The sequence below is a fragment of the Streptomyces sp. NPDC047515 genome (assembly GCF_040643055.1).
GTDB lineage: Bacteria > Actinomycetota > Actinomycetes > Streptomycetales > Streptomycetaceae > Streptomyces.
The window spans coordinates 1-114,288 of record NZ_JBEYTM010000004.1; the positions used below are offsets into that span (position 1 = coordinate 1).

Below are 114,288 nucleotides of genomic sequence, written 5' to 3' on the forward strand. Positions count from 1 at the left end.
CTCCATCCCCGAGCTCTCAGCTTCGTTCGAGCAGGGGAGACCCCGTCCGAGGACATCCCGGCGCCTTGGAATCGCACGCACCAGACCGCGTCCGCGATCCGATCGAAGGCCGCCCGACAGGCTCTGAGCCGTCGTCAGTGCCGTTGTACGCAGGCCCGGTTCGTTCCTCGGAGCGAACCGGGCCTGCGGCGTGCTGGGCACGGCCCGCTGCGACCGCCGTGAGGGGCGCGGCGGGATTCAGGAGGGGCCGAGCCCGGTCCGGCACCGCACGCGCCGAGAGCGTCGGACGGGCACTGTTCGTCGACGCGGCGCACGGCCGGGCACCGCGCGGTCACCCGGCGGGCGGAGTCCGCTCCAGGAAGGGTTCCAGCAGGCCCGGAACGGCCTGGGAGGCGAAGTCGAGTCCCTCGCTCGCATCGGCGTCGTACGCCGTGTACGCACCCGATCCGGCGGCCGTCGTCGCGGTGAGGCTCAGCACCCCGGCCCGTCGCTGGAAGTACGTCTGCCTGACCGTCCAGCCGATGACACCGGCCCGCTCCAGGGCGGCGGTCGAGCGCCGCACCGTGCCGGACCGGACCACCAGGTAGTCGCCGCTGACGGCGTGTCCCAGGCCGCGGTACGCGTCCCGGGCGAGGAGCAGCCCGGCGGGCAGCCCGACGACCGCGCAGGCGAGCGCGATCCAGAGCAGGACGGGTGTCAGCAGCACCCCCAGGACGACGAGGACGGCGACGGGTGCGACGACGGCCCAGCACGCCCGGCGCGACCGCCGGCCCCGGGCCGCGCGGGGGTGCCGGGTCAGCGGGGTGCCCGTCGGGGACGTGACCTCGCGCAGGACATCGGCGGCCACCGCGTCGGCGACGCGGCGCGGCGCGGCGGGCAGCAGGGTGTTGTGGTCGCCGTGCTGCTCCTCGTCGTCCTTGGCGAGCCCGGTGGTGATCGCGTCGACCCTGGCGGCGCCGAACGGCCGGATGCCGAGCGGTTCGACGAGGTCGACACCGCGCAGCCGCCGCTCCTCGATGGAGACGGAGCGGGAGGTCAGCAGTCCGCGCCGGACGCGCAGGGTACCGCCGGGTTCGCGCTCCAGCCGGTAGCCCCACCACATCTCGACCCACAGGCCGAGCGCGCCGACGACCCCGGCGGCGATCGCGGCGGCGACGAGGGTCATGATCACGGCGATCAGCGAGGTGTCCCGGAACCGGTCACCGATCCAGTCGATCACCCGCCCCTGCGCCCCGAACCAGTCGCTGACCTGCATCACCCCACCGGCCGCCGCACCGCCGAGCGCGGGGGCGACGAACGAGACCGGTGCGTAGCGGATCCAGCGCGGGTCGAGGGCGACGAGCTCGCCCTCGCGATGGGTGCCCGGGGCTGCGGTGGCCGTACGCTCCAGCAGCTCGCGGCGGAGCAGTTCGCCCTCGGCCTTGGGGACCGGGTCCAGTTCCAGGGTGGATTCGTTGCCGGAGTGCTCGCCGGTGCCGATGCGGACGGCGACCAGACCGAGGACCCGTTGCAGCGGGTGGGCGGTGAGGTCGACGCTGCGGATGCGTTCACGGGCCAGTGAGCGCTTCTTGACCAGGAGCAGCCCGGTGTGGAGCTCGACCCGTTCGGCGCCGACGCGGTAGCGGGTGCGGCGCCACCGTACGTGATCGCCGGCCGCGGCGCTCGCGATCAGCACGACGGCACCGGCCAGCACCCAGGCGACCGCGGGCCCGAACCCGAACCGCCCGGAGAGCCCCAGCGTGGTGGGCACGGCCGCGCCGGCCGCCACCCCGGCCGTGACGAGTGCGCTGACGAGGACCGTGCGCCGGTCCAGCCGCCGCCAGCCGGCAGCGGCACCGGGGCCGTCGGCGCTGTCGTCGTCAGCCTCCGGGAAGACGGTCGTCCCGGCGCTCATGTGGCGTCCCCTGGGGTGTCCTGGGTTATCCGGGTCAGCCGCTCGGCCAGCTCGGCCGCCAGCTCGTGGCCCAGTCCCTCGATCCGCACCGCGCCCTTGGACGACGCGGTGGTGACGGTGACCGTGGCGAGCCGGTAGAGCTGTTCGAGCGGGCCGCGCACGGTGTCCACGGTCTGGATCCGGGACATCGGGGCGATCCGCCACTCCTGACGCAGCACGCCGGTTCTGACGTACACCGCTTCGTCGGTGACCTCCCAGCGGTGGGTGCGGAACCACCAGAGGGGGAAGAGGACGGCGCAGCCGACGCCAAGGACCGCGACGACCGCGGCGGGCAGCAGCAGCCAGAACCGGGCGGGCTCGATGAGCGCGCCCAGCACGGCCAGGACGACCACCGGCGCCGCGGTCAGCAGCAGCCACTGGGCCCGCCACCAGCCGACGGCCCTCGGGTCCAGGGTGTTGTTCGGCGGCCTCAGCCGCACCGTCCGCTCCCCCGTGGTCATCGGCTCAGCGCGCCCTGCGGGCGCGGTACGCCTCGACGAGTGCGGCGGTCGAGCTGTCCAGCCCCTCGCCTCCCCGGCCTTCGGTCAGCACCGGCTCGATCCTCTTGGCGAGCACCTTGCCGAGTTCGACGCCCCACTGGTCGAAGGAGTCGATGTTCCAGACGGCGCCCTGGACGAAGACCTTGTGCTCGTACAGCGCGATCAGCTGGCCGAGGACCGACGGGGTCAGGCGGTCGGCCAGGATCGTCGTCGTCGGGTGGTTGCCCTTGAAGGTCTTGTGCGGCACCAGTTCCTCGGCGACGCCTTCGGCACGGACCTCGTCCGGCGTCTTGCCGAAGGCCAGCGCCTGCGTCTGCGCGAAGAAGTTGGCCATCAGCAGATCGTGCTGGGCGACGAGACCGGGCAGCAGGTCCGCGACCGGCTCGGCGAAACCGATGAAGTCGGCCGGGATGACCTTGGTGCCCTGGTGGATCAGCTGGTAGTAGGCGTGCTGCCCGTTGGTGCCGGGAGTGCCCCAGACGACCGGTCCGGTCTGCCAGTCGACCGGCTCGCCGTTCCGGTCCACGGACTTGCCGTTGGACTCCATGTCCAGCTGCTGCAAGTACGCGGTGAACTTGGACAGATAGTGGCTGTACGGCAGCACGGCGTGCGACTGGGCGTCGAAGAACGCTCCGTACCAGACGCCCAACAGGCCCAGCAGCAGCGGGACGTTCTCCTCGGCGGGGGCGGTGCGGAAGTGCTCGTCGACCAGGTGGAAGCCGTCGAGCATCTCGCGGAACCGGTCCGGGCCGATGGCGATCATCAGCGAGAGACCGATGGCGGAGTCGTACGAGTAACGGCCGCCGACCCAGTCCCAGAACTCGAACATGTTGGCGGTGTCGATGCCGAAGTCCGCGACCTTGGCGGCGTTCGTCGACAGCGCCACGAAGTGCTTGGCGACCGCTTCCTGACCGGCCCTCAGTCCGGTCAGCAGCCAGTCGCGGGCGGAGGTGGCGTTGGTGATGGTCTCGATCGTGGTGAAGGTCTTCGACGCGATGACGAAGAGCGTCTCGGCCGGGTCGAGATCGCGCACGGCCTCGTGGAGGTCGGCGCCATCGACGTTCGACACGAAGCGGACGGTGAGCGAGCGGTCCGTGAAGGAGCGCAGCACCTCGTACGCCATGGCGGGTCCGAGGTCGGAGCCGCCGATGCCGATGTTGACGACGTTCCTGATGCGCTTGCCGGTGTGACCCGTCCACTCCCCCGACCTGATGCGGTCGGAGAAGGACGCCATCTTGTCGAGCACGGCGTGCACACCGGGCACCACGTTCTCGCCGTCGACCTCGATCACCGCGTCGCGCGGGGCACGCAGCGCGGTGTGCAGGACGGCGCGGTCCTCGGTGGTGTTGATCTTCTCGCCGCGGAACATCGCGTCCCGCAGCTGTGCCACTCCGGTGGTCGCGGCCAGTTCGCGCAGCAGCCGGAGCGTCTCGTCGGTGACCAGGTGCTTGGAGTAGTCGACATACAGATCACCGACCCGGAGGGTGTATCCGGTACCGCGCCGCGGATTGTCCGCGAAGAGCTGCCGCAGATGCGTCGTCCCGAGCTGCTCACGATGCTTGCCCAGAGCGTTCCATTCGGGCGTCTGGTTGAGCCTGGTTCGGCTAGGTGTATTCATCCCGGATATCAGCCCACTTCTTCTCGTGCCTGCAGATGCCCCGCTGCCTCTCCAACTTAATTGATCAGAGGGGTTGACGAGACAATGGGAAGCTGCGGCACGGCAAAAGCAGTCCGGCCGGGCACCCCGTGGGTGCCCGGCCGGTGAACTTCGGGTGCGAGGCGTTAGATTTCGCCCCGGAGTTTCGCCAGGGCCTCGGCGAGGATGGCCTCGCCGTCCGCGTCGCTGCGCCGCTCGCGTACGTACGCGAGGTGCGTCTTGTACGGCTCGGTGCGCGGCGGGTCGGGCGGGCTGTCCCGGTCCTGGCCGGCCGGGAAACCACAGCGCGGACAGTCCCAAGTCTCCGGTACCTGCGCGTCACTGGCGAAGCTCGGCTGCGTCTCGTGCCCGTTCGAGCACCAGAAGGAGATGCGGAGACGCGGCGCGGACTCGCCACGCTCGGCCTCCCCCATCGGCCCCGCTCCGACCCGGCTTCCCCGGATCGCGTTGCCACTTGCCACGGTCGTAACTCCCTGCGTGATGGTGCTCGAAGATGCCCCAGTCTACGTAAGGCCCAACGCGCGTCCAGTGAAAGGAGTTACACCCTCACCGGGAATCGCGTACGACGGGTCAGTTGTCCAGCTTGATCAGCAGACCAAGCACAACAATGCACGCGAACCAGGCCAGACCGATGAACACGGTGATCCGGTCGAGGTTCCGCTCGGCGACCGAGGAGCCGCCCACGGACGACTGCATGCCGCCGCCGAACATGTCGGAGAGACCGCCGCCCTTTCCCTTGTGCATCAGCACCAGCAGCATCAGCAGCAGGCTGAAGACGATCAGGGCGATCTCGAACGCCAAAATCACGGCTGGTCCCTACTTTCCGGAATTCCTCTGGACTGCATGTGCGAACAACGGGGGCCGGGAGGCCACGCCCTCCCCGGCCCCCGCAAGGGTACGACGGATCCGCGCTACCGCATACTCACTGGTCGCGGAAGCGGACGATCTTGACGAACTCGTCGGCGTCCAGCGCCGCGCCGCCGACCAGGGCGCCGTCCACATCCGGCTTCGACATGATCTCGGCGACGTTCCCGGACTTCACGGAGCCGCCGTACTGGATGCGGACCTTGTCGGCCAGCTCCTGGGAGTACAGCTCGGCGAGGCGGCCGCGGATCGCCGCGCAGACCTCCTGGGCGTCGTCGGCGCCGCAGACCTTGCCGGTCCCGATCGCCCAGACCGGCTCGTACGCGATCACGATCGACTCGGCCTGCTCGGCCGGGATGTCCTGCAGCGCGCCGTCGACCTGCGCGAGCGTGTGCGCGACGTGGTTGCCCGCGTCACGGACCTCCAGTTCCTCGCCGACGCAGAGGATCGGGGTCAGGCCGTGCTTGTAGGCGGCCTTCACCTTGCTGTTGCAGATCTCGTCGGTCTCGCCGTGGTACTGGCGGCGCTCGCTGTGGCCGACGGCGACGTAGGTGCACTTCAGCTTGGCGAGCATCGGGCCGGAGATCTCACCGGTGTACGCGCCGGAGTCGTGCGCCGAGATGTCCTGGGCGCCGTACTTGATCTTCAGCTTGTCGCCGTCGATCAGCGTCTGCACGGAGCGCAGGTCGGTGAAGGGCGGCAGGACTGCGACCTCGACGGCCTCGTAGTCCTTGTCGGCCAGGGCGAAGGCGAGCTTCTGGACGTGTGCGATGGCCTCAAGGTGGTTGAGGTTCATCTTCCAGTTGCCCGCCATCAGCGGGGTGCGAGTGGTCATGAAAGGTCAGTCCTCCAGTGCGGCGAGGCCGGGAAGCGTCTTGCCCTCAAGGTATTCGAGGCTGGCGCCGCCGCCGGTCGAGATGTGTCCGAATGCGTTTTCGTCGAAGCCCAGGATGCGGACGGCGGCGGCGGAGTCACCACCGCCGACGACACTGAAGCCCGAGGAGTCGACGAGGGCCTGGGCCACGGCCCGGGTGCCCTCGGCATAGTCGGGGTGCTCGAAGACGCCCATCGGGCCGTTCCAGAAGACGGTGACGGCGTCGGCGAGCTTCGAGGCGTACAGCTTGTTGGTCTCGGGACCGTTGTCCAGCCCCATGAAACCGGCCGGGATCGCGTCCGCGGGCACGGTGCGGTGCTGTGTCGGGGCCTTGGCCTTGAGGTCCGGGAACTGCTCGCAGACCACGACGTCGACGGGGAGCACGAACTCCACGCCCTTCTCCTCGGCGCGCTTGAGGTACTCCAGCACCGCCGGGATCTGGTCCTCCTGGAGGAGGGAGCTGCCGACCTCGTGCCCCTGGGCCTTGAGGAAGGTGTACGCCATGCCGCCGCCGATGAGAATGCGGTCGGCGCGCTCCAGCAGGTGGTCGATGACGCCGAGCTTGTCCGAGACCTTGGAGCCGCCGAGCACGACGGCGTAGGGGCGCTCGACATTCTCGGTGAGCTTCTTCAGGACGCCGACCTCGGTGGCGATCAGGTCGCCGGCGGCGTGCGGCAGCCGGGCCGGGAGGTCGAAGACCGAGGCGTGCTTGCGGTGCACAGCCCCGAAGCCGTCGCCCACGTACACGTCGGCGAGCTCGGCGAGCCGGTCGGCGAACGCACCGCGCTCGGCGTCGTCCTTGGACGTCTCACCGGGGTTGAAGCGCAGGTTCTCGATGACGGCGACCCGGCCGTCGGTGAGCGCGGCGACCGTGGCGCGGGCGGACTCGCCGACCGTGTCGGTCGCGAAGGCCACGTCGGCGCCGAGGAGCTCACCGAGGCGGGCGGCGGCGGGCGCCAGGGAGAAGGCCGGGTCCGGGGCCCCCTTGGGGCGGCCCAGGTGCGAGGCGACGACGACCCGCGCCCCGGCCGCGGCGAGCTTCTCCACGGTCGGCTGGACGGCGCGGATGCGGCCGTCGTCGGTGATGGTGGTGCCGCTCAGCGGCACGTTGAGGTCGGCGCGGACGAATACGCGCTTGCCGGTGACCCCTTCGGCGAGAAGTTCGTCGATCGTCTTCATCTTGCTGGACTCCTTGGAAGGACGAGGGAGCATGCAACGGGGCTCGAACGGCGCGGCGTTGCGCTGTTCGAGCCCCGTGCTCACATCGAGGTGCCTGCCGACCCGGAGGTCAGAGCTGGTTGCCGACGAAGACGGTCAGGTCGACAAGACGGTTGGAGTAACCCCACTCGTTGTCGTACCAGCCCAGGATCTTCACCGACTTGCCCTCCTGAACCATCGTCAGCGAGGAGTCGAAGGTGCAGGACGCCGGGTCGCCGACGATGTCCGAGGACACGATCGGGTCTTCGGTGTAGTACAGGATGCCCTTGAGGTCGCCGTCGTCGGCGGCCTTCTTGAACGCGGCGTTGACCTCGTCCTTGGTGATTTCGCGCTGCAGCTCCACGACCAGGTCGGTGGCCGAGCCGGTCGGGACCGGGACGCGCATGGCGATGCCGTCCAGCTTGCCCTTCAGCTGCGGGAGCACCAGGGCGGTGGCCTTGGCCGCGCCGGTGGTGGTCGGGATGATGTTCTCGGCGGCGGCGCGGGCGCGACGCAGGTCCGAGTGCGGGAAGTCCAGGATGCGCTGGTCGTTCGTGTACGCGTGGACCGTCGTCATGAGGCCCTTGACGATGCCGAAGTTCTCATCCAGAACCTTGGCCATCGGTGCGACACAGTTGGTCGTGCAGGACGCGTTGGAGATGACGTGGTGGTTGGCCGCGTCGTACTTGTCCTGGTTGACGCCCATCACGATGGTGATGTCCTCACCCTTGGCCGGAGCCGAGATGAGGACCTTCTTGGCGCCGCCGGCGATGTGCTTCTCGGCGTCGGCCTTCTTCGTGAAGATGCCGGTCGACTCGATGACGATGTCGACGCCCAGCTCACCCCAGGGGATGTCGGCCGGGTTGCGCTCGGAGAGCACCTTGATCGTGTGACCATCGACGGTGATGGTGTCGGCGGTGTGGCTGACCTCTGCCTTCAGACGCCCCAGAATGGTGTCGTACTTCAGCAGGTGGGCCGTGGTCGCGGTGTCACCCAGGTCGTTGACAGCCACGATCTCGATGTCCGCACCCTGCTCCAGCAGCGCGCGGAAGTAGTTACGACCGATGCGGCCAAAGCCGTTGATGCCTACGCGGATCGTCACGAACCGATCTCCTCGTTAGGTACGCGGGGTTTTCACCCCGGCGAGTTGTATGAGATGTCCCCGACCGCCTCCGACCCTACCTCTCCGAGGGCCCCGGGGTGACATCGAGCGGGGCCGTAAGAAGCGCCGAGGCCCGTATTCCTCGGTAGGAGTACGGGCCTGCGGATACCCCGCCGGACACGCAGTCACGACTACGGAGCGTCAACGCCCCGGGGATTTCCCAGCGTTCTGAATTCGGCCGATTTCACAGCCTTCGCGGGTCACCCCACCAGCCCGTCGGCGAGCTCCTCGCTGAGAGTCGATTCCGTCCCCGGGATCCCCAGGTCCTGGGCCCGCTTGTCGGCCATCGCCAGGAGTCGGCGGATCCGGCCGGCGACCGCGTCCTTCGTCAGCGGCGGGTCGGCGAGCGCGCCCAGCTCCTCCAGGGATGCCTGCTTGTGCTCCATGCGCAGCCGTCCGGCCGCCGCGAGATGCTCGGGCACCTCCTCGCCGAGGATCTCCAGCGCGCGTCCCACCCGGGCGCCGGCGGCGACCGCGGCCCGCGCGGAACGGCGCAGGTTGGCGTCGTCGAAGTTGGCGAGCCGGTTGGCCGTGGCCCGGACCTCACGGCGCATCCGCCGCTCCTCCCAGGCCAGCACCGACTCATGGGCGCCGAGCCGGGTGAGCAGCGCACCGATCGCGTCACCGTCGCGGACGACGACCCGGTCCACCCCCCGCACCTCGCGGGCCTTCGCCGCGATGGAGAGCCTGCGGGCCGCGCCGACCAGTGCGAGTGCCGCCTCCGGCCCCGGGCAGGTCACCTCCAGCGAGGAGGAGCGGCCCGGCTCGGTGAGCGAGCCATGGGCCAGGAAGGCCCCGCGCCAGGCGGCCTCGGCGTCGCAGGTGGCCCCCGAGACCACCTGCGGCGGCAGACCGCGGATGGGCCGGCCGCGACCGTCCACCAGGCCGGTCTGGCGGGCCAGCTGATCGCCCCCCGCCACCACCCGGACGACATAGCGGGAGCCGCGCCGCAGCCCGCCGGGAGCCATCACGATCAGCTCCGAGCTGTGCCCGAAGATTTCGAGGATGTCCCGCTTCAGCCGGCGCGCCGCCATCGCGGTGTCCAGCTCCGCCTCGATCACGATCCGGCCGCTCACCAGGTGCAGCCCGCCCGCGAACCGAAGGATCGCCGAGACTTCTGCCTTCCTGCAGCAGGTCCGGGTCACGGGAAGCCGAGAGATTTCGTCCTTCACCGCCGGCGTCATCGCCATGGGCCGATCCTTCCATGCATCCGAAAAATACGGTCGTACGCGGCGGCCAACAGCTCCGGATCATGGATCGGAACGCCGTCGGGTGAGGCCACCGGCGCCAGCTCGACCGCGGCGCCGAGCCGCTTGGCGGCGTCGGCGAGGGACTCACGATCGGGCACGGCGGCTTCGTCGGCCAGCACCACGTCCATGGCGAGTTTAGGGGCGTGTCGTCCCAAAACCTCCAAATGACGCTGCGGAGAGAAGCCATCAGTTTCGCCGGGTTGCGGTGCGAGGTTGAGCGAGAGGACTTTGCGGGCCTTGGTCTCGACGAGCGCGTCGAGCAGTTCCGGAACGAGCAGATGGGGGATCACGGAGGAGAACCAGGACCCCGGACCGAGCACCACCCAGTCGGCGTCCAGGACCGCGGCGACTGCCTCGGGGACGGCCGGCGGGTCGTGCGGGACGAGATGGACGGACTGCACCTCGCCCGGGGTGAGCGCCACGGTGGCCTGGCCGCGCACCGTGTCCACGTCGTCCGGTCGGTCCGGGTCGTGGCCCCGTACGAGCGCCTGGAGCTCCAGCGGCACGGCGGACATGGGCAGCACCCGGCCGTGCGCCCCGAGGAGCTTGCCGACCAGGTCCAGGGCCTGCACGTGGTCACCGAGCTGCTCCCACAGGGCGACGATCAGCAGATTGCCCACCGCGTGCTCGTGCAGATCGCCCTTGGACTGGAAGCGGTGCTGGATGACCCGGGCCCAGGTCTGGCCCCAGTCGTCGTCACCGCACAGGGCGGCGAGCGCCTTGCGCAGGTCGCCGGGCGGCAGGACGCCGAGCTCCTCGCGGAGCCGGCCGCTGGAGCCGCCGTCGTCGGCGACCGTGACCACGGCTGTGAGATCGCCGGTGATCCGGCGCAGCGCGGCGAGTGACGCGGACAGACCCATGCCGCCGCCGAGCGCGACGACCTTGGGCTGCGCGCCGCGCTTGCGGCCGGGCAGCGCAGAGGCGGCTCTGCGCAGCCGCCGCAGGCGCAGATTACGGCTGGTCACTCGCGCCCCATGTCCCGGTGGACGAGGACGGTCTCGATGCCTTCGGTCGCGAGCCTGGCCGCGAGCTTCTCCGACATGGCCACGGAGCGGTGCTTGCCGCCCGTGCAGCCGACGGCGATCGTCACGTAGCGCTTGCCCTCGCGGCGGTAGCCGGCGGCGATGAGCTGGAGCAGTTCCGTGTACTGGTTGAGGAATTCCTTGGCGCCGGGCTGGTCGAAGACGTAGGCGGAGACCTCTTCGTTGAGCCCGGTGAACGGCCGCAGCTCGGGGACCCAGTGCGGGTTGGGCAGGAAGCGGCAGTCGACCACCAGGTCGGCGTCGACCGGCAGGCCGTACTTGAAGCCGAAGGACATCACCGTGGCGCGCAGCTCCGGCTCCTCGTCGCCGGCGAACTGGGCATCCATCTTGGCCCGCAGTTCGTGCACATTGAGGCTGGAGGTGTCGATCACCAGGTCGGCGTCGCCGCGCAGCTCGCGCAGCAGGTCCCGCTCGGCGGCGATGCCGTCGACGATCCGGCCGTCGCCCTGGAGCGGGTGCGGGCGGCGGACCGATTCGAAGCGGCGGACCAGGGCGTCGTCGGAGGACTCCAGGAAGACGATCCGCCGGGTGACGTGCTTGGCCTCCAGGTCGGCGAGGGAGTCACGGAGGTTGTCGAAGAAGCGGCGGCCGCGTACGTCGACGACGACGGCGATACGGGCCACGTTGCCCTGCGAGCGGGCGCCGAGCTCGACCATGGTGGGGATCAGGGCGGGTGGCAGGTTGTCGACGACGAACCAGCCGAGGTCCTCCAGACACTTGGCCGCGGTGCTGCGCCCGGCGCCCGACATCCCGGAGATGATCACCAGCTCGGGGATGGCCGCGTTCCCGTCACCCGTGTCGGTGGTGGTGCCCGTACTCACGTGTCCTGCTCCGTCTGTTCGGTCGGTGCTGTCCTGCTCGACTTCGTGTTCGTGCTCGACTTCGTGTTCGTGCTCGTGCTCGTGCTCAGTCATGTCGTGCTGCCCCCGTCGTCCTCTTCAATGATCTCTCCTGTCGCCGTGTTCACGGCGGGCGTGGCCGGGGCGGCCGAGGCCAGGGCGACAGCCACTGATTCCGCCGTTCTGCGGCCTATCCCCGGAACCTCGCAAATCTCGTCGATTGTCGCCTGCCTCAGCTTCTTCACGGAGCCGAAATGCTTGATCAACGCCTGTTTCCGGGTCTCGCCGAGGCCTGCGACCGCGTCCAGGGGGCTGGAACGGATGCGCTTGGCCCGCTTGGCGCGCTGATACGTGATCGCGAAACGGTGGGCCTCGTCACGGACGCGCTGGAGGAGGTAGAGGCCCTCGCTGGAGCGGGGCAGGACAACGGGGTCGTCGTCCTCGGGCAGCCAGACCTCTTCGAGGCGCTTGGCGAGGCCGCAGACGGCGATGTCGTCGATCCCCAGCTCGTCGAGGGCCCGCTTGGCCGCGGCGACCTGCGGCTGGCCGCCGTCGACCACGACGAGCTGCGGCGGATACGCGAACCGCTTGGGCCGGCCGTCGTCCTCACGGGGCTCGGTGTCCGGGTCCGAAGCACTTTCCGGGACAGGGCCCGTACCCGGTCCGGGGACGGTCTGCCCGGTGGGTGCGGTCCCCTGGTCGGGAGAGATGCCGTCGCCGGGGGCGACGACAGGGAGGAGAGCCGTGTCCGTGCCCCGTGCGGCGCCCGTGAGGGCGACGGTGTCGCTGCCGGCCGGGGCGGTCTGCGATGCAGGGACGGGACCGGTGGGAGCGGGGGTCTCCTCCCACTCCCCCGTCCGCTCCTTCTCCTGGAGGTACCGCTTGAAACGGCGGCCGATCACCTCGTGCATCGACCGGACGTCGTCCTGGCCCTCGAAGCCCTTGATCTGGAAGCGGCGGTACTCGCTCTTGCGGGCCAGCCCGTCCTCGAAGACGACCATGGACGCGACCACGTCGTCGCCCTGGAGGTGGGAGATGTCGAAGCACTCGATGCGCAGCGGGGCCGTGTCGAGGCCGAGCGCCTCGGCGATCTCCTCCAGGGCGCGGGAGCGGGTCGTCAGGTCCGAGGCGCGCTTGGTCTTGTGCAGCCCCAGGGCCTGCTGGGCATTGCGCTGGACCGTCGCCATCAGGTCCTTCTTGTCACCGCGCTGCGGGATGCGCAGGCTGACCTGGGAGCCCCGGCGGTGGGCGAGCCACTGGGAGATCGAGTCGGGGTCCTCGGGGAGGGCCGGGACGAGCACCTCTTTGGGGACGGAGTCACCCGTCTCCTCGCCGTACAGCTGTTGCAGGGCGTGCTCGACCAGGCCCGAGGTGTCGACGTTCTCGACCTTGTCGGTGACCCAGCCGCGCTGGCCGCGCACCCGGCCACCGCGGACATGGAAGATCTGGACGGCGGCTTCGAGCTCGTCCTCGGCGACCGCGATCAGGTCGGCGTCGGTGGCGTCGGCGAGGACAACGGCGCTCTTCTCCATGGCCCGCTTGAGGGCCTCCACGTCGTCGCGGAGCCGGGCCGCCCGCTCGTACTCCATCTCCTCGGCCGCCGCCAACATGTCCTTCTCCAGGCGGCGGATGTACGTACCGGTGCGACCGGCCATGAAGTCGCAGAAGTCGTCCGCCAGTTCGCGGTGCTCCTCGGGGGTGACCCGGCCCACGCAAGGGGCCGAGCACTTGCCGATGTAGCCGAGAAGGCACGGGCGGCCGGTCCTGGCGGCGTTCTTGAAGACCCCTGCGGAACACGTACGCACCGGGAAGACCCGGAGCATCAGGTCGACCGTCTCGCGGATCGCCCAGGCGTGCCCGTAGGGGCCGAAGTAGCGCACGCCCTTCTTCTTGGCTCCGCGCATGACCTGGACCCGCGGGAATTCCTCGTTGAGCGTCACCGCCAGATACGGATAGCTCTTGTCGTCGCGGTACTTGACGTTGAACCGGGGGTCGAACTCCTTGATCCAGGAGTACTCCAGCTGGAGCGCCTCGACCTCCGTGGAGACGACGGTCCACTCCACCGAGGCGGCCGTGGTGACCATCGTGCGCGTACGCGGGTGGAGCGCGGCCAGGTCCTGGAAGTAGTTGGCCAGGCGCTGGCGCAGGTTCTTGGCCTTGCCGACGTAGATCACCCGGCGGTGTTCGTCGCGGAATTTGTAGACCCCCGGGGAGTCGGGGATCTGTCCCGGCTTGGGGCGGTAGCTGGAGGGGTCTGCCATGTGTCCCACCCTACTTGCGGGCAGTGACAGCGCGGTCTGTCGGCGGTGGACCCGTGCTCCGGGGCGCGGACCGGGGAGCGCGCCGCGGAGCACGGGTCAGGGGGTGCGGTCGCCGGTCACGGGGCCGTCCGGCGGCGGTTGCGCAGGGCCGTGATGCCGCCGAGGGCGAGCACGGCGAGGACGCCCGTTCCGGCGGCGGCCGACGTGGCGGTCAGGGCCGTGTCGGAGGCCGCGCCCGCGGCAGCCACCCGGCGGTCCCCTCCGGCGCCCTGCCGGGGGCCTGAGGCAGTGGCGGACGGTCCGTAGCCGCCCGCCTTGCCGGAGCGGGCGTAACCGGAGCCGGGGAGCTTGTCACCGTAGGCCCGCTGCACCCGGGCGCGGTAGACGGCCAGGGTGGTGCCGCGGGCACCGACCGCGCGGACCGCGTCCTCGTCCAGGGGGAGCACCCTGGACCCCTTCTGGACGTACCAGGCGTCCGTCTGCGGCTCGTGGAACACCGTCCCGCCGGGGAGCTTGCGGGCGCCCGCTGCGGCGTACCTCGTCTCGTCGTCGCCGCTGGCGATGTTCACCACCTGCCAGGCGCCGTCCTTCCCTTCCGTCGGAAGGGTCCACAGGGACGCCTTCTGGCCGTCCGAGGAGACGGCCGTGGTGGCGAGGTAGTCCAGCCGGGCGACGGGCGCTCCCGGTTTCCCGGCGACGAAGTCCGGAGCGAGGCTGCGCACCGGGACGGCGGGCCCCTCGATGCGCGGTGCGGCCGCCGACCGGGTGATCGCGCCCTCGAGGGCGAAGAACCGGGACAGAGTGTCCAGGGTCGCGGGGGCGGTGGCCGCTCGGCGGGCGGCGCTCAGGGCGGCCGGATCGGCAGCGAGGCCGGTGTCGGCGGCCGCCTGCGGAGCCGTGACGGTGAGCAGGGCGGCGCCGGTCAGAACGCCGGTGGCGGCTATGGCGGCGGCCACGGACCGGGCGGTGCGTGTGGTCCTGGAGATCACTTCGTCACGCTCCGATCCGGTAGAGCGAATGGGTCCAGGAGAACTCGTCGTTGCTCACGTACCAGGCGTGCGAGGCCCAGTTGTAACGGTTGCTGGAGGGCCAGGGATCGCCCCAGTAGACCCAGCTGTTCGCGTCGTCGTACCCGTACAGGACATGCATGTGACCGCCGCCCGAAGACCACTGGATGCGGGTCTCGACGGGGCGTCCCGCGGCGATCTCGGCCTGGACGGTGGGGTAGCGCAGCCAGCCGGTGACGTACGAACCGGGGTTGATCCCGGCCCAGTCGAGTCCGTTCTGGACATTGCCCAGCGAGGCCTGCGAGTTGGGGCAGTCGTAGCCCTGGGCACGTCCGAACGCGGCGTTGCAGAACTGGTTCTGCGAGTAGTTGCGGCCGAACCAGGTGGCGATGGTGTTGCCGGACGCCGCCCAGCACCAGTTGGTCTTCTGCTGCGCCTGCATCGTGATGTTCAGACGCTGGGTGGCGGCGATGCCGCTGCCGACGGCGGTGGTGCGCCGTGCCGCCGAGGGGGTCGTGGTGGGGGTCTGCTCCGCCGAGGCGGTCGCCGTCGGTACGGCGAGCAGGACGGCTGCGAGGACGGCCGTGATCGGGAGTCGTCCCGGTCGGATTCTTCGGTTGCGCATGGCGTTCCTCCCAATGCGGGGGGTGTGTGATCGCAGGAGCGCGTCCGGACGCTGTTCGAGGAGCATCAACCGTTGTCGGGGACGGGTCAACACGCTTCAATGCGGGGGAACATCGCGGTGTGAACGGCGTGGCGGATACGTGAACGGATCTCCCCCGGCCACCTGCGGCACCACCCCGCACCGAACCGGTCTCCCCACCCCGCGTCGTGAACGTTCACCTGGAGGACCTCATGCAGCACACCGAGGCCGAACTGGCGCAGGTGCTGCACACCGGCCCGTTCCATCTGGCGCTGCGCACCGCGCTCGCGGTGCGCGGGCTGCCGCTCCAGCGGGTGCAGCACCATCTCGCACACCGTGGGATCAAGGTCGGCGTGACCAGCCTGAGTTACTGGCAGCAGGGGGCCAGGCGCCCGCAGCGTGCCGAGTCGCTGCGGGCCGTGAAGGCGCTGGAGGAGGTGCTGGAACTGCCGGGGAACTCGCTGCTGCGACTGCTGGGGAGCGGGCGCGTGGACGCCGACCGGCCGGCGGCGCGGTCGTACCGTTCCCTGATGCAGGCGTCCGGCGCAGTGGAGCGGCTGCTCGCCACGATGGGATCACCGGTGGACGGCGGGCTGCACACGGTGGGGCATCACGAGCGGGTGTGGATCGGGCCCGGCCGGGAGCTGCGGCGGCGGGAGTCGCAGCATGTGGTGCGCGCGCACCGGGACGGCATCGACCGCTATCTCGCCGTCCACCGGGGCGATCCGGGCTGCGATCCGGCGCGGGTGGAGGTGTCGGCCCGGGAGAACTGCCGGACGGGGCGGGTGCGCTGGGACCGGGAGACGGGGGTGCTCGTCGCGGAGCTGCTCTTCGACACCCGGCTGAGGGCGGGTGACACGTACCTCTTCGGCTACGGCTTCGACGACGCCACGGGAGGGTCGTGCGGCGAGTACGTTCGCGGCTTCAGCTTCGGCGGCGGACAGTACGTGCTGCAGGTGGCATTCGACGAGGCCGCGCTGCCGGTGCGGTGCCGGAGCTTCGCCCAGGTGTCGGCCGGCGCGCCGCGCGGTGCCCGTACGGATCTCACTCTCACCGGCCGGCACCGGACCGTTCACCTGGTGGAGCAGGGGGTACGGCCCGGCCTGGTCGGCATCGACTGGGACTGGGAGTGAATCCGTTCGCGACAGGGGTCAGGCCTCGGGGCCCGCGATGAGCTTTCCGCCCTCCAGCCGGACCGGGACCGCGGGCAGCGGGGCGGTCGCCGGGCCGTGCAGCGCCTGACCGGTCGTCGTGTCGAAGTGGCTGCCGTGGCAGGGGCACTCCCCCACGTTGTCCTCGATCTTGTTCAGCAGGCAGCCCGCGTGGGTGCACTGGGCGCTGAACGCCTTGTACTGGCCCTTGGCCGAGCAGCTGACGATGACCCGCTGGTCCCGGTAGAGCTTGGATCCGCCGACCGGGACCTCTTCCGGGGTGCCGAGTTCGACGGGCGCGGTCGGTGTCGGCGTCTCCGCGTGGCCGAGCTTCGACTGGGTCGAGCAGGCGGCCGCTCCCAGCCCGGCGGCGCCGGCGAGCGCGGCGCCCTTCAGCACGGTACGGCGGGCGGCGGGCTGGCCGGGCATGCGGTCTCCACTGGTCAGAGGGTGCAGGGTGCAGAGAGTTACCGCGGGCGACTGAGGCACCGCGAATACCGGAGGTACCGCGAGTATCAGAGCCATCGGTGACAGAACCGACGATACCGGCGGAGACCAGGGCCCCGTCGGCCGGGCCACCCCGGACCGGTCGTTGCTGGTCAGGAGGGTGTGGGGCACTCGGCCGCGACAACGGGCCCCGCCGAGGCACCCCCCGTGTCGACGAAAGCGGCGGCCCCTGGATCCGGGGCCGCCGCCGTACGCGGACCTCAGGCCTTGCGCGTGCGCGTCGTCTTCTTCGCCACGGGCTTCTTCGCCGCTGCCGTCTTGGCGGTCCTGGCCGTGGCGGACTTGGCGGCCTGACCCGCGCTCGTCCTGGCCGTGGCCGTCTTCCTGGTCGGGGCCGACTTCGCGGCGACGGCCTTCTTCGCCACCACGTTCCGCACCGGCTTGCGGGCCGCGGGCACCGCGGCCTCGCTCACCCGGTCCGGGTCCAGGATGTCCGTGAGGAACTTGCCGGTGTGGCTGGCCGGAACCCCGGCGACCTGCTCCGGCGTTCCCTCGGCGACGACCAGGCCGCCGCCGTTGCCCCCTTCGGGGCCCATGTCGATGACCCAGTCCGCGGTCTTGATCACATCGAGGTTGTGCTCGATGACGATCACCGAGTTGCCCTTGTCGACCAGCCCGGAGAGCACCTTGATGAGCTTGCTGATGTCCTCGAAGTGCAGACCCGTCGTCGGCTCGTCCAGTACGTAGACCGTGCGGCCGGTGGAGCGCTTCTGCAGCTCGCTCGCGAGCTTGACCCGCTGCGCCTCCCCGCCGGAGAGCGTCGGCGCGGACTGGCCGAGCCTGACGTATCCGAGGCCGACCTCGTGCAATGTACGGAGGTGACGGGCGATCGTCGGGACGGCCTCGAAGAACTCCAGGCCCTCCTCGATCGGCATGTCCAGCACCTCGGCGATGGACTTGCCCTTGTAATGGACCTCCAGCGTCTCGCGGTTGTAACGCGCTCCGTGGCAGACCTCACACGGGACGTACACGTCCGGCAGGAAGTTCATCTCGATCTTGATCGTGCCGTCGCCGGAGCAGTTCTCGCAGCGACCGCCCTTGACGTTGAAGGAGAAGCGGCCCGGCAGATAGCCGCGCACCTTCGCCTCCATCGTCTCCGCGAACAGCTTGCGGACGTGGTCGAAGACACCGGTGTACGTGGCCGGGTTGGACCGGGGCGTACGGCCGATGGGCGACTGGTCGACGTGGACCACCTTGTCGACCTGGTCGTCCCCGTCGACCCGGGTGTGCCGCCCGGGGACCGACTTCGCGCCGTTCAGCTCGCGGGCCAAGTGGGTGTAGAGGATGTCGTTGACCAGCGTCGACTTACCCGAACCGGAGACGCCCGTGACGGCCGTGAGCACGCCGAGCGGGAAGGAGACGTCGATGTCCTGGAGGTTGTTCTCGCGGGCGCCGTGCACCGTGAGCCTGCGCGCCGGGTCGACGGGGCGCCGGATGTCGGGCATCGTGATCGACTTCTTGCCGTTCAGGTACTGACCGGTGATCGAATCGTCGTTGCCCAGCAGCTCCTTGAGCGATCCGGAGTGGACCACCTTCCCGCCGTGCTCACCGGCGCCGGGGCCGATGTCGACGACCCAGTCGGCGACCTTGATGGTGTCCTCGTCGTGCTCGACCACGATGAGCGTGTTGCCCATGTCACGGAGCCGGACCAGGGTCTCGATCAGCCGGTGGTTGTCCCGCTGGTGCAGGCCGATGGACGGTTCGTCCAGCACGTACAGCACGCCGACCAGGCCGGAGCCGATCTGGGTGGCCAGCCGGATGCGCTGGGCCTCACCGCCGGACAGGGTGCCTGCCGCACGGTTCAGCGAGAGGTAGTCGAGGCCGACGTCGACCAGGAACCTCAGCCGCTCGTTGACCTCCTTCAGCACCCGCTCGGCGATCTTCTTGTCGCGGGCGTTCAGCTTCATCCGGCCGAGGAATTCGGCGCACTCGCTGATCGACATCGCGGAGACCTCGGCGATGGACTTCTCCATCACCGTCACCGCGAGGACGATGGGCTTGAGCCTGGTGCCCTCACAGGTCGGGCAGGGCACCTCACGCATGTAGCCCTCGAAGCGCTCCCGGCTGGAGTCGCTCTCGGCCTCGGAGTGCCGCCGCTTGACGAACTGGACCGCGCCCTCGAAGGCGGGTGTGGTGTAGGCGCGCTCGCGCCCGTAACGGTTGCGGTAGCGGACCTCGGTCTGGATCTTGTGGCCGAAGAGCAGGGCCTTCTTGGCACGCTGCGGCAGTCCGGCCCACGGGATGTCCGTACGGAATCCGAGCGCCTCGGCGAGCGCGCCGATCAGCCGGCCGAAGTACTCCTTGGTGTGGCCGTGCGACCAGGGGTGGATCGCGCCCTCGTCGAGCGACCTCTCCTCGTCAGGGACGATCAGCTCCGGGTCGACCTCCATCCGCGTGCCGATGCCCGTGCAGTCGGGGCAGGCGCCGAAGGGTGAGTTGAAGGAGAAGGAACGCGGCTCCAGCTCTTCGAAGGACAGGTCGTCGTACGGGCAGTAGAGGTGCTCGGAGTACATCCGCTCACGCTCGGGGTCGTCCTCGGGGAGGTCGACGAAGTCGAGCACGACCATGCCGCCGGAGAGCCCGAGCGCGGTCTCGACCGAGTCGGTCAGCCGACGCTTGGCACTGTCCTTCACCGTGAGACGGTCGATGACCACCTCGATGGTGTGCTTCTCCTGCTTCTTCAGCCTGGGCGGCTCGGAGAGCTGGATGGTCTCGCCGTCGACCCTGGCCCGGCTGTAGCCCTTGGTCTGCAGATCGGCGAAGAGATCGACGAACTCGCCCTTGCGCTCGCGCACCAGTGGCGCGAGCACCTGGAAACGGCTGCCCTCGGGCAGCCCGAGCACCTTGTCGACGATGGCCTGCGGAGACTGGCGCGAGATGGGCCGTCCGCACTCGGGGCAGTGCGGCTTACCGATCCGGGCGAAGAGCAGCCGGAGGTAGTCGTAGACCTCGGTGATGGTACCGACCGTCGAGCGCGGGTTGCGCGAGGTCGACTTCTGGTCGATGGAGACGGCGGGCGAGAGGCCTTCGATGAAGTCGACGTCCGGCTTGTCCATCTGGCCGAGGAACTGGCGGGCGTACGAGGAGAGGGACTCCACGTAGCGCCGCTGCCCCTCGGCGAAGATCGTGTCGAACGCGAGAGACGACTTGCCCGACCCGGAAAGCCCGGTGAAGACGATGAGGGAGTCGCGGGGGAGGTCGAGCGAGACGTTCTTGAGGTTGTGCTCGCGAGCGCCACGGACGATGAGACGGTCGGCCACGCCGGTCCGCACCTTTCTAGAGAGAAATGGGGGAACTGAGCCCCTGTCCCAGGGTATGGGGGGCGCCACAGCGATGTACGAAGCTTTCGACTCCGAGCGTATAGCACGCACATTCGATTTACGGACGCCCGTGGACTCCTTCACCCGAATGAGTGGCGAGGCTAGGCTCAGCCTCATGATTGATCACGCGCACGACCTGGAAGCCCTACGTGAAGCGACTGATCGACTGCTCAGCGCCACAGGGAAATCGGACGACGCCTCGCTTGCCCAGCCCTCGCGTCTGCTGGGCTGGAGCCGGGGCCATGTCGTTGCGCACCTCTCTCGTAACGCCGACGCGCTCGTAAATGTTCTCCAGGGCCGGCCCATGTACGCAGACAGCGAAACCCGCGACCGCGACATCGAGCGCGACGCGACCCGGCCGAAGGCCGGACAGCTGGCCGACCTGGCCGAGAGCGCGGCCCGCTTCGCGGCCGCCGCTTCGGCCCCGGCCGACTGGTCCCGCACGGTCACGCTGCGCAACGGTGTGACCGACTCGGCCTCCCGGGTCCCCTTCCGCCGCCGCATCGAGGTCGAGCTGCACCATGTCGACCTGGACATCGGCTACGAGCTGGAGGATCTCCCCGACGAGTTCGTCGCCCGGGAGATCGACTTCCTCGCCGAGCGGTTCGGCGGTCACCCCGCTGTCATGTCCACGGCCGTGGCCGACGACAAGGGCCGGGTGTGGACGACGGGCGGCGGCGCGGAGGGCGGTCCCGTCTCGGTCCGTGGTACGGCCCCCGAGCTGCTCGGCTGGCTCTGCGGGCGTCGCGACGGGTCGGCACTGACCGTCGAAGGCGGCCCCCTCCCCGCACTGCCCCCGCTATAGGCTGAAACACATGACGTACAGCGGAGCGGTCAAGGTCGGCGGTCGTGCGGATGTACACGAGTTGACGGATCTGATGATCTCGAAGGTCGCCGTCGGCCCGATGGAAAACAACGCCTATCTGCTGCGCTGCCGGGCCACCGGCGAGCAGCTCCTGATCGACGCGGCCAACGAGGCCGGGACCCTGCTCCGGCTGATCGGTGACGACGGCATCGCCTCCGTCGTCACCACCCACCGGCACGGCGACCACTGGCAGGCGCTGGGCGAGGTGGTGGCCGCCACCGGCGCGCGTACGTACGCCGGGCGGTACGACGCGCAGGGCATCCCGGTCCCGACCGATGTCCTGGTCGACGACGACGACACGATCCAGGTGGGCCGGGTCCGCCTGACCGCCCGTCACCTCGTCGGCCACACCCCGGGCTCCATCGCGCTGGTCTACGACGACCCGCACGGCGCTCCGCACCTGTTCACCGGGGACTGCCTCTTCCCGGGTGGAGTCGGCAACACGCACCAGGATCCCGAGGCCTTCGCGAGCCTGCTCCACGATGTGGAGACCAAGCTCTTCGACCAGCTGCCCGACGAGACCTGGGTCTATCCGGGCCACGGTCACGACACCACGCTCGGCGACGAGCGTCCGCAGCTGCCGCAGTGGCGCGCCCGCGGCTGGTGACGGCAGCCGCACCGCGGCCACCGGGCCCGCGCGGGAGTTGAGCGCCGCCGATGGACCGCCGCCCCGGAGCAGGGGCTCTCCACCCGTACGAGCACCGGCCGGGACGGGCGACGCGTGGTCGCCCGTCCCGGCCGGTGCCGGTTCCTGCCCGGCCGGACAGCCGCCGGGCCGTCCGCCCCGGTCAGGCGTCGATGCTGGAACCCTGGTCCGCGGATCTGTCCGCTTCCGCGGCCGCCTCGGCCCGCTCCCGCTTCTTGTTGGCGACGAGACTGGTGATCGTGGTGATCACCAGCACGCCGCAGATGACGCCGAGCGAGACCGGGATGGAGATCTCGGGAACGTGCACTCCGGACTCGTGCAGTGCGTGCAGCACCAGCTTCACGCCGATGAAGCCGAGGATGACCGAGAGGCCGTAGCTGAGGTGGACCAGCTTCTTCAGCAGACCGCCGATCAGGAAGTACAGCTGCCGCAGCCCCATCAGGGCGAAGGCGTTGGCGGTGAAGACGATGTACGGGTCCTGGGTCAGGCCGAAGATCGCGGGGATGGAGTCCAGCGCGAACAGCACATCGGTCGTACCGATGGCGAGCATGACGACCATCAGCGGCGTCAGGACACGCTTGCCGTTGTTACGGATGAAGAGCTTGGTGCCGTGGTACCGGTCGGCGACGCCGAAGCGGCGCTCGATCGTCTTGAGAAGGCGGTTCTCCTCGAACTCCTCCTCTTCCTCGTCGGCCCGCGCCTCCTGGATGAGCTTCCAGGCGGTGTAGATCAGGAACGCGCCGAAGATGTAGAAGACCCACGAGAAGTTGGCGATGACGGCCGCGCCGGCGGCGATGAAGACCGCTCGCAGCACCAGCGCGATCAGCACACCGACGAGCAGCACCCGTTGCTGGAGGTGGGAGGGGACCGAGAACTTCGCCATGATCAGGACGAAGACGAAGAGGTTGTCGACACTGAGCGACTTCTCGGTGATGAAGCCGGCGAAGAACTCGCCCGAAGCCTGGCTCCCGCCGAAGACCAGCAGGCCGAGTCCGAAGAGTACGGCCAGCGCGATCCAGACGATCGTCCAGATCCCGGCTTCCTTGGTCGTCACGTCATGGGGCTTGCGCCCGATGAAGAAGTCGACGGCGACAAGGGCTGACAGACCGAGAATGGTCAGCACCCAAAGGGTCCATGAAACGTCCACTGCGCCTCCGGCAGTTCGCTACGGCTACTGATCAGCGTCGTCGCTGCCGGAGGTCTCTTCCACCCGGGCGCGCGGGCTGCGCACCACGGGCCGGCGCCCCGGGACCGGTCACGGTCCGTATTGACGGGCACGCCGCGTATGGGAGTACTCCCCTCCGCCCAAAGAACAGTACAGGCAACACCAAGGAAAGGTAAAGGGAAGGGTAAAGATCTTTCAAAAGAGCAGGTTAGGGGCGATGAGGTACAGGCGGCAGCTACTCAAAGGCGCCGGGCCGCGGCCACCCTTGCGAGGACCTGTTCGAGGACCCGGCTTCCGGACGGCGTCCTCAGCGGCTCGTATGTCCAGGCGTGACCCACCCAGGGATCTGCCAGGTGGTCGTCCGCGACCGGCGTGATCCGGAGCAGCGAGCGCCACAGGGGGTCGAGCACCGGCCCGTACGCACTGGCGTCCGCCCGGTCCGCGACCATCAGAAGATGGACGCCGACCGAGGGCCCCTCGTCGGCCAGGTAGCGCAGCTGGGTGACGGACCGGTCGTCGAATCCATGGGGGAAGTCGTTGACGATCAGCAGCTGCTGACCCAGGTCCAGGTCCGACGGCAGCGAATCGGCGGCTCCGGCCCGGATCGCCATCTGCACCAGGTCGACGCGCCGGGTGAGCTGGGCGAGGACCGAGGCCACTCCCCCGGCTCCGGTGGCGGGTGGCCCGGCGAGGGCCCCCGATCCGACCAGGGGCGCGAGGGCTCCTGCCGCCGCACCCGCGGGGTCGATGACATGGACGGAGAACTCGTCGGCCGGGTACACGGCCAGCAGCCGGGCCGCGTGCGCGACCGCGTTCTCCATGGCCAGGTGGCGCAGTCGGGCGCTGTCCATGAGGGACGCGGCCTCGGACGCCGTGCGGCTGCTGTCGACCCAGAGCCCGCGCTCCAGAGGGAGCCGGACCAGCAACGGGATGCGCAGCTCGGTGTTCTCGGGCAGATGGAGGTCGCCGATGCGCAGCGCCATGGGGATCTCCATCGGGACGTGGTAGGCGTGCCAGACGGGGTTGTCCCAACCCGCGAACGCGGCGGGGAGGGCGGGTTCGACCACGGCGGACTCGGCGGCAAGCTGGGCGAGGTCCCGGTCGAGGACCTCGCGGGCCCGCGCCGTCAGCTCGTCGCGCTTGGCACGGGCCTGCTCGCGGGCCCGGTCGCCGGCGCCGCCGATCCGGTTGCGCGGATCGGACAGGGTCCGGTCGAGCTCCTGGTCCATGCGGGACTCGGCGAATTCGACGGCGCTGCGGTACGCGGCGGTGGTGCGGGCCAGGTCTTCGAACATGCCCCAGATCTGGTTGTAGAGGCGCTCCTCCATGGACCAGCCGGTCGCGTCTCCAGCGACGGGTCGGGCGGGGCGGCCCGGCTCGGCGGGCGGCGCGGTGGGCGGGGGCGGCGGGGGCGCGGAGGTCTGGCGGCGCGGATGCGTGTAGTCGATGGGGCCGCCCGTCGCGGCCGTGGGCGGCGGGGTGGTGGGCTCGGTGAGCGGCTCGGGGGGCTGCGTGGCCGTCGGCGGTGCGACGGGGGGCATGCGGCCGTCCGAGGGCCGTACGGGGCCCCTGCCGTGGCCGACCCGGTCTCCGTCCGGGGTGCGCGGCGAGGGCGGGGCGACCGAGCGGGCCATCCCCTGAGCAACCGCGTCCTGGATCGAGCGGGCCAGCTCGGCCGCCTGGGCCAGGCCCTGGTCGGCGAGCATGGCGGCGAGGCCGCCCGCGTAGCCCTGACCGACGGCGCGGACCTTCCAGGCGCCCTGGCGGCGATAGAGCTCCAGTACGGTGACCGCGGATTCGGTGTCCAGGCCGGTGAGGGTGAAGGTGGCGATCTCGGCGCCTTCGAGGCCGGTGACGGCGACGAACGGCGCGGCGACCGCGCCGAACCGGGTCGGGCCGCCGACGCCCGTGGGCAGGGCCAGCAGCACGGTGACCCGGTGCACCGAAGGGGACAGGGCGTCGAGGTCCACGGCGAGCCGGTGGTCGGCCGCCGCCTGCCTGGACACTTCCAGTCCGGGCAACTGGGGCGACCCCGGGTGCGCGATCCACTCGGTGCCGTGCACGGTGCCGTCCTCGTCGCCGAGCGTGGCACCGGCCACGACGGGCGTGCCGGCCGATACCCGGATCTCCAGACGGGTCTGGGGCAAGGTGTGGTTCTGCCCCCGGACCAGCTCGGCCGTCATTGCTCTGTCCCCTCGATGAGTCGCCGCCGTGTGGTGCGGCGCGGTGCCATGTGATGCAGCTCCCGGCGGCCGATGTCGCCGGGAGCTGCGCGTACCGATGTGGACCGGTCGGTCCGGCCGTGCCTACAGGTGCGGCAGGATCGCCGGCATCAGGTCCTGGAAGGTGCGGCCGTTGGCCGGGTTGCCGAGGGCGGTCATCTGCCAGCCGTTCCCCGAGCGGTGCACCTTCGCCATGATCTGGGCGGTGTACTGCCCGCCGCCGTCCAGCGTGTAGCGGGCGAGCTCCTCGCCGTTGGTCTCGTCGACGATGCGGCAGAAGGCGTTCTGCACCTCCTGGAACGTCTGGCCGGTGAAGGAGTTCACCGTGAAGACGATCTGGTCGATGTGGACCGGCACCCGCTGCAGATCGACGAGGATCGCCTCGTCGTCCCCGCCCGAACCGGCGCCGCCGACCAGGTTGTCGCCGGTGTGCTTGACCGAGCCGTCGTCACTGACGAGGTGACGGAAGAAGACCACGTCGACCGGCTGCTTGTCGGCGAACAGCACCGCCGACGCGTCGAGGTCGATCTCCCGCGTACGCGAACCGAACAGACCCCGGCGCGGCGCCGCCTGCCAGCCGAGCCCCATCCGTACCGCGGTCAGGGTCCCCCCGTCGTTCTTCTGCAGGCTGATGGCCTGACCCTTGGTCATATTGACCGTCACGCGCTGTCCCCTCTCCGCTTGCCCCGCGACTGTCCGTGCGCGGTTTTCCAGCACCCTACGCAGTCACGCCGCAAACGCGGCCGCTCGGGGCGTTTTTGTGTCGGTCCTGCAACACACAGGACGCGGCGGGATCAGGCGAGGCCCGCCTCGCGCATCTGCCGCAGCTCCTTCTTCAACTCACCGACCTCGTCACGCAGTCGGGCCGCCACCTCGAACTGCAGGTCCGCGGCGGCTGCCCGCATCCGGTCGGTCATCTCCTCGATGATCCCGGCGAGTTCGGTGGCGGGCCGGTCGGTGACCACGGCGCCCCCGGTCTTCTTGGCTCCGGCCGTCTTCGCGCCCAGCGTGGGAACGGGGGCCTTGGTCCCCTTCCCCTGGCGGTAGCCGGTGCCGAGCAGCTGCTCGGTGTCGACCTCCTCGCGGGCGATCGTCGCGACGATGTCGTTGATCTTCTTGCGCAGCGGCTGCGGATCGAGACCGCGCTCGGTGTTGTAGGCGATCTGCTTCTCGCGACGGCGGTTGGTCTCGTCGATGGCCTGTGCCATCGCCGGGGTGATCTTGTCCGCGTACATATGGACCTGCCCCGACACGTTTCGGGCGGCACGCCCGATGGTCTGGATCAGGGACGTCCCGGAGCGCAGGAAGCCCTGCTTGTCCGCGTCGAGGATGGCGACGAGCGACACCTCCGGCAGGTCCAGGCCCTCACGCAGGAGGTTGATGCCGACCAGTACGTCGTACTCGCCGGAGCGCAGCTCCCGCAGCAGCTCGATACGGCGCAGGGTGTCGACGTCGCTGTGCAGATAGCGGACCTGGATGCCGAGCTCCAGGAAGTAGTCGGTGAGATCCTCGGCCATCTTCTTGGTGAGAGTGGTGACCAGGACCCGCTCGTCCTTCTCCGCGCGCTTGCGGATCTCGTGCACCAGATCGTCGATCTGGCCCTCGGTGGGCTTGACCACGACCTCCGGGTCGACGAGGCCGGTGGGACGGATGATCTGCTCCACGAAGCCGTCGCCCCTGGACAGCTCGTACTTTCCCGGCGTGGCGGAGAGATAGACGGTCTGGTCGATCCGACCGAGGAACTCCTCCCATTTCAGCGGGCGGTTGTCCAGCGCGGAGGGGAGCCGGAAGCCGTGGTCGACGAGAGTGCGCTTACGGGAGGCGTCGCCCTCGTACATCGCGCCGATCTGCGGCACGGTGACGTGCGACTCGTCGAGGACGAGGAGGAAGTCCTCGGGGAAGTAGTCGAGGAGGGTGTTGGGGGCGGTGCCGGGTGAGCGGCCGTCGAAGTGCATCGAGTAGTTCTCGACACCGGAGCAGGTGCCGATCTGCCGGAGCATCTCGATGTCGTACGTGGTGCGCATCCGCAGCCGCTGGGCCTCCAGCATCTTGCCCTGCTTCTCCAGCTCGGCGAGGCGCTGTTCCAGCTCCCGCTCGATGCCGTTGACCGCCTTCTCCATGCGCTCGGGGCCCGCGACGTAGTGACTGGCGGGGAAGACGTGGAGGGACTGGTCCTCGCTGATGACCTCGCCGGTGAGCGGGTGGAGGGTGGAGAGCGCCTCGATCTCGTCGCCGAACATCTCGATGCGGACGGCGAGCTCCTCGTAGACCGGGAAGATCTCGATGGTGTCGCCGCGCACCCGGAAGGTGCCGCGGGTGAACGCGAGGTCGTTGCGGGTGTACTGGATCTCGACGAAGCGGCGCAGCAGCTGGTCGCGGTCGATCTCGTCGCCGACCTTGAGCTGGACCATCCGGTCCACGTACTCCTGGGGCGTACCCAGGCCGTAGATGCAGGAGACGGAGGCGACCACGACGACATCGCGCCGGGTGAGCAGCGAATTCGTCGCGGAGTGACGCAGCCGCTCGACCTCCTCGTTGATCGAGGAGTCCTTCTCGATATAGGTGTCCGACTGCGGGACGTACGCCTCGGGCTGGTAGTAGTCGTAGTACGAGACGAAGTACTCGACGGCGTTGTTGGGCAGCAGCTCGCGGAACTCGTTCGCCAGCTGGGCCGCGAGCGTTTTGTTCGGCGCCATGACGAGGGTGGGGCGCTGCAGCTTCTCGATCATCCAGGCGGTGGTCGCCGACTTGCCGGTGCCGGTCGCACCGAGCAGGACGACATCCTTCTCGTCCGCGCGGATGCGTCGCTCCAGCTCGGCGATGGCCGCGGGCTGGTCGCCGCTGGGCTGGTAGGGACTGACGACCTCGAAAGGCGCCACCGAACGTTCGATCTTCGAAACGGGCCGCATGCAACCACCGTACGGCCCCCCACTGACAACCGGGCCGGGTCAGCCGTCGTGCCGGGGCGGGGTCACCGTTCCGACGGCGGCGCGGGATCGCGCGGCCGGGAATGGAACGACGCCGGATCGGCGTGTGTACCGAACCGCGGGACGTGCCGTTGGGCCGGGATCCCGATAGGGCGTCCGGCCCCGCTCGCGGCCCCGGGGTCGTCCCCGTCCGGGGTGCCCATCACCATCAGGGGGTCGAACATCACGACCACCGCGGCCAGGAACAGGAAGCAGCCGGGGCCGATCAGCAGGGGGACGAGGGGGGCGCCCTGCCCCTCGGCCGAAGCGGTGCCGTCGAGAGCGCCGGGGTGCAGATGGACGCTGAGCGCGGCCATGCCCGTGTAGTGCATGCCGCTCACCGCGACGCCCATCACGACGGCGGCGCCGAGGCTGGACAGGAAGCCGTGGATGGAGACGGCTGCCCAGAGCGCGGTCGTGGCGGCCACCACGGCGATGACGACGGAGAGGGCCACGGTGACCGTGTCGTACTCGAACTGCCCTTCGAGACGCATTCCGGCCATGCCCAGGTAGTGCATGGTGGCCACCCCCAGCCCGGTGATCGTGCCACCCGTCACCAGTGCCATACGGGTGGCGCCCCGGTACCCGACGATGAAGATGCCGATGGCGACCATGCCGATCGCGACCGCGAGGCTGGCGAAGGTGATCGGCTTGTCATAGCCGATGGCGATCCCTTCGACGGAGAAGCCCGTCATCGCGATGAAGTGCATCGTCCATATGCCGGAGCCGATGGAGGTCGCGCCGAGGGCCAGCCAGCCGGCCCTGAAGGAGCGTCCGGTGCGCACCGAACGGGTCGTGCAGCGCAACCCGAGGGCCGCGCCCAGGCAGGCCATGAGGAAGGCCGCGACGGGCGTCACCGCTCCATAGCTGAAACCGTCGATCGTGCCCTGCATGCTCGTACGCCCTTCGCGGAAGCCCGGGTTCGGGGTGACCCTAAGGCGCGAGGCCCGGCAGACAAACAGATGAGCCGCATTTTATCGACAAGGAAATCGGCCCGTGACCCGGTCTCAGCAGCGGCGTTCACGTGGTGGCCATCCTTCGCCTGTCCTTTTTCGGGCGGTGGCTGCCGCTCTCGGCCCGTCCGTAACTCTGACGCAAGGAGTACACGTGTACGCACGCACCGCCACCGCCGCCGTCGCAGCCGCCGCTCTCATGGGTGCCGGAGCGTTGCTGATGTCGACCACCGACACGCAGACGACGGGCCGGGCCACAGCCGGACACACGGGCACGGGCATCCGGACCGTCGGCGCCCGGACCACGGACATGAAGCGGGCCGCACCGGTCGTCCTCGCCCACCGGGGTGCCTCGGCCTACGCGCCGGAGAACACCCTGGCCGCCGTCGACAAGGCCGACGCCCTGGGCTTCGACTGGGTGGAGAACGACGTCCAGTTCACCAAGGACGGTGTGCTGGTGGTCGTGCACGACACCGATCTGAAGCGGACCACCGATGTCGAGGAGGTCTTCCCGGAACGTGCGCCGTGGGCGGTCAAGGACTTCACGGCCACCGAGATCGCCCGGCTGGACGCGGGCAGTTGGTTCGGTCCGCAGTTCGCCGGAACCCGGGTGCCCACCCTCAAGCAGTACCTGGACCGGATCGAGCGCAATCACCAGAAGCTGCTGCTGGAGATCAAGAGCCCGGAGCTCTACCCGGGCATCGAGAAGGAGACCCTGCGGGTGCTTCGCCAGAACGGGTGGTTCGACCGCGACCATGTGAAGAACAGGCTCGTCATCCAGAGCTTCGGCGCGGACAGCGTGAAGAAAGTGCACCAGCGGCGTCCGGACGTCACCACAGGCTTCCTCGGCACTCCCGCGGTGGCCGATCTGGCTTCGTACGCGGCGTTCACCGACCAGATCAACCCCTCGTACACGTCGATCTCCGCCGACTACGTGAAGGCGGTGCACGCGCTGAAGGGCGCACATGGCAGGAAACTCCGGGTCAACACCTGGACGGTCAACGACGCGGCGAACGCGACCACGGTGGCGGGCTTCGGCGTCGACGGGATCATCACCAACGCCCCTGACGTGGTGCGCGGAGCCACGGGCTGACCGCGCGACCGCCCGGTCGCCACGGCGCGCTGTCGGTCAGTGGCCGAGCGACGACCACCGGAACCCGCGTACGAGTATCAATGTCAGTGGCCGGTCGTACGGTGGTTCCCATGAACAGCAACGGGGTTGTCGAGTGGGCCGTCGTCGAGAGCGACATCGGCCCGCTGCTGCTTGCCGCGACCGACGCGGGCCTGGTGAGTGTGGTGTTCCATGCCCGTCCCGAGGTGCGCAGGAGGGCGGTCGAGCAGCTGCGGACACGATTCGGTGCGGAGCCGGTGGAGAGTCCCGGCTCCGCGCGGCTCGCCGAGCCGATACGCCAGCTCGCGGCGTACTTCGCGGGCACGTCGCGGGAGTTCGCGCTCGATCTGGACTGGTCGCTGACGTCCGGCTTCAACCGCCAGGTGCTCCGCGAGCTGGCGACGGGGGTGCCGTACGGGACGGTCGTCGGATACGGCGATCTCGCCGAGCGCGTGGGGCAGCCGGGGGCGGCACAGGCGGTCGGGGCAGCCATGGGGTCCAATCCTCTGCCCGTGGTGGTGCCGTGCCATCGCGTGGTGGAGAGCGGCGGCGGACTCGGCGGGTTCGGCGGTGGTCGCGAGACCAAGCGGAAGCTGCTGGCGCTGGAGGGCGTGCTTCCCCAGCCGCTCTTCTGACCCGGCGGCTCTTGTGACCCGGCGGCTCTTCCGATCCGGATCCCGGCGACCTGCCGCTGTCCGGTCCGGGTTCCGGCGAACCGTCGCTGCTGTCCCCCGTGCCGGGCTGACCGGCCCGGCCCCGGTTTCGTGCCCTTGTGCGGGCTGGCACACTGCGTCAGTGACCAACACCCCCGACGCACCTGACACCCCCGCCGGACCCGGCCGGGTCCGGCGGCCGAGCTGCCCCGACTGCGGCGCAGGACGTCCGCGGTACTCATAGCCAGCCAGATACTCGGCGGCCTCGGCGTACCCATCGGGATCACCCTGGCCCCGGTCCTGGCCACGGAGGTGAGCGGCTCCGAGGCACTGTCCGGCCTGGCCCCGACCGCGTCGGTGACGGGTACCGCACTGCTTTCGCTGCCGCTCGCGGCACTGATGACCTCGCGCGGCCGGCGCCCCGGTCTCGTCCTGGCGTATCTGATCGGTGCGCTCGGCGCGGGGCTCGTGGTCCTGGCCACCCTCGTGGAGAGCTTCCCGCTGCTGCTGCTCGGCATGGCCGGGTTCGGCGCCGGGTCCTCGGCCAATCTGCAGGCCCGGTTCGCCGCCGCGGATCTGGTCGAGCCCGACCGGCGCGGCCGGGCGATCTCCACCGTCATCTGGGCCACGACGATCGGTTCGGTTCTGGGGCCGAACATCGCGGCGCCGGTCGGACGTGTCTTCCGCGGCACCGCGATATCCGAGAAGGCCGGTTTAGGCCGGTCCCTTCTTCTTCGCGGCCGGGATCTTCCTGCTGGCCGCCGTGGTGGTCGGGGTACTGCTGAGGCCGGACCCACTGCTCACCGCACGGGCTCTGGCGCCGCAGGACAGCAAGTCCCCCTCGGGCCGTTCTCTGCGGGCCGGCATCGCGGCGGTTCGGGCCTCCGCGACGGCGCGGCTGGCCCTGGTCACGGTGACCGTCTCGCACACCGCGATGGCCTCGATCATGGTGATGACCCCGGTCGATCTGGGCCATCATGGCGCCGGTCTCCAGCTCATCGGGCTGGTCATCAGCGGCCACATCGCGGGTTTGTACGCGTTCTCCCCGGTGATGGGCTGGCTGTCCGACCGTTTCGGCCGGCTCACGGTGATCGGTCTGGCGGTCGGACTGCTCTCCTGTGCGGCGCTTCTGGCCGGCACCGCAGGCCCGAGCCACGGTCGAACCGCGGCAGGCCTGTTCCTGCTCGGGCTCGGCTGATCGGCCGGGCTGGTCGCCGGCTCGGCGCTGCTCACCGACTCCGTGCCGCAGCCCGCCCGTGCCGCCGTGCAGGGGCTGTCGGACCTGACCATGAACACGGCGGCGGGCGTCGGCGGCGCGATCGCCGGATTGATCGTCGCCCGAGCGAGCTACGGCTGGCTGAACGCGGTCGGAGCATGTCTGCTTCTTCCGATGGCCGCACTGGCGCTGCGCCGGGCGCTCACGCGATCGGCCGCACCGGCTGCGCCGACCGCTCCCGTCACACCCGACGCGGCCACCGCAGCCACTGCGCCCACCGAACCCTGAGGCCTCAGAGGCTGATGTGATACGCCTTGCGCAGCGTCTCGTGCACGGTCCACGTCGTGCGGTCGCCCTCGCGCAGCACGCAGGCGTCCCCCGGCCCGATCTCCAGCGTCGCTCCGCCCTCGACCGCCACGGTCGCACGCCCGCTCACGACGACGAACAGTTCGTTGGCCTCCGTGTCGGTGACCACGCCGGGCGTGATCTGCCAGATCCCGCGGATCTGCTTGCCGTCGGGCGACTCCCAGAGCACCTTGCCGGTCACCACGGGCTCGCCCGAGACGATCTGTGCGGGGTCGAGCGGTTCCGGTTCGAGTTCGGCGTCGGGAATGTGGACGGCAAACGAGGCAGGAGCTTGATCAAATGTGGTCATGGCCGGTCACCCTAGCGAGCGCTTCGAGACCGCTCGGCACCAGGACCGGGAAAACCGGCCGGAAGGCGGGCTTTCCGGCCGGTGCCCCGGCCGCACGTTTGAGGTCGGCACGCTCGCGACAGGGATGTGGACATGTCATTCAATGTGTCGCACGGCGCGCACTCCACCTACGCCCCCGTCCTCTCCACCGAGGTCCGGGCGGCCCTCGCCACGCACCACCCCGTCGTGGCCCTGGAGTCGACGATCATCGCCCACGGCCTGCCGCGCCCCCGCAATCTGCAGGTCGCCGCAGAGCTCGAAGAGCTCGTACGGTCCGCGGGTGCGGTTCCGGCCACGATCGCCGTACTCGACGGCCGGGCCCACATCGGTCTGGGCAAGGACCAGTTGGAGCGGGTCGCCGCCGATCCGGCGATGCGGAAGCTGGGCCACCGGGACCTCGCACCGGCCCTGGCAACGGGCGCGAGCGGGGCGACGACCGTGTCCGCGACGGCGTTCCTGGCCGCGCACGCGGGCCTGCGCGTCTTCGCGACCGGCGGTCTCGGCGGTGTGCACCGGGAATGGACGCGGACCCAGGACGAGTCCGCGGACCTCCGGCTCCTGGCACGGACCGGCATCACCGTGGTGTGTGCGGGAGTGAAGTCGATCCTGGATGTGCCCGCCACGTTGCAGCGCCTGGAAACGCTCGGAGTCGGAGTGCTCGGCTACGGCACCGACCGCTTCCCCGGCTTCTATCTGAACAGTTCGGGCGAACCGGTCGACTGGACGGTGCGGACGCCCGAGGAGGTCGCGGAGGTGATGCGCGCCCAGGACGCGCTCAAAGGCCCCGGCTCGGCGCTGATCGTCGCCAACCCCGTTTCCGTACAGGACCAGTTGGATCCCGCACTCCATGACCGTGTGCTGACCGAGGCGCTAGCCGCGTGCCGGGAGCGCGGCGTCGTGGGCCAGGCCGTCACGCCGTTCCTGCTGGACCGGTTGATGCGGGGCACCGGGGGCGCCTCGCTGGAGGCCAATCTGGCGGCCGTGCGCGGAAACGTATCGCTCGCGGCGCGGATCTCCGGGGCATGGGCCGCCGTCGCCCAGGACGCCACGGCGCAACCGGACGCGCGGGACACCGCGGCGCACCGGAACGCGCAGGATTCCGCATCGCCCCGCCGCCCGGCGGCCGGCCGATGACCGACGGCGGCCTCCTCGTCGTCGGCGACGTGGTCACCGATGTGGTGGCCCGCCACGGAACGGCGCTGGTCCACGGCACGGACACCGCGGCCCGGATCCGCACCCTCCCCGGCGGGGCGGGCGCCAACGTCGCCTGCTGGGCGGCGCGTTCGGGCTGCCGCGACGTACGGCTGCTGGCCCGGGTCGGCGCCGACAGCGCAACCTGGCACCGGGACGCACTGCGAAGGGCGGGGGTCCGCTGCCTGCTGGCCGTGGACGACGACGTGCCGACCGCCACCGTCGTCGCCCTCGTCGACTCCGCCGCCGAGCGCACCTTCCTCACCGACAGCGGTGCCGTGCTCCGGCTCTCCCCCGACGACTGGTCGCCGTCGATGCTCGACGGCGTCGCCCATCTCCATCTCTCCGGGTACCTGCTCTTCGCCGCGACGAGTCGGGCGACGGCCCGGCTCGCCCTGCGGGAGGCCCGGCGGCGGCGGATCACCGTGAGCGTCGACCCGGCTTCGGCCGGCTTCCTCGCCGAGCTGGGCGTCGACCGGTTCCTGACCGCGGTGGAGGGCGTGGATCTGCTGCTGCCCAACGCGGACGAGGCCCGGCTGCTGACCGGACTGCCCGAACCGGCGGACGCCGCTGCCGAGCTGAGCCTCCAGGTGCCCCGGGTGGTCGTCACGCTCGGCGCCCGCGGCGCCCTGCTGGCCGCCGCGGGCGCGGTGACCCGGCGCATCCCGGCCGTTCGGATGCGGAGCGCCGTCGACTCGACGGGGGCGGGCGACGCCTTCACCGGCGGATTCCTCGCGGCCCGGCTGTCCGGGGCGGACGACGCCTCGGCCGTGGCGGCGGGCTGCCGGTCGGGGGCGGAGGCGGTCGCCACCGTGGGGGGCCGCCCCGGTCCGTGACGTACCCGGCGCACCACGGCTCCCGGTCCCCCTACTCCACTCCTCCCGCCGCCACCCGGTCCAGGCGGGGTGCAGCGGATCGTCGGCCCGTACGACCGCGGCCGCGCGGCCGCCGGGCGCCACCTCGTCCTCGTACCGTGCGAAAGCGGGCAGGGTCCACCGCTCGCCCTCCTCGGTGCGCCGCCGCAGCGCGCCCGGCGACAACCGCAGATGGACGCTCAGGTCGAACGGGAACCAGTGCCCCAGCAGCAACGGACCGTGCACCACCAGCACACCGCCCTCGGGCAGGACTCGATACGGACTGCGCGTGGCCCGGTCCGTCACCGGATCCCAGAGATCGGGCAGCACCCGCCCGCCCCCGCCCGCCTCCAGCGGCCCGAACACCTCGCGCCACAGCGCGCCGGTGTCGAACCAGCTGTCGTAGTACGAGTCGGGGTCCTGCTTGCCGTACTCGTACCGAAGGCTCGCGGGCCGCAGGAACGCCTCGGTGGACACGACGAGCACCGCGCGTCCCCGGACCCGCAGCGCCTGCGCGACCCGTCCGGCCAGTTCTCCGGTACGGGCCGCCGGAGCGCCGTCCACGGCGACCTTCAGCCAGGGGCTCGCGTCGGCCGGTCCCAGACCGTCGGCGTGCGCGGCGAACGCTTCGGCCAGCCGCTCCCAGGTGATCGCTTCACATCGCACGCGACCATCATCGCCCCTGCCCCGTGCGCCGGCCCCGGCCGTCCCCCTGACCGCGTTCTTCCTCGCCGGTCCCCGCCAGGTGATCCGCGGCCAGACGCATCACACGATCGGCGAGGGGGCGCAGCCCCGGTTCGCGGTCGGCGGCCGTTTCTGCCAGGCGGCCGATGTCGGCGCCCCACTGTCCGGTGACGGCTTCCGGCGCGTCGACGCGTCGGAAGCCGCGCTCCAGCAGGCCCCGGGCGGTCCGCGGCTGCCCGCGCAGCACGGCCTTCGTCGCCGCGACCGCGTTGGCCAGCGCGCTCGCGGGCCGCGACCAGTCGTCGTCGTGGGCCGCGAGGACGTCCCGGTCGTGGCCGGCGGGTGGGGCGACCGATGCCGCCCCGATCTCCAGGTCCACGCGCCAGAAGAGCGGAAGCCCGTGGAAGGCGGCGAAGAGCAGCCGCCGCTCACGGGAGTTCCGCAGCTCGGGGTCCGTGCGCAGGGAGTCGAGGGGCCGGACCTCTTCGAGTACGTCCCCGGCTGCGGCGACACAGGAGTCGAAGCGGTCGTCCGGCACCGTCCAGACAAGGTCGATGTCGCTGTACGCATCCGCCGTTCCACGGGTGAGCGAGCCCTTCAGCTCCGCCCGCGAACCGGGGCAGTGGGCGGCGAGCGCGTGCAGCAGCGCCTGCGCGAACGCGTCGCGCCGCGCCGGGTCCAGATCATCCGCGCTCTTCGCGCCGCCCTTTGGGCTCGCCGCGCCCACGGCCGTGCGCTCCCGTCGTCCCCGAACTCACCGCTTCTTCGCGCCGCAGTCCACGGCGTCGGCGTCGTCGGAGAGCGCGCTGCCCTCGGGCAGTAGATAGGTCACCCAGAGCACGACGGGCTCGGTCCCCAGATTACGTCCGATGTGGCGGTGGCCGGTGCCGGACGGCTCGATGAAGGACGAGCCCGCTGGCGTCACCTCGACCGAGCAGTCGTCCAGAGTGCGCGTCAGCGTCCCGGACTTGACGACGGCGATCAGCTGTCCGGCGTGGGTGTGCCAGCCGGTGGAGCCGCCCGGCTCGACGGTGATGGTCCGAAAGGTCACATCCGTACGGCCGTTCGGGGTCTTCACCTTCAGCTTCCCCGTCGATGTGCCCTGCGCGAGCACGGTGCCGCTCACGCCGGTGCCGGGCGTGGCGACGGCCGCCGACGGCACGAAGCCGAGCGCGGCCACACAGCCGCCCACGACCAGGGCCTTGGCGAGCCGTCCCCGCCTCACCCGCAGGCCTCGGCTCCCCTGCTGTCCGCCGACCCTCATGCGCGACTCCTCTGCCTCAACGTCCCCGGAAGCCTCCAGGACATTCCAAATGCCCCAACACTACCCGGCAGTTGACCCGCGGAACCCTCCCCGATCCGACGGTCACCCGCCACGCAGTTCGGTGGCGAGCGGTCCGTCGCCCGACACCTCGACACGTCCGTCCTCGACGGCCCCGGCGAGCGTCAGCTCACCCCGCCCGAGCGCCAGGCAGACGTCGACATCGAGCGCGATACGGGCATCGGCGTGGGCGGCCGGACCGTCTCCGTACACCGCGGAACCGGTCTCGGCGCCACCCGCGCGCACATGGAACTCGCCCTCGTCCAGCTGGACTTCGACGACTCCGGGGTTGGTCAGCCCGTCCAGCGCGCGCAGCAGCAAAAGCGCGAACCAGTGCGCCCGCACCGCGTCCGTGGGCCGCCGGTCGGTGAGCGCGGGCGCGCCCCACTCGGTGAGTGCGGCGAGCACGGGCAGCAGCCCGTGGCCGCGCTCGGTCAGCTCGTACACCGATGCCGCGGCGGGCGGCGGCAGCCGTCGACGGGTGGCCAGTCCGCTCTGCTCCATGTCCTTGAGCCGGGAGGCGAGGACGTCCGTGCTGACACCCGGCAGGTCGGCGTGGAGGTCGGTGTAGCGGCGGGGGCCGGCCAGCAGTTCACGGACGATCAGCAGGGTCCACCGGTCGCCCACGGAGTCGAGGGAGCGTGCGGTGGCGCAGAACTGGTCGTAACTCCGGCGGCGGGCCGGGCGGTTTGCGGACTGTGGCTGACGTGGCATGCGACGCAGTCTAGACATGTTGTTGGACTTTCCAAGCCCGAGCTTGGTAAAACCAAGTATCGCAATCAGGTCGGGGAGGCCACCGCATGGAATTCCGGCAGTCCAGCAAGCTCGACGAGGTCTGTTACGAGATCCGGGGCCCGGTCATCGAGCACGCCAACGCCTTGGAGGAGGCGGGCCACAGCGTCCTTCGCCTCAACACGGGCAACCCGGCACTCTTCGGCTTCGAGGCGCCGGAGGAGGTCGTCCAGGACATGATCCGGATGCTTCCGCAGGCCCACGGCTACACCGATTCGCGCGGCATCCTGTCCGCCCGCCGGGCAGTGGCGCAGCGCTACCAGGCGATGGGGCTGGCGGACGTCGGAGTCGACGACATCTTCCTCGGCAACGGTGTCTCCGAGCTGATCTCCATGGCCGTCCAGGCACTGCTGGAGGACGGCGACGAGGTGCTCGTCCCGTCCCCCGACTATCCGTTGTGGACCGCGGTGATCACCCTCGCGGGCGGCAAGGCCGTGCACTACACCTGTGACGAGGCCTCGGACTGGAACCCCGATCTCGCCGACATGGCCTCGAAGATCACCGACCGCACCAAGGCCGTCGTGATCATCAACCCGAACAACCCGACCGGCGCGGTCTATCCGCGCGAGATCCTCGAAGGAATCCTCGATCTGGCGCGCAGGCACGGCCTGATGGTGTTCGCCGACGAGATCTATGACCAGATCCTCTACGACGACGCCGAGCACCACAGCGTGGCGGCCCTCGCCCCCGACCTGGTCTGCCTCACTTTCAGCGGTCTGTCGAAGACGTACCGGGTGGCGGGGTTCCGCTCCGGCTGGTTGGTGATCTCCGGCCCGCAGCAGCACGCCCGCGGCTATCTGGAGGGTCTGACCACGCTCGCCTCCATGCGCCTGTGCCCCAACGCGCCCGCGCAGTACGCCATTCAGGCGGCACTCGGCGGCCGGCAGTCGATCGGGGAACTGGTGGCTCCCGGCGGCAGGCTCTACGAGCAGCGCAACCGGGCCTGGGAGAAGCTGAACGAGATCCCCGGCGTGTCGTGCGTGAAACCGAAGGGCGCGCTGTACGCGTTCCCGCGCATCGACCCGAAGGTGCACCGGATCGTCGACGACGAGAAGTTCGTCCTGGATCTGCTGCTGCGGGAGAAGATCCAGGTCGTACAGGGCACGGGCTTCAACTGGCCGCGTCCCGACCACTTCCGGATCCTGACGCTCCCGTACGCTGACGATCTCGACGCGGCGATCAGCCGCATCGGTCGCTTCCTGACCGGATACCGCCAGTGATCGGATGCCCCTGGTGACCTGCCCCGCCTGCCGCGTTCCCGTCCACACCCAGTTCGCCTCGCCCGAACTCGTCGGCCCGATCGTGGAGGGCGGACTCGATCCGGCCACCGACCCGGCCTGGGCGGAGTCGGGCGCGGCGACACCGGCCGAATACGCGCGCTGGTCAGGTCATCTGTGCGGTATGACCTGCCTGCGCATGGCGCTCGGTGCCGGAGCCCCGTCCCTGTTCGCACTGCGGGACGGGGCGCTCAAGTTCGGCGCGTACACCGAGGACGCGGAAGGGGTGATCCGGGGCCTGATCTACGCCCCCTTCGCGCGGTACGCAAGGGAGGCGCACGGCCTCGACGCCACGGTCCACCGCCATCTCTCGACGCAGGAGATCCTCGGTCTGCTGGACGGCGGCCGGACGGTCATGACCTCGGTGCACTACGGCATCCGGCATCCGCTGCGGCCCGCTCCGGGGCGGGGCGGGCATCTGGTGCTGCTGACGTCCCGTACGGCCGACGGCGCCGGCGTCCATTTCCACAACCCGTCCGGTACGACGGCCGGGACGCGGGCCGCGGAGCTCGCACTGCCCGACTTCGAGCGCTTCTTCGCGGGGCGCGGGGTGTCGCTGCCCGCGGGGGCGTGAGCGGGGGCCGATGAAAACGGAAGCGGGACGCCTGCGGAAACGGGAGCGGGCCCGGGGGCGTAGCCGGCCCCCGAGCCCTGTAGATGCCACCCATGCGGCACGCCGACACTTTTAAGGACCCGTGTCAGGTTTATGTCGTCGCGTCCTGCCTTTAGACGACCGCAGATCGAAGCTCCGCGGGCCGGAGTCGAACCGGCATCTCGACGCCCATGGGCACGGGCCCGATTGATTCGGCGATCGGTGGCGAATGCTGAGCCTGGAGCAAGAGTCTGAGATTGATCGCGGGCTGCCTCTACCATTTGGGCTACCCCGGCCCGTCCGTGTGCGGAAAGCGCACCGAATGCCGGGGGGAGGACTCGAACCTCCACTGGAACCGCGTCGTCACGACAAGCCTCAGTTTCAGCTTGCGCTCCTCGCGCACCCCGGCCGTAATGAACGGCCGGGGAATCCATGGTCGGTCACCCGAAGAGGTAACCGAATACCGCATCACCCACCCGCTGGTCGCTGACGTCCATGCCGTTGGCCTCCTCGCGGGCGAACTTCACGGCCTGCTGGAGCTTCTCCACCCGGTCCAGGAGTTCATTGACCCGTCGCGCGGGAAGGGCGCCGGAGAACTTCACCGTCGTCCAGTACCCGATCGGAATGTCCTCGTAGTACACCTCGACCTGCGCCGGGTGCTTGTCGGTGGCCTCCGCCTTCACATGGTTGCGGGGCACCTTCTTCGTGCGAAGGGTCTTCACCGGCTCGGTCTTCCAGGAGTCCGTCGACGGGTCCTGTGTCCAGGCCTCGGAGGCGTCGAGCACCGGAAGCTTGCGGACAAAGGTGTTGAGGTCCGTCAGCTGCTTCTCCAGGAAGAGCAGGTACGACACCGGTACCTCGCTCACGAGCACCCGTCCGTCGACCTTCACGTCCGCGCGGGCCGAGCAGTTCGCCCAGTCCTTCGTGGCGGTCACATCGAAGAGCCGGGTCAGGGTCGTCGCGGTCTCCCGCAGCACGTCCTCGGCCTTGATCTGCACCAGGGTCGACTCGGGCGGCAGCTGCTCGCCCTCCTCGTCCTTGGGCTGATAGGTCCGGGAGATCCCGGCCAGCAGACCGGTCTTCTGGAGGCCGTGATGCGCCGCCGTCAGGTCCTGGTGAGCTTTGGACTTGACGCCCTTCTCCACTGCGATGATCTGATTGAGTTTCGCCACGTCGAGGAAGCTATCAACATCAAGTCCGAAAGAACTACCGGTTTTTGCGGCATCGGCCCCTCGAACGGACCGTCCGCGTCATGGAGCAGCCCCTCCCGACTCCGCCTACGGCGAGCAGGGGGCCGGGTGGACGTTCAGCCGTGCAGCGCCGCGGTGAGGTCGAGCTCGATCAGCTGTCCGCAGAAACCGAGCCGCGTGACACCGAGCAGCGTGCTCGCGGTGGTGAACGCGGGCCCGATGGCCGAGCCGGTGAGCCCGCGCCAGGCGGCTCCCAGGACCGTGACGTCGTCACTGACCACGTAGATCACCGATCGGACAACCTGGGACGGTCCGGCTCCCACGGCCGCCAGAGCCGCGAGGGAATTGGCCACCACCTGGTCGATCTGGGCGTCGAGGTCCTCCGGACCCACCAGAGTGCCGGAGCGGTCGAGCGGGCACTGCCCGGCCAGGTACGCGGTCCGACCCGCTTCCACCACGGTGATGTGGTGATAGCCGGGCGTGGGGTGCAGCCGGTCCGGGTTGATCCGGGTGATCCACTCAGTCACGCGGGCAATTCTGACAGCCGCCCCGTGAGGCGCAACGAGTTTTCGGCGAGCCCCTCGACCGATCCGTACGGGTGGTTTCCAGCGGATGCCCATGTCCTGCCGCCGCTCGTCGGGGACCGCTTGTCACAGTGGCCCCACACGTCCGCGCGTCGATGTGTCCACGCATTCATGTGCCCGCGCGTCCGCGCGTCCATGTATCCACGCCACGGACCGACGCGGGACCGCGCCCTCCCGCCCCCGCCCTCCGCCCTTCCAGACCCCGAGACTCCCCGGACTCCGAAGAAAGGTTCCTGCCGTGCCTCACCTCCCCCGCCTCACCCGCACGAAGGGTCTCGCCGGCCCCGAGCGGCGGCCCAGCGCGCTCACCGCGACCGCCGCCCTGGCCGTACTGGCCATGGGCACGCCTGTCGCGTACGCCACGCTCGGCGACGAAGCCTCCACCGGCTCGCAGCCGGCGGCGTCGGCCGTCGCCGTGCGCGGGAAGGCCTACATCGAGACCCGGCTGTTCTTCGGCACCGAACGTCCCGACGGCGGACCCCGTGTGACCGACCGCCAATTCCATGCCTTCATCGACGAGGAGGTCACACCACGCTTCCCGAACGGACTGACCATCCAGGACGGCCGCGGGCAGTGGCGGGATTCCCACGGCCTGATCGAACGGGAGCGCAGTTACGAACTGACCCTGCTCTACCCAGCGTCCGAAGCACGCGTGCGCGACGCCCAGATCGAGCGGATCCGGAACGCCTACGAGAAGGCTTACGCCCAGGACTCGGTGGCCCGGATCGAGGAACGCGCGACCGCCGACTTCTGACATCGCCCGTCACCCTGGCTCCGCCACCCAGCTCCCGGGTCGCACGGCCGTACGAGCTCCGCGCCCGTGCGGCCGATCGAGCCGTCGCCAGTGCGTGCACCCCACGGCGGTCACCGGGAGGATCGCCGGCACCGCTGCCGCCGTGCCGGCACCGCCACCCCCGATACCGGCCGCCCTCAGCCGCCGGACCGCCCGGACCGAGTACGGGACGACGCCCGCGAGGTCGTCGATGCCCTACTCCCCCGCCGAGGCCGGCCGCCGGAGCGGTCGGGCACGGCGCCGCGGCCGAGGACGGCAGGGGACCGGCCGGGGGTCAGCCACCGCTCAGTTCCATGAGCGCGCCCACCGGATCGGTGTCCGGGGTGGCGCGGGGCCACCAGTCGTTCTCGCCCGGCTCGGATTCGTAGCCGTACCAACGGCCGTCGTGTCCGAAGCGGAGCTGCAGAGTGCCACCGGGGTGGGTGAGGTGGTTGCGCCAGGGGTGGAAGCGGGGGAAGTCGGCGGCTGCGAGCGCGGGCCGCGCCCGGTCGAAGGGGCCGGCCGGAGGATCCCAGGGGGTTTCGAGGACGGCCAGTCCTTCGGCGCCGCCCTGCCGCCAGGCCGCGACGGCTCGGGCCAGGTCGGTGGGCGTGCGGCCGGTGGCGTATGCCAGCTCGCGGTAGAGGGCGCGGGTGGTCGCGGTCAGCCCTGCGGTGGGGCGGGACGCGGCCAGCCGTACCGCATCCTGCCAAGGGGTGAGGCCGGCGAGCGGGTCGAGGCCGCTGACGAGGAACGTGTGCGCACGGGCGGCCGCCTCCGTGGCGAGGTGGTCCAGCGCGAGCGGGTCACGGGCTCCGGGCAGAGTCGGGTACGAGGGCGGCTGCCCGGGATGCGGCAGGACCGGGAGCGGGGCGGGGAGCGGCGGGAGGTACCGGTCGGCGAGGGCCTCGCGAGCCGGCACGGAGGGAATGGCGGGGGCCGAGGGACGTTCCCGGGTGGAGTGTGCGGCGTTGCGACGGCCCAGTTCTTCGAGGAGTTCGCGCTCGCCCCGGCCGCGCAGCAGCAGAAGGACGAACGGGTCGGCGTCCAGGAGCCTGGCCATCTGGTAGCAGAGGGCCGCCACGTGCTTGCAGGGCCAGCCGTGGTCGGGGCAGGAGCATCCGGGGTCGAGGTCGCCCGCGGCGGGCAGCAGACCGACACCGGCCTCGGCCGCCGTGTCGACGAGCGAGTGCGGCATCTCCTTGCCGAGCAGTGCGGCGAGGTGACCGGGACGGGCGGCGACCGCGTCCAGGAACGTGTCCCAGTCGGCGTCGGTGAGCGGCCGCAGACGCACTTCGGCGCGGTAGGGGCGGGGGCGGCTGCCGTGGACGTAGGCGACGACCCGTCCGGGGGTGACCGTGATCGCGGCGACCTTGCCGCTGTCGGCGTACGTACGACCGCGGGAGAGCCGTCCCTCGTCCATCGACAGGGACTCCAGGGCGGCCACCCAGGCGCGGCCCCACCAGCTGTCCGCGAAGGGTTCGTCGCCGTCGGAGGTGCGGGGCGGCACGGCTTCGAAGGTGCGCCGCAGGTCGTCGGGCCCCGGGCGCGACCGGGCGACCGGCCGGGGCTGAGAGCGGTCGTACGCGAGGGACTGGGGGCGGGGGCTCATGACGGCCTCCGGAGCGAGACGAGATCGGCCAGATCACGGTCGCTGAGCTCGGTCAGCGCGGTCTCCCCGGTGCCCAGGACCGCGTCGGCCAGGACCCGCTTGGCCCGCAGCAGCTCGTCGATCCGGTCCTCGACCGTGCCTTCCGCGATCAGCCGGTGCACCTGCACGGGTTGCGTCTGGCCGATGCGGTACGCCCGGTCCGTGGCCTGTTCCTCGACGGCCGGGTTCCACCAGCGGTCGTAGTGGATGACGTGGGCGGCCCTGGTGAGATTCAGTCCGGTGCCCGCCGCTTTGAGGGAGAGCAGGAAGACCGGGACCTCGCCGGACTGGAAGCGGTCCACCATCCGTTCGCGTTCGGCCACCGGCGTTCCGCCGTGCAGGAGTTGGGAGGGAATGGCACGCGAGGCGAGGTGGGCGGAGAGCAGCCTGGCCATCGTCACGTACTGGGTGAAGATGAGGACGGAGCCGTCCTCGGCGAGGATCGTGTCCAGCAGTTCGTCGAGCAGGGCGAGCTTTCCCGAACGGCCGGCGAGTCGGGTCGGCTCCTCCTTCAGGTACTGCGCGGGGTGGTTGCAGATCTGCTTCAACGAGGCCAGCAGCTTCATGATCAGACCGCGCCGGGCGATGCCTTCGGAGGCTTCGATGAACGCCATCGTCTCGCGGGCCGCCGCCTCGTAGAGCGTGGCCTGCTCGCGCGTGAGGAAGACGGGATGGTCGGTCTCCGTCTTGGGCGGCAGCTCGGGGGCGATGCCGGGGTCGGACTTCTTGCGGCGCAGGAGGAAGGGCCGGACCAGCCGGGAGAGCCGTTCGACCGCTTCGTCGTTGGCGAGGCCGGCAGCCGTACCGGTGCTCTCGACGATGCGGGCGTGGCGGGCCCGGAACGCCTTGAGCGGGCCCAGCAGTCCGGGGGTGGTCCAGTCGAGCAGGGCCCACAGCTCGGAGAGGTTGTTCTCCACGGGGGTGCCGGTGAGGGCGATTCTGGCCGGGGCCGGGATGGTGCGCAGCGCCTTCGCCGTGGAGGAGTGCGGGTTCTTCACGTGTTGGGCCTCGTCGGCGACGATCAGCCCCCAGGTGTCGTCGGCGAGTTGCGCCGCGCTCGAACGCATCGTGCCGTACGTGGTGAGGACGAAGCCACCATCGGGATCGGCGAGGGTGCGGTCGGTGCCGTGGAAACGGCGTACCGGGACACCGGGGGCGAAGCGGTTGATCTCCCGGTGCCAGTTGCCCAGGAGGGAGGCGGGGCAGATCACCAGGGTGGGCGCGGGGTGGGCGCGGTGCAGATGGAGGGCGATGAGGGTGATCGTCTTGCCCAGGCCCATGTCGTCGGCGAGGCAGCCGCCGAGGCCGAGTGAGGTCATCCGGTCCAGCCAGGCGAGGCCGCGCAGCTGGTAGTCACGGAGCGTGGCGTCGAGTCCGGGCGGCGGGGCGATGGTGGTGTCGTCGGCGGTGATGCGGGCGCGGAGTGCGGCCAGCGCCCCGACGGGCACCGCGTCGACCTGCTCGCCGTCGACCTCGGCGCTGCCGGTCAGCGCGACGGCGAGGGCGTCCACCGGATCGAGCAGGCCCAACTCCCGCTTGCGCGCCTTGCGGACGAGCGCGGGGTCGACGACGACCCACTGATCCCGCAGTCGTACCACCGGTCGGTGCGCCTCCGCGAGCACGTCCATCTCCGCCTCGGTGAGCCGCTCGTCGCCCAGTGACAGCTGCCAGTTGAAGGAGAAGAGCTGCTCGGCGTCGAAGAACGAGGTGCCGTCGGTGGCCGAGCCGGGGGCGGGCCGCACGACGGCTGCGGCGGTGAGGGAACGGGCCAGCTCCCTGGGCCAGTGGACGTTGACCCCGGCCGCCGCCAGCCGGGCTCCGGCATCGCTCAGCAGCTCGTACAGCTCGTCCTCTTCGAGCGCGAGCACATCGGGCACCGGCTGGTCGAGCAATCGCTCCAGTGGTGCCCAGACACGGGCGGCGCGGCGCAGTGCGAGCACGGCATCGATCCTGGCGCGCGGGCCGAACGGCTCCCCCACCCCGCCGTTCCACAGTGCGGCGGCGTCGACGACATAGGTCGGGTCGGCCAGGCTGTGTACCTGGATGATGGCCGCGGCGGCGTGCCGGGCGGCGCCGCGACGGGCCTCCGCTGCCGCCCCGTCGGCGTCGATGTCGCCGGTGTCGTCGGACCCGTCGCGCTCGTCGGGGGTGTCGTACGTATCGGCCGTGTCGAAGAGTTCGTACGCCGAGAGGTCGAGGCGCAGCGAGATCCGTACCCCCGCGTCGAGCCCGGCCGCGACCTCGACGGCCCAGTCACGGGCTTGTGGCAGATGCTGGGCGGCGCGGGCCGCGAAGGGCGCCCCCATCGCGTACGCCGCCGCGGGTGTACGGGGCAGAGTGTCGGCGACCGCGTCGAGGAACGCCCCGAGCAGCCACTCCGGCTCGGGGACCTGGAGCGGTGTGCGGTCCGGCAGCGGAACCGCGTACCCCTCGGGGGGCAGGGCGGCGGCGATCGCCCGGAGGTGGACGATGTCCTCGGCGTCGCGCGGTCCGGCCCTCCAGGCGTCGTGGTCCTCGCCCGTCAGGCCGGGGAGCAGCCTACCGCGTGCCACCAGATTGAGAGCCTGGAGCGCGGCAGCGCCCCAGCAGCGGGTGGCGGGGTGGGCGGACCGCTGATGCCGGGCGCGGGCCAGCAGTGGCAGGGCCTCGGTCACGGCCATCAGGACGGCGGGCACCGAACGCCGACGGACGCCGTTCTCGCGCCCGTGTCCGCGGACGACGGTGATCTCCTCCACGACCACGTCGTCCACGGACTTCTCGGGATCCGCGGCGCACCCGGAGAAGCCACCCGGCTCCGGGAGGGGGCCGCCGTCGGGATCCCAGAAGGCGACGCGTCCGTCCCTCGGCAGCGGCGCGGGCAGGAAGACGGCCGCACAACTCAGGACGCGGACAGCCGACGCGTCCAGCTGACGCTGTGCCGTGGTCATCAGTCCACTCCCCTCCCGCCCCGATCCTTCTGATCGTCTCGATCCTCATGACTCCTGCGAGTCTAGGCGGGGGGTCTGACATTGATACTCGTACCTGTGTTCCGTCAGGTCAGAGGCGGTACGAGCGAGTCCCGCACGGTCCGGGGAACTGACTGTGCGGGACGGTGACCGGACAGGGCCGACGCGGGGAACGGACCGTACGGCTCGGGGAACGGACCTGCGCGCCGGGGAGCCTCAGCGCTCTTCGAGGGCTCCGCGCGTTTCGAGGGCTCCGTGTCCTTCGGGAGTCAGTGCCTGGCGAGGGGCTTGGAGTGGGAGGGCGGCGCGGGCGTGGTGGCCGGGGACACGCCGGGCATGGACGCCGGCGAGGGCGTCGGAGCCACCGACGGCTGCGGCTGGGGCCGACGTGGTTGAGGCCGCGGACGCGGCTGTGCCTGGGCCGGACGCTGCGGCTGCACGGGCTGCTCCGGCGGCTGCACGGGCTGCTGCGGCGGCTGCACGGCCTGCTGCGGCTGCGTCGCCGGCTGCGCCGCCCTCTCCAGGAAGCGGAGCAACTCCACCGGGAACGGAAGCACCAGCGTGGAGTTCTTCTCTGCGGCGACCGCCACCACCGTCTGCAGCAGGCGCAACTGGAGTGCGGCCGGCTGGGAGGACATCTGCCCCGCCGCCTCGGCGAGCTTCTTCGAAGCCTGGAGCTCGGCGTCCGCGTTGATGACACGGGCCCGCCGCTCACGGTCGGCCTCGGCCTGCCGGGCCATGGAGCGTTTCATGGTCTCCGGCAGTGAGACGTCCTTGATCTCCACCCGGTCGATCTGCACGCCCCACCCGACCGCCGGGCTGTCGATCATCAGCTCAAGACCCTGATTCAGCTTCTCGCGGTTGGACAGCAGATCATCCAGGTCGCTCTTGCCGATGATCGACCGCAGTGAGGTCTGCGCCATCTGCGACACCGCGAAGCGGTAGTCCTCCACCTGGATTACCGCACTGGCCGCGTCGACCACCTTGAAGTAGATGACCGCGTCCACCCGCACCGTCACGTTGTCCCGCGTGATCCCGTCCTGCGCGGGCACCGGCATCGTCACGATCTGCATATTGACCTTGTGCAGCCGCTCGACACCGGGGAGCACCATGGTGAAGCCCGGCCCTCGCACGCCCTCACGGAGCCTGCCGAGCCTCAACACGACACCCCGCTCGTACTGCTTGACGACCTTGGCCGCCGCCGCCAGGTACAGCGAACCTGCCGAGGCCCCCGCCACTACTATCGCGATTACGAGCTCCTGGACCATGACGGCCCCCTGAAAGCCGGAAACACCTGAAACACAGGAATCAATCAGTCCCTGTTACCACGGTATGCCCAATACGAGCCGATATGAACATGGTCCGAGGACTCCTGGCCCGGCTGTCGCCCGCCCGGCCGCGCACCGGATGCCGGGGCTCCCGGGAACAGGCAGGGTGACCAGCGTCAGCACGTTCTCCGCGGCGTACGCGGTGCGTGGTCTGCGGCGGGCTGACGGATGAGCCGGACGAGACAGACGAGGACCTGCCCATGCCCGTGATCGACCACCGGCGCCGCCGCCTCGGCATCGCAGCCGGGACAGCGCTCCTGACCCTCACCCTCGCAGGCTGTTCCGGCCTCGGCCGGACCGCGGTCGGACCGGTCACCTACACCACCGAGCGGGACGCCGTGATCATGGTGAACAGCCCCGCGGTGAAGGGCTGCCACCGGCTCGCTCCCTCGGGCGCCAAGGAAGTGGCCAACGGCACCCTGATCGACATCATCCTGTACCGCACGCCCAACTGCACCGGGCCGGGTTCGACGTACCTCGCGACGACGTTCACCGACGTCAACGGGGCCGGGGCCCTCCCTTGGCGCAGTTTCAGCACGGTCCACTGACCGACGTCACACAAAGTCCGGCCGAGGACCGCACACAGCGCCCGAAGCCCGGCCGGGCAGGGAGCAGAACGCCGACCGCGCGGGGAGGCGCCGCAGCCCCCGACGCCATCGACTCGGCCTCCACCGAACCCTCTTCGGCCGTTGCGCGCGCACCGTCGTCCACCGCCGTATCCGGCCGGAGCCGTGCCGTGCCGTGCCGCTATGCGCGTCTTGGGACGCGCGCGAGCAGTTCCACCGTACGGTCCCGACGTTCTTTGGCGATCAGCACGAGCAGCACGATGAGCAGGGCCGGCATGATCGCGTTCACCCGGTCGAGCAGTGTCAGCTGGACGATGGAGGCGCCGGCCATCAGTCCGCAGAAGGCGATGGCCGCCACTCCGGCCAGGATCGGGATCAACAGGGCGATGGCTCCCGCCAGCTCCAGCCCTCCGATGGTGTACATCGCCGCCTGGTTCCAGCCCATCCGGTCGAAGGACTCGATCGCCGTCTCATGGGCGATCAGCTTGGCGAACGCGCTGAAGCCGAAGAACAGGGCGAGTACGACCCGTGCGACGGTCAGTGCCACGGCGCCGCGGCCCCGGCCCCCGGCCCGGGTGCCGGCAGAGGCGCCAAGGGTGGCAGCAGGGGTGTTGTGGGCCACTGTGGACTCGGTCATGCGGGTCTCCTCGGGAAGCTTCGCAGTGTGTCGCTTACGAAGAGGTAGACCGGTCCGCGGTCCGGAACTCATCGCTTCCCGGCCCTCGGTCGTCCGTCGCTCCGGGGCCGCTTCGGCACGGTCGCACCCCCGCCCCGTCATCCACGAGACAGCGGTCGACGGCCGCCGGCTCCGCCCTCAGGATGCTGACGGGGCGACGAACGGACGGTCCGTCAACACCGTTCGTGCCGACGGACCGCGCCCGTCCGCTCGGCCCATCCACCTGCCCCGTCCGCCCGGCCCGTCCGCCATCGGCGGACCGTCGGCGCGCGGCGCACGGGTCGCTCGTCAGTACGCCGGGTAGCGGTCGGCCGGCCACACGACCGCGTGCTCGAACTCCAGGCACAGGTCGTCGGCCACCTCGGTGATCACCGCTCGTCCTTCGGTCGCCACCAGCCAGGACGGCGGAAGGTGCACGTCCCCGTGACGGGCTCCGAGCAGATTGCCGCAGATCGCGCCCGTGGAGTCGCTGTCGCCCGAGTGGTTGACCGAGAGCAGCAGCGCCCGGGCCACCTGGTCGGCGTTCGGCAGCGCCAGGGCGCAGTACACGGCGATCGCGAGAGCCTCCTCCGCGACCCAGCCCGCGCCCAGCGTCTCCACCTTCTCGGCGGTGGGTTCGCCCTCGGCGGCCAGGTCGACGGCCGCGCGCAGAGCCGCCGTCGTCTCCTCGTGTCCCTCGTGGCGGCCCAACAGCTCCAAGGCCCGCAGCACCGCGCCGGCCATCGAGTCCCCCTCCAGGAGATGGGCGACGATCGCAGCGAACGCCCCGGCCGCGTACGCGCCGGTCGGGTGACCGTGGGTGATCTGCGCGCACCAGTGGGCGAGCCGGAAGCCCACCTGGGCGTCCTCCCCCACCAGCCCGAAGGGGGCGGACCGCATCACCGTGCCGCAGCCCTTGGACCCGGTGTTCACAGGACCGGGCACACCGAGCCTTCCCGTGGGTTCGGGCACATGTCCGGTCGCGAGCCCGGTCAGGCAGGCGTTCCCGGGGGCCCGGCGCGCGTAGAGCCAGGCCTCCTGCCTCAGCCAGCCGGTCCGCACCGGGTTGTCGCCGCCGCGGGCGGGCGGCGCCGGGTGGTTCTGGGTGTCGAGCCAGCGCAGATAAGCGTTTCGCACGATGTCGGTCTCGGCGCCGCCGATCCCCTTCGACATCGCCCGGGAATGGGCCCTGATCAGCCCCTCGGCCGTGAACAGGGTCATCTGCGTATCGTCCGTGACACGTCCGACGACCCCCTCGTCGTCCGCGAGAAGCCCCTGTACGCCGTGTTCACCGTGCGCACGGCGGATACCGGCGAGCGAAAGGAACTCCACCGGGTTTCCCAGGGCGTCCCCGATCGCCCCGCCCAGCAGACAGCCACGGACCCTCGCCCTACGGCCGATGCGGTCCCCCCACGATGTGCCGTTCACGCACGATCCCCTCAATCCGAAATCCGACGTCGCCGTGTACGAGTCGACAGGTACGAGTCGACAGGTACGAAAAGGCCGTCGCGGGTCCATCCTGGTAGGAGAGGCGATCGCCATGCGTACCGGCAATGAACCGTTGACTGCGCGCAGTCCCCTGCGACTGCGGCTGTGCCTGAGTCTATGGGGGCTGGTCTGGGCCGTCTTCGGCCTGGCGGCCTTCACACTGACCGACCGGCCGGGCTGGGCCGCCGCCTGCGGGCTGCTGCTCCTGCTCGTCCTGGTGGACATCGCGGTGATCGTCCACCACATCCACCAGGGACCGCACTACCAGCCGGGCCGCAACATCCCGCCGTACGAACCCGATCACGGCGGGCGCGGCCGGTACGGGCACTGAGGGGCGCCAGGCACAGAGGCGTGCCCGGCGGACCCGGGGTCCTTCGCGAGGAGGGGTCAGCCCTGCGTACGAAAGCGGGCCGCCCTCAGATACTCGGGGTTCGGATCGAGTGCGGCGGCCAGCCGGAAGTGGCGGGCGGCCCGGTCGGAGCGGCCGGAGCGCTCGAAGGTACGGGCGAGCGCGAAGTGCGCGAAGGCGTTGTCCGGTTCGCGCTCCAGGACGAGTTCGAATTCGAGTTCGGCAGGGCGCAGTTGCGCGGCGGCGAAGAAAGCTCGGGCCCGCAGCAGACGGGCCGCGGTGTTCTCCGGGTGGGCCGCGATCACCGAGTCCAGGAGCTTGACCGCGCCCCGGGGGTCGCGGGCCGCCAGCAGGTGTTCGGCCGCGCGGAAGTCGATGACGTCTGTTTCCGGGGTCCTCTCGGGCACGATCGCATCCTTCCCTTCAGTATCGGATCACCAACGTCCGACCGGCTTCCACTATTCCGATGGAGAGCGATCAGGCACGGAGCGGACCGACACGGAGATCAGCCGGCCGCGGCCCGCTCTGTCAGCTCCGACCAGACCTTGCGGACCTGCGGCTCCAGCGCCTCCAGCGATCCGTCGTTGTCGACGATCAGATCGGCCACGGCTCGCCGCTGCTCCCGGGTGGCCTGCGCGGCCATCCTGGCGCGAGCCTCGGACTCGGTCATGCCGCGCAGCCGGACGAGCCGGTCGAGCTGGGTCTGCGGACTGGCGTCCACGACGACGACCAGGTCGTAGAGCGGCGCGAGGCCGTTCTCGGTGAGGAGGGGGACATCGTGGACGACGACCGAGTCGGGGCTCGCGGCCCGCTCCAGTTCGGCGGAGCGCGCGCCGACCAGCGGGTGAACGATCGCGTTGAGGGCGGCGAGCCGGTCGGCGTCGGAGAAGACGATCGAGCCGAGCTTCGGCCGGTCCAGGGTGCCGTCGGCGGTCAGGATGTCGTCGCCGAACGCGTCGACGACGGCCGCGAGTCCGGGCGTTCCCGGCTCGACGACCTCCCGGGCGATCCGGTCCGCGTCGATCAGCACCGCACCGTATCCGACGAGCAGCCGCGACACTTCACTCTTGCCGGCGCCGATCCCACCGGTCAGGCCCACTTTCAGCATGCCGGGAAGCCTAGTACGAAGGGCGATCGGGCGGACCGGGGCGGCCGGTCAGGCGTCCCCCTCAAGCTCCGCGAGGAACCTGCGGCCGGTCAGGCGTCTCCCTCGCGCTCCGCGAGGAACCGCTCGAATTCGCGGCCGATCTCGTCGGCGGACGGCAGGTCGACCGGCTCGGCGACCAGATTGCCCCGGGTCTCGGAACCCGCGACCGCGTCGTACTGGTGCTCAAGGCCCTCGACGAGCGAGACGAGCTCCTCGTCACCCTGGTCGATCTGCCGGTCGATCTCGGTCTGGGTCCGGTGGGCCTCCGTGCGCAGCGCGTGGGCGACGGTCGGCAGGACCAGGCCGGTGGCGGCCGTGATCGACTCCAGGGCGGTGAGCGCCGCGTCCGGGTAGGCGGAGCGGGCGACGTAGTGCGGCACGTGGGCGGCGACGCCCAGGACGTCGTGTCCGGCCTCCATCAGCCGGTACTCCACCAGGGCCTCGGCCGAGCCGGGCACCTGCGCCTCGTCGAACGGGCTGCGGTGGCCGGGCATGAGGTCCGTGCGGTTGCCGTGCGGGGTCACGCCGACGGGACGGGTGTGCGGGACGCCCATCGGGATGCCGTGGAAGTTCACCGCCAGGCGGACACCGAGGCGCTCGACGATCTGCTCGACCGCGGCGGCGAAGCGCTCCCACTCCACATCGGGCTCGGGCCCGGAAAGCAGCAGGAAGGGCGCGCCGGTGGCGTCCTGGACGACCCGGACGTCGAGCGTCGGGGTCTCGTAGGCCGCCCAGCGGTCGCGCCGGAAGGTCAGCAGCGGGCGCCGCGCGCGGTAGTCGACGAGCCGGTCGTGGTCGAATCTGGCGACGACCTGGTGGGGCAGCGTTTCGAGCAGTCCGTCGACGATCTGCTCGCCGGTCTCACCCGCGTCGATGTATCCGTCGAAGTGGTAGAGCATGACCAGGCCGGCCGACTCCTGGGCGAGCGCCATGTCGACGACGGCCAGCCCCTTCGGCTCCCATTCGTACAAACTCTGCGGATCAGGCACTGTTACCGCTCCTCCTCGTGTTCCTAGAGCAGAACGTCCGGCAGGGCACGGGCATTCCCGGACCGTGCCCCCTCACCCGGTGGTTCATGCCAGAACTTGGACCGACCGGCAAATGGAGGGCCGCGTCGCGGGGCCCCCATTTGCCGGTCGGTCTTATGCGAGAACGTGGTCGTGGAGCGCCGCCACCGTCTTCCGCGTGGACATGAAGCGCCGGGCTGTCAGGCATCCGTGCGGCGGAGGTGATCAGCCGCGAAGTGGACGTGCCCGGCGGCCCGGCCGAGGGGGCGGGGGCGCCGGGGCCGCCGGAGGGCGAATGCCAGGGTGCGGCAGCGCACCGGAGCCCTCATCCCTCTTTGGGTATAACGGCGTTGACGTTCACATCGATGAACACCTCGATGGGGAAGCCGACTTCGCGACAGCAGTCGAGGGTGACCATCCGCTGCGGAGTCCGGTCAGCCTTCCGTTCGGTGCGAAGTCACCCCTGCCGGGGGCGTGAATGGTTGTCGGGATCCCGGCAAGCGCGTGTCAGGAGCCGTCGGCTACTCGCGCATCCCGCCGATTCCTCTCCCTTCACCCGGTCCACCACCCCACGATCAATGGTCCATACCTTGACACGCCCTCGCCCCATCCCTACCGTCATCGGGCAGCACGTTCAGACACTCGCCCCACATTCATGTACGAGAACGTCTTGAACTCCTTCGACGGAAGGCACCCCCATGCACATCCGTACGCTGCTACCCGCACTGCTGGCCACCGCGCTCGCCACCGGCTCTCTCGCCCTCACCTCCGCCACCGACGCGAACGCGTCGGCGGTCATCGAGGTGAGCACCGCCGCCCAGCTCAAGTCCGCCCTCACCGCCGCGTCCCCCGGCGACACGATCCGGCTCGCCGACGGCACATACACCGGCAACTTCAAGGCGACCGTCCCCGGCACCGCCTCCGCCCGGATCACCCTCACCGGCTCCGCCAGGGCCGTCCTCACCGCCGGCGGCGGCTACGGGCTGCACCTCAACGGTGCCTCCTACTGGACCGTCCAGGGCCTCACGGTCACCGGCGGCCAGAAAGGCATCATGGCCGACACCGCCACCGGAGTCGTGATCGACTCGGTGACCGTGCACGACCTGGACATGGAGGGCGTCCACTTCCGCAAGTCCAGCAAGAACGGCGTCATCAAGAACTCACGGATCTACGACACCGGGCACGACGGCCGCGGCATGGGCGAGGGCGTCTATGTCGGCACGGCAGGCGATCTCTCCGACAGGAGCGACCAGGTCCAGATCCTGAACAACACGATCGGGCCGGGGGTCGGCGGCGAGAACGTCGACATCAAGGAAGGCACCACCGGAGCGAAGATCATCGGCAACACCTTCGACGGCAGCGGGCTGACCGGCGCCAACTACGACGATTCCTGGGTCGACGTGAAGGGCAACAACGTCCTGGTCGACGGCAACAAGGGGACCCGTACGACCAACAACGGCTACGAGACCCACACCCAGCAGAGCGGCTGGGGCTGCGGCACCGTCTTTCGCAACAACACCTCGAACCTGTCCGGCTCCAAGGGCGACAAGCAGATCGCGTTCAACGTCACCAACTACAGCACGAGCTGCCCGACGGTCGTCTACGGCAGCAACACGGTGACCGGCGGCAAGGGGCTGACCAACATCACCGTCACGCCGTAACGGCCCGCGCGGACGGCCGCGGACACGAGTGAGGCCCGTTCCCCGAAGGGAACGGGCCTCACTCTCAGCTACGGCGATCAATCACCGGCCGGAGGGACAGAGCGTCAGCTCTGGCCGCCCGCCAGCTTCTCGCGCAGCGCAGCCAGGGCCTCGTCCGACGCCAGGGCGCCGGAGTTGTCCGCGGACTCCGAGGAGTACGAGCCGCCACCGCTGCCGCCGGAGGCAGCCGGGGCGCCACCGGCCGGGGCGGCAGCGCCCTCGGCAGCAGCGGCCTCGTCGGCCTCGCGGGACTTGATGACCTGGGCCTGGTGCTGCTCGAAGCGCTGCTGCGCCTCGGCGTACTGCGTCTCCCACGCCTCGCGCTGGGTCTCGTAGCCCTCGAGCCAGTCGTTGGTCTCGGGGTCGAAGCCCTCGGGGTAGATGTAATTGCCCTGGTCGTCGTACGACGCGGCCATGCCGTACAGGGTCGGGTCGAACTCGACCGACGCCGGGTCGGCACCGAAGGACTCGTTGGCCTGCTTCAGCGAGAGGCTGATGCGGCGACGCTCCAGGTCGATGTCGATGACCTTGACGAAGATCTCGTCGTTGACCTGGACGACCTGCTCCGGGATCTCCACGTGGCGCTCGGCCAGCTCGGAGATGTGGACCAGACCCTCGATGCCTTCGTCGACGCGCACGAACGCACCGAACGGAACGAGCTTGGTGACCTTACCGGGAACGACCTGCCCGATCTGGTGCGTACGGGCGAACTGCTGCCACGGGTCTTCCTGCGTCGCCTTGAGCGACAGCGAGACGCGCTCGCGGTCCATGTCGACGTCGAGAACCTCGACGGTGACCTCCTGGCCGACCTCGACAACCTCGGAGGGGTGATCGATGTGCTTCCAGGACAGCTCGGAGACGTGCACGAGACCGTCGACGCCGCCGAGGTCCACGAACGCACCGAAGTTGACGATCGAGGAAACGACGCCGGAGCGGACCTGGCCCTTCTGCAGGGTCGTGAGGAACGTCTGGCGGACCTCGCTCTGGGTCTGCTCCAGCCAGGCACGGCGGGACAGGACCACGTTGTTGCGGTTCTTGTCCAGCTCGATGATCTTGGCTTCGAGCTCCTTGCCCACGTAGGGCTGGAGGTCGCGGACGCGGCGCATCTCGACGAGGGAGGCCGGCAGGAAGCCACGGAGGCCGATGTCGAGGATGAGACCACCCTTGACGACCTCGATGACGGTACCGGTGACGATGCCGTCCTCTTCCTTGATCTTCTCGATCGTGCCCCAGGCACGCTCGTACTGAGCGCGCTTCTTGGACAGGATGAGGCGGCCTTCCTTGTCCTCCTTCTGGAGAACCAGGGCCTCGATCTCGTCGCCGACCTTGACGACCTCATTGGGGTCGACGTCGTGCTTGATCGAAAGCTCGCGGGAGGGGATGACGCCTTCGGTCTTGTAACCGATGTCGAGCAGGACCTCGTCCCGGTCGACCTTCACGATGACGCCGTCGACGATGTCGCCGTCGTTGAAGTACTTGATCGTCTCGTCGATCGCGGCGAGGAAGGCTTCCTCGTTACCGATGTCGTTGACCGCTACCTGCGGGGTGGTGGCGGTGGTCTCGGTGCTGCTCGTCATGTGGGAAAGGGCTCCGGTACGGACAGTGAGTCGTAGGTACTGCTACGCCGGGAGCCCGTATCGCCTCTGCTGAAGCCGGACAGCCCGGGAAGCACCGAACCCGCCGAGCGGGAGGCGCCTCGTGAACCGAGGGGACATACAACAGACGCGAGCGCAGCCTGCTAGGTCTGAGGCGCGCAGGCTCGCAGCGCAACTTGTAGCATACGGGGGCAGCCGGGCACGGTCAATGCGCGAAGGCGCACACCCGGGGCACAACAGCCCATATCCGGCAGAATTCGTGTCTCCCGAGGCCACATCGGCCCCCGGGAGATAATCCGTGGGTACGGAGCCGTACGGACAGCTGTCCCCGGGGGCATACCGCGTGCGGCGGGGTGAAGGCAAACTACAACGACGGGCACGATGAGCCAAGAGATCTACGCGGCCGAACCCGAAGCGACTCGCCGCGACGCCTCGGAAGCCGAGAGCAGCCGGGCCAGTCGCGGCTGGTGGGACCGGAACGCCGACGAGTACCAGAGCGACCACGGCGCCTTCCTCGGCGACGACCGTTTCGTCTGGGGGCCGGAGGGGCTCGACGAGGCCGAGGCCGGTCTGCTCGGCCCCGCCGAGTCGCTCAAGGGCCTGGACGTCCTGGAGATCGGCGCGGGCGCGGCGCAGTGCTCGCGCTGGCTCGCCGCCCGGGGAGCCCGTCCGGTGGCCCTCGACCTCTCGCACCGGCAGTTGCAGCACGCGCTACGAATCGGCGGTGAGGTCCCCCTCGTGGAGGCCGACGCGGGCGTGCTGCCCTTCCGGGACGGCTCCTTCGACCTGGCGTGTTCCGCCTACGGCGCGGTGCCGTTCGTCGCCGACCCGGTGCAGGTGTTCCGCGAGGTGCACCGGGTGCTGCGCCCCGGGGGCCGCTGGGTCTTCTCGGTGACGCATCCGATCCGCTGGGCGTTCCCGGACGAGCCCGGGCCCGAGGGGCTCTCGGTCGCGGCCTCGTACTTCGACCGCACCCCCTACGTCGAGCAGGACGAACGGGGCGACGCCGTCTACGTCGAGCACCACCGGACACTGGGCGACCGGGTGAGGGACGTGGTGGCCGGCGGTTTCCGTCTGGTCGACCTGGTCGAACCGGAGTGGCCCGCCTGGAACCACCAGGAGTGGGGCGGCTGGTCCCCGCTGCGCGGGAACCTGATCCCGGGCACGGCGATCTTCGTCTGCGAACGGGACCGTCGACGGGACTGATGCCGCTTCCGCTCCCGGGAGCGGTCTCGGGTGCGGGCGCCGGAGCACGCCGTACGAGACTGGGGGCGTGATCCGTACCGACGCCCTCGACCAGTTGCCCGTACGCACCGCTGTGCCCGCCCTGGAGCGGGCGCTCGACGACCGCGGTGTCGCGGTGCTGTGCGCGCCGCCCGGCACCGGCAAGACGACCCTCGTACCGCTGGTCCTGGCCGGTCTGACCGGTGGCGGGCCGGTGCGCCGGGTGGTGGTCGCCGAGCCGCGGCGGATCGCGGCGCGGGCTGCGGCACGGCGGATGGCGTGGCTCATCGGTGAGCGGGTCGGCGGGCGGGTGGGGTTCACGGTCCGCGGGGAGCGGGTGGTGGGGCGCGACACCGTGGTGGAGGTGGTGACCACCGGGGTTCTGCTTCAGCGGCTGCAGCGCGACCAGGAGCTGGCCGGGGTCGACGCGGTGATCATCGACGAGTGCCATGAGCGGCATCTGGACGCGGACACGGTCGCCGCGTTCCTTCTTGATGTGCGGGAGGCGATCCGGCCCGACCTGCGGCTGGTGGCCGCGTCGGCGACGACGGACGCGGCGGGCTGGGCGCGGCTGCTGGGCGATGCACCCGTGGTGGAGGCACGGGGTGTCTCGCATCCGGTGGAGGTGGTCTGGGCGCCGCCCGCCTCGCCGGTGAGGCCGCCGCACGGGATGAGGGTCGATCCGGCGCTGCTGACGCATGTCGCGGCGACCGTGCGCCGGGCACTGACCGAACGGGACGGCGATGTGCTGTGCTTCCTGCCCGGTGTCGGCGAGATCGGGCGGGTGGCGGGGCAGCTGGCGGGGGTGGCGGCCGAGGTGCTCCAGGTGCACGGGCGGGCTCCGGCCGCGGTGCAGGACGCGGTGCTGGCCGGGTCGTCCGGGAGTCGGCGGGTGGTGCTGGCGACCTCGGTGGCGGAGTCGTCCCTGACGGTGCCCGGGGTGCGGATCGTGGTCGACTCGGGGCTGGCCAGGGAGCCGCGTACCGATCACGCGCGGGGGCTCAGCGCGCTGACGACGGTGCGGGCGTCACAGGCGGCGGGGAGGCAGCGGGCGGGCCGGGCCGGGCGTGAGGCGCCGGGGGCGGTGTACCGGTGCTGGGAGCAGGCGGAGGACGGGCGGCTCGCGCGGTTCCCGTCCCCGGAGATCAGGGTCGCGGATCTGGCGGCGTTCGCGTTGCAGGCAGCGTGCTGGGGCGATCCGGACGCGTCGGGGCTGGCGCTGCTCGATCCGCCGCCCGCGGGTGCGATGGGCGCGGCGCGCGAGGTGCTGAGGGCGGTCGGCGCGGTGGACGGCGACGGCCGGGTCACCGACCGGGGCGTCCGGATGTCCCGGCTGGGGCTGCATCCGCGGCTGGCGCGGGCGTTGCTGGACGGCGCCGCCGAGGTGGGCGGGCGGCGGGCGGCCGAGGTGGTGGCGCTGCTGAGCGAGGAACCACCACGGGAGTACGGCGATGATCTGGCGGCCGCGTTGCGCACCGCCCGGCGGGGCGGGGACGGGTATGCGGCGCGCTGGCGGCAAGAGGTCCGGCGGCTCTCCTCCTCGGTCCAGGGCGCGGGCGCGGGTTCGGGCCCGGACGACGGAGCCGTCGGTCTGGTGGCCGCCCTGGCCTTCCCGGAGCGGGTGGCGCGGGCGCGGGGCGAGGGGGCGTTCCTGATGGTGTCGGGGACGGGTGCGCAGGTGCGGGACGGATCGGGGCTGCGCAGTGCGCCGTGGCTGGCGGTCGCGGTCGCGGACCGGCCCGCGCACTCGGCGTCCGCGCGGGTGCGGCTCGCCGCCGTCATCGACGAGGACACGGCGCGGACGGCCGCCGGCCATCTGCGGTTCGCGGGCGAGGAGGTCCGCTGGGCCGGCGATGATGTGGTGGCCCGCCGGGTGGAACGGCTGGGTGCCGTCGAACTGTCCGTGCGCCCGCTGAAGGAGCCGGCGCCCGAGCTGGTGCGCGAGGCGCTGATCGAGGGGCTGCGGCGCGAGGGGCTCGGGCTGTTGCGCTGGACGCGGGAGAGCGAGCAGTTGCGGGAGCGGCTCGCGTTCTTGCACCGGGAGTCGGGGGCGCCCTGGCCTGATGTGTCGGACGGCGCCCTGCTGGACCGTGCCGGTCAGTGGCTGGAGCCCGAACTGTCGCGGGCCCGGCGGCGCTCCGACCTGGCGCGGATCGACGCGGGGCAGGCGCTGCGGCGGCTGCTGCCGTGGGCGACCGGTGAGGCGGCCCGGCTGGACGAGCTGGCGCCGGAGCGGATCGAGGTACCGAGCGGCTCCCGTATCAGGGTGGAGTACGGCGGGGCGCAGCCCGTGCTCGCGGTGAAGCTCCAGGAGTTGTTCGGCCTGCAGGAGACTCCGAGGGTGGCCGGGGTGCCCGTGCTGGTCCATCTCCTGTCCCCCGCCGGCCGCCCCGCAGCGGTCACCGCGGATCTGGCGTCGTTCTGGCGGGACGGCTACCGGGCCGTGCGGGCGGAGCTGCGCGGCCGCTATCCGAAACATCCGTGGCCGGAGGACCCCACGACGGTGGAGGCGACCCGGTTCACGAAGGCGCGGCTCAGGAAGCAGTGAACGCCGGAAGGCCGATGCAGAACACCCCGGTCCGGGTGAGGACGGCGATCCTGCCGTCGGCCATGGGCTGCAAGGACTGCACAACAGGAGCGCACCTGGCGCAGCACACCCAGCAGAAATCTGTCACCGGCGCGCGCGAGGAATCGGGAACGGCTCAGCGCGAGCAGACCCGCTGGACGGTGACGGGTACGGGGGCCTTCGTTCCCGGTGCCGGCGCGGGCGCGGGCACCCGGTCGGGTTCGAGCCTCGCGGCCTCCTGCCACCAGGAGAGCAGGAGGTCGATCTCGAACCGGTCCGCCGACTCGTCACCGGCCGTCGGCTCGGGCCCGCCCTTCTGCGTCGCGCTGCCGGGGTCCCTGAAGCAGTGACCGTGGAACGCGACGCGGATGTCCTCGGCCGTGAGGGTGTGGTGATCCGCGCGTGCCAGTCCGTCGAGCAGCGCCGGCGCGATGCCGCGGTGCAGGGTCCGCACCCCCAGGTACTGCTTGCCGATCCCGTGGATCACAACGACGGCGGCCATGTTGTTCCCCCCGTCCCCGGCAGGATCGTACAACTGGCCTACGTGGGAAGGTGGGTTGAACGCGCGGGAGTGCGCCTGCCGGGGCGCGGTCAGGCGACCGTCGGCTCCGGTTCCTCCCGCCCAGCGGGCTCCGGCTCACCCGGGCGCCGGGAGCGTGCCTCCAGCCACAGGGCGAGCGCGAGCAGTCCGGCGCCGAGGACCAGGAAGCCCCAGGGCAGATACGAGGTGAGCAGCAGGACCAGCAGGCGCTGGGACGTGACCAGGGCGACGATCGAATCGACGTAGTCCTCGCGCATCTTCACATGCCCGGCGAACACGGTGACGGTGTCCTGGGGCATGCCCATCGCCTTGGCGTTGCGCAGTTCCTCCTTGTGGATCTCCTCGCCGTTGACGGGCGCTCCGGTGACCGGGTCCACCCAGAACATCCGCTTGGTGGTGTACCAGCGGGTCATGCCCGTCTTCGCGATCTGTTCCGAGGTGACGCCTTTGATGGGCATCTTCTTCGGCATCGGGACCTTGGTCCACGGGATGGTCTGCTCGAAGTAGTAGACGTCCATGCCGTGGAAGGTGCGGGTGCCCTTGTAGTGGATGGGCGAGCTGGTGCGGGCCTGGGCGTCGAAGTACTCGTAGTCGCGTTTCTGGGTGAGGAAGGGCCACTTGAACTCGATGCCCTCGCGCCTGACCGGGTCGCCGTCGACCGATTCCCCGGTGGCGTGGACGGGGGCCTGGCTGTGCGCGTCGAAGATGTAGCGCTCGGGGATCTCGGAGACCATCTTGCCGTCCGGACCGACCACGTAACTGAGGGCGTCCCAGACGACGACGTCGCGTCCGGCGCTGCGCTCGATCTTCTCGGACTCCTCCACATTTCCCTTGAGGGTCTGCACGATGGTGACCTTGGGGACCTGCTTGACCTTCATGTTGTCGTTGTAGTCGAGGAGGGTGGCGGGCTTCGCCTCCAGCACCGTCTCCTGGTACTGACTGGGCGGGATCTTCGCCAGCCTCGGGAAGGCGTACCAGCGCAGCAGGGGCGACATGGCGACGAAGAAGACGGCGAAGGCCAGGAGTACGAGGCTGGCTCGGCGGCGCATGGTGGTGCCCTCCCTCAGCTTCTGTTGCTTCTTCCGGTGGCTAGTTCTTGGGGCCCGGGACGGTGGTCAGCAGAGGTTTGGGCGAGGTTTCTCCCGGCGGGGCGCCGATCGCGCTGATGGTGAGGACGAGCGCGAGGGCTGCGGCCAGTCCGATGGCGGCGGCGACGAAGGCACGCATGCCGGATCCTCCCGGGGAGCACGGATCTGATGGGTCGTCAGGGTTGGGGCACCGTAGCAACGCGGGCACGAGATGAGAACACGTAGGACAGCCCCTCTGCCGGGTGGTGGCGGAGGGGCGGTCGTGGCATACGGCGGGTCAGGCGGCGGGGGGCTCCGGGGCCGGAGATGCCGTCGGGGCCTCGATCCTGAGCTCGATGACGACCGTGGCGCCGCCCTCGGTGGTGAGGCGCAGCTTGTACGTGCCCTCGGTGTCGTCGGCGTAGATCTTCGGGAGCTTCAGGATGCCGTCGGCGTCGGTCGTGAGGTCCGTGAGGGTACGGACGGTCTTGCCGTCCGCGTCCTTGAAGTACGGGCCCTTGTCGTTCTCGGCCGGCTCGTCGGCGTCGGTGATCATGGTGGCGGTGACGGCGACCCCGGAGGCGATCGCGTCCTTGTAGGTGGCCTTGACCTCGACGGTGTCGGCGAACTCGGTGCCGGGCGCGGCGGTCAGTGCCTTGTCGTCGGTCCTGATGATCGCGTCGGCCCGTCGGGCGGTGACGGTCGCGGAGTAGGTGACGGCGGGCAGCGAGCGGCCGGTGGCGACGGCCCGCACCGTGAACTTCCCCGTCGTCTCGCCCGCCTTCAGCACCGGGGCGGTGACCGTGCCGTCGGCTCCGGTGAGGAGGGTGACGGCGGTCTTCCCACCGGTGAAGGCGGCGTCCGTGTCACCGGCGACGATGAAGGTCACGGAGACCCTGGCGAGCGGGCCGCCGAGGCTGTTCCTGGCCCGCACCTTGATCCGCTCGGCGAACGCGTCGCCCGCGGTGGCGGTCAGCGGGCCGGTGCCGGCGTTCTCCACACCCGCGAGGGTCTGCGACGGCGTGGGGGTGGGCTTCGGGGACGGGGTGGTCGTGCCGCCGCCCGGCTTCGAGGGGGCCGGGCTCGGCTCCGGCTTCGGCTTCGGCTTCGGCTTGGTCGTTCCGGACGGCGAAGGGGACGGAGTCGGGCGGCCGGGGCCCGGGTCCGTACCGCCGCCGAGGCCGGACGGGACCGCTCCGGTGCCATCGGGGATCTCATGGGTGCCGCGCTTGTAGTAGTCGAACCAGGAGCGGACCGTACGGAGATAGACGTCCGAGTGGTTGTAGCTCAGGACCGCCCGGTCGAGATCCGCGGCGACGGACAGATCACGGGAGCCGGCGCAGAGATAGCGTCCGGCGGCGAGCGCCGCGTCGTAGATGTTGTTGGGATCCTTGCGGCCGTCGCCGTTGCCGTCCTGTCCCCAGGTCGCCCAGGTGGATGGGATGAACTGCATCGGGCCGACGGCACGGTCGTGGGTCGAGTCCCCGTCGTACACCCCGTTGTCGGTGTCCTTGATCATGGCGAAGCCCCGGCCGTCGAGGACCGGGCCGAGGATCGGGGAGAACGTGGTGCCATTCGCGTCGACCCTGCCGCCGCGGGCATGGCCGGACTCGACCTTGCCGATCGCGGCGAGCAGTTGCCACGGCAGCCGGCAGGCGGCGTCGCTGTCGGCGAGGTTCTGCTCGGCCTTCTTGTACGCGGCCAGGACCGAAGCCGGTATGCCCGATTCCGCGCTGCCGGTGACGGGGAGGTTCGTGCTGGTCCCCGGTTTGTCGGGGGTGTTCAGCGGCGGCAGGTCCGTGTAGTACGGCGAGTTGCCGGTGGCCGCGCCGCTGTCGGGCGAAGGCGCCGTTCCGGTGGGCTGCGGGTCGCTGCTGTCGCCGACCAGCGGAGTGCCGGGGGCTCCCGAGGCGGAGAGCGCCGCCACGGCGACGGCAGCCACAGCGGTGGTGGTCGCCCCCTTGCGAAGTCGGCGACCGAATTGCGCTGCCATACCTCAGGTCCCTCCCCGTCGACGGCTGTCCGCGCTCCCCAGCGCCAGGACTCAGGCGACCCTACGGCAACTTGTGCCGCCGGGACACTGCGCCCCGACCGGTTCTTACCTGTTTTTCACGTTCCGGACAGCAAGTTGTACGGTCGCGGCCGGGCGGAGGCCGGAGGCTCGCGCATACTGGCCGCCATGCCGTTCACACTCAGTCATGCCGCCGCCGTGCTGCCGGGGATACGGCGGAACGGAACGGCGCGGGGTCCGCTGTTCGCCTCGGCCCTCGTCGCGGGTTCGTTCGCCCCCGACATGACGTACTACGCGGACACCGCGATCCCGGGCGCCATGGAGTTCGGCCAGGTCACCCACTCGGTAGGGGGCGTGTGCACGGTCGATGTGCTGATCACGGCGGCGGTGGTGGCGCTGTGGCTGTTGCTGCGCGAACCGTTGGTGGCGTTGCTGCCAACGGCCTGGCAGGGACGGGTCCATGCCTTCGTGAGGGGGCGGCGAGCTCCATGGCGCGTCCGGGACGGTGGGTGGTTCGTGCTGTCGGCGGTCCTCGGGGCCGCCACCCATGTCGTCTGGGACGCCTTCACGCATCACGACCGGTGGGGTGTGCGGCGGATCCCGGTGCTCGGCCAGAACGTCGGCGGATTTCCCGCGTTCCAGCTGGTGCAGTACGGCAGTTCGGCGGCGGCACTGGCGGTGCTCGCGTGGTTCACGGTTTCGGGGCTGCGGCGGGTGGGGGCGCGCCCCCGCCCGCCGTCCGTGCCGGTGCTGGACCGTGGCGAGCGGTGGGCGGCGGGCGCGCTGCTGAGCGTCTGCGTACTGCTCGGCGTCGTGCACCGGTGCGCACGCTGGTACGCGTATTTCAAGCACATCGACACCCCGCTCGACATCATCCCGACCGCCTGCTTCGGCGCGGGCGCGGGATTGGCGGTAGGCCTGGTGCTGTACGGGGTCTGGATGCGGCTGCGGCGTACGCGCGCGTCCGCTCCCCCGGTCGCCGCCGGACGGACCTGATTCCTCCGGGGCCCGTCCGGCGCACCGGCGCGTCAGTGCGCCGCGGACTCCCAGTCCGTACCGACGCCGACCGAGACATCCAGCGGGGCGCGCAACTGCACGGCCGTGGACATCTCGTGGCGGAGGATCTCCTCCACCTGCGCCCGCTCGCCCTCGGCGATCTCCAGGACGATTTCGTCATGGACCTGAAGGAGCATGCGGGACTTCAGATTCCGCTCGGTCAGCGCCCGGTCGACCTGGAGCATGGCGACCTTGACAATGTCCGCCGCCGTGCCCTGGATCGGGGCGTTGAGCGCCATCCGCTCGGCCATCTCGCGGCGCTGGCGGTTGTCGCTGTTGAGGTCGGGGAGGTAGCGGCGGCGGCCGAAGACCGTCTCCGTGTAGCCGGTGGCCCTGGCCTCCTCCACCACGCGGTGCAGATAGTCACGCACTCCGCCGAACCGCTCGAAGTAGGTGTCCATCAGCCCGCGCGCCTCGCCCGCCTCGATGTTCAGCTGCTGGGACAGGCCGAACGCGGAGAGCCCGTACGCGAGTCCGTAGCTCATGGCCTTGATCTTGCGGCGCATCTCCGGGTCGACGGCGGACTTGTCGACGCCGAAGACCTGCGAGGCGACCGTGGTGTGCAGGTCCTCGCCGGAGGTGAACGCCTCGATCAGGCCCGCATCCTCGGAGAGGTGGGCCATCACCCGCAGCTCGATCTGGCTGTAGTCGGCCGTCATCAGCGTCTCGAAGCCCTCGCCGACGACGAAGCCCCGGCGAATGGCCCGGCCCTCGTCCGTACGGACCGGGATGTTCTGCAGGTTGGGGTCGGTGGAGGAGAGCCGGCCGGTCGCCGCCACCGTCTGGTTGAACGTGGTGTGGATACGGCCGTCGGCCGCGATCGTCTTGATCAGGCCCTCGACCGTGACCCGTAGCTTCGCCTGCTCGCGGTGGCGCAGCATGATGACCGGCAGCTCGTGCTCGGTCTGCGCGGCGAGCCAGGCCAGGGCGTCGGCGTCCGTGGTGTAACCGGTCTTCGTCTTCTTCGTCCTGGGCAGACCCAGCTCACCGAAGAGCACTTCCTGGAGCTGCTTGGGCGAACCGAGGTTGAACTCGCGGCCGACCGCGGCGTGCGCCTCCTTCACCGCCTGCTGCACCGCACCGGCGAACTGCTGCTCCATGCCTTCCAGATGGGCCCGGTCGGCGGCGATGCCGTGCCGTTCCAGACGGGCCAGCAGAGCGGACGTCGGCAGCTCCATGCCGTGCAGCAGGTCCGTCGCGCCGACCTCTGCCAGCCGGGTGGTGAACGCGTCGCCCAGATCCAGGATCGCGCGGGCCTGCGCCATCAGGGCGTCGGCCTCGGCCCGGTCGTCGGCGCCGAAGGCCAGCTGCCCGTCGGCCGCCGCCGCGGTAGCCAGCTCCCGGCCGAGATACTCCACCGCCAGCGCGTCCAGCGCGAAGGAACGACGGCCGGGCTTGACCAGATAGGCGGCCAGCGCGGTGTCCATCGTGACGCCGTCGACCTGCCAGCCGTGCTCCGGGAAGACCCGCATGGCGCTCTTCGCGTTGTGCATGACCTTCGGCCGCCGCGCGTCGGCGATCCAGGCGGCGAACGCCTGCTCGTCGCCCTCGTCGAGCTCCGCGGGGTCGAACCAGGCCGCCGCGCCGTCGGCCGCGGCGAGCGCGACCTCGGTGACCGTGCCGGCACCCACCGCCCATGTGTCCACGGTGGCGACGCCGAGCGGCTGCCCGCCGTGCTCGGTGAGCCAGGGCGCCAGCTCGCCCGCGCCCAGCACCGCGCCGTCCAGCTCGATGCCCGCGGCGGGAGCCGGGGCCTCGTCCTCGGCCGCGCCCGGGTCGACGGCCAGCAGCCGCTCGCGCAGACTCGGGTTACGGATCTCCAGGACGTCCAGCACACCCGTCACCGCGGTGCGGTCGTACGGCGCGCGCTCCAGATCCTGCGGGGTCTTCGGCAGCTCCACGTCGCGGACCATCTCGGTCAGCCTGCGGTTCATCCGCACCGCGTCCAGGTGGTCCCGGAAATTCTGGCCCGCCTTGCCCTTGACCTCCTCGGCCCGCTCCACCAGCTCGTCGAACGAACCGAACTGGTTGATCCACTTCGCGGCGGTCTTCTCGCCGACGCCCGGGATACCGGGAAGGTTGTCCGACGGGTCACCGCGCAGCGCCGCGAAGTCCGGATACTGCCGCGGCGTGAGCCCGTACTTCTCCTCGACCTTCGCCGGGGTGAAGCGCGTCAGCTCCGAGACCCCCTTGGTCGGGTACAGCACGGTGACGTTGTCCGTGATCAGCTGGAACGAATCCCGGTCACCGGTGACGATCAGCACCTCGAAACCGGCCGCCTCGGCCTGGGTCGCCAGCGTCGCGATGACATCGTCCGCCTCGAAACCATCGACCGCGAAACGGTCGGCGCGCATCGCGTCGAGCAGCTCGCCGATCAGCTCCACCTGCCCCTTGAACTCGTCCGGGGTCTTCGAGCGGTTCGCCTTGTACTCCGGGAACTCCTCCGAGCGCCAGGTCTTGCGGGAGACGTCGAACGCCACCGCGAAATGCGTCGGCGCCTCATCACGCAGCGTGTTCGCCAGCATCGACGCGAAGCCGTACACCGCGTTCGTCGGCTGCCCCGACCCTGTTGTGAAATTCTCCGCAGGCAGCGCAAAGAACGCCCGGTACGCCAGGGAGTGCCCGTCCATCAGGAGGAGGCGCGGTCGGTTGTCTGCCGTCTTCTTCGATGCCGTCTCAGCCACGCCCCCGATCCTGCCACGGACCACTGACAATCCCGACCGGACGTGACACCCCGGCCCCTCTGTCGGTGCCGCGTGACAAAATCGCAGGACGAACACCTACCGCATCAATGCGTACGGCGCACCGCGCAGGTCCGCAGTCGGCTCGAAGGGGAGCGCACCATGGCCACGAAGCCGCCCGCAGGTGACCCGGTCCAGGACGCGCCGCGGATCGCGCCGGCGCAGCACGCCGCCGCCGGACTGCCGGCCGTGGCCCACAGCCTGCTGATCGCCCAGCAGCAGATGGGTGTGCGGCGCACCGCACAGACCCTCCTCAAGGTCAACCAGAAGAACGGCTTCGACTGCCCCGGCTGCGCCTGGCCCGAGGGTGACAAGCGGCACACCGCGGAATTCTGCGAGAACGGCGCCAAGGCCGTCGCCGAGGAGGCGACGCTGCGCCGGGTCACCCCCGACTTCTTCGCCGCCCACCCCGTCGCCGACCTCGCCTCGCGCAGCGGGTACTGGCTGGGCCAGCAGGGCCGGATCACCCAGCCGATGTACCTCCCCGAGGGCGCCGAACGGTACGAGGCGGTGACCTGGGAGCGCGCCTTCGGCATCATCGCCGAGGAGCTGGGCGCGCTCGGCTCCCCCGACGAGGCCCTCTTCTACACCTCGGGGCGCACCAGCAACGAGGCCGCGTTCCTCCTCCAGCTGTTCGCCCGCGAATTCGGCACCAACAACCTCCCCGACTGCTCCAACATGTGCCACGAGTCCTCCGGCTCGGCACTGACGGAGACCATCGGCATCGGCAAGGGCAGCGTCTCGCTGGAGGACCTCCACCAGGCGGACCTGATCATCGTCGCCGGACAGAATCCCGGTACCAACCATCCCCGGATGCTCTCCGCCCTGGAGAAGGCCAAGTCCGCGGGCGCGAAGATCATTTCGGTGAATCCGCTGCCCGAGGCCGGTCTGGAGCGGTTCAAGAACCCGCAGACGCCGCTCGGCATGATCAGGGGCGCCGCACTCAACGACCTCTTCCTGCAGATCCGCATCGGCGGCGACCAGGCCCTCTTCCGACTCCTCAACAAACTGATCCTTCAGACCGAGGGCGCCGTCGACGAAGCCTTCGTGCGGGAGCACACCCACGGCTACGAGGAGTTCGCCGCCGCGGCCCGCGAAGCCGACTGGGAGCAGACCCTCGCCGCCACCGGCCTCGACCGCCACGCCGTCGAGGAAGCACTCGCCATGGTCCTCGCGTCCAAGCGCACCATCGTGTGCTGGGCCATGGGCCTCACCCAGCACAAGCACTCCGTGCCGACCATCCGCGAAGTCGTCAACTTCCTGCTGCTGCGCGGCAACATCGGCCGCCCCGGCGCCGGCGTCTGCCCCGTCCGCGGCCACTCCAACGTCCAGGGCGACCGCACCATGGGCATCTTCGAACGGCCCGCGCCCGAATTCCTCGACGCGCTCGACAAGGAATTCTCGATCACCTCACCGCGCCACCACGGCTACGACGTCGTCCGCTCCATCCAGGCACTGCGCGACGGCGACGCCAAGGTCTTCTTCGCCATGGGCGGCAACTTCGTCGCGGCCACCCCCGACACGGACGTCACCGAGGCCGCGATGCGCCGCGCCCGCCTCACCGTCCACGTCTCCACCAAGCTCAACCGCTCGCACGCCGTGACCGGCACCCGCGCGCTGATCCTGCCCACGCTGGGCCGTACCGACAAGGACGTCCAGGCGAGCGGCAAGCAGTTCGTCACGGTCGAGGACTCCATGAGCATGGTCCACGCCTCGCGCGGCAACCTCACCCCGGCAAGCCCCCACCTGCTCTCCGAGCCCGCCATCGTCGCCCGCCTCGCCCGCGCCGTCCTCGGCCCCGGATCCACCACCCCCTGGGAAGAGTTCGAGAGGGACTACGCGACGATCCGCGACCGCATCTCCCGCGTCGTCCCCGGCTTCGAGAACTTCAACGCCCGCATCGCCGCCCCGGGCGGCTTCACCCTCCCGCACGCCCCGCGTGACGAGCGCCGCTTCCCCACCGCGACCGGCAAGGCCAACTTCACCGCCGCACCCGTGGAATACCCCGAACTCCCCGAAGGCAGGCTGCTGTTGCAGACGCTGCGCTCGCACGACCAGTACAACACCACGATCTACGGCCTCGACGACCGCTACCGAGGCATCAAGGGCGGCCGCCGCGTCGTCCTGGTCAACCCCGACGACGCCCGCACCCTCGGCCTCGCCGACGGCGCGTACACCGATCTCGTCAGCGAATGGAAGGACGGAGTGGAACGCCGCGCCCCCAGCTTCCGCATCGTGCACTACCCGACCGCCCGGGGCTGCGCGGCCGCCTACTACCCGGAGACCAATGTGCTGGTCCCGCTCGGCTCGACGGCCGACACCAGCAACACCCCCGCCAGCAAGTCCGTGGTCGTCCGCTTCGAGAACATCCAGGGGCAGAACCCCCAGGGGCGGACCGCCCAGAGGTAATCCGTACCACAACCCACTAAGCGTTCGCTCAGTCGTCTGATAGGAACGATGCACACAGCAATAAAGCTATGAACCACCGCAGACGATCGGAGCCGGACCCCATGGGCGAGCACACCACACCCAAGTTCCCCCAGGAAATCATCGACGAGTACGCCGCGCTCGGCATCGATCTGCCCGCACTCTTCTCCGCCGGCCACCTCGGCGAGCGCATGGGCGTCACGATCGTCGAAGCCTCCGCGGACCGCGTCGTCGGCACCATGCCCGTCGAGGGCAACACCCAGCCGTACGGACTGCTCCACGGCGGCGCCTCCGCCGTCCTCGCCGAGACCCTCGGCTCCGTCGGCTCCATGCTCCACGGCGGCAGCACCAAGCTCGCCGTCGGCGTCGACCTGAACTGCACCCATCACCGAGGGGTACGCAGCGGACTCGTCACGGGCGTCGCCACCCCCGTACACCGCGGCCGCTCCACCGCCACGTACGAGATCGTCATCACCGACGAACAGGACAAGCGGGTCTGCACCGCCCGCCTCACCTGCATGCTCCGCGACGCACCGCAGACCGGCGCCGCCTGACCGCCCGAACACACCGCGCAACACCCTCGACACCACTGCCCGGCCGGACCGCATTCCGGCCGGGCAGCGCCATTCCAGCCCTCAACCACCCACGCACAAGGCGTTGCTGAGCAACCAAACCGGTCAACGCCCTTGATTCTCAAGCCCGTTGCGTGGCCCACTCGGCACCCACGACCACACCCGACACGCACCCCGCACACAACACCGCGTCGACCACATCGACCCCGATGTAACACTGCGTAACAAGCGGGCCAGGCGCAAACAACTCCGCACAGCACTCAGGACCCGGCCCCGCAGGCGCCGGGCGGTCGTCGCGCCCTCATGCAGCCTTGCCGCGCGACAGCAGCAAGATCAGCTCAAGCCCCTTAGCAGAGCTGCGAGTTCTCACCATGCGGCCACTTTCACCGACCAGCAAAAAGCCGTACATGTCCGCACAGCCACCTCAAGCCTTGCTCAAGGGCATAACAAGACAGTCACATCCTGCGGCTGACCCATCCCGGACCCCCACACCTGCGCCTAGAGTCACCGCCAGTCACCGCGCCGCCGGGCGCGTCTGCAGCACGGCCCTGTACCAACCAGTACGGCCCGGCGAACGACACGGCACCTCAAGCAGAGGAGGCCGCGCCAGGGAAAGGACCTTTCGTGCGACACCGTTCTTTGCTCATCCTCACCACAGTGCTCACCACAGGAGCACTGACACTCACCGCCTGCGGGTCGCGCGACGACAGCAACAAGAGCAGCGGCGGCGACACCCAGACCGTCGTCATCGGCCTGGACGCCCCCCTGACCGGCGACCTCTCCGCCCTCGGCCTCGGCATCAAGAACTCCGCCGACCTCGCCGTCAACCTCGCGAACAAGAACAAGACCGTCCCCGGCGTCAAGTTCGAGCTCCAGCCCCTCGACGACCAGGCCCAGCCCTCCGTCGGAGGGCAGAACGCCCAGAAGTTCATCGACAACAAGAAGGTCCTCGGCGTTGTCGGCCCCCTGAACTCCGGCGTCTCCCAGTCGATGCAGAAGCCGCTCAACGACGCCAGCCTCACCCAGATCTCCCCCGCCAACACGGGCACCGAGCTGACCCAGGGCGACAACTGGAAGACCGGCGACAAGAAGCGCCCCTACAAGACCTACTTCCGCACCGCCACCACGGACCAGATCCAGGGCGCCTTCGCAGCGAAGTACCTCTTCAACAACGCGAAGATCAAGCAGGTCTACCTGATCGACGACCAGAAGCCCTACGGCGCCGGTCTCGCCGCCTCCTTCAAGACGACGTTCACCGAGCTCGGCGGCAAGATCGCCGGCTCCGACCACGTCAACCCCGACGACCGCGACTTCAACGCCGTCGTCACCAAGGTCAAGAAGTCCGGCGCCAAGGCCGTCTACTACGGCGGTGAGTACCCTGCCGGCGCACCCCTGAGCCAGCAGCTCAAGGACAGCGTCCAGATCCCCCTCATGGGCGGCGACGGCATGTACAGCGCCGACTTCATCAAGCTCAACAAGAAGGCCCAGGGCGACATCGCCACCTCCGTCGGCAAGCCCGTCGAGGAACTCGACTCCGCCAAGAAGTTCATCGCGGACTACAAGACGGCCGGATACAAGGACGCCTACGAGGCGTACGGCGGCGGCACCTACGACGCCACCTGGGCGATCATCGAGGCCGTCAAGCTCGCCGTCGCCGAGAACAACGGCAAGCTCCCCGACGACGCCCGCGTCAAGGTCCTCGACGCCATGGCCAAGGTCAAGTTCGACGGCGTCACCGGCCCCGTCTCCTTCGACGAATACGGCGACACCACCAACACCATGATGACCGCCTACCAGGTCGACGGCGGCAAGTGGACCTCCAAGCTCAGCGAGGCCTACAAGCCCTGACCCCAGCTGCGCCCTCCCGGGCAAGCACTGACTGACACCAGACCGCGCGGGAGCGCCACCAGCGCTCCCGCGCGGTGCCATATCCGAACCACTCCACGGAGGCCCTGCGGTGAACGAACTGCCGCAACAGCTGGCCAATGGACTCATCCTCGGCGCGATGTACGGTCTCATCGCGATCGGCTACACGATGGTCTACGGAATCATCCAGCTCATCAACTTCGCCCACGGCGAGATCTTCATGATCGGAGGCTTCGGAGCTCTCACCGTGTACCTCTGGATGCCGGCCGGTGTCTCCCTCCTCGCAATCATCCCACTCATGATCATCGGCGGCGTCATATGCTCCGTCGCCGTCGGAACAGCCGCCGAACGCTTCGCCTACCGGCCTCTGCGCAACGCACCCCGACTGGCCCCACTGATCACCGCCATCGGACTCTCCCTCGCACTCCAGCAGGCCATCTGGAAGTGGTACCCCGACGCCAAGAAGGACCGCTCCTTCCCCCAGTTCAAGGGCGAAGCGATCGACATCTTCGGCGCCCACATCCAACGCGGTGACCTCTTCGTCCTCATCACCGCACCCATCTGCATGCTCGCCCTCGGACTCTTCGTCTCCAAGACCCGCTCCGGCCGCGGCATGCAGGCCACCAGCCAGGACCCCGACACCGCAAAACTCATGGGCATCAACACCGACCGCATCATCGTCATGGCCTTCGCCATCGGTGCCGCGTTCGCCGCCGTCGCCGCCGTCGCCTACGGGCTCAAAAACGGCCAGATCGGCTTCAAAATGGGCTTCATCATGGGCCTCAAAGCCTTCACCGCAGCCGTACTCGGCGGCATCGGCAACATCTACGGCGCCATGCTCGGCGGCGTCGTACTCGGCATCGCCGAATCCCTCGCCACCGGCTACATGAGCAACGTCCCCGGCATGGAACTCTTCGGCGGCGGCGCCTGGAAGGACGTATGGGCCTTCGTCCTCCTCATCGTCGTCCTGCTGCTCCGCCCCCAGGGCCTGCTCGGCGAACGCGTCGCGGATCGGGCGTGATACGGATGACCACCAACCACACCACCACACCCGGGACCACCCCCCTCCTCCCGGTCCCCACAGCCGCCGCCCGCATCGCCACCCTCGCAGGCGCCGCCCTCGCGCTCGCCGGCACCTTCCTCGCCTGGACCTGGACCAGCGAATTCCCCGGCGACCTCACCGTCACCGGCTACCCCGGCGGCCTCCAGGTCCTCACCCTCATCAGCGCCGCACTCACCCTGCTCTTCGCGCTCTCCGGGTACGGCATCCGAGGCCTACGCTGGCTCACCCCCGGCGGCAGCAACAGCCCCGTCCGCCTCCTGGCACTCGGCACCTTCGGCACCACCGGCTACACCATCGGCGCCATCGCGTACGACCTCGGCGGCGTCGTCAACCTGGAACCCGGCGCCTGGGTCAGCGGCATCGGCGCACTCATCGCCGCCATCGCCGCACTCGGCCTCCCCGACGACCAGCCACTCGCCGCCACCGCCACCGCGACCACCGCCTGGCAACGCTTCCGCAACAGCCTCGGCGCCCCACCGGCCCGCCGCGCGGGCCCCCTCCCCTCCTGGGCCGAAATCCTCATCATCGCCGTAGCCTTCGGCATCGGCCTCTACATCTTCAGCTACGGAATCGACACCGACTACGCCGAACTCTTCATCGGCTTCCTCATCACCGTCGGCTTCGCCTTCACCGCACTCCACCGCGCCGGACTCGTCTCCCGCCTCACCGCGCTGACCACAAAACACCGCAACATCACCCTCGTCGCCGCCCTCGTCGCAGCCGTCTGCTTCCCGTTCACACAGCAGAAGGAGGAATACGCGCTCATCGGCGCCAACATCCTCATCTTCGCGACCGTGGCACTCGGCCTCAACGTCGTCGTCGGCCTCGCCGGCCTCCTCGACCTCGGATACGTCGCCTTCCTCGGCGTCGGCGCCTACGCCGCCGCCCTGGTCTCCGGCTCCACCATGTCGGCCATCGGCGTCGAATTCCCCTTCTGGGCCGCCGTCCTGACCGGAGCCGGCGCCTCGCTCGTCTTCGGCGTCCTCATCGGCGCCCCGACCCTGCGACTGCGCGGCGACTACCTGGCCATCGTCACCCTCGGCTTCGGTGAAATCTTCCGCCTCACCGTCAACAACCTCAACGGCAACAGCGGACCCGACCTCACCAACGGCTCCCAGGGCATCCCGAGCATCCCCGACCTCAACTTCTTCGGATTCGACTTCGGGCTCAAGCACGACATCCTCGGCTTCAACCTCGGCAGGTCCGCCAACTACTACCTGCTGATGCTCGTCTTCACAGCCGTCGTCGTCCTCGTCTTCCGCCGCTCCGGAGAATCCCGCATCGGCCGCGCCTGGGTCGCCATCCGCGAGGACGAGACCGCGGCCACCGCCATGGGCATCAACGCCTTCCGGCTCAAGCTGCTGGCCTTCGCCCTCGGCGCCACCCTCGCCGGCCTCGCCGGAACCGTCCAGGCACACGTCAACTACACGGTGACGCCCGAGCAGTACCAGTTCGCCGGCTCCGTACCTCCCAACTCCGCATTCCTCCTCGCCGCCGTCATCCTCGGCGGCATGGGAACCCTCAGCGGACCCCTCGTCGGCGCCGCACTGCTCTACCTCATCCCGGCCAAGCTGCAGTTCATGCAGGACTACCAGCTCTTCCTCTTCGGCGTCGCGCTCATCCTCCTGATGCGCCTGCGCCCCGAAGGCCTGGTCGCCGACCGCAGGAAGCAGCTCGAATTCCACGAGACCGACCAGCCCGACGTACCGGAGCCTCGGCAGTCCGAAGAGACCGGCGCCGGCATCGCCAAGGCGGGGGCGTGACCACCATGACCACCACCACGAAAACCGCCACCACCGTCCTCGACGCAAGCGGCGTCACCATGCGCTTCGGCGGCCTCACCGCCGTACGCAACGTCGACCTCACCGTCAACGCAGGCGAAATCGTCGGCCTCATCGGCCCCAACGGCGCCGGCAAAACCACCTTCTTCAACTGCCTCACCGGGCTCTACGTCCCCACCGAAGGCAATGTCAGCTACAAAGGCACCGTCCTGCCGCCCAAGCCCCACCTCGTCACCCAGGCAGGCATCGCCCGCACCTTCCAGAACATCCGGCTCTTCGCCAACATGACCGTCCTGGAAAACGTCCTCGTCGGACGCCACACCCGCACCAAAGAAGGCCTCTGGTCCGCCCTCCTGCGCCTCCCCGGCTTCACCAAGGCCGAGAACGCCAGCCGGGAACGCGCCATGGAACTCCTGGAATTCATCGGCCTCCGCACCAAGGCCGACCACCTCGCGCGCAACCTCCCCTACGGAGACCAGCGCAAGCTGGAAATCGCCCGCGCCCTCGCCAGCGACCCCGGACTCCTCCTCCTCGACGAGCCCACCGCCGGCATGAACCCCCAGGAAACCCGCGTCACCGAAGAACTCATCTTCGCCATCCGCGACCAAGGCATCGCCGTCCTCGTCATCGAGCACGACATGCGCTTCATCTTCAACCTCTGCGACCGCGTCGCCGTCCTCGTCCAGGGCGAGAAGCTCGTCGAAGGCACCTCCGACATCGTCCAGAGCGACGAACGCGTCGTCGCCGCCTACCTCGGCACCCCCTTCGAAGGCGCCCCCGGCGCCGAAGAAGTCGCCGAGGTCGAAGCCGCCGAAGCAGGCGCCACCAAGACAGCCGACAGCACCGGCACCGCCGACGCCACCGACACCACCAGCACCGAGGAGGAGGACACCCGATGACCGCACTGCTAGAGGTCGAGGACCTCCGCGTCGCCTACGGCAAGATCGAAGCCGTCAAGGGCATCTCCTTCACCGTCGAGGCCGGCCAGGTCGTCACCCTCATCGGCACCAACGGTGCGGGCAAGACCACCACCCTGCGCACCCTCTCCGGGCTCCTCAAGCCCGTCGGCGGCAGCATCCTCTTCGACGGCAAACCGCTCAACAACGTCCCGGCCCACAAGATCGTCTCCCTGGGCCTCGCCCACTCCCCCGAGGGACGGCACATCTTCCCCCGGCTGACGATCACCGAGAACCTCCAGCTCGGCGCCTACCTCCGCAACGACAAGTCAGGCATCGAGAAGGACATCCAGCGCGCCTACGACCTCTTCCCCATCCTCGGGGAACGCCGCAAGCAGGCCGCCGGAACCCTCTCGGGCGGCGAACAGCAGATGCTCGCCATGGGCAGGGCCCTCATGTGCCAGCCCAAGCTCCTGATGCTCGACGAACCCTCCATGGGCCTCTCCCCGATCATGATGCAGAAGATCATGGAGACCATCGTCGAACTCAAGACACAGGGCACCACCATCCTGCTCGTCGAGCAGAACGCCCAGGCCGCGCTCTCCCTCGCCGACCACGGCCACGTCATGGAGGTCGGCAAGATCGTCCTCTCCGGCACCGGCGCGGACCTCCTCCACGACGAGTCCGTCCGCAAGGCCTACCTCGGCGAGGACTGAACCCCGCCCGACCGCACGAGAGAGGCCCGCACCCCGATCGATCCGGGGTGCGGGCCTCTCTCGGCTGAGCGCGCGGCTACTGGTCGCCGTCCTTCGCCGCCCTCTTCTTCTCCTCGGCATCCTCGATCAACGCCTCGGCGAGCTGCTGCATCGACAACCGACGGTCCATCGACGTCTTCTGGATCCACCGGAACGCGGCCGGCTCCGACAGACCGTAATCCGTCTGCAGAATGCTCTTCGCCCGGTCCACCAGCTTCCGCGTCTCCAGCCGCTGTGCAAGGTCGGCGACCTCACCCTCCAGCGCCTTCAGCTCCGCGAACCGCGACACCGCCATCTCGATGGCCGGCACCACGTCGCTCTTGCTGAACGGCTTCACGAGATACGCCATCGCCCCGGCATCCCGCGCCCGCTCGACAAGATCACGCTGCGAGAACGCGGTGAGCATCAGGACGGGCGCGATGGACTCCTCGGCGATCTTCTCCGCGGCGGAGATCCCATCCAGGATCGGCATCTTCACATCGAGGATGACCAGGTCCGGCCGGTGCTCCCGGGCGAGCTCGACGGCCTTCTGACCGTCCCCGGCCTCGCCGACGACCGCGTAGCCCTCTTCCTCCAGCATCTCTTTGAGGTCGAGACGGATGAGCGCCTCGTCCTCGGCGATGACGACGCGGGTCGTCAGCGGCGGAACGTGCGACTTGTCGTCGTCGGCGACGGGCTGGGGCGACTCGGGCGTGGTCACGGGGCTCCTCGGTGTGGGGCACAATACTCCTCCCACGAGCCTACCTATTCGCTCGTCACACAGCCTTGCCCGGGTATTCGGTCCAGCGACGGATTGGTGAGTCGGGGGCGCAGTAGCCTTCGACTCGGCGCGGCCGTTGCGCCAGCGGGTGCAGGCGCCGATGGCGGCGGTCGGTACCGTTGCAGGCCGAGCAGGGCAGGGCCGCACAACACGCCGATCGCGCAGGCGGAGCTGCGGCAGCGCCGGCTGGTCCGGGCGGAGGACCGCATCCGTGCCGCCCGGGACGCCGGTCTGCACAACCCGCCCCTCCACGCAGCCGCGAGAACCGGATCCGGCTGGAGATCATCCAGGTCGCCCTCGAACCTGCTGGCCTTAAATGCCGATGCTTTCCTTGATTGGCCAAGCCCGCCGCTGAGAGCCCCAAACACCTGTGGCTGCATCTGTTCTCGGCCGCCCGACTCGTCACGACCGGCTGCCGCCGCTTCCTCCGCCTGGCCCGCCACCGGCCCTGGACGGATGTAATCATCCACGTGTTCGAGTGACTGCCAAACGGTGTCGGTCCCCGGCTGACCAGCGACGAACCTGACCCGACGAGCAACCGCCGCTTCCGGAGCCCTGCACCCGGCGTTCACCCGGCGCGACAGCTGGGTCGCTGGCCCACCCACACACTGCCGGACCCGCTCGAAACATGACGAGGGCCCGTCAGCCTGCTGACGGGCCCTCATGCGCGTTCGAGGCTAACTCTCCGCGACGATGCGGCGCGCCGCCTCCGCCTTCTTTTGGTGGGCCGTGCGCAGCTTTTCCAGGGCCTCGGTGTTCTTCTCGACGTCCGCCTTCTGGATCCTGGACTCGGCCTTGAACCAGATGTCGAGCAACCCCGTCTCCTCCTTGCACCGCACGTCCGCGACCGCGGTCTTCTTCTCCTTCGCGGCGACCGTCCTGCCCTGGAACGCGCGGCTATTCATCGGGCTCATCGGGGATTCATATCGGAAGCCAGAATTCCGCATGCACGCGGACCATTTCCGGAATCCCTCCTTCACCGACGGGTCGGTGAAGGATTCTTTATAGCTCTCGGTGGCGATACGGCTCGCGACCGCCGCGCCGGCCTGGTCGTCGTACTCCTTCGAGAGTATTCCGACCGACTGGCCGAAACAGCCGTCCGCCGGAACCTCTTTCCCCTTGTACGTGACCTTTTCCCCGCCACCCTGCACCGCACCCCGCTTTCCGTAGAACACCGGAAAGGCGTCCGCCGGGAGGGCGGGCCGCTCGGTCGGCAGGGCTTCGCGGTTCGGGTGGTATCCGAAGCTCGCCGCCTCACTCGCGCTCGACAGTCCGTAGCGGCGGTCGGCGAGCTCGGGTGCGTCCGGGGCTGGCTTCGGCAACTTGTACGCGATCCCGTACGTGCGCATGCAGCGCCGCGTCAGTACCTGCTGGGCGGACTCGATCGCGGTGTTCTCGGCGCTGGTGTAGCTGTACCGGGCGATGGGCAGCCGGTCGGTGTAGGTGACCTGCCGCTCGGCCGCCGGACCGCCGGACGCGGCGGGGTTCTCGGCGGCCCTGGCCGGGCCGCCGCCCTCGCCCGCACCACTCCCGGGAGAGCAGCCGAGCAGGGCGGCGGCCAGGGCCAGGCAGGCCGGTGCCAGGCGTCGCATGCGGATCAGAACTTGTAGCAGTTGTCGTTGTAACGCCCGTAACCGAAGGATGCGTTGTTGTTGTACGTCTTCACGAGACGGTTGGCGCCCTTGTAGGGCGGTATGGAGTCGCACGCGCCCGCGAGGTTGCTGTTGAAGTAGATGTTCAGGTCGTAGTCGCTGAGGTTCGTCGCAGAGGCTGCGTTGTTCTTGACGTACTGGCCTTTTCCGGAGCCGGTGTGCAGGAACGTGTAGCCGTTCAAGGAGTAGTGGTCGAAGCCCACGAACGCGGTATACGAACCGGCGTAACCGCTGTTGTAGTAGAAGAGCATGCAGTACGGGTTGTAGTCGTCACAGTAGAGCGCCGCGGAGGCGTGCGACGGCGGGGCCATTCCGAGCACGAGCCCCGCCGTGGCGGTGGCAGTGAGGCCCAGAGAGGCGATCTTGCGGCGCAAACGCATGGAGAATCCCCCTGTGTAGGTCAGACACTGATGGTGCAGCGCACGAATGTCTCGCCGCACGAGCCGGCTGATCGTAACACCCTCGCCCCGTACGGGAATTGGCTTTTCCGGAGTGCAACTTCCCAACGGAGGGACATCAGGGAATATTCTGCCGATGTCTCTGAATGTGCCCACTTGCATGGCAGGAAGGGAATGCGCGACGACTATCCCCCGCATAGCCGCCTCGGCCAGTCATCGCCCTATTCCCGTTCCCTGATTCCCCCTGCGCCCCGAGGCGGAGTGCGAGCCCCGGCCGAGTGCCGGGCCGACGACTCGGCTCGCATCGTCGGCCGGGTAATCGACGCCCTGCCCGGTTTTCAGAAGACGGTCACCAGGGTCCGATCCTGGCGGCAGTCGCGAGGCGTCGACCGAGTACGTTCGTCCGGCTGGTCAGCACGGATGAGAAGCATCGGCTGCAGCGGATCAGCCGGGCAACCTTTCGCCGCATCCGCCGGCGCAAGTGGTGGCGCGAGTTCCTAGGCCTGCTGAGGACCCTGCGGGCCGGGCCCGACGAAGAGCCGCACCCGGCGCTGGACAACTTCTCCCCGTGCAAACATCCCGCGGTCCGCACGTGGGCTGCCGCCATCGACGACGAGCCGGGGCGACTCGGGCGTGGTAACGGGGCTCTTCATCGCGGGCCGGACAGATGCTGGTGCCCATGCGGCCTACCTAGCTGCAAGGACCTGCGGTGACCCGGTAGACTCGCTGCGGGTTGGCCAGCCGGGTTGGCGGAATGGCAGACGCTGATGTCTCAAACACATCTGTCCGAAAGGACGTGCGGGTTCGACTCCCGCACCCGGCACATCTCAAAGCGGATGTTCACGTTCTCGTGAACATCCGCTTTTTGCTACCCATGGCCACGCTGCGTCACACAGGGTGGTGGCGTGATCTTCCGCGGCATAGAAGTGCGCCAGAAGGCGCTCACTCTCCTCCGGTCCGGCGCCAAGAGCGCGGATGTCGCACGTCAGCTGAATGTGCCTCGCGGCACCGTCTCGTACTGGCTCCACGTTGATCGCTCCAAGCCCGGCGAGCGTCCGGGGTCACACAACCCGAAATGCCATCGCTGTGACGGCGTCGATCTCGACGCATCCGCCTACGCGTACCTTCTTGGCCTCTACCTGGGCGACGGCCATGTAAGCCAGTACTCGCAGCATCGAGTGCCCAACCTCATGATCACTCTCGACGACTCCTGGCCCGGCATTCAGGACGAGGCCGAGGCGGCGATGCGCAAGGTGTTCCCGGACAACGCCACGTGCCGGGTCCGTAAGACGGACTGCCACAACATCAAGGTCTACTCGAAGCACCTTCTCTGCCTGCTCCCACAGCACGGGCGCGGCAAGAAGCACGAACGCGAGATCGCGCTGGAGCCTTGGCAGCAGAAGATCGTCGATGCGAACCCCCGGGCGTTCGTCCGGGGGCTCATCCACTCCGACGGGTGCCGGATCACCAACTGGACCACTCGCCTCGTCGGAGGCGAACGCAAGCGCTACGAGTACCCGAGGTACTGGTTCACCAACGTCTCGGACGACATCAGGCAGCTCTACACCGACACCCTCGACAAGCTGGGCGTCGAGTGGAAGCACTGCATGCGCGCGGGCAGGAAATACAACATCTCCGTCGCCCGACGGGCGTCCGTCGCGCTCATGGACGCCCACGTCGGGCCGGAGTACTGAGGCACTGGAGGGCCGGTCTACTTCGGGCTGTCGTCCTCGCCGATGCGGTGCACCCGGACCAGGTTCGTCGAGCCCGGGACTCCCGGCGGGGAGCCGGCCGTGATGATCACGACGTCGCCCTTCTCGCAGCGGCCGATCTTCAGCAGTTCCTCGTCGACCTGGGCCACCATCGCGTCCGTCGATTCCACGTGCGGGCCGAGGAAGGTCTCGACGCCCCAGGTGAGGTTCAGCTGGGAGCGGGTGGCCGGGGCCGGGGTGAAGGCCAGGAGCGGGATGGGTGAGCGGTAGCGGGAGAGGCGCCTGACCGTGTCGCCGCTCTGCGTGAAGGCGACCAGGAACTTGGCGCCCAGGAAGTCGCCCATCTCGGCCGCCGCGCGGGCCACCGCGCCGCCCTGGGTGCGGGGCTTGTTGCGGTCGTTCAGGGGCGGGAGGCCCTTGGCGAGGATGTCCTCCTCGGCGGCCTCGACGATGCGGGACATCGTGCGGACCGTCTCGACGGGGTACTTGCCCACGCTGGTCTCGCCGGAGAGCATCACCGCGTCCGTGCCGTCGATGACCGCGTTGGCGACGTCGGAGGCCTCGGCGCGGGTGGGGCGGGAGTTGTCGATCATCGAGTCGAGCATCTGGGTGGCGACGATGACCGGCTTGGCGTTGCGCTTGGCGAGTTTGATCGCGCGCTTCTGGACGATCGGCACCTGTTCCAGGGGCATTTCGACGCCGAGGTCGCCGCGGGCGACCATGATGCCGTCGAAGGCGGCGACGATGCCGTCGATGTTCTCGACGGCCTGGGGTTTCTCGACCTTGGCGATGACGGGGAGGCGGCGGCCCTCCTCGTCCATGATGCGGTGGACGTCCTCGATGTCGCGGCCGCTGCGTACGAAGGAGAGGGCGATGACGTCGGCGCCGGTGCGCAGGGCCCAGCGGAGGTCTTCGATGTCCTTCTCGGAGAGGGCGGGGACGGAGACGGCGACGCCGGGGAGGTTGAGGCCCTTGTGGTCGGAGACCATGCCGCCTTCGATGACGGTGGTGTGGACCCGGGGGCCGTCCACCTCGGTGACTTCGAGGGTGACGCGGCCGTCGTCGACGAGGATGCGTTCGCCGGTGGCGACGTCGGTGGCGAGGCCGTCGTAGGTGGTGCCGCAGGTGTGGCGGTCGCCTTCCATGGGTTCGACGGTAATGGTGAAGGTGTCGCCGCGTTCAAGGAGTACGGGGCCTTCGCGGAAGCGTCCGAGGCGGATCTTCGGGCCTTGAAGGTCGGCGAGGATGCCGACGCTGCGTCCGGTTTCGTCGGAGGCCTTGCGTACGTGGCGGTATCGCTCTTCGTGTTCCGCGTAGGTGCCGTGGCTGAGGTTGAGGCGGGCGATGTCCATTCCCGCTTCGACCAATGCCCTGATCTGCTCGTATGTGTCGGTGGCGGGTCCCAGGGTGCAAACGATTTTTGCTCGGCGCATGGTTCGACCCTAGACCTTACCTACGGGTAGTGATTTGGCTGCGCATGACTACCCAACGTCCTTTGGGTGAAGGGTTATTGACAAGTGTTGAATTGTGCGCCGGGGTGCTCGGATGAGCATGCGTCTCATAGTCGTGGGGGTGACATGGTGAAGCGGGCGTTCACCTGGGCGTAGACGGTTTGGCGTTGTGGTTCGAGGTCGAGGGCGGGGGCGGGTTCGGCTGCCGTTCCGCCGTAGGCGGCGCGTCCGCGGATGCCGCCGGGTCCGGCGGGCATGGGGGCCGCCGGGGCGGTGTTCTCCGCGCCGAGGTCGGCGAGTTCGACGAGGGCGGTGAGCCGGGCGCCGAGGGCGTCGGCGTATTCGCGGGCGCGTTGGACGGCTTCGTGCACGGCTTGGCGGCGGGCGTTGGCGTGGGCGGGTGAGTCGGGGCGCAGACCCCACCAGGGGCCGTTGACGCGGGTCATGTCGAGGTCGGCGACGCGGGCGGTGAATTCGCCCAGTGCGGTGAAGTCGTTGAGGACGGCGGTGACGTGGACGCGTCCGTGGTAGGCGCGGATTTTTTCGTCGCGGCCGTGTTTGGTGGGTTCGGGGGTGATGGAGAGCGCGCCGGTTTCGAGTTTTTCGATGGCGGGTCCGTAGGACCGGGCGAGTTCGAGGACGTGGCCGTTGCGGCGGGTGAGGTCTTCGAGAGCGGCGCGGCGGTCTTTTCCGCGGGCGCTGACGGTGATGCCGATGTGGGCGGTCTCGGGGTCGACTTCGAGTCGGGCTTCTCCGCGGACGGCGACGCGGGGGTGTTCGGGGGTGCCGTAGGGCGGCGGGGTGTCGGTCATGTGTCCACTGTCGCATCCGGGTACGACAGCGGGTGGTCATCAGATCGAAACCCGCAGGGGGTGTTGCCGGGTGTGGCTCCTGGGTCATCATCTACGCGCGTTGTGTACTGCGAGAACTGAGATGTGGGAGTAGAAATGCCGCTGAACCGTAGGACGTTCCTGGGCACATCGGCGGTCGCCGGTGCCGGTGTGGCGATCGCCGGGGGCTCTGCCGTACCTGCCGCAGCCCTCGACCGTGATCAGGGTCATGGGCAGGGGCGTCCGTCGAAGCGGTACTCGTTCACCGTGATGGGCACGACCGATTTGCATGGAAATGTCTTCAACTGGGACTACTTCACGGACCAGGAGTTCGACGACAAGGCGCACAATGACGTCGGCCTGGCGAAGATCTCCACTCTGGTGGACCAGGTGCGCCGGGAGAAGGGCCGCCAGAACACCCTGATGATCGATGCGGGTGACACGATCCAGGGCACCCAGTTGTCGTACTACTACGCCAAGATCGACCCGATCACGGCCAAGCGCGGTCCGGTGCATCCGATGGCGCAGGCGATGAACGCGATCGGTTATGACGCCGCGGCGCTCGGCAATCACGAGTTCAACTACGGCATCCCGGTGCTGCGGAAGTTCGAGGAGCAGTGCGACTTCCCGTTGCTGGGTGCGAACGCGCTGGACGCGAAGACGCTGCGGCCGGCGTTCGCCCCTTATGTGATCAAGAAGATGCGCACTCCGCACGGTCCGGATGTGAAGGTCGCGATTCTGGGTCTGACCAACCCGGGCATCGCCATCTGGGACAAGGCGAACGTCAGCGGGAAGATGGTGTTCCCCGGTCTGGAGGAGCAGGCGGCGAAGTTCGTGCCGCGGCTGCGTTCCATGGGTGCGGATGTCGTGATCGTATCGGCGCACTCGGGCACCAGCGGTACGTCGTCGTACGGTGATCAGGTCCCGTACGTCGAGAACGCGGCCGGTCTGGTGGCGGAGCAGGTGCCGGGTATCGACGCGATTCTGGTCGGGCACGCGCATCTGGAGATCCCCGAGTACTTCGTGGAGAACAAGCAGACCGGCAAGAAGGTGGTGCTCTCCGAGCCGTTGAAGTGGGGGCAGCGGCTGACGCTGTTCGACTTCGATCTGGTGTGGGAGAAGGGCCGTTGGGTGGTGGAGAAGGCGGGTTCGCAGGTGCTGAACTCCAACACCGTGGCCGAGGACCCGAAGATCACGAAGCTGCTCACGGACGAGCACAGGAAGGTCGTGGCGTACGTCAATCAGGTCATCGGCACGTGCACGGCGGCGATGACGACGGCGGAGGCGGCCTGGAAGGACGAGCCGATCATCGATCTGATCAATGTCGTCCAGGCGGAGACGGTGAAGACGGCGCTGGCCGGTGGTGCGTATGCGGCGCTTCCCGTTCTCTCGCAGGCGTCCTGCTTCTCGCGTACGGCGCAGATTCCGGCCGGGAATGTGACGATCAAGGACGCGGCGGGGCTGTATCCGTTCGAGAACACCCTTGAGGCGCGGCTGCTGACCGGGGCGCAGATCAAGGACTATCTGGAGTTCTCGGCCCGGTACTACGTGCAGACGGCGGCCGGTGGTCCGGTGGACACGGCGAAGCTGACGAACGCGGACAGCACTCCAGACTACAACTATGACGCGGTGTCGGGGTTGACGTATGACATCGACATCGCGAAGCCGAACGGTTCGCGGATCATGAATCTGTCGTTCGAGGGTAAGCCGATCGATCCGGCGGCTCAGTTCGTGCTGGCGGTGAACAACTACCGGGCGAGTGGTGGCGGCAACTTCCCGCATGTGGCGGGTGCCAAGCAGCTGTGGGCGAATTCGGAGGAGATCCGTAACACGATCATCGCCTGGGTGCAGGCGAAGGGTTCGGTGGACGTGTCGCAGTTCGCTTCGGTGGACTGGCGTCTGACGCGTGAGGGTGCGCCGGTGTTCTAGTGCCGCGACCGGCAATGAGGCCCTGGGCGCTCGCCCTGTGGTCGGTGGCCGTCCTCTCCTTCGGGAGGGGGCGGCCGCTTGCTGTCTGCGTGTGTGTGGCCGGTTCAGTTGCCCTGGACGAGGGGGATGAGGTCGGGGTTCTGGGGTGTGGGGATGTGTGAGGCCCGGGGGGTGAGGCCGAAGGTGGTGAAGGCGGTGCGTTCGGGGAGGGGGTAGGCGTTGGTGCCGGTGAGGTGGTTGAGGATGGTGGCGCTGCGCCAGGCGGCGAGTCCGAGGTCGGGGGCTCCGACGCCGTGGGTGTGGCGTTCGGCGTTCTGTACGTAGACGTTGCCGGTGACGGTGGGGTCGAGGACGAGGCGGAAGTTGTCGTCGATGCGGGGGCGTGCGGAGGCGTCGCGGCGCATGTAGGGGTCGAGTCCGCTGAGGATGCGGTCGAGGGAGCGTTCGCGGTAGCCGGTGGCGAGGACGACGGCGTCGGTGGTGAGGCGGGAGCGGGTGTTCTGCTGGGCGTGTTCGAGGTGGAGTTCGACGCGGGTGTTGGCGACGCGTCCTGCGGTGCGTACGGAGACTCCGGGGGTGAGGGTGGCGTCGGGCCAGCCGCCGTGGAGGGTGCGGCGGTAGAGCTCGTCGTGGATGGCGGCGATGGTGTCGGCGTCGATGCCTTTGTGGAGCTGCCATTGGTGGGGGACGAGTTCGTCGCGTACGGACTCGGGCAGGGCGTGGAAGTAGCGGCTGTAGTCGGGGGTGAAGTGTTCCAGGCCGAGTTTGGAGTACTCCATGGGGGCGAAGGCCTGGGTGCGGGCGAGCCAGTGGAGCTTTTCGTGGCCTGTGGGGCGGGCGCGCAGGAGGTCGAGGAAGATTTCGGCGCCGGACTGTCCGGATCCGATGACGGTGATGTGTTCGGCGTCGAGGAGTCTGTCCCGGTATCGGAGGTAGTCGGCGGAGTGGATGACGGGGACGGATTCCGCTTCGGTGAGGGGTCTGAGGGGTTCGGGGACGTAGGGCTCGGTGCCGATGCCGAGGGCGATGTGGCGGGTGTGGGCACGGCCGAGAGCTTCGGCTTCGCCGTCGTTGTCGAGTTGGGTGAAGTCGACTTCGAAGAGGCCGCGTTCGTTGTTCCAGCGGACGGCGTCGACCTGGTGGCTGAAGTGGAGGCCGGGGAGTCGGTCGGTGACCCAGCGGCAGTAGGCGTCGTATTCGGCGCGTTGGATGTGGAAGCGCTCGGCGAAGTAGAAGGGGAAGAGCCGGTCGCGGCTGCGCAGGTAGTTGAGGAAGGTCCAGGGGCTCGCGGGGTCGGCGAGGGTGACGAGGTCGGCGAGGAAGGGGACTTGGAGGCTGGCTCCGTCGATGAGGAGGCCGGGGTGCCAGTGGAAGGCGGGGCGTTGTTCGTAGAAGGTGGCGGTGAGGGGGTGGGGGGTGCCGGGGATGCCGTGGGCGAGGGCGGCGAGGGAGAGGTTGAAGGGGCCGATGCCGATGCCGACGAGGTCGTGGGGGCGGCCGTTCTCGGGGGTGGGCAGGTCGGTCATCGGGGGGTGTTGCCTTCCGCGAGGTCGTGGGTGAGTCGGTCGACGAGGTCGAGGAGTGTGCGGAGGTCGTGGGGGGTGGTGTGGGGGTTGAGGAGGGTGGCTTTGAGCCAGAGGCGGTCGTCGGTGTGGGCGCGGCCGAGGACGGCGTGGCCTCGGGTGAGGAGGGTGCGGCGGATGGTGGCGACGGTGTTGTCGTCGGCGTCGGTGGGGCGGAAGAGGACGGTGCTGATGGTGGGGCGGTCGTAGAGGTCGAGGGTGGGGGATGTGGCGATGAGGTCGGCGAGGTGGTGGGCGGCGGTGATGGTGCGGTCGATGAGGTCGGCGAGTCCGGTGCGGCCGAGGGCTTGGAGGGTGACGGCGATCTTCAGGGCGTCGGGGCGGCGGGTGGTGCGCAGGGAGCGGCCGAGGAGGTCGGGGAGGCCGGCTTCGGTGTCGTCGTCGGCGTTGAGGTAGGGGGCGTGGTGGTGAAGCGTGTCGAGGTGGGTGCGGTCGGGGACGGCGAGGATGCCTGCGGATGCGGGTTGCCAGCCGAGTTTGTGCAGGTCGAGGGTGACGCTGTGGGCGCGGTCGAGGCCGTGGACCTTGCCGCGGTGGGTGGGGCTGAAGAGGAGGGGTCCGCCGTACGCGGCGTCGATGTGGAGTTCGGCGCCGTGGGTGGTGCAGAGGTCGGCGATGTCGGCGAGGGGGTCGATCCGTCCGGTGTCGGTGGTGCCCGCGGTGGCGGTGACGAGGAGGGCGCGGTGGGGGTTGTGGAGCCGGGTGAGGGCTTCGTCGAGTGCGGCGGGGTCAATGACGCCGGCGGGGGCGGGGATGACGACGGGTTCGGGGAGTCCGAGGAGCCAGGCGGCGCGGGTGATGCTGTGGTGGGCGTTGGCGGCGCAGATGGTCTGTACGGGGCCGTTGCGTTCGCGGGCGAGGAGCAGGGCGAGTTGGTTGGCTTCGGTGCCGCCGGTGGTGATGAGCGCGTCGGGTGAGGGGTGGTGGGGGTAGATCTCGGTGGCGAGTGCGGCGGTGATGTCGGCTTCGAGGGCGGAGGCTGCGGGGGCCTGGTCCCAGGAGTCCATGGAGGGGTTGAGGGCGGAGGCCGCGAGGTCCGCGGCGGCGGCGAGGGCGAGGGGCGGGGTGTGGAGGTGGGCTGCGCAGAGGGGGTGTGCGGGGTCCGCGGCGCCTTCGGCCAGGGCGCCGACGAGGGTGCGCAGGGCGTCGTGGGCGCCGGTGCCGTGGTCGGGGATGGCGGGGTGGGTGGCGGTGCGCATCCTGGGGGTGACGGCGTCGGGTCCGCCGGCGGGGAGGGGGCCGTCGCGTCGGTGGGCGCCGTCCTGGAGTGCGGTGAGGACGGTGTCGATGAGGGGGCGCAGGGCGGCGGGGCCGGTGGTCGAGCCGGCGAGGGGTGGGGTGGGCATGGCGGCGGGGCCCTTCGGGTGCGCATGGGTGGACATGCCAGCTTGTCCGGGTTTTCGGGTGCGCGGCCGCGGAGCTCGGTGATCTGAACTCGAAAGGGGGATGTGGATGGGGCGGGGGGCTGTTCTCGGGGGTTCCGGTGGTATGGGTGTGGCGCCGGATACGGGTGTGCCCGGCGCCTCCTGTGTGGTGGAGGTGGCGCCGGGCACGGGTGGTGCGGATCCCGGGGTCGGGGTGGTGTGGATCTGTGGGGGATCGGGGTGGTGCGGATCCCGGGGTCGGGGTGGTGTGGATCTGTGGGGGATCGGGGTGGTGCGGATCCCGGGGTCGGGGTGGTGTGGATCGGGGAGGTCAGTGGCTGTCGCGTACGGCGAGGGCGCGGCGCAGGTCGTCGATCTGGTCGATGAGCTTGCGGCGCAGTGCCGGGATGAGGGTCTTGTCGTTCAGTGCCTGTTCTCCGAGGTGGAGGCTGTCGGCGTCGACGGCGTACGCGGGGAAGGCGTAGCGGCCCGCGGCATCGGCGATGGCGGGGCCGCGGTGGGCGGCGAGCCGGGTGGCCTCGGGGTAGTAGCGGGGCACGTAGTCCTGTACGAGGTCGGCCTGTTCGGGCTGCCAGAACCCCTGGGCGGTGGCGGTGAAGAGGTAGTTGGAGAGGTTGTCGTCGTTGAACAGGGCGTGCCAGGCGGTGGCTTTGGCCTCGGGGGTGGGCAGGGCGGCCCGGCAGCGGGCGGCGCCTTCCTGTCCGGTGGCGCTGGGGTCCTCTTCGAGTGCGGCGGCGATGGCGGTTTCGTCGGTGGCGCCGAGGACGGCGAGGCGGGTGAGGATGCGCCAGCGCAGTTCGGGGTCGAGTTCGGGTCCGCCGGGTACGGTGCCGTTGGCGAGCCAGTCCTGGATGGTGTCGGGCTGGGTCGCGGCGTCGATGAGGTGGCGTACGGCGATGAGGCGCAGGCCGGGGTTGTGGCCGTCCTCGGTGCGGCGGATGAGGTCGCGGCACAGGGCGGTGAGGGTGGCGAGGGCGACGGGGCGCTTTTCGGGGCTGAGGTAGCGGTCGGCGATGTGGGTGCCGGCGAAGGCGAGTACGCCCTGGGCGAGGGCGAGGTCGGTCTCGTGCGGGAGGTGGGCACGGGCGGCGTCGAGGTAGGCGGTGGGGGTGAGTTCGCCGTCGCGGACCATGTCGCGGGCGGCGTTCCAGACGACGGCGCGGGTCAGCGCGTCGGGGATGCCGGACAGGTCGCGTACGACGGTGTCCCAGGATGTGGCGTCGAGGCGGACCTTGGCGTAGCTGAGGTCGCCGTCGTTGAGGAGGACGAGGGCGGGGCGGCGGCCGGGCAGTTCCTTGGCCGTGCCGTTCTGCGGGACGTCGATCTCGAACCGGTCGCGCAGGGCGAGGCGGCCGGGGCCGGAGTGGGCGTCGGGGGCGTGGTCATACGCGCCGACGGCGATGCGGTGGGGGCGGCTGCCGGCGTGGTCGATGGTGAGGGACCAGGTGCCGGCGGACTCGTCGATCTGCGGGGTGAGGGTGTCGACTCCGGTCGTTCGCAGCCAGGCGTCGGCCCAGGCGTGGACATCGCGGTCGGTGGCCGATGCGAGGTTGTCGATGAAGTCGGCGAGGGTGGCGTTGGCGAACTTGTGGCGGGCGAAGTGGGTGTTGATGCCGGCCAGGAAGTCCTTCTCCCCCAGCCAGGCGACGAGTTGGCGCAGTGCGGAGGCGCCCTTGGCGTAGGAGATGCCGTCGAAGTTGAGCATCGCGGACGCGGTGTCGGGGACGGCGGCCGGGTCGGGGGCGACGGGGTGGGTGGAGGGGCGCTGGTCGGCGTCGTAGCCCCAGCCCTTGCGGGCGACGCCGAAGTCGACCCAGGTGTCGGTGTAGCGGGTGGCTTCGGCGAGGGTCTGGTAGCCCATGTACTCGGCGAAGGACTCGTTGAGCCAGATGTCGTCCCACCAGGCGAGGGTGACGAGGTCGCCGAACCACATGTGGGCCATCTCGTGGGCGATGACCATGCCGCGGGTCTGGCGCTCGGTGTCGGTGACGGCGGAACGGTAGACGAACTCGTCGCGGAAGGTGACGAGTCCGGGGTTCTCCATGGCTCCCGCGTTGAACTCGGGTACGAAGGCCTGGTCGTAGGAGTCGAAGGGGTAGGGCTCGTCGAACTTCTCGTGGAACCGGTCGAAGCAGGCGCGGGTGATGTCGAAGATCTCGTCGGCGTCCGCGTCGAGGTACGGGGCCAGTGAGCGGCGGCAGTGGATGCCGAAGGGCAGTCCGGCGTGTTCGGTGGTCACGGAGTGCCAGGGGCCCGCGGCGACGGCGACGAGATAGGTGGAGATCGGCGGGGTGGCGGCCAGGGTCCAGCGCCCGTCGCCCCGGTGCTGGGCGATGCCGTTGCCGAGGACGGTCCAGCCTTCGGGTGCGGTGACGGTGAGCTCGAAGACGGACTTGAGGTCGGGCTGGTCGAACGCGGCGAAGACGCGCTGGACGTCCTCCATGAACAGCTGGGTGTAGACGTACGTCTCGCTGTCGGTCGGGTCGGTGAAGCGGTGCATGCCTTCGCCGGTGCGGGAATAGCGCATGGCGGCGTCGATGCGCAGTTCGTGTGCGCCGGCGGTGAGCGCGGTGAGCGGGAAGCGGTTCTCGACGAGGGCGGCGGGGTCGAGAGGCTGTCCGTCGAGGCTGATCGAGCGCAGGGTGGCCGGCTTGAGCTCCACGAACGTGTCCCCGGGCGCGGTCGCGGTGAACTGGATCACGGTGCGGGAGTCGAAGGTCTCCTCCCCGCCGGTCAGATCGAGGTCGATCGTGTACCGGTGTACGTCGAGGAACTGGGCTCGGGTCTGCGCTTCGTCGCGCGTCAGTACGGACATGCGTCCATGCTGCCGTACGGGGTGGGCCGGGCGCAGGCGGGTTGTCCGAAGGCTGATCGGCGGCGGCCGGCTCTGCGGAGTCGGCTCGGGGCCGCGGCGGACCTGGGTGCCTGCCGGAACGTCTCCGAGGAGGGCGTAGAGGTCGATGGCGCCCGCGCTCGTCCTGCGGTACGGGCTTCGACCGATCCTTCGGACAGTTCGGGCAGTGCGCAAGTTCCGTGCCGAATGCCGACGACGCACGGGTCCGGCCGCCGTGGACGAACCGCCGGCGGGTCCGGTCGTACGGGCCGCTTCGCGGGCCAGGGCGCCTCGGCGGTGGCGAGACCCACCGGCGCCCGGCGCCCCGCCCCGCCCCGGAGCACCGGTTGACATGGTCGGCTAATGCAATTAGCTTTGCGGCTACATTCATTAGCCCGGAGGGTGGACATGACCGAGTACTTGACGATCGACGGCGGGCAGCTCGCGTACGACGTGACCGGCGAGGGCCCGCTGATCGTGCTCGCCCACGGCATGGGCGACAACAGAGCGGCCTACCGCGACACGGCCGCCCGGCTCGTGGCGGCCGGATGGCGGGTCGCCTGCGTGGACCAGCGCGGTCACGGCGAGTCCAGCACCGGCTGGGCGTCCTACACCCGCACCGACGCGGCGGCCGACCTCCTCGCCGTGATCCGGCACCTCGGCGGCCCTGCCGTGATCGTGGGCCACTCCTTCGCCGGGGGCGCCGCCACCATCGCGGCGGCCCAGGAGCCCGAACTGGTCAGCGCCGTCGTCGAGATCAGCCCGTTCACCCGCGCGCAGAAGATCAGCCCGCGCGCTCTGCTGTCCCACGCCCGCTACCGCAAAGGCATGGGCCTGCTGATGGGCGCCGGCCTGCTGCGCAGCGTCGGGCTGTGGAAGCGCTACCTCGACCACGCCTACCCGGGCGTCAAGCCCACCGGCCACGCCGACCATGTCGCCGCTCTGGAGGCCGACCTGCGCAGGCCGGGCCGGATGGCCGTCGTCAGCAGGATGGGCATGTCCGCTCCCACGGATGCCGGTGCGTGTCTCGGTGCCATCCGGTGCCCCGCTCTGGTCATCGAAGGCACGCTCGACCCCGACTGGGCCGACCCCGGGGCCGAGGGCGAGGGCATCGTGGCCGAGATGCCCGCAGGGCTCGGCCGGCTCGTGATGATCGAGGGAGCCGGTCACTACGCGCACGTCCAGTTCCCGGACGAGGTCGCCGCGGCCGTCCTGGCCTTCCTCAAGGTCGGTACGCGTGGCTAGGGCGGCGCTCACCACGGATGGCGTCGTCGACGTCGCGCTGCGGGCCATCGACGAGAAGGGCCCCGCCGCCCTGACCCTGTCGGCGGTGGCCGACCGGGCGGGCGTCGCCACCCCGTCCCTCTACAAGCATGTGCGCAATCTGGCCGAGCTGCGCGACCTCATGTCGGCGCGCATCATGAACGAGATCGCGGACCAGGTCGGCGAGGCCGTGCTGGGCCGCTCCGCCGACGAGGCGATCCGCGCGCTCATGGTGGCCTGGCGGCACTACGCGCTGCACCACCCGCACCGCTACTCGGCACTCGTCCAGACACCCGAGCCGCACACGGCCGAGGCCGGGGCGCGACTGATCAACATCATGCTCGCCACCTTCCGCGCCTATGGAATGGCCGACTCGGCGGCGATCCACGCGGCCCGCTGCCTGCGAGCGGCCGTCCACGGCTTCGCCGTTCTGGAGACCGAGGGCGCCTTCGGCCTCCCGGAGAAACTGGACGAGAGCTACGACCTGCTGATCCACATGATGATCACGGGCCTGCGCGCACCTCGCTGATCAGCCGGTGCTGTCGAGGCGCGGGCGGACGGCCGGTCCGGACCGCCGGCGCGCCGGGCCGGCGAACCCCACTCGGTTCGACGAGGACGAGAGAATCACCGAGGACAGCAGAACGGTTCCCGCGTCGGCCCCGGCCGCCCCGCGGCGCTCACGTTGTCTCCCCGTTCGTCGCCGACTCCTCCGCGATCCGCTCGTGATGGCGGATCACCTCCGCCACGATGAAGTTCAGCAGCTTCTCCGCGAAGGCCGGATCCAGATGCGCGCTCTCCGCCAGCTGCCTCAGCCGGGCGATCTGCCGGCTCTCGCGGGCCGGGTCGGCCGGGGGCAGTTGATGGGCGGCCTTGAGGTGGCCGACCTGCTGGGTGCACTTGAAGCGCTCGGCGAGCATATGGACGACAGCGGCGTCAATGTTGTCGATGCTCTCGCGCAGCCGGTTCAGTTCCGCGCTCACGGACTCGTCGATGTCCCTCGTGGTCATGGTCAGCGAGCTTACGGCCTCAGAGGACCGGACCCGCAGGGGCGATCGTCGGTGGGTGCTCCGGGTCCGGGACCTGGTCGCTCCAGCCGCCCGGGACGCTGCGGCCCTGCTGTTCGCGGAAGCGGACCGGGGCGGCGCCGACCCGGCGGGCGAACAGGCGGGAGAAGTACGCCGGATCGTCGTACCCCACGCGTCGGGCGACTGCGGCGACCGGCAGGTCCGTGGCGGCGAGGAGTTCCTTGGCGCGGCCGAGCCGGATGCCGAGGAGGTAGTCCTTGGGGCTGCAGCCCGCGCCCCGCCGCACCGCCGTGCGCAGCTCGGCGGGGGTCATGCCGTGCCGGGCCGCGTGCTCGGCGACGGACAGCGGCTGGAACGCGTCGCGGGCGAGGGCCTGCAGGACCGGGTCGCCGTCGTGGCTGACGTCGGCGCGGGCCCGGCGCAGGGCGACGAGGAGTTCATGGACGGCGGCGCCGGTCTCGACCTCCAGCAGCGGATTGCCGCGCCGCGCCGCCCGTACCATCCGCCCCACCGCGGCACGTGGGCCCGCCGTGTCGGCGAGCGGGACGAGCGGGCGGTCGGGCTCGATGTAGCCGAGTTCGGTGTACGTGGCGGTGGCGGGGCCGGTGAAGTCCACGAAGCTCTCGTCCCAGCCGGTGCCGGGATCGGCCCCGTAGTGGTGCGGGGTGCCGGGGGTCAGCCAGATCAGGCTGGGCGCGACGACGGGCACCCGGCGGCCGTCGGAGCCGCTGAACCAGCCGCTGCCGGAGTTGATGACGACGGCCACATGGTGGTCCAGGGTGCGCGGGCCGACCGTCGGCAGGGCGCCGTGCTGCAGTCCCACGCCCAGACAGACGAGGCCCAGCCGGTGGTGGAGCGGGCTGGGAGTGAAGAAACGCATCCAGGTGTGGTACATCGGCCTTCCTTCCTCCCCTTCATCCATTGGTCCGAACAATTGTGTCCAAACAGCAGTGATCTTTGTCCATGGACCGGCCGCACGCCAGGGGGCGAAGCTGGGATGCAACATTCCTCCCGGGTCCGCCCGTTCCGTGGTGCGCGCCGTCGTGCGGTCCGTCGGGGACGCGCGGCCCGGCGGACCGCACGCACAGGAGAGTACGAGCACGATGGCTGACTTCACCGTGGGGGACGACCACTTCCGGCTCGACGGGAAGCCCGTACGGCTGCTGTCGGGCGCCCTGCACTATTTCCGGGTCCACGAGGCACAGTGGGACCACCGGCTGTCGATGCTGCGCGCCATGGGACTCAACTGTGTCGAGACGTATGTGCCGTGGAATCTCCATGAGCCGCGGCCCGGCCGGTTCCGGGACGTGGCGGCGCTGGGCCGGTTCCTGGACGCGGCGCAGCGGGCCGGGCTGTGGGCGATCGTCCGCCCGGGACCGTACATCTGCGCCGAGTGGGAGAACGGCGGTCTGCCGGCCTGGGTGACGGGGCGCTTCGGCCGACGGGTGCGGACCCGTGACGAGGCGTATCTGGATACCGTGGAGCGGTGGTTCACGGCGCTGTTGCCGCAGGTGGTGCAGCGGCAGATCGGCCGCGGCGGCCCGGTGATCATGGTCCAGGCGGAGAACGAGTACGGGAGTTACGGCACCGACCGGGTCTACCTCCGGCGGGTGGCCGGGATGCTGCGGGAGCGCGGGGTGACCGTGCCGCTGTTCACCTCCGACGGGCCGGAGGATCACATGCTCACGGGCGGCTCCGTGCCGGGGCTGCTCGCCACGGCGAACTTCGGATCGGGCGCGCGGGAGGCGTTCGAGGTGCTGCGCCGCCATCAGCCCAAGGGCCCGTTGATGTGCATGGAGTTCTGGTGCGGGTGGTTCGAGCACTGGGGTGCCGAGCCGGTCGTACGGGATCCGGCACAGGCCGCCGACGCGCTGCGGGAGATCCTGGAGTGCGGGGCCTCGGTGAACATCTACATGGCGCACGGCGGGACGAACTTCGCCGGATGGGCGGGGGCCAATCGGTCCGGTCCGCTGCAGGACCAGGGTTTTCTGCCGACGGTGACGTCGTACGACTACGACGCGCCGATCGACGAGTACGGCCGCCCCACGGAGAAGTTCTGGCTGTTCCGCAAGGTGCTCGCCGAGTACGCGGACGGGCCGCTGCCGGAGCTTCCGCCCGAGCCTGCCCCGCCGGCCGTTCCGGTACGGGCGGAGCTGACGGACCATGCGACGCTGGCCGCCGTGCTGGAGGCGCTGGGCGACGAGGAGTCGGCGCCGTCCGGTGTTCCGCCGACCTTCGAGGAGCTGGGTGTCGACCGGGGCCTGGTGCGCTACCAGGTCGCGGTGCCCGGTCCGCGCCGTCCGTACACCTTGGGCGTCACGGGGCTCCGGGACCGGGCCGTGGTGTACGTGAACGGTGTCCGGGAGGGTGTGCTGAGCGATGAGAACGGCACGCTGGACGAGCCGGTGGCCGGGCCCGCGGAAGTCGAACTGTGGGTGGAGTCGCTGGGACGTGTCAACTACGGGCCGCGGCTCGGTGAGCCCAAGGGGATCACGGGCGGGGTACTGCACGAACGGCAGTTCCTGCACGGTGTACGGGCACGGGCGCTGCGGCTGGAGGCGTTCGAGGAGCCGGACGCGCTGGCCGCACTGGCCTTCGGGAGCGTCGACGGCACCGAGGAGACCGGGCGTACCGGGCTGTTCCGGGGGACGTTCGAGGTCGCGGCGGTGGACGGCATCGGCCACGCGGGGCTCGGACTGCCGGACTGGACGCGCGGGTTCGTCTGGGTGAACGGCTTCTGCCTGGGACGCTACTGGTCCGCGGGCCCGCAGCGGACGCTGTACGTCCCGGGTCCGGTGCTGCGGGAGGGCGCCAACGAGGTGTGGGTGCTGGAGCTGGAGGGCGCGGGTGCGCCGTATGCCGAGCTGGGCCCGGGGGTGCCCGTCCGGACGGGCACCCCCGGGGATGTCCGGGTGTGAGTCAGGCACCGGCCGCGGCGGGCGCCCGACCCGGGACCGGGGTCAGAGTGTGGCCGCCGCGGACGCGATGTTGGCGGCGAACGTCGAGACCTCGCTGTACACACCCGGGTAGCCGGGCTCGGCGCAGCCCTGGCCCCAGCTGACGATGCCCACCTGGATCCAGGCTCCGGCGTTGTCCTTGCGGAACATGGGGCCGCCGGAGTCGCCCTGGCAGGTGTCCACGCCGCCCGTGTCGATCAGGCCGGCGCAGATCTCCTCACCGGGGATGAGATCGCTGCCGTACGCGGCCTGGCACTCGGCGTCGGAGACGAACGGCACGGTGGCCTTGAGGAGATAGCGCTGCTGGGCGCCGCCCTCGGAGGCCGCGCCCCAGCCGGCGATGGTGAAGGTGCCGTTGTTGTACGTGGTGTTGGTGGCGATCTTCAGGGTCGGCAGATCGATGGGCTTGGCGAGCTTGATCAGCGCCCAGTCCTTGCCCGCACCGTTGTAGCCGGGGGCCTGGAGGACCTTGGTGGACTTGACCTTGACCGCGCTGGACGACTGCAGGTCGACGACCCCGGCGGTGGCGGTGATGGACGTGTTGTTGCCCGAGCCGTCCACGCAGTGCGCGGCGGTGAGGACGATGTCCTTGGCGTAGAGAGCGCCGCCACAGCCCATCGAGAGCCGGACCATGAACGGGAATTCACCCTGGGCGGCGCGGGTTCCGCCGACGACCGGGGCGGGGGCCGCGGAGGCTCCGGCGGGCTGGAGACTGACGGCCGCGAGGACCACGGCGGCTATGACGGAGCATCTCTTCACGGCACGCAGAAGCTGCTTCAACGGACTGCCTTCTTTCGTGGGGGGTTCTTGTGGGGGGTGCATGCGCCCTCGCACGGGACCCGACCACGGACGGAGACACCCGATGGTCATGCTCCCGACAAAGACACGATTCGGATTATCGGGAAGTGATCACGGTCCCCACAAGATTTACTTTTCGGCCAAGATCACTTTGCCGACCGGCCCCATTCCGTTGCGGCTACAGTGGAGACCGGCCGAGCGTCACGGACGGGGGTGGGAACGTGACGGACAACAGCCGGGACCACGGCCGGGGCGGCGCGAGTCCGGTGGTCCACGGATTCCCGCATCTCGAGACCGTCCGGTCCGCGATCACGGCCCTGTACCGGAGGCTGTCGCACGACGGCGTGCGCGGTTACGCCACGAGCCTCGCCCCCGCCGACGTCGCCTTCTGCGACCAGGACGATCTGTACCTCGGCACCCAGCGAGTGGCGCGGTCCATGGTCCGGCATCTGCATCTGCCGGACGCCCGGATGATCGTCGGCTTCCGAACGATGGAACACGCTGCCGGCGTCGAACTCGCCGCGGGGCCCGAGTACTTCATCGAGCTCAACGACCGCTTCCGCACGCATCGCAGGGACATCGGCGCCGCGCTCGCGCACGAGGTCACGCACGTGCTGCTGCACCGCCTCGGCCTGGAGTTCCCCGGAACGCCCGACAACGAGATCCTCACCGACACCGTGACGACCTACCTGGGCGCGGGCTGGCTGCTGCTGGACGCCTTCCGCGAGGACGCCGTCTCCAGCCAGAAGCTCGGCTATCTCACCCCGGAGGAGTTCGGATACGTCCTCGCCAAGCGGGCGTTCGCCTTCGACGAGGATCCCTCCCCGTGGTTCACGAGCCCGCAGGCGTACACGGCCTACACGCAGGGCCGCACCCAGGCCCTCCGCGACGCCCGGCAGCCACCCCTCGCCGCCGCCGGCTGGGCGGGCCGTCACCGTTACGCCAAGGACCGGCGGTACGCCCGGGACCATCCGGGCGCCGAGGCGGCCCGGGGCCCCGGCACCTCGTACGCCTTCGAGAACGGCCCGCGGGGACTGCGGGTCTCCTTCGGCTGCCCCACCTGTCACCAGCGCATCCGCGTTCCGGTACGCGGCCGGGTGCGGGCCCGGTGCGGGTTGTGCCGGACGGTCCTGGACTGCGACACCTGAACCACCACCGCACGCCCGGCGGTGCGGCACGGGGCGGACACGGCGCTCAGGAAGCGCCCGGAAGAAGCCGTCCTGCGCCCCCCGTGAGGGGCGGGACGGACGGTCCGGCAAGAGGTCCGACGAGGGGGCGGTGGGTGCCGGTGTAGATGGTCGGCATGTACTTGTTGCAGTGGATGCACAGGGACCGCACGTCACGGTCCTCGGCCATGCGGTTCACCAGATCGGGTTCGCGCAGGAGCGCGCGGGCCATGGCCACGTACTCGAAGCCCTCCGCCATGGCCTGTTCGACGGTCGCCCGGCGGGTGATGCCGCCGAGCAGGATCAGCGGAAGGCTCAGCGCGGCCCTGAACTGACGGGCCGAGGGCAGCAGGAACGCCTCTTCGTAGGGGTACGCGTGCAGGAATCGGCCGCCGGCCCAGGCGTATTCCCAGACGCATCGGCTGAGGGAAGACAGCGGCGAACTCGGAGAGCGGTGCGTCGCCCCGGAACAGATACATCGGATTGAGCAGGGAACTGCCGGCGGTCAGTTCGAGGGCGTCGACCGTCCCTTCCTCCTGGAGCCGACGGGCGACCTGGAGGCTCTCGTCGAGCCAGAAGCCGCCGGGCACTCCGTCGTCCATGTTGAGTTTGGCGGTGACGGCGATCGTGTCGCCGACCTCGTCGCGAACGGCGCGGGCGATACCCAGGGCGACCTTGGCGTTGGTTGGCGAGGCTGCCCCCGTAGGCGTCGTCGCGGTGGTTGAGACGGCGGCTGAGGAATGAACTCGCCAGGCAGTTGTGGCCGAAGTGCATCTCGACCGCGTCGAATCCGGACTCGACGGCGATCCGGGCGGCAGCGGCATGGGCGCGGGTGACGCGGGCGATGTCCTCGGAGGTGGCCGCCCGGGTCATCCGCATGCCGAGCGGGCTCAGGAACCGGCCGGGGGCCAGAGCCGGGAGCCGGTTGGAACGGGCGTCGGCGACCGGGCCCGCGTGACCGATCCGGGCGCTGACGGCCGCACCCTCACGGTGCACGGCATCGGTGAGCCTGCGCAGCCCCGGCACGGCTTCGGGGCGCATCCAGATCTGGTGGCGCTCGGTGCGGCCCTCGGGGGACACGGCGCAGTACGCGACAGTGGTCATGCCCACGCCGCCCGCAGCGGGCCGGCGGTGATAGGCGATCAGTTCGTCGGTGACCAGGCCCTTGGGGGTCACGCCTTCGAAGGTGGCGGATTTGATGACGCGGTTGCGAAGGGTGAGGGGGCCCAGTCAGGCGGGAGCGAAGGGGTCCGGTGGGGTGGGGACGGAGCCGGGGAGGAGTTCGGGGGTCATGCCGGCCTCTTCACCGCTTGCGGTCATCGCACATCTCCTTGTCGGCGATGCGGGGCAGGCTGCCGCCTCCCACCTAACAAATGTTTGGCGGAAGGTAGCCCATTCACCCATGAGTGTCTCCACCGCACACACCGACAAGGAGATCCGCCCAGGCCATGACGTCGAACCGGCGCAGCCACCGACCGCGCACCCACACCGGGCCCGACCCACGAGGTCATCGCCCCGAAGGGCACCCGGAACCGCACGGCCGGGCGGGAGGGCGCAGTGGTGACCGAACGGATCCGGTCACCACGTCACCACGTGCCGTCCGTACCGCTACGCGGCCCTGCGGCCACGCCCCGCGGCGCCACCGCGCCCGGCAGCGCCGCCACGGCCACCACCGGCAGCCGCACCTCGCGCCGGACCACCCGAAGCGCCCGAACCGGCACCTCGCACGGAACCGCCCCTGCCCGCACCGGCACCCGCAACCCGCGCGGAGCCGCCCGTCGCACGGCCCTCGCCGCCGCCCTGCCCGGCCCCACCGCGGCGGCCACGGCCGCGGCTGCCCGAGCGGAGGCCGGGGCCACCCGCCGCGGCCCCGCCCGAGCGCGTGCGCTGCTTCGGCGGGGTCGGCTGCGGGACCTCGATGACGACCGCGACGCCGGAGGGCTCACGGGCCCCGGTGATCCGGGTGAGTTCCTCGTCGCTGGACGTGATCCGGGTGGTCCGCGGGGCGATGCCCGCGTCGGCCATCAGCCGGGTCATCTCCCGCTTCTCTTCGGGCAGCACCAGAGTGACGACGCTGCCGGACTCCCCGGCACGCGCCGTGCGCCCGCCGCGATGGAGGTAGTCCTTGTGGTCGGTCGGCGGGTCCACGTTCACGACCAGATCGAGGTCGTCCACATGGATGCCACGCGCTGCCACGTTCGTCGCGACGAGCGCGGTGACCTGGCCGTTCTTGAACTGGTCCAGCGTCCGGTTGCGCTGCGGCTGCGAACGCCCGCCGTGCAGGGCGGCAGCCCGTACACCGCTGGCCAGCAGCCGCTTGGCGAAGCGGTCGGCGGCGCGCTTGGTGTCCACGAACATGATCACCCGGCCGTCACGGGCGGCGATCCGGGTGGCGACGGCCTTCTTGTCGGTCTCGTCGGCCACGTGCAGCACATGGTGCTCCATGGTGGTGACGGCGCCGGCGGACGGGTCGACCGAATGCACGACGGGGTCGGTCAGGAACATCTTGACCAGCCGGTCGATGTTCTTGTCGAGCGTCGCGGAGAACAGCATCCGCTGGCCGTCCGGCTCGACCTGCTTGAGCAGGGCGACGACCTGCGGCATGAAGCCCATGTCCGCCATCTGGTCGGCCTCGTCGAGGACGGTGATGGCGACCTGGTCGAGGCGGCAGTCGCCGCGCTCGATGAGGTCCTTCAGCCGGCCCGGCGTGGCGACGAGCACCTCGGCGCCCCGGCGCAGCGTGCCGGACTGCTTGCTGATCGACATGCCGCCGACGACGGTGGCCAGGCGGAGGTTCACCGCCGTCGCGTACGGCGTCAGCGCGTCGGTGACCTGCTGGGCGAGCTCGCGGGTCGGGACGAGGACCAGCGCGAGCGGGGCGCGCGGCTCGGCACGCCGTCCACCGGTCCGGGCCAGCAGCGCGAGGCCGAAGGCGAGGGTCTTGCCGGAGCCGGTACGGCCGCGGCCGAGGATGTCCCGGCCGGCGAGCGAGTTCGGCAGGGTGGCGCCCTGGATCGGGAACGGGTCGGTGACGCCCTGCGCGGCAAGGGTCTTCAGCAGGGCTGCGGGCATGTCCAGCTCGGCGAACGCCTCGACGGCGGGCAGTGCGGGGGTCATGGTTTCCGGCAGGGCGAATTCGCCCTGCGGCGGCGTGGCCCTGCGACGGGGCGACGCCTTGCCGGATCCCTTGCCGGAACCCTTGGCGGTTGCCTTTGCCGGGGCCGTGCCGCGCGCCCTCGACGGGCGGTTGCGGGCGGGTCGGTCCTGGCGTTCGGAGCGGGTCATACGGAATTGCCCTCCTGGGGGATTCCTGAGGAGTCCTAGGGATTCCTGGGAACTGCTTGGGACTGCTTGGGGACCTCTGCGGGACGACGCTCCACTGCGTCATGTCCCGGGGACAGCACAAGCCGGGGCCCGCACCTTCATGGTGCGGGCCCCGGCTGCGAGGTACGCGTCCTGGCAATTAGGCCGGGACGATGTTCTCCGCCTGCGGGCCCTTCTGGCCCTGCGTGACGTCGAAGGAGACCTTCTGGCCCTCCTGGAGCTCACGGAAGCCCGAGGTGGCGATGTTGGAGTAGTGGGCGAAGACGTCGGCGCCGCCGCCGTCCTGCTCGATGAAGCCGAAGCCCTTTTCCGAGTTGAACCACTTCACGGTTCCAGTAGCCATGTCATTCTCCTAAAAGAGGTGCAGTGCCAGAAATCCGCACTTTACGAATTCCAAGTCGCCGCATTGAGCCCCATCCGGAGAAAGCCGGAAAACAATAATGCGCCTGAGGAAGCATTCCCGTCAGGCGCACATAAAGTTCATGGGTACCAAAACTGCAACACGGCAACCCTAGCACGTCCTGTCGCCCCTCGGTGGGAACACGCCGCGCGCCGGTCGGCGGATTCCTGGCCGGACCCTTGGGGCAACTGGCCCGGGGCGTACTCGAAACGCCGTCGGAAAATGGCTCCGCGAGCGGTGTCGTGGCCGCTCGGCGCCCGTGCCGGGCCGCGTCGGACCGTACCGGGGGCCGAGCGGGAGTTCAGAGCCGTTCGATGATCGTCACGTTCGCCTGGCCGCCGCCCTCGCACATGGTCTGCAGGCCGTAGCGGCCCCCGGTGCGCTCAAGTTCGTGCAGCAATGTCGTCATCAATTTTGTACCGGTTGCGCCGAGCGGGTGACCCAGGGCGATGGCGCCGCCATTGACATTCACCCTGTCCGGGTCGGCTCCGGTTTCTTTCAGCCAGGCCAGGACGACCGGCGCGAATGCCTCATTGATCTCGATGAGGTCCATGTCGTCGATGGTCATTCCGGTCTTTTTGAGCGCGTACGCGGTGGCCGGGATCGGTGCCGACAGCATGCGGATCGGGTCCTCGGCCCGCACCGAGAGGTGGTGGATACGGGCGCGCGGGGTGAGGCCGTGCTCGGCCACGGCGCGCTCGGAGGCGATGAGCATGGCGGCGGCCCCGTCGGAGACCTGTGAGGAGCAGGCGGCGGTGATCGTGCCGCCCTCCAGGACCGGCTTCAGCCCCGCCATCTTCTCCAGGGTGGTGTCGCGGCGCGGCCCCTCGTCGGTGGTGACGTCACCGTAGGCGACGGTCTCGCGCGCGAAGCGGCCCTCGTCGATGGCGCGGACGGCGCGCTGGTGGGAGCGCAGGGCGAACTCCTCCATGCCCCGGCGGCTGATGCCCCATTTCTCGGCGATCAGCTGGGCGCCGTGGAACTGGTTGACCGGCGCGTCGCCGTACCGGGCGCGCCAGCCCTCGCTGCCCGCGTACGGGCCGTCCGTCAGGCCGAGGGGCTCCGCGGCCTGACGGGAGGCGAAGGCGATCGGGATCTGCGTCATGTTCTGGGTTCCGCCCGCGACGACCAGGTCCTGGGTGCCGGAGAGGACGCCCTGGGCGGCGAAGTGCACGGCCTGCTGAGAGGAGCCGCACTGGCGGTCGACGGTGACGCCGGGGACCTCCTCGGGCAGTCCGGCCGCCAGCCAGCAGGTGCGGGCGATGTCACCGGCCTGCGGTCCGACGGTGTCGAGGCAGCCGAAGACCACGTCCTCGACGGCCGCCGGGTCGATCCCCGTCCGTTCGACGAGGGCCTTGATGACGTGGGCGCCGAGGTCGGCGGGGTGGACCGCGCCGAGTCCTCCTTTGCGCCGCCCGACCGGGGTGCGTACCGCTTCGACTATGTATGCCTCGGCCATGACTGCTGCTCCTTGGGTGGGTTCAGGTGTCCAGGGCGATGCCGTCCAGGACCATCGAGAGGTACTGGCGGGCGATCTCCTCGGGGCTGTGCTGTCCGCCGGGCCGGTACCAGGACGCCGCGACCCAGACGGTGTCGCGGACGAAGCGGTAGGTGAGGCGGATGTCGAGGTCGGCGCGGAAGGACTTGTCGGTGACGCCGCGTTCCAGCGTGCCGAGCCAGGCCCTCTCGAACTTCCGCTGGGAGTCGGCGAGGTACTGGAAGCGCGGCTGGGTGGCCAGGTGCTTGGACTCCTTCTGGTAGATGGCGACGGCGGCGCGGTGCCGGTCGATCTCCCGGAAGGACTCGGTGACGAGGGCCTCGATGGTCTCCCGGGGTCCGAGTCCGGCGGCGAGCACCGCGTCGTACCCCTCCCAGAGTTCGGTGAGGAAGGTCGAGAGGATCTCGTCGATCATCGACTCCTTGGAATCGAAGTGGTAGTAGAGACTGCCCGCGAGCATCCCGGCCGCGTCCGCGATCCTGCGGACGGTGGTGGCGTTGTATCCCTGCGCGGCGAACACTTCGGCGGCGGTGTCGAGCAGTTCGCGGCGGCGCTCGGGCGAGGGGGTCACCTGGGGCTTCTTCTTGGTAGGCACCCGCCCATTCTCCGCCCGCCGGACGGCCCCGCGGACGCCCGCTCAGGCATGCCGGCTGCTGACGGAGACGACTTCGCCCGTCATGTACGAGGAGTAGCCGCTGGCGAGGAAGACGATGACGTTGGCGATCTCCCACGGCTCGGCGTAGCGGCCGAAGGCCTCCTTCGCGGTCAGTTCGTCGAGGAGTTCCGCGGAGGTGACCTTCACCAGGTGCGGGTGCATGGCGAGGCTGGGGGCGACGGCGTTGACGCGCACCCCGTAGTCGGCGGCCTCGACCGCGGCGCACCGGGTGAGGGCCATGACGCCCGCCTTGGCCGCGGCGTAGTGGGCCTGGCCGCTCTGGGCGCGCCAGCCGACGACAGAGGCGTTGTTGACGACGATGCCGCCCCGGCCGGCCGCCTTGAGCGAGCGCAGGGCGGCCCGGGTGCAGCGGAAGGTGCCGTTCAGGGTGACGTCGAGGACCTTGGTCCACTGTTCGTCGGTCATCTCGGCGAGCTCGGCGGTGCCGCCGAGGCCCGCGTTGTTGACGACGATGTCGAGGCCGCCGTGGGTCTCTTCGGCGAGCGCGAAGAGCGCCTGGACCTGGGTCTCGTCGGTGACGTCACAGGGCAGTGCGGCGACGCGGTCGGCGCCGAACTCCTGGGCGAACGTCTGCTCGGTCTCCTTGAGCCGCCGGGCGTGCGCGTCGCCGATGACGACGCGGGCGCCCTCCTCAAGGAATTTACGGGCGGTGGCGCCGCCGATTCCGGCGCCCGCGGCCGCGGTGACGACGGCGCCGCGGCCGGCCAGCAGCCCGTGCCCGGGTACGTACTGCGGTGCGCTCATGCCTGTGCCTCCTCGATCCCGGCTCGCGGAGCCTCGACGGTGGTCATGCCGGTACGTTAACCTACCAAACACTTGTTAGGGAAGGATGAGCCGATGCCCACTGCCCACGACACATCTGCCGACCGGTCCCACGTCGATCCCGTGCTGTACGAGCGCCGGGGTCCGGTCGCGTACATCACGCTGAACCGCCCCCGCTACCGCAACGCGCAGAACTCGGCGATGACCTACGCCCTGGACGCCGCGTTCTACCGGGCGGCCGAGGACTCCGAGGCCAAGGTGGTCGTGCTGGCCGGCGCCGGGGAGCACTTCTCGGCGGGCCATGACATCGGCACGCCCGGCCGCGACGCGCATCTGCCCTTCGAGCGCCGGGCGGGTCTGTGGTGGGACCACTCCGACAAGACCGGCGCGGAGAGCCGTTTCGCCCGTGAGTCGGAGGTCTATCTCGGCATGTGCAGGCGCTGGCGCGAGCTGCCGAAGCCGGTCGTCGCCTCGGTGCAGGGGGCGTGTGTGGCCGGCGGGCTGATGCTCGCCTGGATCTGCGACCTGATCGTGGCGAGCGAGGACGCCTTCTTCGCCGATCCGGTGGTCCGGATGGGCATCCCCGGCGTCGAGTACTTCGCACACCCATGGGTGATGCCGCCGCGGATCGCGAAGGAGTTCCTGTACACCGGCGACCGGATGAGCGCCCGCAGGGCGTACGAGGTCGGCATGGTGAACAAGGTGGTGGAGCGCGGCGAACTGGCCGACCGCACCCATGAGCTGGCGCTGCGGATAGCGCAGATGCCGCGGCTGGGACTGGCCCTGACCAAGCGCGCGGTCAACCAGGCCGAGGACCTTCAGGGTCTGCACACCGGCCTGGACTCGGTCTTCGGACTGCACCACCTTGCGCACGCGCACAACGCGGAGACGGCGGCGGACCCGCTGGGCGGCATGGACATCGCCTCGATGAAGAAGGCGGACACGTGATGGATCTGTCGTACACGGCCGAGGAGGAGGAGTTCCGGGCCGAGGCGCGTCAGTGGCTGCGGGCCAATATCCCCGCGCAGCCGCTGCCCTCCCTGGAGACCGCCGAGGGCTTCGCCGCGCACCGGGAGTGGGAGGCACGGCTCCACGCGGACCGCTGGTCGGTGGTCTCCTGGCCGCCCGAGTACGGCGGGCGGGGCGCCGACATCTTCCGGTGGCTGATCTTCGAGGAGGAGTACTACGCGGCGGGCGGGCCCGGCCGGGTCTCGCAGAACGGCATCAACCTCCTCGCCCCGACGCTCTTCGACCACGCCACGGACGAGCAGCGGGCCCGGGTCCTGCCGTCGATGGCGAGCGGCGAGGTGATCTGGGCCCAGGCCTGGTCCGAACCGGAGTCGGGCTCGGACCTGGCGTCGCTGCGCTCGCGGGCGGTGCGCACGGAGGGGGGCTGGCTGCTCTCGGGACAGAAGACCTGGTCCTCGCGGGCCGCTTTCGCGGACCGGGCGTTCGGCATCTTCCGTACGGACCCGGCGGCCGCGAAGCCGCATCACGGGCTGACGTATCTGATGTTCGACCTGTCGGCGCCGGGGGTGTCCGTCCGGCCGATCGGGCGGCTCGACGGCAAGCCCGCCTTCGCCGAGCTGTTCCTGGACGAGGTGTTCGTACCGGACGAGGACGTCATCGGGGAACCCGGGCAGGGCTGGCGCATCGCCATGTCGACGACGGGCAACGAGCGCGGGCTGACGCTCCGCTCCCCCGGCCGTTTCCTGGCCTCCGCCGACCGGCTGGCCGAGTTGTGGCGCAGCCACGGCGACCCGTCGGACACGGCGCTGCGGGACCGGGTGGCGGACGCGGTGATCGGGGCGCGCGCGTATCAGCTCTTCACCGGCGCGAACGCGTCGCGCTTCGCGGCCGGTGCGGCCATCGGCGCGGAGTCCAGCCTGAACAAGGTGTTCTGGTCCGAGTACGACATCGCACTGCACGAGACCGCGCTCGACCTGCTGGGCGCGGACGGCGAACTCGCCGACGGGGAGTGGGCCGAGGGGTATGTCTTCTCCCTCGCCGGCCCCATCTACGCCGGTACGAACGAGATCCAGCGCGACATCATCGCCGAGCGGCTGCTCGGCCTGCCGAAGGGACGGCGCTGATGCGTTTCCTCCTCGACGACGAGCAGCGGGAGTTCGCCCGTTCGCTGGACGCGATGCTGACGGCCTCGGACACCCCCGCGGTGATACGCGCCTGGGCCGCCGGGGAGCACGGGCCGGGCCGCGCCGTGTGGGAGCGGCTGGCGCAGGCCGGGGTGTTCGCCCTGGCGATACCGGAGGCGTACGAGGGTGTCGGGCCGTTGCCGGTCGACCTCGCCGTCGCCTTCACCGAGTTGGGGCGGCATGCGGTACCGGGACCGGTCGTGGAGACCGTCGCGGCCGGGGTGCTGCTGGAAGGTGTGGGCGGGGCGGTGGCCAAGGAGTGGCTGCCGCGGCTGGCGTCCGGCGAGGCGTCGGCGACGCTCCGGATGGACGGGTACGGGCCCTGTGCGCTGGACGCGGATGCCGTGGACGCCGTGTTCACGGTGACCGGCGACGCGTTGCGGCTCGCGCCCGGGTCCGGGGCGCTCGGCGTGTCGTTTGACCCGGCCCGCCGGCTGTGGCGCCCCGAGCCGGGTGGGGAGTTGCTGTCATTCGGCCCCCGGGTGGTGGTGGCGGCGGCGCGGGCCGCCCGATGGGCGGCGTTCGCGACGGCGGCCCAGGCGCTCGGCACCGGCGAGGCGCTGCTGCGGGCCACGGTCGGCTATGTGAAGCAGCGCACCCAGTTCGGTACGGCCATCGGGTCCTTCCAGGCGGTCAAGCACCGGCTCGCCGACACACTGATCGCGCTGGAGTTCGCCCGTCCGCTGCTGTACGGGGCGGCACTCGCGCTCGCCGAGGGGGCGCCGAACGCCGGTGCCGAGGTGGCGGCGGCCAAGGTGACGGCGGGCGAGGCGGCATACACCGCGGCGCGGACGGCACTGCAGTTGCACGGCGCGGTGGGGTACACCCAGGAGCTGGATCTGTCGCTGTGGCTGCGCAAGGCGCGACCGCTGCGCGACGCGTGGGGCACGCCGGGGGCTTGCCGCGCGCGGGTGCTGGCGCGGACAAGCTTGTCCGGCGGATGAGGGCGAGAGGGGTCAGGTTTCGTACGGCGCGCTGCCGTCCGCGGCCCGGCGGATCGTGCGCAACGGCTTGCCGGGCCGCCACACCCGCACCACCAGTTCCCCGGAATCCAGGGACGTACGGACCACCTCCTCCAGTTCCGTACGGAAGAGGTGGAACGGCTCCGGCGGCTTCACCTCCTCGACGAAACGGGCCAGGAACGCGGGGTCGGTGACCTCCACGGCCCGTCCGGAGACCCGGACGTCGCCGTCCGCCATCTCGGCGTCCGGCCCCGGATTGGCCTGCACCGCGAACCGCGGGTCGCGCAGCAGGTCGAGCGCCTTGCGCGAGTTCGGCATCATGCCGAGCCACAGCTCATCGAAACGGAACTCCACCTCCAGGCCGGTCACCCGCGGCGAGCCGTCCTTCCGCAGGGTCGCCAGGACGTGGTGCTTGTACTGCCCGAAACGGGCCCGGACGGTGTCGGCGAAGGCCGGTTCCGCCGCTTGGAACGCTTGCCAGGAACTCGATGTCATGCGGCCATGAAATCGGGGAAACCCGACATCTTCTGTCCTGTTTTCCCGGCCCGCACCGGCTCATCCGCGCGACAGGGTCACCACCAGTGCCCATCCATGGGTCCGGAGCACCCCCGGTGAATCGCCCTGCGCCAGCAACGCGTCGTAACGGCCGAGCTCGATGCCCTGGCCGTCGAGCACCGCACCGTCCTCCAGCGCGAGGGCCAGAACCGCCCCGCCCACCGGCACCGACAGCCTCAGGGTGCCCCGTACCACCGCGACCTCCGCCGCCGTACGCCCCCGGCGGTACATGACATTGACGTTCACGACCGGGCCACCGAGCAGCCGGCCGTCCGTCTCGGCATCACCGGGGAAGTCGTGGGGCCAGTACGGCTCGTCGACGATGTGGTGCTCGCCGCCCACCATGAGGTCCATCCCGGCGCCCTCGACCACGGTCAGCGTGCGGTCGACGCCGGGGAAGGAGGAGAACGGTCCGTCCCTGGACACATCGGCGAGGCTGACCCGCCAGTCGAAGGCGTCCAGCGGCGCGCCCTCGGGGGACGCCGCGATCTCCCGGGTGACTCCCCCACCGTTCTTCCAGGGCCTGGCCGTACGGTCGGCCGCCCGCAGCACCCGGGCCGTCATCCGACGATGGCCTGGGCGCGGGCCGCGGCCAGCCACTGCGGGAATTCGGCGAGCAGCCGGTCGTACAGCTCGGCGTCCGAAACCCGGCGCGGATCGGAGCCGGCGTGGAAGAAGCCCGCGTTGTCGACGGGGCGCTTGGCGGGCACGGCCAGATCGTCGAGCTTGCGCAGGAAGTCGAACTGCGTACTGCGTTTGTTGCCGAAGCCGACGAACTGCCAGAACAGCGGCAGCCTGGCGGCCTTGCAGAGGTAACGTTCCGCCGCGTGCTTGCTGATCGGACCGCCGTCCGTCTGGAAGACGACGAGCGCGGGGGCGGTCGAGCCGCTGTCGAGGTAGTGGTCGATGACGGCGTCCATGGCCAGGTGGTAGCTGGTCTTCCCCATGTGTCCGAGGCCCGCCACGATCGCGTCGATCCGGCCCTGGTGATCGCCCAGGACCATGTCGGTGACGGCATCGACGTCCGTGGAGAAGAAGACGACGGGTACGCGGCCGTCGTCGTCCAGATGCGCCGAAAGGCCCAGCACCCGGTCCGCCAGGGCCTGGACGCTGCCGTCCTTGTAGTACTCCCTCATGGAGCCGGAGTAGTCGAGCACCAGGTAGACCGCGGCCCGCTCGCCGTTCATGCCGCTCTTCGTCAGCGACACCGACGCGCTCTTGTAGAGGCTGACCAGCGCGGGGGCGGTCTCCTCGATCTTGCGGAGGCTGATGGCCGGACCTGCTGCGGCGGACGGGCCGACCATGCGGATTCTCCGATCCTCGACGTGTCAGGATCCCGAGCGTAAGGCACCCGGCCGCGCCCGCGGCGGGCGGTGTTCGCTATCTTGATCGCCGCCGTCCCCACCGGCCGCTCGTGTCCGCCCACCGTGAAGGAGCCTGCCGTGGAGGCCGCGGTCACCACCTGTTATCGCCATCCGTCCTACGAGACGTATGTGAGCTGTACCCGCTGCGAACGCTTCATCTGCCCCGACTGCATGCGGGAGGCCGCCGTCGGCCACCACTGCGTGGAGTGCGTGAAGGAAGGGCAGCGTTCGGTCCGGCAGGCACGCACGGTGTTCGGCGGCGCGGTGTCCAGGACCGCGGTACCGCTCGTCACGTACGTACTGATGGGCCTCAACATCCTGGCGTATCTGGGCGAGCTGGTCCGTCCGGGGATCATCGACCGCTTCGCCATGCTCGGTGCGGGACTGACCGGCCCCGACGGAGGCCAGTACGTCTACGAGGGCGGAGACTTCCCCGGCTTCGATGTGGTCGGGGTGGCGGGCGGCGAGTGGTACCGGCTGCTGACCGGGGCCTTCCTCCACCTCCCGCCCGGTGGGTCGTCCTTCGGCGCGTTGCCGTTCGGGGTGCTGCACATCCTCTTCAACATGTACGCGCTGTGGAATCTGGGCCGGGTCGTCGAGGAGCAACTGGGCCGGGCCCGTTACCTCACGCTGTATCTGCTGTCCGCGCTGGGCGGTTCGGTCCTGGTGTATCTGATCGCCCCGTTCGACGTCACCGTGGGTGCGTCGGGTGCGATCTTCGGTCTCGGTGCGGCGTTCTACGTCATCAACCGACGTCTGGGCCGCGATATGCAGGCAGTGAACCGGTTCATGGCCGGCTTCCTGATCTGGATGCTGATCTCGGCCGGATTCGCCTCGTGGCAGGGCCACTTGGGCGGGCTCCTGACGGGCGGCATCGTCACGCTCGCATACGCGTACGCCCCGGCGAAGCGGCGGGCGACGGTTCAGGCGGCCGCGGGTGTGGTGCTCCTTGCCGTGCTGGTGCTGCTGGTGGTGCTGAAGACGTCCGCGCTGACGGGCTGAGCGGTCCGCCCGTCCCGGAACGCGCCACGGCGCCTGCCGAGATCGTCCGGTCGGGGACGGGCAGGCGCCGCGTTCAGTTCCGTACGCCTTTGTACGGGACGTCTTTGTGTGCCGTGGTTCAGACCGTCAGGGCACGGTCCGTCGGGCGGATCGGGGCCGGCAGGGCGCTGGCTCCGGTCAGGAAGCGGTCCACGCCGCGTGCCGCGGAGCGGCCCTCGGCGATGGCCCACACGATGAGGGACTGGCCGCGGCCCGCGTCACCGGCGACGAACACGCCGCCGACGTTGGTGGCGTAGTCCGCGTCGCGCGCGACATTGCCGCGCTCGTCGAGCTCCAGGCCGAACTGCTGCACCAGGCCGTTGGACTGGTCGGTGCCGGTGAAGCCCATGGCCAGGGTGACCAGCTGTGCGGGGATCCTGCGCTCGGTGCCGGGCTTCTGTTCCAGCCTGCCGTCCTTGAACTCCACCTCGACCAGGTGCAGCGCCTGGACATTGCCGTCCTCGTCGCCCTCGAAGTGGGTGGTGGAGACGGAGTAGACCCGCTCGCCACCCTCCTCGTGCGCGGAGGTGACCTTGTAGAGCATCGGGAAGGTCGGCCAGGGCTGGTTGGCGTTACGGTCCTCGCCCGGCCGGGGCATGATCTCCAGCTGGGTGACGGAGAGCGCGCCCTGGCGGTGGGCGGTGCCGACGCAGTCGGCGCCGGTGTCGCCGCCGCCGATGACGACCACGTGCTTGCCCTCGGCGGTGATCGGGGAGACCGTCAGGTCGCCCTCCTGCACCTTGTTGGCGAGCGGCAGGTACTCCATGGCGAAGTGCACACCGTTCAGCTCACGGCCGGGGACGGGCAGGTCGCGGGAGACGGTGGCACCGGCGGCGATGACGACCGCGTCGTACCGGCGGCGGAGCTTGGCGGCGTCGATGTCCTTGCCGATCTCCGTCTCCGTACGGAACTTGGTGCCTTCCGCGCGCATCTGCTCGATACGGCGGTTGATGTGCGACTTCTCCATCTTGAACTCGGGGATGCCGTACCGGAGAAGGCCTCCGATGCGGTCCGCGCGCTCGTAGACGGCGACCGTGTGCCCGGCCCGGGTCAGCTGCTGGGCGGCGGCGAGACCCGCCGGGCCCGAGCCGATGACGGCGACGGTCTTGCCGGAGAGCCGCTCGGGCGGCTGCGGGGTGACGTCGCCGCTGTCCCACGCCTTGTCGATGATGGAGACTTCGACGTTCTTGATGGTGACGGCCGGCTGGTTGATGCCGAGCACACACGCCGACTCGCACGGGGCCGGGCAGAGCCGCCCGGTGAACTCCGGGAAGTTGTTCGTGGCGTGCAGGCGCTCGGACGCGGCCGTCCAGTCCTCGCGGTAGGCGTAGTCGTTCCACTCGGGGATGAGGTTTCCGAGCGGGCAGCCGTTGTGGCAGAACGGGATGCCGCAGTCCATGCAGCGGCCGGCCTGCTTGCTGATGATCGGGAGCAGCGAGCCCGGAACGTAGACCTCGTTCCAGTCCTTGACGCGCTCGCCCACGGGGCGGGCGTCGGCGACCGCGCGCCCGGTGGTCAGGAAGCCCTTGGGGTCAGCCATTGGTCGCCGCCTCCATCATCTTCTCGGTGGTCTCCTGTTCGGAGAGACCGGCGAGCTCAGCGGCGTCCTTGGCGGCGAGCACTGCCTTGTACGTGGACGGGATGATCTTGCTGAAGCGGGAGACGCCACCGTCGGCGCTGTCCCACTCGGCGAGCAGCTTCTCGGCGACCGTGGAACCGGTCTCCTCCTGGTGGCGGCGCACCACGTCGTGCAGCCACTGCTCGTCGGTGTCGCAGAGCGCCTCGACCGCGCCGAGGTTGCCGGAGTTGACGTTGGCACGGTCCAGGTCGATGACGTACGCGACGCCGCCTGACATGCCCGCGGCGAAGTTACGTCCGGTCTCGCCGAGCACGACGGCGTGACCGCCGGTCATGTACTCGCAGCCGTGGTCGCCCACGCCTTCCGAGACGACCGTCGCGCCGGAGTTGCGGACGCAGAACCGCTCACCGGTCCGGCCGCGCAGGAACAGCTCGCCACCGGTGGCGCCGTAGGCGATCGTGTTGCCCGCGATGGTGGAGTACTCGGCGAGGTGGTCGGCGCCGCGGTCCGGGCGGACGACGACGCGGCCGCCGGAGAGGCCCTTGCCGACGTAGTCGTTGGCGTCGCCCTCCAGGCGCAGGGTCACTCCGCTCGGCACGAACGCGCCGAAGGACTGGCCGGCGGAGCCGGTGAACGTGATGTCGATGGTGTCCTGCGGCAGACCGGCGCCGCCGAACTTCTTCGTCACCTCGTGGCCGAGCATGGTGCCGACGGTCCGGTTGATGTTCCGGATCGCGATCCGGGCCCGCACCGGCTGGGCGGCCTCGGCGCTCTCCGCGTTCAGGGCGTCGGCGGCGAGCTTGATCAGCTCGTTGTCGAGTGCCTTGGCGAGACCGTGGTCCTGCTCGATCCGCTGGTGACGGACCGCGCCCTCGGGCAGCTCCGGGACGTGGAACAGGGGTTCCAGGTCCAGGCCCTGCGCCTTCCAGTGGGTGATGGCGCGGTCGGTGTCGAGCAGCTCGGCGTGGCCGACGGCCTCCTCGATCGTCCGGAAGCCCAGCTCGGCGAGGAGCTCACGGACCTCCTGGGCGATGAACTCGAAGAAGTTGACGACGTACTCGGCCTTGCCCGAGAAGCGGCTCCGCAGGACCGGGTTCTGCGTGGCGATGCCGACCGGGCAGGTGTCCAGATGACAGACGCGCATCATGACGCAGCCGGAGACGACGAGCGGCGCGGTCGCGAAACCGAACTCCTCGGCGCCCAGCAGCGCGGCGATGACGACGTCGCGGCCGGTCTTCAGCTGGCCGTCGGTCTGCACGACGATGCGGTCGCGCAGGCC

Annotated in this window: 95 protein-coding genes, 2 tRNA genes and 4 pseudogenes (1 of these 101 only partly in view); 36 read left to right on the plus strand and 65 right to left on the minus strand. The window is 70.1% G+C overall.

Going from position 1 to position 114,288, the window contains the following annotated elements:
- Positions 1–331: 331 nt before the first annotated feature.
- From ABZ826_RS04185 to ABZ826_RS04250, 14 genes are all read right to left on the minus strand, one after another.
- Positions 332–1,894: a PH domain-containing protein gene (locus tag ABZ826_RS04185; RefSeq protein WP_361441853.1), complete on the minus strand. Its 1,563-nt coding sequence runs from the start codon at positions 1,892–1,894 to the stop codon at positions 332–334.
- Positions 1,891–2,394, minus strand: coding sequence for a PH domain-containing protein (locus ABZ826_RS04190; RefSeq protein ID WP_361441856.1), 504 nt, complete (start codon positions 2,392–2,394; stop codon positions 1,891–1,893). Before ABZ826_RS04190 ends, ABZ826_RS04185 begins: the two co-directional genes overlap by 4 nt.
- A gap of 4 nt (positions 2,395–2,398) precedes the next feature.
- Positions 2,399–4,051, minus strand: coding sequence for a glucose-6-phosphate isomerase (gene pgi / locus ABZ826_RS04195; RefSeq protein ID WP_361441859.1), 1,653 nt, complete (start codon positions 4,049–4,051; stop codon positions 2,399–2,401).
- A 164-nt stretch (positions 4,052–4,215) separates the two neighbouring features.
- Positions 4,216–4,551: an RNA polymerase-binding protein RbpA gene (locus ABZ826_RS04200; RefSeq protein WP_072483070.1), complete on the minus strand. Its 336-nt coding sequence runs from the start codon at positions 4,549–4,551 to the stop codon at positions 4,216–4,218.
- A gap of 109 nt (positions 4,552–4,660) precedes the next feature.
- Positions 4,661–4,897: a preprotein translocase subunit SecG gene (secG, locus tag ABZ826_RS04205; protein ID WP_114243929.1), complete on the minus strand. Its 237-nt coding sequence runs from the start codon at positions 4,895–4,897 to the stop codon at positions 4,661–4,663.
- A gap of 115 nt (positions 4,898–5,012) precedes the next feature.
- A complete protein-coding gene (tpiA, locus tag ABZ826_RS04210; protein WP_361441864.1) occupies positions 5,013–5,789 on the minus strand; it encodes a triose-phosphate isomerase in 777 nt (258 codons plus the stop codon).
- A gap of 6 nt (positions 5,790–5,795) precedes the next feature.
- Positions 5,796–7,007 (minus strand): phosphoglycerate kinase, encoded by a 1,212-nt coding sequence (locus ABZ826_RS04215; RefSeq protein ID WP_361441867.1) that lies wholly within the window; start codon positions 7,005–7,007, stop codon positions 5,796–5,798.
- A 109-nt stretch (positions 7,008–7,116) separates the two neighbouring features.
- Positions 7,117–8,127, minus strand: coding sequence for a type I glyceraldehyde-3-phosphate dehydrogenase (gap, locus tag ABZ826_RS04220; protein ID WP_361441870.1), 1,011 nt, complete (start codon positions 8,125–8,127; stop codon positions 7,117–7,119).
- Between the two features lie 260 nt (positions 8,128–8,387).
- Positions 8,388–9,377, minus strand: coding sequence for a DNA-binding protein WhiA (gene whiA / locus ABZ826_RS04225; RefSeq protein ID WP_030919772.1), 990 nt, complete (start codon positions 9,375–9,377; stop codon positions 8,388–8,390).
- Positions 9,368–10,402, minus strand: coding sequence for a uridine diphosphate-N-acetylglucosamine-binding protein YvcK (yvcK, locus tag ABZ826_RS04230; RefSeq protein ID WP_361441873.1), 1,035 nt, complete (start codon positions 10,400–10,402; stop codon positions 9,368–9,370). The genes whiA and yvcK overlap by 10 nt, the downstream gene beginning before the upstream one ends.
- Positions 10,399–11,394 (minus strand): RNase adapter RapZ, encoded by a 996-nt coding sequence (gene rapZ / locus ABZ826_RS04235; RefSeq protein WP_361441876.1) that lies wholly within the window; start codon positions 11,392–11,394, stop codon positions 10,399–10,401. Before rapZ ends, yvcK begins: the two co-directional genes overlap by 4 nt.
- On the minus strand, positions 11,391–13,580 hold the full coding sequence (uvrC, locus tag ABZ826_RS04240; protein ID WP_361441878.1) for an excinuclease ABC subunit UvrC: 2,190 nt from the start codon (positions 13,578–13,580) through the stop codon (positions 11,391–11,393). The genes rapZ and uvrC overlap by 4 nt, the downstream gene beginning before the upstream one ends.
- A 116-nt stretch (positions 13,581–13,696) precedes the next feature.
- Positions 13,697–14,566, minus strand: a complete 870-nt coding sequence (locus ABZ826_RS04245; RefSeq protein WP_361442464.1) for a hypothetical protein — start codon at positions 14,564–14,566, stop codon at positions 13,697–13,699.
- A gap of 7 nt (positions 14,567–14,573) precedes the next feature.
- Positions 14,574–15,212 carry a papain-like cysteine protease family protein gene (locus tag ABZ826_RS04250; protein ID WP_361441881.1) on the minus strand — a complete coding sequence of 213 codons (639 nt, stop codon included), beginning with the start codon at positions 15,210–15,212 and terminating at the stop codon, positions 14,574–14,576.
- A gap of 230 nt (positions 15,213–15,442) precedes the next feature.
- On the opposite strand from ABZ826_RS04250, the gene ABZ826_RS04255 reads away from it, so the two are divergent.
- A complete protein-coding gene (locus ABZ826_RS04255; RefSeq protein WP_361441884.1) occupies positions 15,443–16,363 on the plus strand; it encodes a hypothetical protein in 921 nt (306 codons plus the stop codon).
- Between the two features lie 18 nt (positions 16,364–16,381).
- On the opposite strand, the gene ABZ826_RS04260 is transcribed toward ABZ826_RS04255, so the two are convergent.
- On the minus strand, positions 16,382–16,810 hold the full coding sequence (locus ABZ826_RS04260) for a Rieske (2Fe-2S) protein (RefSeq protein ID WP_361441887.1): 429 nt from the start codon (positions 16,808–16,810) through the stop codon (positions 16,382–16,384).
- Between the two features lie 278 nt (positions 16,811–17,088).
- Positions 17,089–20,148 carry an excinuclease ABC subunit UvrA gene (gene uvrA / locus ABZ826_RS04265; RefSeq protein ID WP_361441890.1) on the minus strand — a complete coding sequence of 1,020 codons (3,060 nt, stop codon included), beginning with the start codon at positions 20,146–20,148 and terminating at the stop codon, positions 17,089–17,091.
- Positions 20,149–20,323: 175 nt separating this feature from the next.
- On the opposite strand from uvrA, the gene ABZ826_RS04270 reads away from it, so the two are divergent.
- Both ABZ826_RS04270 and ABZ826_RS04275 read left to right on the plus strand, forming a co-directional pair.
- The gene (locus tag ABZ826_RS04270) at positions 20,324–21,013 is read left to right on the plus strand and encodes a maleylpyruvate isomerase family mycothiol-dependent enzyme (RefSeq protein WP_361441893.1); all 690 of its coding nucleotides are present in this window, start codon (positions 20,324–20,326) and stop codon (positions 21,011–21,013) included.
- A gap of 10 nt (positions 21,014–21,023) precedes the next feature.
- Complete coding sequence (locus ABZ826_RS04275; RefSeq protein WP_361441896.1) at positions 21,024–21,680, plus strand: MBL fold metallo-hydrolase; 657 nt, start codon at positions 21,024–21,026, stop codon at positions 21,678–21,680.
- A 181-nt stretch (positions 21,681–21,861) separates the two neighbouring features.
- Here the strand turns inward: ABZ826_RS04275 and ABZ826_RS04280 are convergent, their stop codons facing one another.
- The 5 genes from ABZ826_RS04280 to ABZ826_RS04300 all read right to left on the minus strand — a co-directional run bounded on the left by ABZ826_RS04280 (position 21,862) and on the right by ABZ826_RS04300 (position 28,965).
- Positions 21,862–22,866, minus strand: a complete 1,005-nt coding sequence (locus ABZ826_RS04280) for a TerC family protein (RefSeq protein ID WP_361441899.1) — start codon at positions 22,864–22,866, stop codon at positions 21,862–21,864.
- A gap of 257 nt (positions 22,867–23,123) precedes the next feature.
- On the minus strand, positions 23,124–25,067 hold the full coding sequence (locus ABZ826_RS04285) for a TerD family protein (protein WP_361441902.1): 1,944 nt from the start codon (positions 25,065–25,067) through the stop codon (positions 23,124–23,126).
- 123 nt (positions 25,068–25,190) lie between these two features.
- Positions 25,191–25,769, minus strand: coding sequence for a TerD family protein (locus ABZ826_RS04290; protein ID WP_361441905.1), 579 nt, complete (start codon positions 25,767–25,769; stop codon positions 25,191–25,193).
- 131 nt (positions 25,770–25,900) lie between these two features.
- The gene (gene uvrB / locus ABZ826_RS04295; RefSeq protein WP_361441908.1) at positions 25,901–28,015 is read right to left on the minus strand and encodes an excinuclease ABC subunit UvrB; all 2,115 of its coding nucleotides are present in this window, start codon (positions 28,013–28,015) and stop codon (positions 25,901–25,903) included.
- Between the two features lie 62 nt (positions 28,016–28,077).
- Positions 28,078–28,965, minus strand: coding sequence for an MHYT domain-containing protein (locus ABZ826_RS04300; protein ID WP_361441911.1), 888 nt, complete (start codon positions 28,963–28,965; stop codon positions 28,078–28,080).
- 214 nt (positions 28,966–29,179) lie between these two features.
- Here ABZ826_RS04300 and ABZ826_RS04305 point away from each other — a divergent pair, with 214 nt between their 5' ends.
- The 3 genes and pseudogenes from ABZ826_RS04305 (at position 29,180) to ABZ826_RS04315 (ending at position 32,293) form a co-directional block, all read left to right on the plus strand.
- Positions 29,180–30,118: a glycerophosphodiester phosphodiesterase family protein gene (locus ABZ826_RS04305; RefSeq protein WP_361441914.1), complete on the plus strand. Its 939-nt coding sequence runs from the start codon at positions 29,180–29,182 to the stop codon at positions 30,116–30,118.
- 110 nt (positions 30,119–30,228) lie between these two features.
- Positions 30,229–30,771 carry a methylated-DNA--[protein]-cysteine S-methyltransferase gene (locus ABZ826_RS04310; RefSeq protein ID WP_361441917.1) on the plus strand — a complete coding sequence of 181 codons (543 nt, stop codon included), beginning with the start codon at positions 30,229–30,231 and terminating at the stop codon, positions 30,769–30,771.
- Between the two features lie 222 nt (positions 30,772–30,993).
- Positions 30,994–32,293 (plus strand): annotated as a pseudogene (locus ABZ826_RS04315) (MFS transporter).
- A gap of 4 nt (positions 32,294–32,297) precedes the next feature.
- Here ABZ826_RS04315 and ABZ826_RS04320 read toward each other — a convergent pair.
- A complete protein-coding gene (locus tag ABZ826_RS04320; RefSeq protein ID WP_361441920.1) occupies positions 32,298–32,660 on the minus strand; it encodes a cupin domain-containing protein in 363 nt (120 codons plus the stop codon).
- A 132-nt stretch (positions 32,661–32,792) separates the two neighbouring features.
- On the opposite strand from ABZ826_RS04320, the gene ABZ826_RS04325 reads away from it, so the two are divergent.
- Positions 32,793–33,833 (plus strand): pseudouridine-5'-phosphate glycosidase, encoded by a 1,041-nt coding sequence (locus ABZ826_RS04325; protein WP_361441923.1) that lies wholly within the window; start codon positions 32,793–32,795, stop codon positions 33,831–33,833.
- A complete protein-coding gene (locus ABZ826_RS04330; protein ID WP_361441926.1) occupies positions 33,830–34,726 on the plus strand; it encodes a PfkB family carbohydrate kinase in 897 nt (298 codons plus the stop codon). The genes ABZ826_RS04325 and ABZ826_RS04330 overlap by 4 nt, the downstream gene beginning before the upstream one ends.
- 54 nt (positions 34,727–34,780) lie before the next feature.
- On the opposite strand, the pseudogene ABZ826_RS04335 reads toward ABZ826_RS04330, so the two are convergent.
- The 4 genes and pseudogenes from ABZ826_RS04335 to ABZ826_RS04350 form a co-directional block, all read right to left on the minus strand.
- Positions 34,781–35,410: pseudogene (locus ABZ826_RS04335) on the minus strand (uridine kinase); the annotation flags it as partial.
- A gap of 7 nt (positions 35,411–35,417) precedes the next feature.
- Positions 35,418–36,155 carry a hypothetical protein gene (locus ABZ826_RS04340; RefSeq protein ID WP_361441929.1) on the minus strand — a complete coding sequence of 246 codons (738 nt, stop codon included), beginning with the start codon at positions 36,153–36,155 and terminating at the stop codon, positions 35,418–35,420.
- 27 nt (positions 36,156–36,182) lie between these two features.
- A complete protein-coding gene (locus tag ABZ826_RS04345) occupies positions 36,183–36,692 on the minus strand; it encodes a cupin domain-containing protein (RefSeq protein ID WP_361441932.1) in 510 nt (169 codons plus the stop codon).
- Between the two features lie 102 nt (positions 36,693–36,794).
- Positions 36,795–37,463 carry a helix-turn-helix domain-containing protein gene (locus ABZ826_RS04350; RefSeq protein WP_361441935.1) on the minus strand — a complete coding sequence of 223 codons (669 nt, stop codon included), beginning with the start codon at positions 37,461–37,463 and terminating at the stop codon, positions 36,795–36,797.
- A gap of 86 nt (positions 37,464–37,549) precedes the next feature.
- On the opposite strand from ABZ826_RS04350, the gene ABZ826_RS04355 reads away from it, so the two are divergent.
- Both ABZ826_RS04355 and ABZ826_RS04360 read left to right on the plus strand, forming a co-directional pair.
- Positions 37,550–38,761, plus strand: coding sequence for a pyridoxal phosphate-dependent aminotransferase (locus tag ABZ826_RS04355; RefSeq protein WP_361441938.1), 1,212 nt, complete (start codon positions 37,550–37,552; stop codon positions 38,759–38,761).
- A 13-nt stretch (positions 38,762–38,774) separates the two neighbouring features.
- A complete protein-coding gene (locus ABZ826_RS04360) occupies positions 38,775–39,392 on the plus strand; it encodes a peptidase (RefSeq protein WP_361442467.1) in 618 nt (205 codons plus the stop codon).
- A 341-nt stretch (positions 39,393–39,733) separates the two neighbouring features.
- Here ABZ826_RS04360 and ABZ826_RS04365 read toward each other — a convergent pair.
- The 3 genes from ABZ826_RS04365 to ABZ826_RS04375 form a co-directional block, all read right to left on the minus strand.
- Positions 39,734–39,819, minus strand: a tRNA-OTHER gene (locus ABZ826_RS04365).
- 31 nt (positions 39,820–39,850) lie between these two features.
- Positions 39,851–40,582: a hypothetical protein gene (locus ABZ826_RS04370; RefSeq protein WP_361441941.1), complete on the minus strand. Its 732-nt coding sequence runs from the start codon at positions 40,580–40,582 to the stop codon at positions 39,851–39,853.
- Positions 40,583–40,716: 134 nt separating this feature from the next.
- Entirely contained in the window at positions 40,717–41,127 is a 411-nt protein-coding gene (locus tag ABZ826_RS04375; protein ID WP_361441944.1) for a RidA family protein, read from the minus strand.
- Between the two features lie 394 nt (positions 41,128–41,521).
- Here ABZ826_RS04375 and ABZ826_RS04380 point away from each other — a divergent pair, with 394 nt between their 5' ends.
- The gene (locus ABZ826_RS04380; RefSeq protein ID WP_361442470.1) at positions 41,522–41,938 is read left to right on the plus strand and encodes a DUF3574 domain-containing protein; all 417 of its coding nucleotides are present in this window, start codon (positions 41,522–41,524) and stop codon (positions 41,936–41,938) included.
- A gap of 313 nt (positions 41,939–42,251) precedes the next feature.
- On the opposite strand, the gene ABZ826_RS04385 is transcribed toward ABZ826_RS04380, so the two are convergent.
- The 3 genes from ABZ826_RS04385 to ABZ826_RS04395 all read right to left on the minus strand — a co-directional run bounded on the left by ABZ826_RS04385 (position 42,252) and on the right by ABZ826_RS04395 (position 47,820).
- Entirely contained in the window at positions 42,252–43,568 is a 1,317-nt protein-coding gene (locus ABZ826_RS04385) for an SWIM zinc finger family protein (RefSeq protein ID WP_361441947.1), read from the minus strand.
- Complete coding sequence (locus tag ABZ826_RS04390; RefSeq protein ID WP_361441950.1) at positions 43,565–46,534, minus strand: DEAD/DEAH box helicase; 2,970 nt, start codon at positions 46,532–46,534, stop codon at positions 43,565–43,567. The genes ABZ826_RS04385 and ABZ826_RS04390 overlap by 4 nt, the downstream gene beginning before the upstream one ends.
- 287 nt (positions 46,535–46,821) lie before the next feature.
- Positions 46,822–47,820 (minus strand): slipin family protein, encoded by a 999-nt coding sequence (locus ABZ826_RS04395; RefSeq protein WP_361441953.1) that lies wholly within the window; start codon positions 47,818–47,820, stop codon positions 46,822–46,824.
- Between the two features lie 260 nt (positions 47,821–48,080).
- On the opposite strand from ABZ826_RS04395, the gene ABZ826_RS04400 reads away from it, so the two are divergent.
- Positions 48,081–48,428, plus strand: coding sequence for a hypothetical protein (locus tag ABZ826_RS04400; RefSeq protein ID WP_361441956.1), 348 nt, complete (start codon positions 48,081–48,083; stop codon positions 48,426–48,428).
- Positions 48,429–48,627: 199 nt separating this feature from the next.
- Here the strand turns inward: ABZ826_RS04400 and ABZ826_RS04405 are convergent, their stop codons facing one another.
- Both ABZ826_RS04405 and ABZ826_RS04410 read right to left on the minus strand, forming a co-directional pair.
- Entirely contained in the window at positions 48,628–49,083 is a 456-nt protein-coding gene (locus ABZ826_RS04405; RefSeq protein WP_361441959.1) for a DoxX family protein, read from the minus strand.
- 327 nt (positions 49,084–49,410) lie between these two features.
- A complete protein-coding gene (locus tag ABZ826_RS04410) occupies positions 49,411–50,529 on the minus strand; it encodes an ADP-ribosylglycohydrolase family protein (RefSeq protein WP_361441962.1) in 1,119 nt (372 codons plus the stop codon).
- Positions 50,530–50,641: 112 nt separating this feature from the next.
- Here ABZ826_RS04410 and ABZ826_RS04415 point away from each other — a divergent pair, with 112 nt between their 5' ends.
- On the plus strand, positions 50,642–50,920 hold the full coding sequence (locus ABZ826_RS04415) for a DUF6343 family protein (protein ID WP_361441965.1): 279 nt from the start codon (positions 50,642–50,644) through the stop codon (positions 50,918–50,920).
- A gap of 56 nt (positions 50,921–50,976) precedes the next feature.
- Here the strand turns inward: ABZ826_RS04415 and ABZ826_RS04420 are convergent, their stop codons facing one another.
- From ABZ826_RS04420 to ABZ826_RS04430, 3 genes are all read right to left on the minus strand, one after another.
- Positions 50,977–51,345: a tetratricopeptide repeat protein gene (locus ABZ826_RS04420; protein WP_361441968.1), complete on the minus strand. Its 369-nt coding sequence runs from the start codon at positions 51,343–51,345 to the stop codon at positions 50,977–50,979.
- A 98-nt stretch (positions 51,346–51,443) separates the two neighbouring features.
- A complete protein-coding gene (coaE, locus tag ABZ826_RS04425) occupies positions 51,444–52,046 on the minus strand; it encodes a dephospho-CoA kinase (RefSeq protein ID WP_361441971.1) in 603 nt (200 codons plus the stop codon).
- 89 nt (positions 52,047–52,135) lie between these two features.
- The gene (locus ABZ826_RS04430) at positions 52,136–53,074 is read right to left on the minus strand and encodes a PAC2 family protein (protein ID WP_361441974.1); all 939 of its coding nucleotides are present in this window, start codon (positions 53,072–53,074) and stop codon (positions 52,136–52,138) included.
- Between the two features lie 716 nt (positions 53,075–53,790).
- Here ABZ826_RS04430 and ABZ826_RS04435 point away from each other — a divergent pair.
- A complete protein-coding gene (locus tag ABZ826_RS04435) occupies positions 53,791–54,753 on the plus strand; it encodes a right-handed parallel beta-helix repeat-containing protein (protein ID WP_361441977.1) in 963 nt (320 codons plus the stop codon).
- A 104-nt stretch (positions 54,754–54,857) separates the two neighbouring features.
- Here the strand turns inward: ABZ826_RS04435 and rpsA are convergent, their stop codons facing one another.
- Entirely contained in the window at positions 54,858–56,369 is a 1,512-nt protein-coding gene (rpsA, locus tag ABZ826_RS04440) for a 30S ribosomal protein S1 (RefSeq protein ID WP_072483117.1), read from the minus strand.
- Between the two features lie 399 nt (positions 56,370–56,768).
- Between rpsA and ABZ826_RS04445 the strand changes: the two genes are divergently transcribed.
- Both ABZ826_RS04445 and hrpB read left to right on the plus strand, forming a co-directional pair.
- The gene (locus ABZ826_RS04445; protein ID WP_361441981.1) at positions 56,769–57,593 is read left to right on the plus strand and encodes a class I SAM-dependent methyltransferase; all 825 of its coding nucleotides are present in this window, start codon (positions 56,769–56,771) and stop codon (positions 57,591–57,593) included.
- Between the two features lie 67 nt (positions 57,594–57,660).
- Positions 57,661–60,159: an ATP-dependent helicase HrpB gene (hrpB, locus tag ABZ826_RS04450; protein WP_361441984.1), complete on the plus strand. Its 2,499-nt coding sequence runs from the start codon at positions 57,661–57,663 to the stop codon at positions 60,157–60,159.
- Positions 60,160–60,313: 154 nt separating this feature from the next.
- Here the strand turns inward: hrpB and ABZ826_RS04455 are convergent, their stop codons facing one another.
- The 4 genes from ABZ826_RS04455 to ABZ826_RS04470 form a co-directional block, all read right to left on the minus strand.
- Complete coding sequence (locus ABZ826_RS04455; protein WP_361441987.1) at positions 60,314–60,679, minus strand: hypothetical protein; 366 nt, start codon at positions 60,677–60,679, stop codon at positions 60,314–60,316.
- 89 nt (positions 60,680–60,768) lie between these two features.
- The gene (locus ABZ826_RS04460; RefSeq protein WP_361441990.1) at positions 60,769–61,767 is read right to left on the minus strand and encodes a DUF3068 domain-containing protein; all 999 of its coding nucleotides are present in this window, start codon (positions 61,765–61,767) and stop codon (positions 60,769–60,771) included.
- A 40-nt stretch (positions 61,768–61,807) separates the two neighbouring features.
- A complete protein-coding gene (locus ABZ826_RS04465; protein WP_351081551.1) occupies positions 61,808–61,945 on the minus strand; it encodes an SPW_0924 family protein in 138 nt (45 codons plus the stop codon).
- Positions 61,946–62,083: 138 nt separating this feature from the next.
- Positions 62,084–63,778, minus strand: coding sequence for a lytic transglycosylase domain-containing protein (locus ABZ826_RS04470; RefSeq protein WP_361441994.1), 1,695 nt, complete (start codon positions 63,776–63,778; stop codon positions 62,084–62,086).
- Between the two features lie 186 nt (positions 63,779–63,964).
- Here ABZ826_RS04470 and ABZ826_RS04475 point away from each other — a divergent pair, with 186 nt between their 5' ends.
- Positions 63,965–64,792 (plus strand): DUF4184 family protein, encoded by an 828-nt coding sequence (locus ABZ826_RS04475; RefSeq protein WP_361441997.1) that lies wholly within the window; start codon positions 63,965–63,967, stop codon positions 64,790–64,792.
- A 32-nt stretch (positions 64,793–64,824) separates the two neighbouring features.
- Here ABZ826_RS04475 and polA read toward each other — a convergent pair whose 3' ends face one another.
- Positions 64,825–67,536, minus strand: coding sequence for a DNA polymerase I (polA, locus tag ABZ826_RS04480; RefSeq protein ID WP_361442000.1), 2,712 nt, complete (start codon positions 67,534–67,536; stop codon positions 64,825–64,827).
- A gap of 159 nt (positions 67,537–67,695) precedes the next feature.
- Between polA and ABZ826_RS04485 the strand changes: the two genes are divergently transcribed.
- From ABZ826_RS04485 to ABZ826_RS04515, 7 genes are all read left to right on the plus strand, one after another.
- Positions 67,696–70,002, plus strand: a complete 2,307-nt coding sequence (locus ABZ826_RS04485) for an FdhF/YdeP family oxidoreductase (RefSeq protein ID WP_361442003.1) — start codon at positions 67,696–67,698, stop codon at positions 70,000–70,002.
- A 101-nt stretch (positions 70,003–70,103) separates the two neighbouring features.
- Positions 70,104–70,574, plus strand: coding sequence for a hotdog fold thioesterase (locus tag ABZ826_RS04490; protein WP_361442006.1), 471 nt, complete (start codon positions 70,104–70,106; stop codon positions 70,572–70,574).
- Between the two features lie 657 nt (positions 70,575–71,231).
- Complete coding sequence (locus tag ABZ826_RS04495; RefSeq protein WP_361442472.1) at positions 71,232–72,440, plus strand: branched-chain amino acid ABC transporter substrate-binding protein; 1,209 nt, start codon at positions 71,232–71,234, stop codon at positions 72,438–72,440.
- 109 nt (positions 72,441–72,549) lie between these two features.
- A complete protein-coding gene (locus tag ABZ826_RS04500; protein ID WP_361442009.1) occupies positions 72,550–73,479 on the plus strand; it encodes a branched-chain amino acid ABC transporter permease in 930 nt (309 codons plus the stop codon).
- A 5-nt stretch (positions 73,480–73,484) separates the two neighbouring features.
- Positions 73,485–75,284 carry a branched-chain amino acid ABC transporter permease gene (locus ABZ826_RS04505; RefSeq protein ID WP_361442012.1) on the plus strand — a complete coding sequence of 600 codons (1,800 nt, stop codon included), beginning with the start codon at positions 73,485–73,487 and terminating at the stop codon, positions 75,282–75,284.
- Positions 75,285–75,289: 5 nt separating this feature from the next.
- A complete protein-coding gene (locus tag ABZ826_RS04510; RefSeq protein WP_361442475.1) occupies positions 75,290–76,201 on the plus strand; it encodes an ABC transporter ATP-binding protein in 912 nt (303 codons plus the stop codon).
- Positions 76,198–76,914 (plus strand): ABC transporter ATP-binding protein, encoded by a 717-nt coding sequence (locus ABZ826_RS04515; RefSeq protein ID WP_361442015.1) that lies wholly within the window; start codon positions 76,198–76,200, stop codon positions 76,912–76,914. Before ABZ826_RS04510 ends, ABZ826_RS04515 begins: the two co-directional genes overlap by 4 nt.
- Before the next feature lie 76 nt (positions 76,915–76,990).
- Here the strand turns inward: ABZ826_RS04515 and ABZ826_RS04520 are convergent, their stop codons facing one another.
- A complete protein-coding gene (locus tag ABZ826_RS04520; RefSeq protein WP_361442018.1) occupies positions 76,991–77,653 on the minus strand; it encodes a response regulator in 663 nt (220 codons plus the stop codon).
- Between the two features lie 213 nt (positions 77,654–77,866).
- On the opposite strand from ABZ826_RS04520, the pseudogene ABZ826_RS04525 reads away from it, so the two are divergent.
- Positions 77,867–78,195, plus strand: a pseudogene (locus tag ABZ826_RS04525) (IS1380 family transposase); the annotation flags it as partial.
- A 195-nt stretch (positions 78,196–78,390) separates the two neighbouring features.
- Here the strand turns inward: ABZ826_RS04525 and ABZ826_RS04530 are convergent.
- Positions 78,391–79,305, minus strand: a complete 915-nt coding sequence (locus ABZ826_RS04530) for a hypothetical protein (protein ID WP_361442021.1) — start codon at positions 79,303–79,305, stop codon at positions 78,391–78,393.
- Between the two features lie 5 nt (positions 79,306–79,310).
- Positions 79,311–79,745 carry a hypothetical protein gene (locus ABZ826_RS04535; RefSeq protein ID WP_361442024.1) on the minus strand — a complete coding sequence of 145 codons (435 nt, stop codon included), beginning with the start codon at positions 79,743–79,745 and terminating at the stop codon, positions 79,311–79,313.
- A gap of 758 nt (positions 79,746–80,503) precedes the next feature.
- Here ABZ826_RS04535 and ABZ826_RS04540 point away from each other — a divergent pair.
- Positions 80,504–80,586: transfer RNA gene (locus ABZ826_RS04540), tRNA-Leu, on the plus strand.
- Between the two features lie 82 nt (positions 80,587–80,668).
- Positions 80,669–81,457: a helix-turn-helix domain-containing protein gene (locus tag ABZ826_RS04545; RefSeq protein ID WP_361442027.1), complete on the plus strand. Its 789-nt coding sequence runs from the start codon at positions 80,669–80,671 to the stop codon at positions 81,455–81,457.
- 17 nt (positions 81,458–81,474) lie between these two features.
- Here the strand turns inward: ABZ826_RS04545 and pyk are convergent, their stop codons facing one another.
- Entirely contained in the window at positions 81,475–82,908 is a 1,434-nt protein-coding gene (gene pyk, locus ABZ826_RS04550; protein ID WP_361442030.1) for a pyruvate kinase, read from the minus strand.
- Positions 82,909–83,033: 125 nt separating this feature from the next.
- A complete protein-coding gene (locus tag ABZ826_RS04555) occupies positions 83,034–83,738 on the minus strand; it encodes an SIMPL domain-containing protein (RefSeq protein ID WP_361442033.1) in 705 nt (234 codons plus the stop codon).
- 135 nt (positions 83,739–83,873) lie between these two features.
- Between ABZ826_RS04555 and ABZ826_RS04560 the strand changes: the two genes are divergently transcribed.
- Positions 83,874–85,685: a 5'-nucleotidase C-terminal domain-containing protein gene (locus tag ABZ826_RS04560; protein ID WP_361442036.1), complete on the plus strand. Its 1,812-nt coding sequence runs from the start codon at positions 83,874–83,876 to the stop codon at positions 85,683–85,685.
- Positions 85,686–85,789: 104 nt separating this feature from the next.
- Here ABZ826_RS04560 and ABZ826_RS04565 read toward each other — a convergent pair whose 3' ends face one another.
- The 3 genes from ABZ826_RS04565 to pepN all read right to left on the minus strand — a co-directional run bounded on the left by ABZ826_RS04565 (position 85,790) and on the right by pepN (position 91,468).
- Positions 85,790–87,211, minus strand: coding sequence for a SidA/IucD/PvdA family monooxygenase (locus ABZ826_RS04565; protein ID WP_361442039.1), 1,422 nt, complete (start codon positions 87,209–87,211; stop codon positions 85,790–85,792).
- On the minus strand, positions 87,208–88,614 hold the full coding sequence (locus ABZ826_RS04570) for an aminotransferase class V-fold PLP-dependent enzyme (protein ID WP_361442478.1): 1,407 nt from the start codon (positions 88,612–88,614) through the stop codon (positions 87,208–87,210). The genes ABZ826_RS04565 and ABZ826_RS04570 overlap by 4 nt, the downstream gene beginning before the upstream one ends.
- Before the next feature lie 349 nt (positions 88,615–88,963).
- Positions 88,964–91,468 (minus strand): aminopeptidase N, encoded by a 2,505-nt coding sequence (gene pepN / locus ABZ826_RS04575; protein WP_361442042.1) that lies wholly within the window; start codon positions 91,466–91,468, stop codon positions 88,964–88,966.
- A 426-nt stretch (positions 91,469–91,894) separates the two neighbouring features.
- On the opposite strand from pepN, the gene ABZ826_RS04580 reads away from it, so the two are divergent.
- Together ABZ826_RS04580 and ABZ826_RS04585 are read left to right on the plus strand one after the other, a co-directional pair.
- Positions 91,895–92,731: an alpha/beta hydrolase gene (locus ABZ826_RS04580; RefSeq protein ID WP_361442045.1), complete on the plus strand. Its 837-nt coding sequence runs from the start codon at positions 91,895–91,897 to the stop codon at positions 92,729–92,731.
- Positions 92,724–93,278 (plus strand): TetR/AcrR family transcriptional regulator, encoded by a 555-nt coding sequence (locus tag ABZ826_RS04585; protein ID WP_361442048.1) that lies wholly within the window; start codon positions 92,724–92,726, stop codon positions 93,276–93,278. Before ABZ826_RS04580 ends, ABZ826_RS04585 begins: the two co-directional genes overlap by 8 nt.
- Before the next feature lie 148 nt (positions 93,279–93,426).
- Here the strand turns inward: ABZ826_RS04585 and ABZ826_RS04590 are convergent, their stop codons facing one another.
- Both ABZ826_RS04590 and ABZ826_RS04595 read right to left on the minus strand, forming a co-directional pair.
- Complete coding sequence (locus ABZ826_RS04590; protein WP_361442051.1) at positions 93,427–93,756, minus strand: chorismate mutase; 330 nt, start codon at positions 93,754–93,756, stop codon at positions 93,427–93,429.
- 19 nt (positions 93,757–93,775) lie between these two features.
- Complete coding sequence (locus ABZ826_RS04595; RefSeq protein ID WP_361442054.1) at positions 93,776–94,669, minus strand: AraC family transcriptional regulator; 894 nt, start codon at positions 94,667–94,669, stop codon at positions 93,776–93,778.
- A gap of 208 nt (positions 94,670–94,877) precedes the next feature.
- Between ABZ826_RS04595 and ABZ826_RS04600 the strand changes: the two genes are divergently transcribed.
- A complete protein-coding gene (locus ABZ826_RS04600) occupies positions 94,878–96,692 on the plus strand; it encodes a beta-galactosidase family protein (RefSeq protein WP_361442057.1) in 1,815 nt (604 codons plus the stop codon).
- Between the two features lie 42 nt (positions 96,693–96,734).
- On the opposite strand, the gene ABZ826_RS04605 is transcribed toward ABZ826_RS04600, so the two are convergent.
- Complete coding sequence (locus ABZ826_RS04605; RefSeq protein WP_361442060.1) at positions 96,735–97,511, minus strand: serine protease; 777 nt, start codon at positions 97,509–97,511, stop codon at positions 96,735–96,737.
- A gap of 239 nt (positions 97,512–97,750) precedes the next feature.
- Between ABZ826_RS04605 and ABZ826_RS04610 the strand changes: the two genes are divergently transcribed.
- Positions 97,751–98,677, plus strand: coding sequence for a hypothetical protein (locus ABZ826_RS04610; RefSeq protein ID WP_361442063.1), 927 nt, complete (start codon positions 97,751–97,753; stop codon positions 98,675–98,677).
- 46 nt (positions 98,678–98,723) lie between these two features.
- Here ABZ826_RS04610 and ABZ826_RS04615 read toward each other — a convergent pair.
- From ABZ826_RS04615 to ABZ826_RS04640, 6 genes and pseudogenes are all read right to left on the minus strand, one after another.
- Positions 98,724–99,925: pseudogene (locus ABZ826_RS04615) on the minus strand (NADH:flavin oxidoreductase).
- Between the two features lie 378 nt (positions 99,926–100,303).
- The gene (locus tag ABZ826_RS04620) at positions 100,304–101,980 is read right to left on the minus strand and encodes a DEAD/DEAH box helicase (RefSeq protein WP_361442066.1); all 1,677 of its coding nucleotides are present in this window, start codon (positions 101,978–101,980) and stop codon (positions 100,304–100,306) included.
- A 178-nt stretch (positions 101,981–102,158) separates the two neighbouring features.
- Positions 102,159–102,362 (minus strand): cold-shock protein, encoded by a 204-nt coding sequence (locus ABZ826_RS04625; RefSeq protein WP_003969786.1) that lies wholly within the window; start codon positions 102,360–102,362, stop codon positions 102,159–102,161.
- Between the two features lie 358 nt (positions 102,363–102,720).
- The gene (locus ABZ826_RS04630; RefSeq protein ID WP_361442069.1) at positions 102,721–103,878 is read right to left on the minus strand and encodes an acetyl-CoA C-acetyltransferase; all 1,158 of its coding nucleotides are present in this window, start codon (positions 103,876–103,878) and stop codon (positions 102,721–102,723) included.
- A 22-nt stretch (positions 103,879–103,900) separates the two neighbouring features.
- Positions 103,901–104,512: a TetR/AcrR family transcriptional regulator gene (locus ABZ826_RS04635; RefSeq protein ID WP_361442072.1), complete on the minus strand. Its 612-nt coding sequence runs from the start codon at positions 104,510–104,512 to the stop codon at positions 103,901–103,903.
- Between the two features lie 42 nt (positions 104,513–104,554).
- A complete protein-coding gene (locus ABZ826_RS04640) occupies positions 104,555–105,337 on the minus strand; it encodes an SDR family oxidoreductase (protein ID WP_361442075.1) in 783 nt (260 codons plus the stop codon).
- 93 nt (positions 105,338–105,430) lie between these two features.
- Here ABZ826_RS04640 and ABZ826_RS04645 point away from each other — a divergent pair, with 93 nt between their 5' ends.
- The 3 genes from ABZ826_RS04645 to ABZ826_RS04655 are packed head-to-tail and all read left to right on the plus strand — an operon-like array spanning position 105,431 to position 108,452.
- Positions 105,431–106,303, plus strand: a complete 873-nt coding sequence (locus ABZ826_RS04645; protein ID WP_361442078.1) for an enoyl-CoA hydratase — start codon at positions 105,431–105,433, stop codon at positions 106,301–106,303.
- Positions 106,303–107,448 carry an acyl-CoA dehydrogenase family protein gene (locus tag ABZ826_RS04650; protein ID WP_361442081.1) on the plus strand — a complete coding sequence of 382 codons (1,146 nt, stop codon included), beginning with the start codon at positions 106,303–106,305 and terminating at the stop codon, positions 107,446–107,448. Before ABZ826_RS04645 ends, ABZ826_RS04650 begins: the two co-directional genes overlap by 1 nt.
- Positions 107,448–108,452, plus strand: a complete 1,005-nt coding sequence (locus ABZ826_RS04655) for an acyl-CoA dehydrogenase family protein (protein ID WP_361442084.1) — start codon at positions 107,448–107,450, stop codon at positions 108,450–108,452. The genes ABZ826_RS04650 and ABZ826_RS04655 overlap by 1 nt, the downstream gene beginning before the upstream one ends.
- A 12-nt stretch (positions 108,453–108,464) precedes the next feature.
- On the opposite strand, the gene ABZ826_RS04660 is transcribed toward ABZ826_RS04655, so the two are convergent.
- From ABZ826_RS04660 to ABZ826_RS04670, 3 genes are read right to left on the minus strand one after another with little or no spacing between them, the layout of a single operon-like run.
- On the minus strand, positions 108,465–108,965 hold the full coding sequence (locus ABZ826_RS04660) for a pyridoxamine 5'-phosphate oxidase family protein (protein ID WP_361442087.1): 501 nt from the start codon (positions 108,963–108,965) through the stop codon (positions 108,465–108,467).
- A 60-nt stretch (positions 108,966–109,025) separates the two neighbouring features.
- Complete coding sequence (locus ABZ826_RS04665; protein WP_361442090.1) at positions 109,026–109,589, minus strand: HutD family protein; 564 nt, start codon at positions 109,587–109,589, stop codon at positions 109,026–109,028.
- Positions 109,586–110,329 (minus strand): VWA domain-containing protein, encoded by a 744-nt coding sequence (locus tag ABZ826_RS04670; protein ID WP_361442093.1) that lies wholly within the window; start codon positions 110,327–110,329, stop codon positions 109,586–109,588. The genes ABZ826_RS04665 and ABZ826_RS04670 overlap by 4 nt, the downstream gene beginning before the upstream one ends.
- Before the next feature lie 138 nt (positions 110,330–110,467).
- Here ABZ826_RS04670 and ABZ826_RS04675 point away from each other — a divergent pair, with 138 nt between their 5' ends.
- Complete coding sequence (locus ABZ826_RS04675) at positions 110,468–111,391, plus strand: rhomboid family intramembrane serine protease (protein WP_361442096.1); 924 nt, start codon at positions 110,468–110,470, stop codon at positions 111,389–111,391.
- A 118-nt stretch (positions 111,392–111,509) separates the two neighbouring features.
- On the opposite strand, the gene ABZ826_RS04680 is transcribed toward ABZ826_RS04675, so the two are convergent.
- Both ABZ826_RS04680 and gltB read right to left on the minus strand, forming a co-directional pair.
- Complete coding sequence (locus ABZ826_RS04680; RefSeq protein WP_361442099.1) at positions 111,510–112,970, minus strand: glutamate synthase subunit beta; 1,461 nt, start codon at positions 112,968–112,970, stop codon at positions 111,510–111,512.
- Positions 112,963–114,288: the 3' end of a glutamate synthase large subunit gene (gltB, locus tag ABZ826_RS04685; RefSeq protein WP_361442102.1), read on the minus strand. 3,270 nt of this gene lie beyond the right edge of the window; 1,326 of the gene's 4,596 nt are visible here — the last part of the coding sequence; its start codon lies off the right edge, out of view; its stop codon occupies positions 112,963–112,965. The genes ABZ826_RS04680 and gltB overlap by 8 nt, the downstream gene beginning before the upstream one ends.

Excerpts from the sequence above, each read along its gene's own strand:
- ABZ826_RS04185 (WP_361441853.1), bottom strand. The coding sequence starts at position 1,894 with ATGAGCGCCGGGACGACCGTCTTCCCGGAGGCTGACGACGACAGCGCC.
- ABZ826_RS04190 (WP_361441856.1), bottom strand. The coding sequence starts at position 2,394 with ATGACCACGGGGGAGCGGACGGTGCGGCTGAGGCCGCCGAACAACACC.
- pgi (WP_361441859.1), bottom strand. The coding sequence starts at position 4,051 with ATGAATACACCTAGCCGAACCAGGCTCAACCAGACGCCCGAATGGAAC.
- tpiA (WP_361441864.1), bottom strand. The coding sequence starts at position 5,789 with ATGACCACTCGCACCCCGCTGATGGCGGGCAACTGGAAGATGAACCTC.
- ABZ826_RS04215 (WP_361441867.1), bottom strand. The coding sequence starts at position 7,007 with ATGAAGACGATCGACGAACTTCTCGCCGAAGGGGTCACCGGCAAGCGC.
- whiA (WP_030919772.1), bottom strand. The coding sequence starts at position 9,377 with ATGGCGATGACGCCGGCGGTGAAGGACGAAATCTCTCGGCTTCCCGTG.
- rapZ (WP_361441876.1), bottom strand. The coding sequence starts at position 11,394 with ATGACTGAGCACGAGCACGAGCACGAACACGAAGTCGAGCACGAACAC.
- uvrC (WP_361441878.1), bottom strand. The coding sequence starts at position 13,580 with ATGGCAGACCCCTCCAGCTACCGCCCCAAGCCGGGACAGATCCCCGAC.
- ABZ826_RS04250 (WP_361441881.1), bottom strand. The coding sequence starts at position 15,212 with ATGCGCAACCGAAGAATCCGACCGGGACGACTCCCGATCACGGCCGTC.
- ABZ826_RS04255 (WP_361441884.1), top strand. The coding sequence starts at position 15,443 with ATGCAGCACACCGAGGCCGAACTGGCGCAGGTGCTGCACACCGGCCCG.
- ABZ826_RS04260 (WP_361441887.1), bottom strand. The coding sequence starts at position 16,810 with ATGCCCGGCCAGCCCGCCGCCCGCCGTACCGTGCTGAAGGGCGCCGCG.
- ABZ826_RS04270 (WP_361441893.1), top strand. The coding sequence starts at position 20,324 with ATGATTGATCACGCGCACGACCTGGAAGCCCTACGTGAAGCGACTGAT.
- ABZ826_RS04275 (WP_361441896.1), top strand. The coding sequence starts at position 21,024 with ATGACGTACAGCGGAGCGGTCAAGGTCGGCGGTCGTGCGGATGTACAC.
- ABZ826_RS04285 (WP_361441902.1), bottom strand. The coding sequence starts at position 25,067 with ATGACGGCCGAGCTGGTCCGGGGGCAGAACCACACCTTGCCCCAGACC.
- uvrB (WP_361441908.1), bottom strand. The coding sequence starts at position 28,015 with ATGCGGCCCGTTTCGAAGATCGAACGTTCGGTGGCGCCTTTCGAGGTC.
- ABZ826_RS04300 (WP_361441911.1), bottom strand. The coding sequence starts at position 28,965 with ATGCAGGGCACGATCGACGGTTTCAGCTATGGAGCGGTGACGCCCGTC.
- ABZ826_RS04310 (WP_361441917.1), top strand. The coding sequence starts at position 30,229 with ATGAACAGCAACGGGGTTGTCGAGTGGGCCGTCGTCGAGAGCGACATC.
- ABZ826_RS04320 (WP_361441920.1), bottom strand. The coding sequence starts at position 32,660 with ATGACCACATTTGATCAAGCTCCTGCCTCGTTTGCCGTCCACATTCCC.
- ABZ826_RS04325 (WP_361441923.1), top strand. The coding sequence starts at position 32,793 with ATGTCATTCAATGTGTCGCACGGCGCGCACTCCACCTACGCCCCCGTC.
- ABZ826_RS04330 (WP_361441926.1), top strand. The coding sequence starts at position 33,830 with ATGACCGACGGCGGCCTCCTCGTCGTCGGCGACGTGGTCACCGATGTG.
- ABZ826_RS04345 (WP_361441932.1), bottom strand. The coding sequence starts at position 36,692 with ATGAGGGTCGGCGGACAGCAGGGGAGCCGAGGCCTGCGGGTGAGGCGG.
- ABZ826_RS04350 (WP_361441935.1), bottom strand. The coding sequence starts at position 37,463 with ATGCCACGTCAGCCACAGTCCGCAAACCGCCCGGCCCGCCGCCGGAGT.
- ABZ826_RS04355 (WP_361441938.1), top strand. The coding sequence starts at position 37,550 with ATGGAATTCCGGCAGTCCAGCAAGCTCGACGAGGTCTGTTACGAGATC.
- ABZ826_RS04380 (WP_361442470.1), top strand. The coding sequence starts at position 41,522 with ATGGGCACGCCTGTCGCGTACGCCACGCTCGGCGACGAAGCCTCCACC.
- ABZ826_RS04385 (WP_361441947.1), bottom strand. The coding sequence starts at position 43,568 with ATGAGCCCCCGCCCCCAGTCCCTCGCGTACGACCGCTCTCAGCCCCGG.
- ABZ826_RS04390 (WP_361441950.1), bottom strand. The coding sequence starts at position 46,534 with ATGACCACGGCACAGCGTCAGCTGGACGCGTCGGCTGTCCGCGTCCTG.
- ABZ826_RS04395 (WP_361441953.1), bottom strand. The coding sequence starts at position 47,820 with ATGGTCCAGGAGCTCGTAATCGCGATAGTAGTGGCGGGGGCCTCGGCA.
- ABZ826_RS04400 (WP_361441956.1), top strand. The coding sequence starts at position 48,081 with ATGCCCGTGATCGACCACCGGCGCCGCCGCCTCGGCATCGCAGCCGGG.
- ABZ826_RS04405 (WP_361441959.1), bottom strand. The coding sequence starts at position 49,083 with ATGACCGAGTCCACAGTGGCCCACAACACCCCTGCTGCCACCCTTGGC.
- ABZ826_RS04415 (WP_361441965.1), top strand. The coding sequence starts at position 50,642 with ATGCGTACCGGCAATGAACCGTTGACTGCGCGCAGTCCCCTGCGACTG.
- coaE (WP_361441971.1), bottom strand. The coding sequence starts at position 52,046 with ATGCTGAAAGTGGGCCTGACCGGTGGGATCGGCGCCGGCAAGAGTGAA.
- ABZ826_RS04435 (WP_361441977.1), top strand. The coding sequence starts at position 53,791 with ATGCACATCCGTACGCTGCTACCCGCACTGCTGGCCACCGCGCTCGCC.
- rpsA (WP_072483117.1), bottom strand. The coding sequence starts at position 56,369 with ATGACGAGCAGCACCGAGACCACCGCCACCACCCCGCAGGTAGCGGTC.
- ABZ826_RS04445 (WP_361441981.1), top strand. The coding sequence starts at position 56,769 with ATGAGCCAAGAGATCTACGCGGCCGAACCCGAAGCGACTCGCCGCGAC.
- ABZ826_RS04455 (WP_361441987.1), bottom strand. The coding sequence starts at position 60,679 with ATGGCCGCCGTCGTTGTGATCCACGGGATCGGCAAGCAGTACCTGGGG.
- ABZ826_RS04460 (WP_361441990.1), bottom strand. The coding sequence starts at position 61,767 with ATGCGCCGCCGAGCCAGCCTCGTACTCCTGGCCTTCGCCGTCTTCTTC.
- ABZ826_RS04465 (WP_351081551.1), bottom strand. The coding sequence starts at position 61,945 with ATGCGTGCCTTCGTCGCCGCCGCCATCGGACTGGCCGCAGCCCTCGCG.
- ABZ826_RS04470 (WP_361441994.1), bottom strand. The coding sequence starts at position 63,778 with ATGGCAGCGCAATTCGGTCGCCGACTTCGCAAGGGGGCGACCACCACC.
- ABZ826_RS04475 (WP_361441997.1), top strand. The coding sequence starts at position 63,965 with ATGCCGTTCACACTCAGTCATGCCGCCGCCGTGCTGCCGGGGATACGG.
- ABZ826_RS04485 (WP_361442003.1), top strand. The coding sequence starts at position 67,696 with ATGGCCACGAAGCCGCCCGCAGGTGACCCGGTCCAGGACGCGCCGCGG.
- ABZ826_RS04490 (WP_361442006.1), top strand. The coding sequence starts at position 70,104 with ATGGGCGAGCACACCACACCCAAGTTCCCCCAGGAAATCATCGACGAG.
- ABZ826_RS04505 (WP_361442012.1), top strand. The coding sequence starts at position 73,485 with ATGACCACCAACCACACCACCACACCCGGGACCACCCCCCTCCTCCCG.
- ABZ826_RS04510 (WP_361442475.1), top strand. The coding sequence starts at position 75,290 with ATGACCACCACCACGAAAACCGCCACCACCGTCCTCGACGCAAGCGGC.
- ABZ826_RS04515 (WP_361442015.1), top strand. The coding sequence starts at position 76,198 with ATGACCGCACTGCTAGAGGTCGAGGACCTCCGCGTCGCCTACGGCAAG.
- ABZ826_RS04530 (WP_361442021.1), bottom strand. The coding sequence starts at position 79,305 with ATGCGACGCCTGGCACCGGCCTGCCTGGCCCTGGCCGCCGCCCTGCTC.
- ABZ826_RS04535 (WP_361442024.1), bottom strand. The coding sequence starts at position 79,745 with ATGCGTTTGCGCCGCAAGATCGCCTCTCTGGGCCTCACTGCCACCGCC.
- pyk (WP_361442030.1), bottom strand. The coding sequence starts at position 82,908 with ATGCGCCGAGCAAAAATCGTTTGCACCCTGGGACCCGCCACCGACACA.
- ABZ826_RS04555 (WP_361442033.1), bottom strand. The coding sequence starts at position 83,738 with ATGACCGACACCCCGCCGCCCTACGGCACCCCCGAACACCCCCGCGTC.
- ABZ826_RS04560 (WP_361442036.1), top strand. The coding sequence starts at position 83,874 with ATGCCGCTGAACCGTAGGACGTTCCTGGGCACATCGGCGGTCGCCGGT.
- ABZ826_RS04565 (WP_361442039.1), bottom strand. The coding sequence starts at position 87,211 with ATGACCGACCTGCCCACCCCCGAGAACGGCCGCCCCCACGACCTCGTC.
- ABZ826_RS04570 (WP_361442478.1), bottom strand. The coding sequence starts at position 88,614 with ATGCCCACCCCACCCCTCGCCGGCTCGACCACCGGCCCCGCCGCCCTG.
- pepN (WP_361442042.1), bottom strand. The coding sequence starts at position 91,468 with ATGTCCGTACTGACGCGCGACGAAGCGCAGACCCGAGCCCAGTTCCTC.
- ABZ826_RS04580 (WP_361442045.1), top strand. The coding sequence starts at position 91,895 with ATGACCGAGTACTTGACGATCGACGGCGGGCAGCTCGCGTACGACGTG.
- ABZ826_RS04590 (WP_361442051.1), bottom strand. The coding sequence starts at position 93,756 with ATGACCACGAGGGACATCGACGAGTCCGTGAGCGCGGAACTGAACCGG.
- ABZ826_RS04595 (WP_361442054.1), bottom strand. The coding sequence starts at position 94,669 with ATGTACCACACCTGGATGCGTTTCTTCACTCCCAGCCCGCTCCACCAC.
- ABZ826_RS04600 (WP_361442057.1), top strand. The coding sequence starts at position 94,878 with ATGGCTGACTTCACCGTGGGGGACGACCACTTCCGGCTCGACGGGAAG.
- ABZ826_RS04620 (WP_361442066.1), bottom strand. The coding sequence starts at position 101,980 with ATGACCCGCTCCGAACGCCAGGACCGACCCGCCCGCAACCGCCCGTCG.
- ABZ826_RS04625 (WP_003969786.1), bottom strand. The coding sequence starts at position 102,362 with ATGGCTACTGGAACCGTGAAGTGGTTCAACTCGGAAAAGGGCTTCGGC.
- ABZ826_RS04630 (WP_361442069.1), bottom strand. The coding sequence starts at position 103,878 with ATGGCCGAGGCATACATAGTCGAAGCGGTACGCACCCCGGTCGGGCGG.
- ABZ826_RS04640 (WP_361442075.1), bottom strand. The coding sequence starts at position 105,337 with ATGAGCGCACCGCAGTACGTACCCGGGCACGGGCTGCTGGCCGGCCGC.
- ABZ826_RS04645 (WP_361442078.1), top strand. The coding sequence starts at position 105,431 with ATGCCCACTGCCCACGACACATCTGCCGACCGGTCCCACGTCGATCCC.
- ABZ826_RS04650 (WP_361442081.1), top strand. The coding sequence starts at position 106,303 with ATGGATCTGTCGTACACGGCCGAGGAGGAGGAGTTCCGGGCCGAGGCG.
- ABZ826_RS04655 (WP_361442084.1), top strand. The coding sequence starts at position 107,448 with ATGCGTTTCCTCCTCGACGACGAGCAGCGGGAGTTCGCCCGTTCGCTG.
- ABZ826_RS04660 (WP_361442087.1), bottom strand. The coding sequence starts at position 108,965 with ATGACATCGAGTTCCTGGCAAGCGTTCCAAGCGGCGGAACCGGCCTTC.
- ABZ826_RS04665 (WP_361442090.1), bottom strand. The coding sequence starts at position 109,589 with ATGACGGCCCGGGTGCTGCGGGCGGCCGACCGTACGGCCAGGCCCTGG.
- ABZ826_RS04670 (WP_361442093.1), bottom strand. The coding sequence starts at position 110,329 with ATGGTCGGCCCGTCCGCCGCAGCAGGTCCGGCCATCAGCCTCCGCAAG.
- ABZ826_RS04680 (WP_361442099.1), bottom strand. The coding sequence starts at position 112,970 with ATGGCTGACCCCAAGGGCTTCCTGACCACCGGGCGCGCGGTCGCCGAC.